The 115343-nt window shown below is 40.8% G+C and carries 111 protein-coding genes, 29 tRNA genes, 6 rRNA genes, 5 pseudogenes and 1 riboswitch (1 of these 152 running past the window's edge); of the genes and pseudogenes, 18 read left to right on the top strand and 133 right to left on the bottom strand.

The window, feature by feature from the left end; all coding sequences use genetic code 11:
• From J5M87_RS00755 to J5M87_RS00715, 9 genes are all read right to left on the bottom strand, one after another.
• On the bottom strand, positions 1 to 503 hold the beginning of the coding sequence (locus tag J5M87_RS00755; protein ID WP_154607839.1) for a bifunctional folylpolyglutamate synthase/dihydrofolate synthase. Its footprint begins 754 nt before the window's first position; 503 of the gene's 1257 nt are visible here — the first part of the coding sequence; the start codon lies at positions 501 to 503; its stop codon lies beyond the left edge, outside the window.
• A gap of 60 nt (positions 504 to 563) precedes the next feature.
• Positions 564 to 1118, bottom strand: coding sequence for a folate family ECF transporter S component (locus tag J5M87_RS00750; RefSeq protein ID WP_154607840.1), 555 nt, complete (start codon positions 1116 to 1118; stop codon positions 564 to 566).
• A 40-nt stretch (positions 1119 to 1158) separates the two neighbouring features.
• Positions 1159 to 1248: riboswitch (THF riboswitch) on the bottom strand.
• A gap of 99 nt (positions 1249 to 1347) precedes the next feature.
• Positions 1348 to 1875: an ECF transporter S component gene (locus J5M87_RS00745; protein WP_154607841.1), complete on the bottom strand. Its 528-nt coding sequence runs from the start codon at positions 1873 to 1875 to the stop codon at positions 1348 to 1350.
• The gene (locus J5M87_RS00740) at positions 1872 to 2732 is read right to left on the bottom strand and encodes a pyridoxamine kinase (RefSeq protein WP_154607842.1); all 861 of its coding nucleotides are present in this window, start codon (positions 2730 to 2732) and stop codon (positions 1872 to 1874) included. The genes J5M87_RS00745 and J5M87_RS00740 overlap by 4 nt, the downstream gene beginning before the upstream one ends.
• Positions 2733 to 3007: 275 nt before the next feature.
• Positions 3008 to 4198, bottom strand: a complete 1191-nt coding sequence (locus J5M87_RS00735) for an acetate kinase (protein ID WP_154607843.1) — start codon at positions 4196 to 4198, stop codon at positions 3008 to 3010.
• Positions 4199 to 4247: 49 nt separating this feature from the next.
• Positions 4248 to 5201, bottom strand: a complete 954-nt coding sequence (locus tag J5M87_RS00730) for a class I SAM-dependent methyltransferase (RefSeq protein WP_154607844.1) — start codon at positions 5199 to 5201, stop codon at positions 4248 to 4250.
• Positions 5202 to 5300: 99 nt separating this feature from the next.
• Entirely contained in the window at positions 5301 to 6449 is a 1149-nt protein-coding gene (locus J5M87_RS00725) for a tyrosine-type recombinase/integrase (protein ID WP_154607845.1), read from the bottom strand.
• 176 nt (positions 6450 to 6625) lie between these two features.
• Positions 6626 to 7480, bottom strand: coding sequence for a DNA damage-inducible protein D (dinD, locus tag J5M87_RS00720; protein WP_154607846.1), 855 nt, complete (start codon positions 7478 to 7480; stop codon positions 6626 to 6628).
• A gap of 249 nt (positions 7481 to 7729) precedes the next feature.
• On the bottom strand, positions 7730 to 8389 hold the full coding sequence (locus J5M87_RS00715; RefSeq protein WP_154607847.1) for a helix-turn-helix domain-containing protein: 660 nt from the start codon (positions 8387 to 8389) through the stop codon (positions 7730 to 7732).
• Positions 8390 to 8626: 237 nt separating this feature from the next.
• Here J5M87_RS00715 and J5M87_RS09775 point away from each other — a divergent pair, with 237 nt between their 5' ends.
• The 14 genes from J5M87_RS09775 (at position 8627) to J5M87_RS00645 (ending at position 15014) form a co-directional block, all read left to right on the top strand.
• The gene (locus tag J5M87_RS09775; protein WP_348271964.1) at positions 8627 to 8755 is read left to right on the top strand and encodes a helix-turn-helix domain-containing protein; all 129 of its coding nucleotides are present in this window, start codon (positions 8627 to 8629) and stop codon (positions 8753 to 8755) included.
• Between the two features lie 17 nt (positions 8756 to 8772).
• Positions 8773 to 9402, top strand: coding sequence for a Rha family transcriptional regulator (locus tag J5M87_RS00705; RefSeq protein WP_154607848.1), 630 nt, complete (start codon positions 8773 to 8775; stop codon positions 9400 to 9402).
• Positions 9403 to 9621: 219 nt separating this feature from the next.
• Positions 9622 to 9945, top strand: a complete 324-nt coding sequence (locus J5M87_RS00700; RefSeq protein WP_154607849.1) for a hypothetical protein — start codon at positions 9622 to 9624, stop codon at positions 9943 to 9945.
• A complete protein-coding gene (locus J5M87_RS00695) occupies positions 9942 to 10097 on the top strand; it encodes a hypothetical protein (protein WP_154607850.1) in 156 nt (51 codons plus the stop codon). Before J5M87_RS00700 ends, J5M87_RS00695 begins: the two co-directional genes overlap by 4 nt.
• Positions 10091 to 10285: a hypothetical protein gene (locus J5M87_RS00690; protein ID WP_154607851.1), complete on the top strand. Its 195-nt coding sequence runs from the start codon at positions 10091 to 10093 to the stop codon at positions 10283 to 10285. Before J5M87_RS00695 ends, J5M87_RS00690 begins: the two co-directional genes overlap by 7 nt.
• A gap of 9 nt (positions 10286 to 10294) precedes the next feature.
• Positions 10295 to 10630 (top strand): DNA-binding protein, encoded by a 336-nt coding sequence (locus J5M87_RS00685; RefSeq protein ID WP_154607852.1) that lies wholly within the window; start codon positions 10295 to 10297, stop codon positions 10628 to 10630.
• A gap of 1 nt (position 10631) precedes the next feature.
• Positions 10632 to 10913, top strand: a complete 282-nt coding sequence (locus J5M87_RS00680) for a MerR family transcriptional regulator (protein WP_154607853.1) — start codon at positions 10632 to 10634, stop codon at positions 10911 to 10913.
• A gap of 153 nt (positions 10914 to 11066) precedes the next feature.
• Entirely contained in the window at positions 11067 to 11864 is a 798-nt protein-coding gene (locus tag J5M87_RS00675; RefSeq protein WP_154607854.1) for a DnaD domain-containing protein, read from the top strand.
• Between the two features lie 102 nt (positions 11865 to 11966).
• Positions 11967 to 12215, top strand: coding sequence for a hypothetical protein (locus J5M87_RS00670; protein WP_154607855.1), 249 nt, complete (start codon positions 11967 to 11969; stop codon positions 12213 to 12215).
• A 12-nt stretch (positions 12216 to 12227) separates the two neighbouring features.
• Positions 12228 to 12749 carry a hypothetical protein gene (locus tag J5M87_RS09770; RefSeq protein WP_230082343.1) on the top strand — a complete coding sequence of 174 codons (522 nt, stop codon included), beginning with the start codon at positions 12228 to 12230 and terminating at the stop codon, positions 12747 to 12749.
• Between the two features lie 92 nt (positions 12750 to 12841).
• Positions 12842 to 13327: a hypothetical protein gene (locus J5M87_RS00660; RefSeq protein ID WP_154607856.1), complete on the top strand. Its 486-nt coding sequence runs from the start codon at positions 12842 to 12844 to the stop codon at positions 13325 to 13327.
• Positions 13328 to 13753: 426 nt separating this feature from the next.
• On the top strand, positions 13754 to 14161 hold the full coding sequence (locus tag J5M87_RS00655; protein ID WP_154607857.1) for an ArpU family transcriptional regulator: 408 nt from the start codon (positions 13754 to 13756) through the stop codon (positions 14159 to 14161).
• Between the two features lie 183 nt (positions 14162 to 14344).
• Entirely contained in the window at positions 14345 to 14524 is a 180-nt protein-coding gene (locus tag J5M87_RS00650; RefSeq protein ID WP_068993248.1) for a type II toxin-antitoxin system HicA family toxin, read from the top strand.
• 37 nt (positions 14525 to 14561) lie between these two features.
• Entirely contained in the window at positions 14562 to 15014 is a 453-nt protein-coding gene (locus J5M87_RS00645; protein ID WP_154607858.1) for a type II toxin-antitoxin system HicB family antitoxin, read from the top strand.
• 360 nt (positions 15015 to 15374) lie between these two features.
• Here the strand turns inward: J5M87_RS00645 and comGG are convergent, their stop codons facing one another.
• The 11 genes from comGG to pbp1b all read right to left on the bottom strand — a co-directional run bounded on the left by comGG (position 15375) and on the right by pbp1b (position 29905).
• Complete coding sequence (comGG, locus tag J5M87_RS00640; protein ID WP_154607859.1) at positions 15375 to 15800, bottom strand: competence type IV pilus minor pilin ComGG; 426 nt, start codon at positions 15798 to 15800, stop codon at positions 15375 to 15377.
• A gap of 10 nt (positions 15801 to 15810) precedes the next feature.
• Positions 15811 to 16248, bottom strand: coding sequence for a competence type IV pilus minor pilin ComGF (gene comGF, locus J5M87_RS00635; protein ID WP_154607860.1), 438 nt, complete (start codon positions 16246 to 16248; stop codon positions 15811 to 15813).
• Entirely contained in the window at positions 16232 to 16525 is a 294-nt protein-coding gene (comGE, locus tag J5M87_RS00630; RefSeq protein WP_160463141.1) for a competence type IV pilus minor pilin ComGE, read from the bottom strand. Before comGE ends, comGF begins: the two co-directional genes overlap by 17 nt.
• Positions 16497 to 16859: a competence type IV pilus minor pilin ComGD gene (gene comGD, locus J5M87_RS00625; protein WP_244315564.1), complete on the bottom strand. Its 363-nt coding sequence runs from the start codon at positions 16857 to 16859 to the stop codon at positions 16497 to 16499. Before comGD ends, comGE begins: the two co-directional genes overlap by 29 nt.
• A gap of 25 nt (positions 16860 to 16884) precedes the next feature.
• Positions 16885 to 17199 (bottom strand): competence type IV pilus major pilin ComGC, encoded by a 315-nt coding sequence (gene comGC / locus J5M87_RS00620; protein ID WP_154607862.1) that lies wholly within the window; start codon positions 17197 to 17199, stop codon positions 16885 to 16887.
• A 1-nt stretch (position 17200) separates the two neighbouring features.
• Complete coding sequence (comGB, locus tag J5M87_RS00615; RefSeq protein ID WP_375138171.1) at positions 17201 to 18238, bottom strand: competence type IV pilus assembly protein ComGB; 1038 nt, start codon at positions 18236 to 18238, stop codon at positions 17201 to 17203.
• Entirely contained in the window at positions 18150 to 19100 is a 951-nt protein-coding gene (comGA, locus tag J5M87_RS00610; protein WP_160463143.1) for a competence type IV pilus ATPase ComGA, read from the bottom strand. The genes comGB and comGA overlap by 89 nt, the downstream gene beginning before the upstream one ends.
• Before the next feature lie 210 nt (positions 19101 to 19310).
• On the bottom strand, positions 19311 to 19667 hold the full coding sequence (locus tag J5M87_RS00605; RefSeq protein ID WP_154607887.1) for a DUF1033 family protein: 357 nt from the start codon (positions 19665 to 19667) through the stop codon (positions 19311 to 19313).
• 115 nt (positions 19668 to 19782) lie between these two features.
• Complete coding sequence (gene rpoC / locus J5M87_RS00600) at positions 19783 to 23418, bottom strand: DNA-directed RNA polymerase subunit beta' (protein ID WP_160463144.1); 3636 nt, start codon at positions 23416 to 23418, stop codon at positions 19783 to 19785.
• A gap of 77 nt (positions 23419 to 23495) precedes the next feature.
• On the bottom strand, positions 23496 to 27059 hold the full coding sequence (gene rpoB, locus J5M87_RS00595) for a DNA-directed RNA polymerase subunit beta (protein WP_154607865.1): 3564 nt from the start codon (positions 27057 to 27059) through the stop codon (positions 23496 to 23498).
• Positions 27060 to 27520: 461 nt separating this feature from the next.
• The gene (pbp1b, locus tag J5M87_RS00590) at positions 27521 to 29905 is read right to left on the bottom strand and encodes a penicillin-binding protein PBP1B (RefSeq protein ID WP_154607866.1); all 2385 of its coding nucleotides are present in this window, start codon (positions 29903 to 29905) and stop codon (positions 27521 to 27523) included.
• Positions 29906 to 30029: 124 nt separating this feature from the next.
• Here pbp1b and tyrS point away from each other — a divergent pair, with 124 nt between their 5' ends.
• Positions 30030 to 31286, top strand: a complete 1257-nt coding sequence (gene tyrS / locus J5M87_RS00585; RefSeq protein WP_154607867.1) for a tyrosine--tRNA ligase — start codon at positions 30030 to 30032, stop codon at positions 31284 to 31286.
• A gap of 61 nt (positions 31287 to 31347) precedes the next feature.
• Positions 31348 to 31761 carry an HIT family protein gene (locus tag J5M87_RS00580; protein WP_154607868.1) on the top strand — a complete coding sequence of 138 codons (414 nt, stop codon included), beginning with the start codon at positions 31348 to 31350 and terminating at the stop codon, positions 31759 to 31761.
• Between the two features lie 129 nt (positions 31762 to 31890).
• Here the strand turns inward: J5M87_RS00580 and J5M87_RS00575 are convergent, their stop codons facing one another.
• The 6 genes from J5M87_RS00575 to J5M87_RS00550 form a co-directional block, all read right to left on the bottom strand.
• Complete coding sequence (locus tag J5M87_RS00575; RefSeq protein WP_154607869.1) at positions 31891 to 32100, bottom strand: heavy-metal-associated domain-containing protein; 210 nt, start codon at positions 32098 to 32100, stop codon at positions 31891 to 31893.
• Positions 32087 to 32539 (bottom strand): CopY/TcrY family copper transport repressor, encoded by a 453-nt coding sequence (locus J5M87_RS00570; RefSeq protein ID WP_154607870.1) that lies wholly within the window; start codon positions 32537 to 32539, stop codon positions 32087 to 32089. Before J5M87_RS00570 ends, J5M87_RS00575 begins: the two co-directional genes overlap by 14 nt.
• Positions 32540 to 33047: 508 nt before the next feature.
• The gene (locus J5M87_RS00565) at positions 33048 to 34556 is read right to left on the bottom strand and encodes a zinc ABC transporter substrate-binding protein AdcA (protein WP_154607871.1); all 1509 of its coding nucleotides are present in this window, start codon (positions 34554 to 34556) and stop codon (positions 33048 to 33050) included.
• A gap of 8 nt (positions 34557 to 34564) precedes the next feature.
• The gene (locus J5M87_RS00560) at positions 34565 to 35386 is read right to left on the bottom strand and encodes a metal ABC transporter permease (RefSeq protein ID WP_154607872.1); all 822 of its coding nucleotides are present in this window, start codon (positions 35384 to 35386) and stop codon (positions 34565 to 34567) included.
• Positions 35379 to 36083 carry a metal ABC transporter ATP-binding protein gene (locus J5M87_RS00555; RefSeq protein ID WP_154607873.1) on the bottom strand — a complete coding sequence of 235 codons (705 nt, stop codon included), beginning with the start codon at positions 36081 to 36083 and terminating at the stop codon, positions 35379 to 35381. The genes J5M87_RS00560 and J5M87_RS00555 overlap by 8 nt, the downstream gene beginning before the upstream one ends.
• A complete protein-coding gene (locus J5M87_RS00550; RefSeq protein WP_154607874.1) occupies positions 36080 to 36529 on the bottom strand; it encodes a zinc-dependent MarR family transcriptional regulator in 450 nt (149 codons plus the stop codon). The genes J5M87_RS00555 and J5M87_RS00550 overlap by 4 nt, the downstream gene beginning before the upstream one ends.
• A gap of 137 nt (positions 36530 to 36666) precedes the next feature.
• Between J5M87_RS00550 and J5M87_RS00545 the strand changes: the two are divergent.
• Positions 36667 to 37222, top strand: a pseudogene (locus J5M87_RS00545) (transposase); the annotation flags it as partial.
• Between the two features lie 114 nt (positions 37223 to 37336).
• Here J5M87_RS00545 and J5M87_RS00540 read toward each other — a convergent pair.
• The 14 genes from J5M87_RS00540 to J5M87_RS00475 all read right to left on the bottom strand — a co-directional run bounded on the left by J5M87_RS00540 (position 37337) and on the right by J5M87_RS00475 (position 43164).
• A tRNA-Leu gene (locus J5M87_RS00540) sits at positions 37337 to 37420 on the bottom strand.
• Positions 37421 to 37433: 13 nt separating this feature from the next.
• A tRNA-Gln gene (locus tag J5M87_RS00535) sits at positions 37434 to 37505 on the bottom strand.
• 11 nt (positions 37506 to 37516) lie between these two features.
• Positions 37517 to 37589: transfer RNA gene (locus tag J5M87_RS00530), tRNA-His, on the bottom strand.
• A 10-nt stretch (positions 37590 to 37599) separates the two neighbouring features.
• Positions 37600 to 37670 (bottom strand) — tRNA-Trp (locus J5M87_RS00525).
• A 7-nt stretch (positions 37671 to 37677) separates the two neighbouring features.
• Positions 37678 to 37758 (bottom strand) — tRNA-Tyr (locus J5M87_RS00520).
• 15 nt (positions 37759 to 37773) lie between these two features.
• Positions 37774 to 37846 (bottom strand) — tRNA-Phe (locus J5M87_RS00515).
• 15 nt (positions 37847 to 37861) lie between these two features.
• A tRNA-Met gene (locus J5M87_RS00510) sits at positions 37862 to 37935 on the bottom strand.
• Positions 37936 to 37950: 15 nt separating this feature from the next.
• Positions 37951 to 38040, bottom strand: a tRNA-Ser gene (locus J5M87_RS00505).
• Between the two features lie 6 nt (positions 38041 to 38046).
• A tRNA-Glu gene (locus J5M87_RS00500) sits at positions 38047 to 38118 on the bottom strand.
• A 27-nt stretch (positions 38119 to 38145) separates the two neighbouring features.
• A tRNA-Asn gene (locus tag J5M87_RS00495) sits at positions 38146 to 38219 on the bottom strand.
• A gap of 5 nt (positions 38220 to 38224) precedes the next feature.
• A 5S ribosomal RNA gene (gene rrf, locus J5M87_RS00490) occupies positions 38225 to 38340 on the bottom strand.
• 114 nt (positions 38341 to 38454) lie between these two features.
• Positions 38455 to 41359: ribosomal RNA gene (locus J5M87_RS00485) — 23S ribosomal RNA — on the bottom strand.
• Between the two features lie 132 nt (positions 41360 to 41491).
• Positions 41492 to 41564: transfer RNA gene (locus J5M87_RS00480), tRNA-Ala, on the bottom strand.
• Positions 41565 to 41616: 52 nt separating this feature from the next.
• A 16S ribosomal RNA gene (locus tag J5M87_RS00475) occupies positions 41617 to 43164 on the bottom strand.
• The 16S, 23S and 5S rRNA genes sit together here with 11 tRNA genes alongside, the layout of an rRNA operon.
• Positions 43165 to 43523: 359 nt before the next feature.
• Here J5M87_RS00475 and J5M87_RS00470 point away from each other — a divergent pair.
• A pseudogene (locus tag J5M87_RS00470) lies at positions 43524 to 44493 on the top strand (helix-turn-helix domain-containing protein).
• An 85-nt stretch (positions 44494 to 44578) separates the two neighbouring features.
• Here the strand turns inward: J5M87_RS00470 and J5M87_RS00465 are convergent.
• From J5M87_RS00465 to dnaA, 93 genes and pseudogenes are all read right to left on the bottom strand, one after another.
• A complete protein-coding gene (locus J5M87_RS00465) occupies positions 44579 to 45067 on the bottom strand; it encodes a sigma-70 RNA polymerase sigma factor region 4 domain-containing protein (protein ID WP_154608998.1) in 489 nt (162 codons plus the stop codon).
• 94 nt (positions 45068 to 45161) lie between these two features.
• Positions 45162 to 46421, bottom strand: a complete 1260-nt coding sequence (locus J5M87_RS00460) for a gamma-glutamylcysteine synthetase (RefSeq protein ID WP_154608997.1) — start codon at positions 46419 to 46421, stop codon at positions 45162 to 45164.
• Between the two features lie 237 nt (positions 46422 to 46658).
• Complete coding sequence (gene rplQ / locus J5M87_RS00455; RefSeq protein ID WP_154608996.1) at positions 46659 to 47045, bottom strand: 50S ribosomal protein L17; 387 nt, start codon at positions 47043 to 47045, stop codon at positions 46659 to 46661.
• Positions 47046 to 47056: 11 nt separating this feature from the next.
• The gene (locus J5M87_RS00450) at positions 47057 to 47995 is read right to left on the bottom strand and encodes a DNA-directed RNA polymerase subunit alpha (RefSeq protein ID WP_154608995.1); all 939 of its coding nucleotides are present in this window, start codon (positions 47993 to 47995) and stop codon (positions 47057 to 47059) included.
• A 43-nt stretch (positions 47996 to 48038) separates the two neighbouring features.
• Positions 48039 to 48422, bottom strand: coding sequence for a 30S ribosomal protein S11 (gene rpsK, locus J5M87_RS00445; protein ID WP_004195509.1), 384 nt, complete (start codon positions 48420 to 48422; stop codon positions 48039 to 48041).
• Between the two features lie 17 nt (positions 48423 to 48439).
• The gene (gene rpsM / locus J5M87_RS00440; RefSeq protein WP_002936622.1) at positions 48440 to 48805 is read right to left on the bottom strand and encodes a 30S ribosomal protein S13; all 366 of its coding nucleotides are present in this window, start codon (positions 48803 to 48805) and stop codon (positions 48440 to 48442) included.
• 17 nt (positions 48806 to 48822) lie between these two features.
• On the bottom strand, positions 48823 to 48939 hold the full coding sequence (rpmJ, locus tag J5M87_RS00435; RefSeq protein WP_001808836.1) for a 50S ribosomal protein L36: 117 nt from the start codon (positions 48937 to 48939) through the stop codon (positions 48823 to 48825).
• A gap of 24 nt (positions 48940 to 48963) precedes the next feature.
• Positions 48964 to 49182 carry a translation initiation factor IF-1 gene (gene infA / locus J5M87_RS00430; RefSeq protein WP_002936627.1) on the bottom strand — a complete coding sequence of 73 codons (219 nt, stop codon included), beginning with the start codon at positions 49180 to 49182 and terminating at the stop codon, positions 48964 to 48966.
• 120 nt (positions 49183 to 49302) lie between these two features.
• On the bottom strand, positions 49303 to 49944 hold the full coding sequence (locus tag J5M87_RS00425) for an adenylate kinase (protein WP_154608994.1): 642 nt from the start codon (positions 49942 to 49944) through the stop codon (positions 49303 to 49305).
• A gap of 169 nt (positions 49945 to 50113) precedes the next feature.
• Positions 50114 to 51421 carry a preprotein translocase subunit SecY gene (gene secY / locus J5M87_RS00420; protein WP_154608993.1) on the bottom strand — a complete coding sequence of 436 codons (1308 nt, stop codon included), beginning with the start codon at positions 51419 to 51421 and terminating at the stop codon, positions 50114 to 50116.
• 12 nt (positions 51422 to 51433) lie between these two features.
• Positions 51434 to 51874, bottom strand: coding sequence for a 50S ribosomal protein L15 (gene rplO, locus J5M87_RS00415; RefSeq protein WP_067087639.1), 441 nt, complete (start codon positions 51872 to 51874; stop codon positions 51434 to 51436).
• Between the two features lie 152 nt (positions 51875 to 52026).
• Positions 52027 to 52209, bottom strand: a complete 183-nt coding sequence (gene rpmD / locus J5M87_RS00410; protein WP_067087637.1) for a 50S ribosomal protein L30 — start codon at positions 52207 to 52209, stop codon at positions 52027 to 52029.
• A gap of 13 nt (positions 52210 to 52222) precedes the next feature.
• A complete protein-coding gene (gene rpsE / locus J5M87_RS00405; RefSeq protein ID WP_154632454.1) occupies positions 52223 to 52717 on the bottom strand; it encodes a 30S ribosomal protein S5 in 495 nt (164 codons plus the stop codon).
• Positions 52718 to 52735: 18 nt separating this feature from the next.
• A complete protein-coding gene (gene rplR / locus J5M87_RS00400; RefSeq protein ID WP_067087634.1) occupies positions 52736 to 53092 on the bottom strand; it encodes a 50S ribosomal protein L18 in 357 nt (118 codons plus the stop codon).
• 87 nt (positions 53093 to 53179) lie between these two features.
• A complete protein-coding gene (rplF, locus tag J5M87_RS00395) occupies positions 53180 to 53716 on the bottom strand; it encodes a 50S ribosomal protein L6 (RefSeq protein ID WP_154608992.1) in 537 nt (178 codons plus the stop codon).
• Between the two features lie 335 nt (positions 53717 to 54051).
• Positions 54052 to 54450, bottom strand: a complete 399-nt coding sequence (rpsH, locus tag J5M87_RS00390) for a 30S ribosomal protein S8 (protein ID WP_067087630.1) — start codon at positions 54448 to 54450, stop codon at positions 54052 to 54054.
• A 434-nt stretch (positions 54451 to 54884) separates the two neighbouring features.
• Positions 54885 to 55070 (bottom strand): type Z 30S ribosomal protein S14, encoded by a 186-nt coding sequence (locus J5M87_RS00385; RefSeq protein ID WP_001085697.1) that lies wholly within the window; start codon positions 55068 to 55070, stop codon positions 54885 to 54887.
• Positions 55071 to 55084: 14 nt separating this feature from the next.
• On the bottom strand, positions 55085 to 55627 hold the full coding sequence (gene rplE, locus J5M87_RS00380) for a 50S ribosomal protein L5 (RefSeq protein WP_067087628.1): 543 nt from the start codon (positions 55625 to 55627) through the stop codon (positions 55085 to 55087).
• Positions 55628 to 55650: 23 nt separating this feature from the next.
• Positions 55651 to 55956, bottom strand: coding sequence for a 50S ribosomal protein L24 (rplX, locus tag J5M87_RS00375; protein ID WP_067087626.1), 306 nt, complete (start codon positions 55954 to 55956; stop codon positions 55651 to 55653).
• A gap of 72 nt (positions 55957 to 56028) precedes the next feature.
• Positions 56029 to 56397 carry a 50S ribosomal protein L14 gene (gene rplN, locus J5M87_RS00370; protein ID WP_067087623.1) on the bottom strand — a complete coding sequence of 123 codons (369 nt, stop codon included), beginning with the start codon at positions 56395 to 56397 and terminating at the stop codon, positions 56029 to 56031.
• A 24-nt stretch (positions 56398 to 56421) separates the two neighbouring features.
• The gene (rpsQ, locus tag J5M87_RS00365; RefSeq protein WP_000440801.1) at positions 56422 to 56682 is read right to left on the bottom strand and encodes a 30S ribosomal protein S17; all 261 of its coding nucleotides are present in this window, start codon (positions 56680 to 56682) and stop codon (positions 56422 to 56424) included.
• 23 nt (positions 56683 to 56705) lie between these two features.
• Positions 56706 to 56912, bottom strand: coding sequence for a 50S ribosomal protein L29 (gene rpmC, locus J5M87_RS00360; protein WP_067087621.1), 207 nt, complete (start codon positions 56910 to 56912; stop codon positions 56706 to 56708).
• 9 nt (positions 56913 to 56921) lie between these two features.
• Positions 56922 to 57335 (bottom strand): 50S ribosomal protein L16, encoded by a 414-nt coding sequence (gene rplP, locus J5M87_RS00355; protein WP_067087620.1) that lies wholly within the window; start codon positions 57333 to 57335, stop codon positions 56922 to 56924.
• A gap of 3 nt (positions 57336 to 57338) precedes the next feature.
• Positions 57339 to 57992: a 30S ribosomal protein S3 gene (gene rpsC, locus J5M87_RS00350; RefSeq protein WP_160463306.1), complete on the bottom strand. Its 654-nt coding sequence runs from the start codon at positions 57990 to 57992 to the stop codon at positions 57339 to 57341.
• 12 nt (positions 57993 to 58004) lie between these two features.
• The gene (rplV, locus tag J5M87_RS00345) at positions 58005 to 58349 is read right to left on the bottom strand and encodes a 50S ribosomal protein L22 (RefSeq protein ID WP_067087616.1); all 345 of its coding nucleotides are present in this window, start codon (positions 58347 to 58349) and stop codon (positions 58005 to 58007) included.
• A gap of 15 nt (positions 58350 to 58364) precedes the next feature.
• Positions 58365 to 58646, bottom strand: coding sequence for a 30S ribosomal protein S19 (gene rpsS / locus J5M87_RS00340; RefSeq protein ID WP_000533766.1), 282 nt, complete (start codon positions 58644 to 58646; stop codon positions 58365 to 58367).
• Positions 58647 to 58744: 98 nt separating this feature from the next.
• Positions 58745 to 59578 carry a 50S ribosomal protein L2 gene (rplB, locus tag J5M87_RS00335; RefSeq protein ID WP_067087614.1) on the bottom strand — a complete coding sequence of 278 codons (834 nt, stop codon included), beginning with the start codon at positions 59576 to 59578 and terminating at the stop codon, positions 58745 to 58747.
• Between the two features lie 17 nt (positions 59579 to 59595).
• Complete coding sequence (locus tag J5M87_RS00330) at positions 59596 to 59895, bottom strand: 50S ribosomal protein L23 (RefSeq protein WP_067087612.1); 300 nt, start codon at positions 59893 to 59895, stop codon at positions 59596 to 59598.
• A complete protein-coding gene (rplD, locus tag J5M87_RS00325; RefSeq protein ID WP_067087610.1) occupies positions 59895 to 60518 on the bottom strand; it encodes a 50S ribosomal protein L4 in 624 nt (207 codons plus the stop codon). Before rplD ends, J5M87_RS00330 begins: the two co-directional genes overlap by 1 nt.
• Before the next feature lie 24 nt (positions 60519 to 60542).
• A complete protein-coding gene (gene rplC, locus J5M87_RS00320) occupies positions 60543 to 61169 on the bottom strand; it encodes a 50S ribosomal protein L3 (RefSeq protein WP_067087608.1) in 627 nt (208 codons plus the stop codon).
• Between the two features lie 179 nt (positions 61170 to 61348).
• Entirely contained in the window at positions 61349 to 61657 is a 309-nt protein-coding gene (gene rpsJ, locus J5M87_RS00315) for a 30S ribosomal protein S10 (RefSeq protein WP_067087606.1), read from the bottom strand.
• 234 nt (positions 61658 to 61891) lie between these two features.
• Positions 61892 to 62456 (bottom strand): annotated as a pseudogene (locus tag J5M87_RS00310) (nucleotidyltransferase family protein).
• A gap of 110 nt (positions 62457 to 62566) precedes the next feature.
• Entirely contained in the window at positions 62567 to 63178 is a 612-nt protein-coding gene (locus tag J5M87_RS00305) for an HAD-IA family hydrolase (protein WP_154608991.1), read from the bottom strand.
• A gap of 6 nt (positions 63179 to 63184) precedes the next feature.
• On the bottom strand, positions 63185 to 64183 hold the full coding sequence (gene ruvB / locus J5M87_RS00300) for a Holliday junction branch migration DNA helicase RuvB (protein WP_154608990.1): 999 nt from the start codon (positions 64181 to 64183) through the stop codon (positions 63185 to 63187).
• Positions 64184 to 64293: 110 nt separating this feature from the next.
• Positions 64294 to 65589, bottom strand: a complete 1296-nt coding sequence (purB, locus tag J5M87_RS00295) for an adenylosuccinate lyase (protein WP_154608989.1) — start codon at positions 65587 to 65589, stop codon at positions 64294 to 64296.
• A gap of 11 nt (positions 65590 to 65600) precedes the next feature.
• A complete protein-coding gene (locus J5M87_RS00290) occupies positions 65601 to 66641 on the bottom strand; it encodes a hypothetical protein (RefSeq protein WP_160463305.1) in 1041 nt (346 codons plus the stop codon).
• On the bottom strand, positions 66638 to 67144 hold the full coding sequence (locus J5M87_RS00285; RefSeq protein WP_154608988.1) for a hypothetical protein: 507 nt from the start codon (positions 67142 to 67144) through the stop codon (positions 66638 to 66640). The genes J5M87_RS00290 and J5M87_RS00285 overlap by 4 nt, the downstream gene beginning before the upstream one ends.
• 82 nt (positions 67145 to 67226) lie before the next feature.
• Complete coding sequence (gene purK / locus J5M87_RS00280) at positions 67227 to 68297, bottom strand: 5-(carboxyamino)imidazole ribonucleotide synthase (RefSeq protein WP_154608987.1); 1071 nt, start codon at positions 68295 to 68297, stop codon at positions 67227 to 67229.
• Complete coding sequence (gene purE, locus J5M87_RS00275; protein WP_154608986.1) at positions 68284 to 68775, bottom strand: 5-(carboxyamino)imidazole ribonucleotide mutase; 492 nt, start codon at positions 68773 to 68775, stop codon at positions 68284 to 68286. The genes purK and purE overlap by 14 nt, the downstream gene beginning before the upstream one ends.
• Positions 68776 to 68784: 9 nt before the next feature.
• On the bottom strand, positions 68785 to 70044 hold the full coding sequence (gene purD, locus J5M87_RS00270; protein WP_154608985.1) for a phosphoribosylamine--glycine ligase: 1260 nt from the start codon (positions 70042 to 70044) through the stop codon (positions 68785 to 68787).
• A 162-nt stretch (positions 70045 to 70206) separates the two neighbouring features.
• On the bottom strand, positions 70207 to 72399 hold the full coding sequence (locus J5M87_RS00265; protein ID WP_154608984.1) for a YSIRK-type signal peptide-containing protein: 2193 nt from the start codon (positions 72397 to 72399) through the stop codon (positions 70207 to 70209).
• Positions 72400 to 72599: 200 nt separating this feature from the next.
• Complete coding sequence (gene purH / locus J5M87_RS00260; protein WP_154608983.1) at positions 72600 to 74147, bottom strand: bifunctional phosphoribosylaminoimidazolecarboxamide formyltransferase/IMP cyclohydrolase; 1548 nt, start codon at positions 74145 to 74147, stop codon at positions 72600 to 72602.
• Positions 74148 to 74213: 66 nt separating this feature from the next.
• Complete coding sequence (locus tag J5M87_RS00255; protein WP_154608999.1) at positions 74214 to 74666, bottom strand: GNAT family N-acetyltransferase; 453 nt, start codon at positions 74664 to 74666, stop codon at positions 74214 to 74216.
• 42 nt (positions 74667 to 74708) lie between these two features.
• Positions 74709 to 75266 (bottom strand): phosphoribosylglycinamide formyltransferase, encoded by a 558-nt coding sequence (gene purN, locus J5M87_RS00250; protein ID WP_154608982.1) that lies wholly within the window; start codon positions 75264 to 75266, stop codon positions 74709 to 74711.
• Positions 75263 to 76282 carry a phosphoribosylformylglycinamidine cyclo-ligase gene (gene purM, locus J5M87_RS00245; protein ID WP_154608981.1) on the bottom strand — a complete coding sequence of 340 codons (1020 nt, stop codon included), beginning with the start codon at positions 76280 to 76282 and terminating at the stop codon, positions 75263 to 75265. The genes purN and purM overlap by 4 nt, the downstream gene beginning before the upstream one ends.
• Positions 76283 to 76329: 47 nt before the next feature.
• On the bottom strand, positions 76330 to 77769 hold the full coding sequence (gene purF, locus J5M87_RS00240) for an amidophosphoribosyltransferase (RefSeq protein WP_154608980.1): 1440 nt from the start codon (positions 77767 to 77769) through the stop codon (positions 76330 to 76332).
• Positions 77770 to 77778: 9 nt separating this feature from the next.
• Positions 77779 to 81504 carry a phosphoribosylformylglycinamidine synthase gene (locus tag J5M87_RS00235; RefSeq protein WP_154608979.1) on the bottom strand — a complete coding sequence of 1242 codons (3726 nt, stop codon included), beginning with the start codon at positions 81502 to 81504 and terminating at the stop codon, positions 77779 to 77781.
• Between the two features lies 1 nt (position 81505).
• Complete coding sequence (purC, locus tag J5M87_RS00230; RefSeq protein ID WP_154608978.1) at positions 81506 to 82213, bottom strand: phosphoribosylaminoimidazolesuccinocarboxamide synthase; 708 nt, start codon at positions 82211 to 82213, stop codon at positions 81506 to 81508.
• 695 nt (positions 82214 to 82908) lie between these two features.
• Positions 82909 to 83148: a phosphopantetheine-binding protein gene (locus J5M87_RS00225; protein ID WP_160463304.1), complete on the bottom strand. Its 240-nt coding sequence runs from the start codon at positions 83146 to 83148 to the stop codon at positions 82909 to 82911.
• A complete protein-coding gene (gene plsX, locus J5M87_RS00220) occupies positions 83141 to 84148 on the bottom strand; it encodes a phosphate acyltransferase PlsX (RefSeq protein WP_154608976.1) in 1008 nt (335 codons plus the stop codon). The genes J5M87_RS00225 and plsX overlap by 8 nt, the downstream gene beginning before the upstream one ends.
• A gap of 9 nt (positions 84149 to 84157) precedes the next feature.
• On the bottom strand, positions 84158 to 84925 hold the full coding sequence (gene recO / locus J5M87_RS00215; RefSeq protein WP_154608975.1) for a DNA repair protein RecO: 768 nt from the start codon (positions 84923 to 84925) through the stop codon (positions 84158 to 84160).
• Entirely contained in the window at positions 84912 to 86090 is a 1179-nt protein-coding gene (locus J5M87_RS00210; RefSeq protein WP_154608974.1) for a pyridoxal phosphate-dependent aminotransferase, read from the bottom strand. Before J5M87_RS00210 ends, recO begins: the two co-directional genes overlap by 14 nt.
• Positions 86091 to 86219: 129 nt before the next feature.
• A complete protein-coding gene (locus tag J5M87_RS00205) occupies positions 86220 to 87188 on the bottom strand; it encodes a ribose-phosphate diphosphokinase (RefSeq protein ID WP_154608973.1) in 969 nt (322 codons plus the stop codon).
• A gap of 402 nt (positions 87189 to 87590) precedes the next feature.
• A pseudogene (locus tag J5M87_RS00200) lies at positions 87591 to 89151 on the bottom strand (IS1182 family transposase); the annotation flags it as partial.
• 122 nt (positions 89152 to 89273) lie between these two features.
• Positions 89274 to 89623 (bottom strand): annotated as a pseudogene (tnpA, locus tag J5M87_RS00195) (IS200/IS605 family transposase).
• A gap of 228 nt (positions 89624 to 89851) precedes the next feature.
• Positions 89852 to 91012, bottom strand: a complete 1161-nt coding sequence (gene pcsB, locus J5M87_RS00190; protein ID WP_154609136.1) for a peptidoglycan hydrolase PcsB — start codon at positions 91010 to 91012, stop codon at positions 89852 to 89854.
• A gap of 84 nt (positions 91013 to 91096) precedes the next feature.
• Positions 91097 to 91609 (bottom strand): rod shape-determining protein MreD, encoded by a 513-nt coding sequence (gene mreD / locus J5M87_RS00185; RefSeq protein WP_154609135.1) that lies wholly within the window; start codon positions 91607 to 91609, stop codon positions 91097 to 91099.
• Positions 91606 to 92436, bottom strand: coding sequence for a rod shape-determining protein MreC (mreC, locus tag J5M87_RS00180; protein ID WP_154609134.1), 831 nt, complete (start codon positions 92434 to 92436; stop codon positions 91606 to 91608). The genes mreD and mreC overlap by 4 nt, the downstream gene beginning before the upstream one ends.
• Positions 92437 to 92512: 76 nt before the next feature.
• Positions 92513 to 92600: transfer RNA gene (locus J5M87_RS00175), tRNA-Ser, on the bottom strand.
• 9 nt (positions 92601 to 92609) lie between these two features.
• Positions 92610 to 92683 (bottom strand) — tRNA-Ile (locus tag J5M87_RS00170).
• Positions 92684 to 92717: 34 nt separating this feature from the next.
• Positions 92718 to 92788 (bottom strand) — tRNA-Gly (locus tag J5M87_RS00165).
• A gap of 9 nt (positions 92789 to 92797) precedes the next feature.
• Positions 92798 to 92870 (bottom strand) — tRNA-Phe (locus J5M87_RS00160).
• Between the two features lie 15 nt (positions 92871 to 92885).
• A tRNA-Met gene (locus J5M87_RS00155) sits at positions 92886 to 92959 on the bottom strand.
• Between the two features lie 15 nt (positions 92960 to 92974).
• Positions 92975 to 93064, bottom strand: a tRNA-Ser gene (locus tag J5M87_RS00150).
• A gap of 7 nt (positions 93065 to 93071) precedes the next feature.
• Positions 93072 to 93145, bottom strand: a tRNA-Ile gene (locus J5M87_RS00145).
• 11 nt (positions 93146 to 93156) lie between these two features.
• Positions 93157 to 93230, bottom strand: a tRNA-Met gene (locus J5M87_RS00140).
• Between the two features lie 10 nt (positions 93231 to 93240).
• Positions 93241 to 93314 (bottom strand) — tRNA-Pro (locus J5M87_RS00135).
• Between the two features lie 47 nt (positions 93315 to 93361).
• A tRNA-Arg gene (locus J5M87_RS00130) sits at positions 93362 to 93435 on the bottom strand.
• An 11-nt stretch (positions 93436 to 93446) separates the two neighbouring features.
• Positions 93447 to 93530: transfer RNA gene (locus J5M87_RS00125), tRNA-Leu, on the bottom strand.
• 7 nt (positions 93531 to 93537) lie between these two features.
• Positions 93538 to 93609, bottom strand: a tRNA-Gly gene (locus tag J5M87_RS00120).
• Positions 93610 to 93622: 13 nt separating this feature from the next.
• Positions 93623 to 93695, bottom strand: a tRNA-Thr gene (locus J5M87_RS00115).
• A 15-nt stretch (positions 93696 to 93710) separates the two neighbouring features.
• Positions 93711 to 93792 (bottom strand) — tRNA-Leu (locus J5M87_RS00110).
• A 2-nt stretch (positions 93793 to 93794) separates the two neighbouring features.
• A tRNA-Lys gene (locus J5M87_RS00105) sits at positions 93795 to 93867 on the bottom strand.
• 64 nt (positions 93868 to 93931) lie between these two features.
• Positions 93932 to 94004, bottom strand: a tRNA-Asp gene (locus tag J5M87_RS00100).
• A 20-nt stretch (positions 94005 to 94024) separates the two neighbouring features.
• Positions 94025 to 94097 (bottom strand) — tRNA-Val (locus J5M87_RS00095).
• Between the two features lie 30 nt (positions 94098 to 94127).
• A 5S ribosomal RNA gene (gene rrf, locus J5M87_RS00090) occupies positions 94128 to 94243 on the bottom strand.
• 114 nt (positions 94244 to 94357) lie between these two features.
• Positions 94358 to 97262: ribosomal RNA gene (locus J5M87_RS00085) — 23S ribosomal RNA — on the bottom strand.
• A gap of 132 nt (positions 97263 to 97394) precedes the next feature.
• Positions 97395 to 97467 (bottom strand) — tRNA-Ala (locus tag J5M87_RS00080).
• A 52-nt stretch (positions 97468 to 97519) separates the two neighbouring features.
• A 16S ribosomal RNA gene (locus J5M87_RS00075) occupies positions 97520 to 99067 on the bottom strand.
• A gap of 372 nt (positions 99068 to 99439) precedes the next feature.
• Positions 99440 to 101416, bottom strand: coding sequence for an ATP-dependent zinc metalloprotease FtsH (ftsH, locus tag J5M87_RS00070; protein WP_154607670.1), 1977 nt, complete (start codon positions 101414 to 101416; stop codon positions 99440 to 99442).
• A 21-nt stretch (positions 101417 to 101437) separates the two neighbouring features.
• Positions 101438 to 101980: a hypoxanthine phosphoribosyltransferase gene (gene hpt / locus J5M87_RS00065; protein ID WP_154607669.1), complete on the bottom strand. Its 543-nt coding sequence runs from the start codon at positions 101978 to 101980 to the stop codon at positions 101438 to 101440.
• Positions 101981 to 101987: 7 nt separating this feature from the next.
• Positions 101988 to 103256 carry a tRNA lysidine(34) synthetase TilS gene (gene tilS / locus J5M87_RS00060; RefSeq protein WP_154607668.1) on the bottom strand — a complete coding sequence of 423 codons (1269 nt, stop codon included), beginning with the start codon at positions 103254 to 103256 and terminating at the stop codon, positions 101988 to 101990.
• Positions 103256 to 104536, bottom strand: a complete 1281-nt coding sequence (locus J5M87_RS00055; RefSeq protein WP_154607667.1) for a serine hydrolase — start codon at positions 104534 to 104536, stop codon at positions 103256 to 103258. The genes tilS and J5M87_RS00055 overlap by 1 nt, the downstream gene beginning before the upstream one ends.
• A 16-nt stretch (positions 104537 to 104552) precedes the next feature.
• Entirely contained in the window at positions 104553 to 104669 is a 117-nt protein-coding gene (locus J5M87_RS09845) for an SP_0009 family protein (protein ID WP_258232197.1), read from the bottom strand.
• Positions 104666 to 105037 carry an FtsB family cell division protein gene (locus tag J5M87_RS00050; RefSeq protein ID WP_154607666.1) on the bottom strand — a complete coding sequence of 124 codons (372 nt, stop codon included), beginning with the start codon at positions 105035 to 105037 and terminating at the stop codon, positions 104666 to 104668. The genes J5M87_RS09845 and J5M87_RS00050 overlap by 4 nt, the downstream gene beginning before the upstream one ends.
• Positions 105009 to 105296 (bottom strand): RNA-binding S4 domain-containing protein, encoded by a 288-nt coding sequence (locus J5M87_RS00045; protein ID WP_154607665.1) that lies wholly within the window; start codon positions 105294 to 105296, stop codon positions 105009 to 105011. Before J5M87_RS00045 ends, J5M87_RS00050 begins: the two co-directional genes overlap by 29 nt.
• Positions 105297 to 105346: 50 nt before the next feature.
• Positions 105347 to 108841, bottom strand: a complete 3495-nt coding sequence (gene mfd / locus J5M87_RS00040) for a transcription-repair coupling factor (protein ID WP_154607664.1) — start codon at positions 108839 to 108841, stop codon at positions 105347 to 105349.
• 1 nt (position 108842) lies between these two features.
• Positions 108843 to 109412, bottom strand: coding sequence for an aminoacyl-tRNA hydrolase (gene pth / locus J5M87_RS00035; RefSeq protein WP_154607663.1), 570 nt, complete (start codon positions 109410 to 109412; stop codon positions 108843 to 108845).
• Positions 109413 to 109498: 86 nt separating this feature from the next.
• Positions 109499 to 110614: a redox-regulated ATPase YchF gene (gene ychF, locus J5M87_RS00030; RefSeq protein WP_154607662.1), complete on the bottom strand. Its 1116-nt coding sequence runs from the start codon at positions 110612 to 110614 to the stop codon at positions 109499 to 109501.
• Between the two features lie 545 nt (positions 110615 to 111159).
• Positions 111160 to 111357 carry a DUF951 domain-containing protein gene (locus J5M87_RS00020; RefSeq protein ID WP_154607661.1) on the bottom strand — a complete coding sequence of 66 codons (198 nt, stop codon included), beginning with the start codon at positions 111355 to 111357 and terminating at the stop codon, positions 111160 to 111162.
• 2 nt (positions 111358 to 111359) lie between these two features.
• Positions 111360 to 112268: a diacylglycerol/lipid kinase family protein gene (locus tag J5M87_RS00015; RefSeq protein WP_154607660.1), complete on the bottom strand. Its 909-nt coding sequence runs from the start codon at positions 112266 to 112268 to the stop codon at positions 111360 to 111362.
• Between the two features lie 333 nt (positions 112269 to 112601).
• Positions 112602 to 113738 (bottom strand): DNA polymerase III subunit beta, encoded by a 1137-nt coding sequence (dnaN, locus tag J5M87_RS00010; RefSeq protein ID WP_154607659.1) that lies wholly within the window; start codon positions 113736 to 113738, stop codon positions 112602 to 112604.
• Positions 113739 to 113886: 148 nt separating this feature from the next.
• Complete coding sequence (dnaA, locus tag J5M87_RS00005; RefSeq protein ID WP_154607658.1) at positions 113887 to 115242, bottom strand: chromosomal replication initiator protein DnaA; 1356 nt, start codon at positions 115240 to 115242, stop codon at positions 113887 to 113889.
• Positions 115243 to 115343 lie beyond the last annotated feature (101 nt).

Raw genomic sequence — 115343 nt, 5'->3', positions numbered from 1 at the left:
CCTATGGAAGGACAAACGACCGCTAGTGGCCTCAAGACATTGGTCGCATCTAAAAGTCCGCCCATTCCCGCTTCAACTAACACAATATCTACCGGCTGATAGTTAGCTATATAAATGAAAAAAACAACAACCAACAGTTCAAACTCCGAGGCTTCACCAAATACTGTTTCATTTGGTAAGCGCCTAGCAAGCGGTAGTAAGTCTGATACAATCTGCGCAAAGTCATCTTCAGAAATCATCTTCTCTTGGGAAACCAATTGCTCGCGGTAATCCAAAATGGATGGCGAGGTAAAGCGCCCTACCCGATAACCAGCTGCAATCAGAATGGATTGTAAGGCATTTAAGGTAGAACCTTTGCCATTTGTTCCTACAAAATGAACTGCTGGAGTCTTTTGCTCTGGATGCCCCAATTGTCCGAGTAACCACTTGACACGTTCCACACCATTTTTTAGTTCAACCTTTGGCTGAGATAGCAACCAAACAAGCGCTTCTTGATAATTCATTGCTTTCCTTTCTTTCTATAAAAATAAGCAACAATGGGATGAATTGTTGCCTACTTTTTCTTATCTTGGTAATCCCATTAGTTTACGAATCTCTGGAATCCGTTGCAACTGCGGCATAATCAGCATCGTTACCACAATACGCATAGGAATCTCAACAACAGCCTTTGTCACACGTGAGCTATATAGGACAATCCATGGTGTTTTAAAATGATAATGTAGCACAACCGGTGTCATCACAAAAGAGGTTACCAGTAAAATGAGACAGACAACCATAGCTACATAAAGCCAGTCTTTTTTCTCTGCTATATTCAATTTCTTGCGGTAGAAAAAGAGACCATATAAAAATCCAGATACTACTTCAATCACCGTAAAACCTAAAATAAAGGTTTGTCCACTCATTAAGACGGCAATCGGATCAATAATCAGTGCCACAAGAGCTGACCAAATAGGTCCTGCAATCGCCCCTAGAATTGTATTGGTCAAAAATGTAAACTGGAGTTGCAAAGTATTGGAAAAACGAATAGAAAAGACATTTTCTACAATAATTCCCAAGGCTGATACAACTGCAATGGCAGCAAGTAACTGCACCGATAATTTCGGTATTTTCTTTTCCATAAGGAAGCTCCTTTTTAACATTAGAGCTGTCGTTATTCTCGACAGCGGATGCAATGGTTTACCGCGCTTTCGCTTCGTTGTATGGCGACATCCCATCCATACACACTTAACGCAAACCACCTACTCTGCGCAAATTACTTTGCCCCTTCATTCTACCATATCCATAACATTTTTACTAGAATATTTTCTAGTAAAATTATTATTTTTGTAAGCGTTATTACACCTGTTTTTACAGACGAATGATTCGTTTTAAAATAGGATACAGGAGTGGAACCGCAACAACGGTTACCAAGGCTGTTCCAATTGTTCCACTAATTTTAACAACAGCTCCTCCTATAGCTACTTGTAGCTGAAGACCCCCTATCACACTATTTATCAGTGTATATTTGACCAAATTACTAACGATTTTTGTCATCGCTGCAACAACGCCAACAAGGATAATATGATGTGTGGCATCATTTGAGTGCATGATTTTTTCAAATACTAAATGAAGTACGAAGCAAACAATAAGAGATTCCAATATTGTCACCCAAGCTACTGCTGCATAGCCATTTAACATATCAAATAACCCCAAGCCAATCGTAGCTACTAGCGCTCCAATTTTCGAACCATATAACAAAACAGCTATCACTACGAGAGCATTACCTAAATGAACAAACTGAGACCCTAAGGGAATCCGTAAAAATTGTACAGTAATCAAGATTAGGGCAGCATAAAGACTCAGTTCGACGAGTTGACGCGTTGTCAGACGATTCATCTGCATTCCTCCTTTACGTTCTCTACTTGTTGAATCAAATATGATAAATAGGGCTCATAGCACAAGCCAAATTTCACATCACGCTTCAAGGCTAGCGTATGTTGTAAGATTTTATCTAAAAAGTTAAGAGCAACTTCTATGATCTTCTCCATTGCCAAACCATGGAAATAACCCGCACCTATAACCGCAGTTAATAAGTCCCCCGTTCCAAAAAAGCGATGAGGATAGGCTTTTGACATATGGTAGGAAATCTTTTCCGTTTCACGATTAAAATAGGCTACTCCAATGCTTTCTTTGTCAAACGAAACGCCTGTTACAATAATCTGTCTAACTTCTAACTTATTTAATGCAACCAATAATCTTTCAATGTCGGCTTTCCCATATCTTCCTCCCAAATAAGGAAAGTCAGCCAATAAACATGCTTCGGTAATATTCGGAGTAATCACATCTGCTCCCCTACAAAAGTGACGCATAGACGAAACAAATTCTGTTGTATATCCAGTATACAGCCGTCCATTATCTGCCATAATAGGATCAATAAAGCGCGGAATCTGCCTACGAGCAGCAAATGTAGATACCAAATCCAGCTGCTCTTGCGCCCCCAAATAACCGGTCATTATCCCGTCTATTGGGAAATTGATAGTCTCCCATTGCTCTAAAAAACCATTCATCGCGCTCCCCAGAGGGGTCATACCAATATTGTCAAATCCTCCTGTATGTGAAGATAATAAAACGGTTGGCAACGGAATCACCTCAATTTGGCAAGCAGACAAGATAGGTAATCCTGTCGATAAGGCAACCTTTCCCAAACCAACAATATCATTTGCAACGATGACCGACTTTGTTTGTTGATTCATCTATCCACCTCCCTACTGCTATCCTCTCTAAGCTTGAATAACCCTATTGTAGGAAAAACATTCCTCACTTACAAGAGCAAAAACAAAAAACTGTCCCGGTACAGATTCTGTTTTCTTCTAACAATATAGAAAGGAATAGGACAAGGCAAGGAGCTGCAAATAGAACTGGCGGTCATCAAAGCGACTTAATGATGTCCTAACCCTCATTCAATTCACTATAGTACACAAAGACGGATAGCCAACTACTGGCTATCCGTCTTACTTATTTGCAATTCTTATTTTTTCAAGCGTTCTACATCACGTGCAATCACAAGTTCTTCATCAGTAGGGATGACCAAGACTTTGACCTTCGAATCAGCCGTTGAGATATCACCTTCTGCTCCGAAAACATTCTTTTCAGGATCCAATTCCATCCCAAACCAAGACATACCTTTCACAATTGCATTGCGTACTGTTACAGAGTTTTCACCGATACCAGCTGTAAATACCAACGCATCCGCTCCATTGAGTACAGCAAAATATTGAGCAATAAATTTTTGCAGTCTATTAATGAACATATCAAAAGCAAGGGCACATTTTGCATCGCCGTCTGCACGACCTGCTTCTATCTCACGCATGTCGCTTGATACCTCTGCAATCCCTAAAAGACCAGATTGTTTGTTCAATGCATTAACAACGTCTGCTGCATCTTTTAATTCTGCAACATTCTCAATCAGGTAAGGGATAATCGCAGGGTCAATATCTCCAGAACGTGTTCCCATCATCGGTCCAGCTAACGGAGTGAAGCCCATTGACGTATCAACTGATTTCCCGCCGTCAACAGCAGTAATTGAAATACCATTTCCAATATGAGCTGTAATGAGTTTTAAGTCTTCGATTGGCTTATTTAATACTTTTGCAGCCTCTCGTGAAACATAATAGTGAGATGTTCCATGAGCACCGTATTTACGAACTTGATGTTCTTCATAATATTTCGTTGCAATTGGGTAACGATAAGCAACATCTGGCATCGTTGTATGGAATGCTGTGTCAAAAACAGCCACACTTGTAATATCTGGAAGGATATTTTTAAAAGCACGGATACCAGCAGCATTTGCTGGGTTATGAAGCGGTGCTAGTGCTGATAATTCCTCGATTTTAGCAAGTGCTTCATCATCAATCAAAACTGAATCTTTGAAAAATTCACCACCAGCTACCACGCGGTGACCAACACCTGTGATTTCTGAAAAATCTTCAATAATGCGATGTTCCAACAAATCATCTAATAAGATTTTCACAGCCTGTACATGGTCAGCAATATCTAGCGTTTGACTAGCAGCTTGACCATTGAATTTAACAGTTGAAATAGAATCTTTCAACCCAATCCGTTCAATCAAACCTTTCGCCAATACTGTTTCTTCTGGCATTTGATATAATTGCCATTTCAGACTAGAACTACCCGCGTTAATCGCAATTGTTTTTGACATAAGAATTCCCCTTTTAAGCGTTTTCCTAACTAGTATATCAAATTTTCACTTAAATTGCATTATCTTGTTTCCATTTTTTGAAATTCTCTGTAAAAGCCTGCAATACCTCTGCACTTTGAAGATTCGTTAGCGGATAAACAAAGGTTTCGACCGGCTGACTGGTCTGTTTTTGCAAGACAAAAATAGTCTTTGCCATAGACTGAGTACCAAATATAGTTACTGGTAGAGCAATCACTGCTACAACACTCGCATGCTCTTGTAACCATCTTTTTAATAAGTCACTTTGAGGACTCGTTAACAAATCACTAGGAGCTAGTAAAAAGGCATAACCTCCTTGTTGCAAGTATTTCAAGGATTGTTCCATCAATAAATGATGCGCATAGGTATGCTCTTCAGAGCTAGCTACTTGATACCGCTGAGCAATTCGATCATCCGGATAATAGCCAATCGGCAAGTCGCTAATAATGGCCTGACTCTCCTTCAAAATCTGCGGACGAACAGCATCACCCTGAGCAAAATGAAGACTACTTCCTATCACATCCGCAATGCTAGCAGACAGGTCAATCAGCAAGTCATCCACCTCAATGCCAAGATAGTCAATCTCTTTTTGGCTATGATTTAAAATGGTCTGCGCTAGATTACCTGTTCCTGATCCAATTTCCAGAACCGTCACTTGTTTTTCTGCAATAAATTGCTCTAATAAAAACGTTAGGATAAAACCAATGCTATCCGGTGTAAATTGGTGATTATATTGCATCGGTTCGGTCTGGTTAGCTTTGATAAAAAGAAACTGATATGTCCGTCGCCATTCCTCAGTTGTTAATTGTAACTGCTTCAAAGCATTGATATTACGAGATACCCTTTCATTTGCATGACTACCTGTTAAATAGGCAGCGTTCTGTTCAATCAAGGCGTCATAAATATTTGTTCCTAGAAGGTTTTGAATCGTCTGGACATTTTCTAATAGCAGGTCATAAGCCTGTTCAATCTTCTCAAAATTCATATAAAATCACTTTCTAAGTGGTGTAATCCCTTGATACACAAGGGTTTTCAGGTTTTTACATTTTACTCTTTTTTTAATTTGTTCACCTTTTTGTTCACCCTACAAATTATTGATGGCCTTTTCAAAGTAGATTACAGCTTCTTTTTCCTTGTCCTTTGAAAGATGTGAATAGGTGTCTAACGTCATTGAAATATTTGAGTGCCCTAATCGGTGTTGGAGTTCTTTATAACTGATACCAGCATTTAGCAATAAACTAGCGTGAGTATGGCGGAAAGCGTGGAAAGTAAATCTAGGAATACCCGCATTTTTGCAATCAAGATCTAGTACTTGTTGAAAGTTATTTCGTAATAAGTATTGTCTTGTAGGTGTTTGAAACACCCTAACGGGAGCACGCGCCCCAATTTCTAAGAATTTCAATCGTTGGCGGTTTTTATACTGTTTCAACATGAGGGCGGTCGCTTTATCTACACTGATAATGCGTTCCCCTGCTTTTGTCTTGGTCTCTCCTACTGCCTTGATTTCTTGTAAGTAGGTTTTATTAATTTTGATAGTGTTATCCTTTAAGTTTATATCAGACCACTCAAGAGCTGACAACTCTCCTATGCGCATACCCGTAGCAAGTAGCAACTTAAAAGCGACAGTATAATTAAATCTTGCGAAATCCTTTTGACCAACCCCATCAACATAAGCCAAGAATTTTTTTAAGTCCTCAGGCTGGATATACTTCACTTTTTTAGTCCTTGGTTTATTCTTCCTAGGTAACATGGTATCTCTCACTGGGTTATGTTGTATAGTTTGTAATACAACAGCATACTGAAACATTCGTGAAAGGACTGAACGCACCTTGTCAAATTGATTAAAACACCTAGCCAAGTCATTGATAAACTTTTGGGCTACTGGTGTTGAAAACCTATCTAGGGGCATTTGTCCTAATGTTGGTAGAATGTGATTTTTTATGAGTATCTTTGTCCCCCTCAATGTTTGGGGTTTTACCGTATTTTGGTAATTTTCTAACCAAGCTTCTGCCAAGTCGTTTATCGTTTTTATATCCGTTTGAATAGTGAAGCGAGTTGCCCCCGTGTTTGCAAAATCCTGTTGCGCATGTTTTACTTTCCTACTAACTTCTTTTTTTGTCCTCCCTGTTATACTGGTCTTGATTTTCTTACCTGTTATCTGGTCAATACCTAGATAGATATTAGCACGGTAGACGGTACTACCGTTTTTCTTTTTTACTTCTGTTATTTTCATGATGATAAACCTTTCCATCAGCAGGCAAGCCATTATTAAAAAGATTTTAGGTTTAATCGGTTTATATCATGCTGAGCGTTACGAGAACGCCCCTATTTTCGTTTGTTTTGTGTTGGGTGGTATTTTTTATGTGGGTAAAGGTTGAAGTGTGAATATGGAGTTTTTGAATGCTTGTTTTACATATCATCAAAAAGCGAAAGCTGGTTTTCGTTCGGTTGTTTGTCTAGTTGTTTCTGCTTCTTTTTCAAATCTTGTATACTTTCACGGGGAGTAGGGAGGTCTTCAGGCATAGTTGTTCCCAACTCTTGCATAGTTTCCCTGATAGTTCGCCCTACATTGAAGTGAGTATCGTTTGCTAAAGTTTCATCGTGAATTTGTCTATTTCTCAAAACTTCATCGGTCTGAGTTGCACGAAATAGATTGGCTGCCAACTCAGCACTTCCCATATAATCTAAAATATTTTCCCCGGGTTCTAATTCTTTCTTATCGTGTATGTCCTTTTTAGTCATTCCACCATAAAGACCACGATATCCAAAATTTTGAAACTTACCATAGTTTGTTACACCAGACATTTTAGCTGCCTCAGCTAGGGACTTATTATGTTCTTTCATCTCTTGGCGGATTGCCAAACGTTTATGATCTTCGTCAAGTTTATTGAAATTATCAGCCAGTTCTTGCTGTCTGGTCTTGATTGCAAAATATGACTGCCCCAAAGCTATGACCTCTTTCCGAGGGTCACCATTTTGAACAATTAAATAGCAGGCATAGCGAGAGAGTTTTATATCTGCAATTTCACGCGCCCCAAAATTAAGCTGTACAGTTTTGTTGACGTCAACAAAATTGGCAACCACGCTCTTTCCAGAGTTTTCACAAGCTATTTTTGCCTTGTCGATAACCTGGTTAAAATTTCGCCATTCGGTGTATTCTAGAATAGTTTGTAGTTCACGAGCATACCAAAACTCTACACCATTTTCATCTATGTGCTTGATATTTTCGAACGTCAATTCGTCATATTGTTGTAGTTCGTTCATAGGTTACCTCTCTATTATTTTTTGCAAATGGACTTGCCGAACTTTAAGAAATCACGCGCAACGGGTGACCGTTTACCCGTGGCAATCCGTAGCATTTTCCAGTCTGCCAAAATATACCTGTTGAGTTTTGTTGAGTTTTTTAAGTACCAAAAATGTTAGGTTTTTACTAGTGACCAAACGTGACTTTTTTTCAACTCCCGTGAATGCTAACAAATACTAACTTTTTTCAAACAGTAGCGCGTGACGAATTTAAAAAGGCAGTTCATATTTGCAATCATCTATTTTTGAGCTAACTAGAATTTGAATATTTTCGTTTAAAAGCTGCTCAACATGCCCTGAAGAGTTTTTTGCAAAAATAAATTCATCTTTAAATTCTTGTGTTATGTACTCTTTTATGTTTTTACCGACCACTTGAAGTAAATCGTTGGTAAAAATATTCTGGAAATTACTAGGTAATTCAGTGAATTTATCGTAAGTTTCTTTGTTTTGTTTTTTTAAGGTAGCTCTTACGGTCACAATCTCTACTTGCTGATAGTTACGCTTAATTTCCTCAATATCAACAAGATTATCGGGCTTGTTAGTATTTACATGAAACTCAAAATCTACTTTGTACTCTAGGGTAGCAACAGGCCTATCTCTATCTAGTATTTTTATAAAAATAAATGTATCTTCGCTATCTTCGTCTCTAAAATATTTTATTTCATAATCTATTGGAGAATAGTCAAAAAAATCATCCGATGTAACCCCTAAAATATTACAGATTTTGTTCACAGTTTCGTAGTCAACTTGTTTTGACTTATTTGAAGTAATTTTAGAAATTGTTGATTGTGCAATTCCTGTATCACTTGCTAAACGTACACCACTCATCGACCTCTCAGCTAATAATATGGCCAATCTATTTATTAACATAATTAAACCTCTCTTTTATTTTATTATAGCGTATACGCTAATAAAAGTAAAATATAAAATAATAAATTAAGTGTTGACAACATGACCAACATAGTGTTATTATTTATTTAAATTAGCTATTACGCTATAATAGTTAGTTAATAAAAAATAATAAGGAGTGACTATGCTAAAAAATAATTTGCTAATTATTTTCGCTAAAAAAAGACTAAAGCTAGTAAAGTTTCCAAAGAAACAGGTATAGCTGAATCTACTATTTCAAACCTAGCAAATAACAAAACTGATGTAAAGCTTTCTACTCTTATCAAGCTTTGTAGTGCTTTAAAAGTTTGTTTGTCTGATTTGATTGAGTTTTCACCGGAAGAATAGAAAGGAGCAGGCAGCCAATGGAACTAGTATACATGGACGGACGAAAAGAGCCGTATACAACAAGCGAGATTGTCGCAGAATGTGCAGATATAAAGCACGATACCGTACAAAGCCTTATTAGAAATCACCAACAAGATTTTGAAGCGTATGGAATTATCGGATTTGAAATCCGTAAATTAAGCGGACGAGGACGACCGCAGAAAATCTATCGTCTGAATGAGCAACAGGCAACACTACTTATCACTTACCTAAAGAATACAGAGCCAGTCCGAGCTTTCAAAACAAACCTAGTCAAAGCATTCTTTGAAATGCGGGACGAGTTAGCCAATTTCAAGCTACAGCGCGCACTAGAGCAACCGAAGCGCAAAGAATTACATGAAGCGATTGAGAGCTGGGAACAAGCGCCAAAGCACGCGCATTCAACGGTTAATAATCTACTGCTGAAAGGTGCTAGCGGAATGAACAAACGCCAGCTAGTGGCTGAACGTGGCGGACATAACGGCATTGACAGCCTAACCAGTACCGAGCTAGTCCAATATCAGGCACTAGAAGACATGGCAATCGCTATGATCAACCTAGGCATGGGCTATCAGGACATTAAGGCAATGGTATTCAGGCCAAAAAGAAAACGCACCACAGGCGCGTGAAAACAACAAAAAAGGCTTAGAGAGCGACCAAACTTACTAGCCTTTTAGAAAACTTAACTAAAATACATTAACAGGCAGGCAAGCCATTATTAAAGGGATTTTAGTAATTTGATTATACCACAGAATAAATGAATATGCTACCGCAAAAAAAAAAGATTGGATAGTAAGAACCGCATAAAGCCCAAAGGGGAGCTAGAAAAAATAAATTGAGGAAACAGAATGACAATATTTACAATTGACAAGACCAAGTACACCGAGCAAGAAATCGAAAACATGAGACAGCGCCATGAAGATAGCAGAAATGCAAAAATCTTTTTTTCGGAACTGTTTGGAGAGTATAAGGCTGATGTGATAACTTCTAATGTCCAAATACAATATCACAACCGCAATAAAAAATGGGCTAATACCTTTGAGGAAGCATGGCGAGACTTGGGATATAGAGCCGTAGCCGATATTATTTTCAGAGCGATTAACTGCCTGCCTTGTGCAGATAAAGACACAGGGGAGAAAGAAGAATTTTTGAAAGCGAGGGTTGGCGCATGATGAATCATATTTTTGAAGCGGATTTTCAAGGGTCAACATTGAAAGGATTTTATATACATGAAATAGGTGTAATTCTTGTGGATGAAAGACTTTCTGACGATGAGAAAAAAGAAGTTATATCAGATTTGAAAGATAGAGGTATTGCATGCTAGATGAACTTAACCTGCCAATGGAACAGAAGCTAATCTTGGTGATTATTCTAGCAATCCTGAACATCTTTTTATGGCGTGATTTGGGGCATTTTCATATTGATGTAGAGCCTAAAAAGAAAGACACTAGAAAGCTACAAAATGCGAACTACGGGGCTTATATTCAAGCCCAAGGGCGATATTACAATTAGGAGGTACGAATGACTGAAAACACGTTTCCAAGCAATTATAGGCGCGTGCTGGAGCTTATCCCAAGAGGGAGCGAGCGACCAATTACAAATAGAGAAATACAGCGAATAACTGGATTAAGTGAACGAGCAATACGGGAGATTGTGCAACGGCTAACCGTTCGCTATAAAATCCCTATCGGCAATGTTAGAGGGAACTCAGCAGGCTACTACTTCCCAACTAATGACGCGGAACGCTTCCAAGGTATGATTGAACTTGATAAGCAGGTCACAGAGGAACATAAACGGCTTGAGGTGATTAAGTACGGCAATCTGAATGAACAGGACAAGTATTTGAAAGGAGGTTAACATGAATGGCGGTATTTTTAGTACAGGCTATGAACAGAAGCTACTAGAACAGAACCTAAAAGCATTCAGCGCCTTTCTGGAATACTACAACAAGCCAAAGTCTAAAATATTGGGATTGATAACAGCCCAAGAGGTGCAGGACGAACTAGGGGTAAAATGGAAAACCTTGCAACGTTGGGAACGTGCAGGCTTGAAACGATACCAACCGCCCCTAGAGGACACGCGCAAGGTATTCTATAAAATCACTGATGTCTTGATATTTTTGGGGGTTGACACAGCATGAAAATCTTTATTATAGACGGCACGTATTGGCAAGGGAAGGCTCACTACTCACCTAGTCTAGATATTGTCTATATCAGCGATAGAGTCCCAAAAAGCGAGCACGCGCAGTTAATTGAGGCAGTAAAACAGAAAGTTAAATGAAAAAGGTAACAGAATGGGAAACAGAAGAATGATAAGCAAAACAGTAACACAGACACAGCGATTTTTAAGACTGCCACTAGAAGCACAAGCCCTCTATTTTCACCTTGTCCAGAATACAGACGATGACGGAGTTGTAGAGGCCTTTCCGATTGTTAGAATGATTGGAGCAAGTGAAGATAATGTTGGGTTGCTAGTTATCAACCATTTCATCACACCCTTGAATGATGAAATGGTTTATTTCGTAATTGATTTTCATGAACAGAACAAAGTAAGAGCTGATAGAAAGGTCAATTCTGTCTATATTGATTTGTTAAGAAATAAGCTCCCAGAGATTGAACTAGTAGAACCGAAACAGCGTACAGATAGGTCTAAAAAACCTCCTGAAAAGACAGGGCAACCATGGGACGGTCACGGGACAGACAAGGGACAGCAGAATATAAGTCAATATAATATAAGTAAATATAATATAAGTCAACAACTAGAAGTAGGCGCTGTTGAAAATCCAATCTTTGAAAAATTAAAAGAAGCATTTGGAGAAATGGCTATATCTGGAACGATTATTCAAGAAGTTGAAGACTTGTTACAAACTCACGGAGAAGCGCTACTACTCCATGCACTGAATGAAACTATCCTGAATGCTGGTAAGTCTATCAGATATACAAGGAGAATACTAGAAAATTGGCAAGGTCAAGGCTTACGAACTGTTGAGCAGATTGAAGCGAATAAACGAAACTATACAGCTAAAGGGAGCATGCAGAGGGATAGAGATTGGTTTCAAAATTTGCAACCCGACGAGGGGGCTGAATTTTAGAGTTTTTAGGGCAGGCGGTATAATTTGCTATCTCTATCCATAAAACGCCGTGAGCGAGACTATAGGGGCTAATTTGGAGCATTACAGAGAAAGGAGACATATATGCCAACATTTAACCACGTTTTGATGAATAAATACCACTACCAAACAGGCGCTACACGTTTTGACACAATCGACAATATCAAACTAGGTATACAGGGCTACATCATTGGGTTATATCCCCAGCCAGATGTAGAAATCACGCTGACCAAACTAGATGCAGGTTGGCGACTGGTGGCAGAGTATGAAGCGGATAGGGATTTGACTGAGAGCCTAGAGAGAATTGCAAATACATACAAGAAAAACAAATAAGGAGTATAAAACATGACAGACAATATTATCAACTTACAGCAACAGGAAGAACAAGGACAGCCCATGACACTAACAGAGTTCAAGAAATGGCTAGATGAAACAATCGAGCTAGCGGAAATGGTACAGGACTATCGAGACAAGTTACCGCAGGCAGACCGTGAACGGTTTGAGGGGCTTTCGTTTGCCGTCTGGAATTGTTTGGAATCAATCCCCTACATGCTTGACAAGGGGGAACTGCTGTATCAACCAAAAGAAACAGAGAGCCAAGAAGCAGATAATGACATTGAAGCACGCTACATCAATGCGCGTGTTAAACAACTCAAAGAAAAAAGCCATGACGCATTAGCCGACCTAATCGCTAACTATGAACTGGAGCTACTGGACTACGCCGAACGCTTGCTAGCTGATGAACCTATCCCGATGGACGACGTGACGGCACATGGTACGTTGTCTTTGTTGGACAAGGGAACATTAGAACTGCTGAAAGAGCTTGACACAAACAAAGAGTATAAGGGTTTACATGATTATACCTAACATAAACGAGAGGAGGCACGCGCTTCTTCTTTTTTGCTATAATTTAATTAAATAGTTTTGGGTGTTTCAGCATATATAGAGAGTAGTGAGAAATGAAAGTAACTAGAATGAATATCGAAGAATTTACCCGACCTTTGAAGAGAAAAGGAATAACTAAAATTAAAACCAAGATCATAGAAATTAATTTGGAAGAACTATATATCAGGTACGGCGCAGACACTTTTGCCGTTGCTCAGATACCTGGTACAAAGGGCGAATACCGCTACTTCTTCTGTTGCCCTCAATGTGGCAGACGGTGCAGAGTGATGTACGAAGCCCATGCCGTCTACGCTTGTGGAACGTGCCACGATATTCACAGAGACACGCTAAACCGCACCAAAACAGATTGCACATACTACTGGGAGCGAGCATTGCGAGAGGCTAGAAAAGTTCAGCCAGACTACACGCCAACCCGTGGCGGTTATATGTTTGGCAAATTTCCAAACCGACCTAAACGCATGAGAATAGCAACTTACTTGAAGCATTGGCGTAGATTTATGGATTATATGGACAAAGGGGACAGGTATTGGATCAAGTAAAACTGATGAGGTTCAGGCTAGGTACAGGGAGGTAAAAAATACTAAAGTTCAGGGAGATTTAGAGGAGATATAGGGAATAAAACTGATAAGGTTCAGATAAGGTATCGCGAGTTGTAAAAAACATAAATTCAAGAATCAAACAACAGAGGGCTACTAAAATATATAAACAGACTTTTGCGGACTTTTTTCAACCAGTGGCGCGTGCTGGAGCAACAACAAACGCAACAGAGGAAAAGAAAAAAAGCAAGCCCCCCGGTCAAGAAAAAAAGCGACTTTTTAAAGTCGAATTAACCGGTGGCCACCTTTCCGACTAAAAAAACCTTTTTTCGCGTGTAAGGGGGGAGGGGTAACAAAAAAGCCAGCAATTGCTGACTCCTTGTGATGTAATAAGCTTACTAATATTATATCACAAGTGAGGAAAAAACGGTGAAACAGGCTAGAATATACGCCAACCGAAAGCTAAAAGAGTTTGGACGGTGGCAGAGAATCGCAAGAGATGGGAGCGTGGTCTATTCTGATGATTATATCTTACAGGCAGACGGAAACAATTTTCAACCCGTGGAGCGGTTGGAGATAAACCAAGAGACAGCACGGCAAGAGCTGAACGCCATAAAATCGGCTATCAACGCTATCAGCGACATCAGACAGCGCCAAGTGCTTATTTTGAACTATCTGGAAGGCAAGCCAGTTGAACAGGTACGCCTAGAAATAAAAAGAACGCTTGAACCTTTTGAGCCGATCAAAAAAAGCCAATATTATACCTTAAAAAATAGTGCTTTACTAGCCTTTGCGAAGCAATACAGAAATGGAGTGCTTGAGACGTTACCAGATTGAAATTTTGCTAGGTTTTAGCCCTTGTTTCAGCTTGTCCGATAAATTGCCATATATAAACCAAAAGCCCATAGAAGCGATTTTAGGGGGCTTTTTTACTGATTAACTTTTTAGATAAAGTTTTTGTTTTTACTTGAATACGTGTAACACGTATGGTATAATAACCTTGTCAGGAGGTAGAGCGCTATGCCGATGACACAAAAAGAGATGGTGAAACTCCTAATCGCTAATGGTTGGACAAAGACCAAGGGCGGTAAAGGCTCCCATGTCAAAATGGAAAAGCAAGGAGAAAGACCCATCACAGTCCCGCATGGTGAGCTGAATAAGTACACCGAACGTGGGATAAGAAAGCAAGCGGGCATTTAGTCCGCCTCTGCTTTTTGAGAGTAACGGAGGTAAACAGATGTTAGTTACTTATCCAGCCTTATTTTATTATGATGATACAGATGGGACTAACGTGCCTTACTTTGTACATTTTCCAGACATTGATGGTTCAGGCACTCAAGGGGCGGATATCGCGGACGCTATGGCAATGGCTAGTGACTGGCTAGGTATCAATTTGGCGCATTATATCGAGAACGGTCAAGACCTACCGCAGCCGGCAGACATCAACAGCCTTTCACTTGCAGAGAATGACCCATTCAAAGATGACGAAGAATTGAGAATGGTCTATGACCCTAATAAATCATTTGTTTCTATGGTTGTTGTGGACGTTGCCGAATACCTAGGCAGTCAAGAACCCATCAAAAAGACATTAACTATCCCACGTTGGGCGGATACTTTGGGGCGTGAGTTGGGTTTAAACTTCTCACAGACACTAACAGATGCTATCGCAGATAAGAAATTGCAAGCCTAGCCACGCGCTGGGCTTTTCAGATACAGTAGGATACACTAGAATACAGTAGAATTTGATATAATAGACCTATCAGCAATCAAAAAAGCGTAGCTGATCACTACGCTAGTCTTGCCTGCTGAACTCGTAAAAATTTGTGGACTTTTTTGTCCAACTTTGGCTTATCAACGTTGATTTGATAGGCTTTTATGTTAAAAAATTTGTTCACCTTTTTGTGGACTTTCTAGGAAAATCTATGGATATTTAAGAACATACGATTTTTCAAAAAGTCAGTAATATCAAGGATTTTGGACATGTAAGGACATCTAAGAAAACCCCAAATTCATTTTCTCAAAATTCATACTCCTATCATATCAAAAAAGATTATTTTTCGCTAGACAGAGGAAAAGAATAGGAAAAATCATGCCCAGCCAGCGTTGTAACCCTTACACGAACGAAGTCATTTTCCGACTGATAGTGTGACTGTCCTTGCGAAAACTGTACCGTTCCCTGAACCTCACTATTTTTCTTCAATTCCTTAGTCGTCATTCCTTTTGATTTCGGCTGCTCTTTCTTTCGCACTTCTCCTTCTTTTTCTTCTAACCTTTCTTGGGATTCCGCAGAAACTTCTCTATCCTGCATCTTTTTTTGCTTTTCTTGGCAAGCAATATCCGCAGTCCATTCCGCCATCAAATAGGCATCTGTTCCTTCTTGACTTGCTAGAGCAAGCCTTGCCTCTGACAATTGAGAATGCAGATAGAATTGTAACAATAAGCTGAAAATTGCTAGCATGAGTACTGCATACACCATGATTCCTGCTCTACACTTTTTCTTTAAAACGATAAACAAAACTTCTCTCCCAACCATTGTCAAAAGTAATATCAATCTGAACTATGTCTCGTTCTTGGTGAATAGCGACAGAGGCAACCTGATATAGCATCGGCTGATAGCCTTGGCCTTTATCATTGGTTTTTCGAAAATCATCTGATTTTGATTTGCCAAAGGATAGTTGCTGCCCTAATTTATCAACATACAGGCGATTGTTTTCCACCTTAACCAAACGAACTCCCTCAAACTCATAGCGCAATTGATCTGCAAAAACCAGCCACTTTTTTTCTAAACCTGTTTCTTGATAAATCAACTCATGATGTATCAGCTTAGTCAATCCCTCAAAAACCAGTAAACTTCCTGACAAAACAAGCAAAGCCACTAGGCATTCTAAGAGAGTAAAGGCAGACACTTTACTCTTTTTCCACATAAAGCACCTCCTCTCCATTATGCAATACTCGTATATGGCGACTATCTCGCTCTACCCTAACAGCCACTCCATTCAAATCAAGTTGGCTCTGTCTTGTTTGAACAGCCATCTTAGCTACTAACAGCACCTCCTGCTTTTTCCATTCTTTTTCCTGCCACCTTCTAGCATGAATGATTTCAGATAGTAGCAAACTTGTAATCATTGAAAAAATAGCTAAAGCTACTAGACTTTCTAACAAGATATAGGCCTTATTTTTCTGTTTTTTTATAATTTCCACTCCCTAAATATAATTGATATCTGATTGTCTTATTCCCTACTGAAAATTCAATTTTCTCTAACGATGAATTTCCTCCATTCCGATCAAATAAGATACGCCGTTCTTTGTCAAGCTCAATCGAGGAGGGCACTAACACAGTCTCATAACCGTTCGAAATCTGATGTGTTGTTAGTTCAAGTGTAACAGCTTGTTGTGAAACTACTGACAACTTCTGACTTGATTTGTAGAGATGTTCAAATTCCAGAAAAAATAGCTGTTCTTTTGTAGCATCAACTATCTGATGAACCGAACTGGATAAGAGAATCGTTAGAAAACTGACAACAAATAACACCACTAGACTTTCCACTAACGTGTAGGCCTTAAGGATTGACCGTACGAGATTTGTTTGGATTTTTTTCATAATAGTCATTATAGGCCTTTACTTGCTCATCTGTAAGAGCCCCTGAATCACGCAGTTTTGCTAAACTTGCTTCTTCCTTGTGTTGTAGTTCATACAACTCTGCTTGGCTCTCTACAACTTTTACAACTGCTGCATTGCCTGTCTGCTTGACTGCTTCTTTTTGCTTGCTCAAATTTGGAACAAATAATAAGAGAAGAACACTAATAATGAGTAGCACCACTAACATTTCAATAAGAGTAAATGCTTTTACTGTTGCTTTTTGTACTTTTTTCATACTAAATCTCCATTTGTTGATAAATAGGTAATAACATAGCGGCATAAATTAAAACAATAATGAGCGCTACAAATAGAAAGACTATAGGCTGAATGAACTGCATGTAGGTCTGAATCTTGGTGAAAAATTCCTCCCAGCATTCATCGGCATAAACGGCTAATTCATGCCCTAACTTGGCTTTTACCTGCCCATACTCGATAATCAGACTCAACTCTCTCCTAAAAAATGAGTAACTTCGAATATGCTCTTCAAACGATGTTCCATTTTCGAGAGCTTTTTCCAGTTGACTTCCTAGACCACGAAACAAGCTAGATGACTGCTGCTGCATCAAATCACTAATCTGAGACATTTCAAGACCTTGACCGATTAGATTTCCCCATTCACGAGCGTAATAAGCTGTCAGATACAACTGCATCAATTTTCCTAAAAATGGTAATCGTACCAAAAGACTAATGGTTTTTACCTTCTCGGATTTTTCATACCAATATTTCAAGAGTAGAGTAATGACAAGACCTGTTCCAAGCAAGGTCAAAAAGAAAATTGGAAGATTATCAATCATTTTTGTCAGACCATTTTCTTCTTCCAGTTGTGGTAATAGATAATTTTTCAAGCCTAACATAATGGCAAGTAAAAATACGAGCAGGATAACTGGATAGGTTGCTACTTCCACTAATTTTTTCCGAATCTTCATCAGATTCGATAAATAATCTTGGATATTTGACAAACTTAACTCTAGCTTTCCATGCACCTCAGCTAAAGCTACTTGCGTCACAACTGTTTCTGAAAATTGCAAATCTGACAGTAAAGCAGAAAAGGTTTTCCCTGCCAGTAAGCCCTGCGACAAAATAGTCGTATAACAATCTGCTAACAATTGACTTCTTTTTAAAAAATCAACAATTTCAACCAAGTGAAAGCCACTTATAAATAGATTGTGGAACAACTCAATCACTTTACGCTGTCGTATCAAGGACAATTTTCTCGGCCTCTGCTTGACGAAGACTGATATATCCTGATTCAAAAAGTGCTTCAATTTGCCGATTCCATTCTTCTGCGGAATGCATCTGATAATCTTTTGTAGCAACATCTACAATACCTCCTCCCCCAATTAAACGTTGATAAAAAATACCTTGCAATGCCTGTCGAAGCTCATCACTACTCACTCCTAGCTCTATCATCCGTTGATAGACCCCTGGTATACTCTTACTATGGACTGTCGAAAAAATAGTCACACCTGTCAGACTAGCTCGAATGACTGCACGGGCTGTTTCAGTATCACGTATTTCTCCGATAATGAGCAAGTCTGGTCTATGCCGTAAAGACAACTTGATTAAATTGTCATAGGTTGCACCGATTGCTTCATTTAACTGCAACTGTAACATGTCCTCTTGCTTGATTTCCACCGGATCTTCAATCGTTACAATTTGCTGGTCATGAAATGTTAACCTAGCAAGATGATACATTAAGGTAGTTTTACCAGAACCAACTGGTCCTGAAAATAGGTAGAGACCTCTGCCTTTGATATTCTTCCGCACACGATTTAAGGCATCAAACCAAAATTGCTGCTTTCGCTCCTTGTCATATAAAAAACGGATAACCATGCTTTCTTTTCCTCGGTAATCACCTACTGTTGATAAGCGCAGCGAAACCCTTCCATTTTCATAATCATAATCACAAGCCCCCTGCTGGGTACGACGCTTTTCTCCGACATTCATTCCAGCCATAAACTTAAAATGACTCATCAAAGCTAAACAAGTTGTTTCCTCCATTTCCCCTATCCATTGCCGCATATCGGCTATTCGCTCGTAGAGTTGGTAGCTATTCCTCCTAGGAAGCAGATAAAGATCGCTAACTTGATTGTTAACAGCTTTCTGAATCATTTCTTGTGCTAATTCTTGAACCATATTTCCTCCTCACCTTCTTTATTCGCAAATTATTTTACTTTCTTACTATTTTTTCATTTTTAGTGAAATAAATTTAAAAAAGCCCTCAATCCTAACGATTGAAAGAGCTTATCTTCTTTTTTTATCCAAGAATAGAACTGCATTTAAAGTATATAGGATACGATAAAACGTAAGAAAGCTAGGTACTTTCGTCCTAGCTTCATTTTACGATTATACTTTATTACTTCTCATCTGACACAAACGCGGTCTTTTTCCTCTATCTTTCCTCTGTAAACCTGTTGGTAAATTTTCCTTTGCTTCTAAGAGAATCAAGGAATGATAATTCTGCAACGACTCATCGCACTCATCACACCAATACTGGTCCTTGGGATCCCAAAAAGCAGTCATTAAACTATCGCGACTTTCCCTCATTGGAAATTGTTCAGACAAGCAAACCCATTGGCGTTGATAATCTTGCAAGGCTTCTGCATAGTTATCGTATTCCTTCGTACTGATAATATTTTCTTCCCAACCATCTAAGAACCACCAGGGTTCAAAATCCCCATACATTCTAATTACTCGATACATCATTCATACCCCTCTATGTCCATTATTATAGCGAATTTTCAAACAGGAGAAAAAGAATTAGCTTGTGAAATTTGTTCGTAAAAAAGCATACCTCTTTTGAGATATGCTTTTACTATTATTCTGATACGAGTTCTTCTGCCAATTCTTCAGCAATAGTATCTTCAATGATTTCAACTTCATTAACTGCCTGAGGTTCAATATTCCGGTAACGTGCCATACCAGTACCTGCTGGAATGATTTTACCGATGATAACATTTTCCTTCAAGCCGAGAAGGTTATCACGTTTACCACGAATCGCTGCATCTGTAAGGACACGAGTGGTTTCTTGGAAGGAAGCCGCAGACAAGAAACTATTGGTTTCAAGAGAGGCTTTGGTAATTCCCATAAGAACTGGACGAGCAGTCGCTGGAATACCACCTGCAATAACCACATCTGCATTGGCATCTGTAAAGTCTGTAATATCCATCAAAGTACCCATGAGCAAGTCTGTATCTCCTGGATCCATGACACGAACTTTACGAAGCATTTGGCGAACCATTACCTCGATGTGTTTGTCTCCGATTTCTACCCCTTGGCTGCGGTACACTTTTTGTACTTCAGAAAGAAGATAGGTCTCAACAGACAAGACATCACGTACTTCAAGCAAACGTTTCGGTTGAATAGATCCTTCTGTAAGTGCCTCACCACGTGCTACTTGGTCGCCCACTTCAACCTTCATTCGGGCTGTAAATGGTACCACATACTCACCTTCTCCAGTCTTACCTTTAACAAAGACTTTCTTCGTACGGGTAGCCGCATCTTCATCAATTGCAGTAACCTCACCCTTGATTTCTGTAATAACCGCTTCCCCTTTTGGATTGCGGGCTTCAAAAATCTCTTGGACACGAGGCAAACCTTGCGTGATATCTGAGTTAGAGGCTACACCACCCGTGTGGAAGGTACGCATGGTCAACTGAGTCCCAGGCTCCCCGATAGATTGAGCAGCAATTGTACCAACTGCTTCACCCACTTCAACCGCATCACCTGTTGCCAAGTTGATACCGTAACAATGACGGCAGACACCATGGCGAGTATTACATGTAAATACTGATCGAATGGTTACTTGTTCAACACCAGCATTCACAATCTCACGAGCGATATCTTCTGTAATCAATTCATTTGGACCGATGATGACCGCATCTGTTTCAGGATGTTTCACTGTCTTCTTAGTGTAACGACCTTGCAAACGTTCTTCAAGTGGTTCAATCATTTCCTTACCGTCAGTAATCGAACGAATGTCCAAGCCACGGTCTGTTCCACAGTCGTCCTCACGGATAATCACATCCTGAGCAACGTCGACGAGACGGCGAGTCAAATAACCTGAGTCGGCTGTCTTCAAGGCCGTATCTGTCATACCTTTACGCGCTCCGTGAGTTGAGAAGAACATTTCCAATACAGAGAGTCCCTCACGGAAGTTTGACAAGATTGGCAATTCCATAATACGTCCGTTCGGCGCAGACATCAGACCACGCATTCCGGCAAGTTGTGAGAAGTTCGAGATGTTACCACGGGCTCCAGAATCCATCATCATAACAATTGGGTTCTTTGGATCTTGTGATTCTGTCAAGCGTTTTTCCAATTTCTCTTTCGCTGAACGCCACTCATCTGTAACGGCTGCATAACGCTCATCGTCAGTAATCATACCACGGCGGAATTGCTTCTTGATTTGTTCTACACGTTCGTGTGATTCTTCAATAATCTCTGCCTTGTTATCAATAACTGGAATATCTGCGATTCCCACTGTCAAACCAGCAAGAGTTGAATGGTAGTAACCGAGATCTTTCAAGCGGTCAAGAAGGGCAGATGTTTCAGTTGTGCGGAAACGTTTGAAGATCTCTGCAATGATATTTCCAAGATTTTTCTTCTTGAATGGAGGATTGATTGGCAATGCCGCAATTGCAGCTTTAATATCAGATCCTGGTTCCAAGAAATACTTGTCTGGTGTACCCTCTGTCAAGTTAACATTCGTTGGCTCTTGGAGGTATGGCAACCCAGCTGGCATGATAGCATTAAATAAAATCTTACCAACTGTCGTCATCATCACTTTGTGTTTTTGTGATTCTGACCAAGGCTTGTCAATACTATCTGTCGCAATACCAACACGGGTATGCAAGTGAACATAACCATTACGGTAAGCCATCACCGCTTCATCCATATCTTTGAAGACCATTCCTTCGCCTTCACGACCTGCATCTTCCATGGTCAAGTAATAGTTTCCCAAGACCATATCCTGAGACGGAGTTACAACTGGTTTTCCATCCTTCGGATTCAAGATGTGTTCCGCCGCAAGCATTAAAATACGAGCTTCTGCCTGTGCTTCTTCTGATAATGGTACGTGAATCGCCATTTGGTCCCCGTCAAAGTCAGCATTGTAGGCTTCACACACGAGTGGGTGCAAACGAAGTGCCTTACCGTCAATTAGGACTGGCTCAAATGCCTGAATTCCAAGTCTGTGAAGGGTCGGTGCGCGGTTAAGAAGTACTGGATGTTCTTTAATAACTTCTTCTAAAATATCCCAAATGCGGTCATCCCCACGTTCAATCAAGCGTTTTGCTGCTTTTACATTTCCTGCAATCTCACGGGCAACAATTTCACGCATGACAAATGGTTTAAAGAGCTCAATCGCCATTTCGCGTGGCACACCACATTGGTACATTTTAAGCGTTGGACCAACGGCGATAACAGAACGTCCTGAAAAGTCAACCCGTTTTCCAAGCAAGTTCTGACGGAAACGTCCTTGTTTTCCTTTCAGCATATGGCTGAGCGATTTGAGCGGACGACTACCTGGTCCTGTAATCGGACGACCACGGCGACCATTGTCAATAAGGGCATCAACCGCTTCTTGCAACATCCGCTTCTCATTTTGTACGATGATACCTGGTGCATTCAACTCAAGCAATCGAGCTAAACGGTTGTTCCGGTTAATAACACGACGGTACAGTTCATTCAAGTCAGACGCTGCAAATCGGCCACCATCCAATTGAACCATCGGGCGTAAATCTGGCGGAATAACTGGCAAGATATTTAAAATCATCCATTCAGGTTTGTTTCCAGATTTGTAAAAGGCATCCAAGACATCCAAACGGCGTACTGCTTTAATGCGTTTTTGACCAGAAGCTGTTTTTAATTCTTCTTTCAAAGCTGCAATTTCCATTGGCAAATCTACTTGCTTCAACAAGTCTTGAATCGCTTCCGCTCCCATTTTCGCAACGAATGAACCAAAGCCATATTCGCGTAATTTTTCACGATACTCACGTTCAGTCATGATTGATTTGTGCTCAAGCGGTGTATCCTTTGGATCAATCACCACATAAGCAGCAAAGTAAATCACTTCCTCAAGAGCACGTGGGCTCATATCAAGGGTCAAGCCCATACGACTTGGAATACCTTTGAAGTACCAAATATGTGAAATGGGTGCTTTCAACTCAATGTGTCCCATCCGCTCACGGCGTACTTTGGCACGAGTAACTTCTACACCACAGCGGTCACATACGATTCCTTTATAACGGATTCGTTTGTATTTTCCACATGAACATTCCCAGTCTTTTGTTGGACCAAAGATAACTTCATCAAAGAGTCCGTCACGCTCTGGCTTGAGCGTACGATAGTTGATTGTTTCAGGTTTTTTAACTTCACCATAAGACCATGAGCGGACCTTATTGGGAGAAGCTAAAGTGATTTGCATACTTTTAAATCGATTTACGTCAACCACTAATAATCCCTTTCTTCATTTTTAACAAGAGGAGGAGCAGGAAACAGAAAAACGATATTTTCTGTCCCCACAAATCCTTATTCTTCTGATTCAGCGGCAAATGCTGCAGCAGCATCAGCTGCGGCTTTTGCACGCGCTTTTTCTAGATCATCTACGTGAATGATGTCATCATCTTCGCCTTCATCAAGGTCACGAAGTTCTACTTCTTGATCATCTTCATCAAGGACACGCATATCAAGACCAAGTGATTGCAATTCTTTGACCAATACTCGGAATGACTCAGGTACACCTGGTTTTGGAATTGGTTTGCCTTTGGTAATCGCTTCATAGGCTCTCAAACGACCGTTCACATCATCTGACTTGTAGGTCAAGATTTCTTGCAGAACGTTTGAAGCACCATAAGCCTCAAGCGCCCAAACCTCCATCTCACCGAAGCGTTGTCCACCAAACTGAGCTTTTCCTCCAAGAGGTTGTTGGGTAACGAGTGAGTAAGGTCCTACAGAGCGGGCATGAAGTTTATCATCCACCATGTGGTGGAGTTTAATCATGTACATGACCCCAACAGACACACGATTATCAAATGGCTCACCTGTACGTCCATCATAAAGAATTGTTTTGGCATCGCTATCCATACCAGCCTCTTTGACGGTTGACCAAAGATCTTCTGAACTTGCACCGTCAAATACTGGTGTTGCAATATGAATACCTAGGTTCCGGGCTGCCATTCCAAGGTGGAGTTCCATAACCTGACCGATATTCATCCGAGAAGGTACCCCAAGTGGGTTCAACATAATATCAACCGGCGTTCCATCTGGAAGGTATGGCATATCTTCAACGGGTACAATACGAGAGACAACCCCTTTGTTTCCATGGCGTCCCGCCATCTTATCTCCGACCTTAATCTTTCGTTTTTGAGCGATGTAAACACGAACCAGCATATTTACGCCTGATTGCAATTCATCACCGTTAGCACGGGTAAAGATTTTCACATCTCGAACAACACCATCTGCACCGTGAGGCACACGAAGCGAAGTATCACGAACTTCACGAGATTTATCACCAAAAATCGCATGGAGGAGGCGTTCTTCTGCTGACAAGTCTTTTTCACCCTTTGGAGTTACTTTACCAACAAGGATGTCGCCTTCTTTTACCTCTGCACCAATACGGATAATTCCCATTTCATCCAAATCTTTCAGTGCATCTTCACCAACGTTTGGAATTTCACGAGTAATTTCTTCAGGACCTAATTTTGTATCACGTGTTTCTGATTCATATTCTTCCAAGTGAACAGATGTATACACATCATCTTTCACTAGGCGTTCACTCATGATAACCGCATCCTCAAAGTTATACCCTTCCCAAGTCATGTAGGCAACGATTGGGTTTTGTCCAAGTGCCATTTCTCCATTTTCCATAGAAGGTCCATCTGCGATAAAGTCACCTTTTTCAACGATATCGCCAACTTTCACCAATGTGCGTTGGTTATAAGCTGTACCTGAGTTTGAACGGCGGAATTTTTGAATGCGATAAATATCAAGCGATCCGTCTTCACGGCGTACTTCAACCTTGTCTGCATCCGCATAGGTTACTTTTCCATTATGCTGAGCGATAACTGCTGCACCGGAATCGTGAGCTGCTTGATATTCCATACCAGTTCCTACATAAGGAGCTTTTGGATCAATCAACGGAACAGCTTGACGTTGCATGTTGGCACCCATAAGGGCACGGTTGGAGTCATCGTTTTCAAGGAAGGGAATACATGCTGTCGCAACAGCAACTACCTGCTTAGGTGATACATCCATGAAATCCGCAGACTCTGCTGGAAATTCTTGGTTGTTCCCTTGGTGACGTCCCATGACAATCTTGTCCACAAAACGGTTATCTTCATCCAATGGAGAAGTTGATTGCGCTACGATATAGGCATCTTCTTCATCAGCAGTCAACCAAACAATTTCATTTGTCACCGTACCAGTAGCACGATCAATCTTACGGTAAGGTGTTTGAATGAAACCGTATTTATTCAAATGTCCATACGAAGACAAGTTATTGATCAAACCGATGTTTGGTCCTTCAGGCGTTTCAATCGGGCACATACGACCATAGTGAGTATAGTGTACGTCACGAACTTCGTAACCTGCACGGTCACGGGTCAAACCACCAGGTCCTAAGGCTGATAGACGGCGTTTGTGGGACAATTCTGATAGCGGATTGTGTTGGTCCATGAACTGTGACAACTGTGATGAACCGAAGAATTCTTTGATTGCAGCAGTTACAGGACGGATATTAATAATCTGTTGCGGAGTTAATACTTCGTTATCTTGCACACTCATGCGCTCACGAAGATTACGCTCCATACGTGTCAAACCAATCCGTACTTGGTTAGCAAGCAATTCTCCAACAGCACGAATCCGACGATTCCCAAGGTGGTCAATGTCATCCACACGACCAAGACCTTCTGCAAGGTTTAAGAAATAGCTCATTTCAGCTAAAATATCTGCCGGTGTAATCGTACGAATATTTTCTGCTGGATTGGCATTCCCAATAACCGTTACAACACGGTCTGGATCTGTCGGTGCCACAATCTTGAATTTTTGAAGCAAGACTGGCTCTACTAAAACCGCAGATTCATTTGGACTGTATTCAACCAAGTTCAACTCATCAAATTGCTCTTCAATAGACTCAAGGATATCGCGATTCAAGACTGTTCCAGCTTCAAGAACAATTTCTCCTGTTTCACCGTTAATCACATGTTCAGCCAATGTTTGGTTGAGCAAGCGAGTACGAAGATTCAATTTTTTGTTGATCTTATAACGACCTACAGGGGCTAAGTCATAACGACGTGGATCAAAGAAACGTGCTGTCAACAAGCTACGTGAGCTTTCCGCTGTCTTTGGTTCACCTGGACGAAGGCGTTCATAAATTTCCTTCAATGCTTCATCCGTACGTGAATCAGCTGGGTTTTTATGAATATCTTTTTCAATGGTATTACGAACTAACTCACTATCACCAAAGATATCAAAGATTTCATCATCACCTGAGAATCCAAGTGCACGAACAAGAGTTGTAAATGGAATCTTACGAGTACGGTCAATCCGTGTGTAGGCAATGTCTTTTGAGTCTGTTTCTAGCTCTAACCAAGCACCTCGGTTTGGAATAACAGTTGAACCATAGCCAACCTTACCATTTTTATCAACCTTATCATTGAAGTAAACACCTGGCGAACGTACAAGCTGACTAACGATAATCCGCTCTCCACCATTGATGATAAAGGTTCCCATTTCAGTCATAATTGGAAACTCACCAAAGAAGACTTCTTGTGTTTTAATTTCGCCTGTTTCTTTGTTAATCAAACGGAAGGTCACAAAGATTGGCGCTGAGTAACTCGCATCATGGATACGTGCTTCTTCTAAGCTATACTTCGGTTCTTTCAATTCATAACCAACAAATTCCAATTCCATCGTATCTGTAAAATTGGATACTGGAAGTACATCTTCAAAAACTTCTTTCAGACCGTGATCCAAAAATTCTTTGAATGAGTCAGTTTGAATTTCAATCAAATTTGGTAAATCAAGAACTTCTTTAATTCTTGAAAAACTACGACGGGTACGGTGCTTACCGTACTGAACTTCATGTCCTGCCAAGTTTTTAACTCCTTCTTTTTTCTCTAGGTCTAGTTAATAAGACCACACACTGTCGTTTTGTCTGAATTTTTAGAATCTTTAAGAATCGGTGACAATTCTCAAGAATCTATAAAAATAAGCACAAAAAGAGCAGCTAAATCTTCCTTACGTAAGCCCGATTTAACTGCTGCAAGCCTTGTTTGGACAATATTTCAAACAAGACACACGACAAATAACATAGAGTTATTATACACTATTTCCCTTGATTTTTCAAGAATTTTCCTCATTATTTCTACATCTCTATAAAGAAAAGAAACTGAACCCCAGTCCAGCTTCCCTTATCAAAATTTGTAAAATAATGGATTGACAGATTGCTCTCTTTTGCGCTCCTTCAACTGTTGATACCTAAACCTAGAAAACAAAGAGCGAGCTCCGTGTTTGACAATTTCAAGTTTTTCTCACTCTCCATGCCATCTCCTCTATTAGCGATTGGAATCACTACTATTTACTTCTGGTTTTGTAGTGGATGATGTTGTTGTCGATGATGAACTTGTACTAGATGATGATTTTGGTGTTGGCTTTGGTGGAGCTGGTCGCAAAGCACTCCAAGCCTTTGCGTAATCATTATTGGTTCCACCAATCATAAAATGATAATTTGCTATAGGGGCACCATTTCTTGCCCAATAGCTTGTCGTCATTGCCCCACCTAGGGTAATGGGACTGCCATTTACCTGAACAGTTCCAGGTCGTGTTCCTGTCGAAGTCAAAACACTAGATGCGATGACACTATCATCCAACTGGAAACGCCCTGCGAATAAGTCTGGGCGTACTTCATAAAGGGCACTTGTAAGATAAGCTACATAGGCTGCATTATTGTGGTACCCCGTCAAAAGCTCCATGCCAGAATTATCATCATGACCAGCCCATGTTCCCAAGGTAATCTGTCGAGTTGCCAACATTAACCATACATCAGCTGTGTCATTACTCGTTCCTGTTTTCCCAACTATATCACTGGCTGCTGCCTGAGAATTGATAGAGGCTAAACGCCCTGGAAAAGTAGAGGTTTCACCTGATGCCAAGGCCGTTCTCAATAGCATCATCATAATACTAGATGTCGCTTTAGAATAAACCTGTACAGGATTCGCCTCATGTTGATAAATAACAGTCCCGTCATGAGCGGTAATTTTCTCAACGATGTAATGTTCGTTATAAACTCCACCATTTGCAAGGGCTTGATAGGCATTTGTATTAGCTGCAACTGTTGTTTCCACTCCACCGCCCAACGGAAGACTTTCAATATCATATAGATCGATATCATAATTCATCTTATCCATATATGATTTGACATCCACACCTTCATTTCGGAGCATTTTATAGGTCCAAAACGCCGGGATATTAGCCGAAGAATTTAAGGCACTTTGCAGAGTCATCATTCCTGTACCGTTGCTATTCACATGCATAATCGGTGTTCCATCAGAAAAAGTGGTTGGGTAATTAGATAAGATACTGGCTGATCCCATTAGTCCTTGATCAATTGCGACTCCATAGGCTAGAAAAGGCTTGATGGTCGATCCTGGGGAACGCTTAGTATTTAGGGCATGATTATTTTGGTTGACATGATAATCCCTTCCCCCTACAAAGCCTAAAATAGCCCCCGTATTGTTATCCAATAGGACACTACCTGTCTCAACCAAGCCACCACCGCTATCCAGCACATCTCCATAATTTGCTACTACCGATTGCATGGCATCATAGATATTTTTTTGAACCGTACTTGTTACCGTATAGCCACCTTGACTCAAGGTCTGTTTTGCCAAATCCTCATAAGATTTCACCGTTTTATCATTTTTTAAATCATATGCAGATACCTGATCTCGCTTAATCAAGTAGCGATACATAATCTCTTCTGCTTCTGATAAAACAGCATAATACAAATAGTCTCTCGTATCTTTCAAAATCGGAGCTGGAGGAACAAAATCCTTTTTAATATCGTAAGCTAGATAGGTCTCATAATCCGCCTCATTAATATAGCCCGCCCGATACATATTATATAAGACATCTTTTGAACGCTCGATTCCATAAGCCATCGCTTCATCTGATTTGAAACCGCCGCTGGAAGAGTAGGGGGAATAGACAATCGGACTTTGTGGTAAACCAGCAATGAAGGCTGCTTGAGGAACAGTTAATTCCTTTGCCGATTTCCCAAAAATACCCCGTGCAGCCTCTTCAATACCTGCGATATTTCTTCCTTGATTATTGCGGCCAAAAGGGGACACATTTAGGTAGGTTGTTAGAATCTCTTCTTTGCTCATGGCACGTTCAAGGGCCAAAGCTGAGATAATTTCGTTCGCTTTTCTTCTAAAAGTAGGAGCATCTCCTACAATTTGTTGCTTAATAAGTTGTTGGGTCAAGGTTGATCCACCACTTGATGAGCCAACTCCAGCAGAACCTAGAGCAGCACGCAGCACAGCTTTAGGTACTACACCATTGTGTGTCTCAAATGTCACATCCTCTGTTGCAATGACTGCCTTCTTGACATTTTCGGAAATCGCATCAGCCTCTACAGGAGTCCGCAATAAATCTGAACTAATCTCCGAAACAAGACTTCCATCAGCATAAACGACCTTTGAAATACGGCTCACTTCTGTCACATCTTTGACTAATTCCGTCGTATTGGGTACTTCCACACTATCAAATAAGCTAGCAACATACCCTAAACCAAGACCTGCCCCTAATACTCCAAGTAAGAATAATAAAATAGCTCCAAAATCCACTAACAATTTTAACGTGCGCAGACCAATACCAGCTATATCACTGATAGTGAAGGAACTCTCTGCTTCTTTTTTCTTCGGTAATTTAGTCGTCATACAAAACTCCTTATTCTCCCTATTTTATCACATTTTTTCGTATTTTACGAAATTTTCCTACACGATTGTCCCCAAAATATGGTACAATGGAAGCTAATGAAAAAACTTAAAAAGGAGAAGAGACATGCACATTTTTGATGAGCTAAAAGAACGTGGCTTGGTTTTTCAAACCACAGATGAAGATGCTTTGCGAAAAGCCCTAGAAGAAGGTCAAGTCTCTTATTATTCAGGCTACGATCCCACTGCCGACAGTCTACATTTAGGACATTTGGTCCCGATTCTCGTCTGCCGTCATTTGCAACTAGCTGGTCACAAACCCTACCCTCTTGTAGGAGGCGCGACTGGTTTAATCGGAGACCCTTCTTTCAAAGATGCCGAACGTAGCTTACAAACAAAAGATACAGTTGATAACTGGGTGAAAAGCATTCAAGCTCAACTAGAACGTTTCCTTGATTTTGAAAATGGAGACAATAAAGCTGTCATGACCAACAACTATGATTGGTTTGGGCGTATTAGTTTTATTGATTTCTTGCGCGACATCGGGAAATACTTCACCGTCAACTACATGATGAGCAAGGAATCCGTGAAAAAACGGATTGAAACAGGGATTTCCTATACAGAATTTGCCTACCAAATCATGCAAGGTTTCGACTTCTATGAACTCAATCGCTTGTATAACGTTACTCTCCAAATTGGCGGAAGTGACCAATGGGGGAATATGACTGCTGGAACTGAATTGCTACGCCGTAAGGCAGACAAGACTGGCCATGTCATTACTGTTCCACTCATTACTGATGCGACTGGTAAAAAATTTGGAAAATCTGAAGGAAATGCTGTTTGGCTCAATGCTGATAAGACATCGCCGTACGAAATGTACCAATTCTGGATGAATGTTATGGATGCCGATGCCATTCGTTTCTTGAAAATTTTCACCTTCTTACCACTTGACGAAATTGAAGAAATCCGAAAACAATTTGAAGCAGCACCTCATGAGCGTTTAGCCCAAAAAATCCTAGCTCGTGAAGTCGTAACCTTGGTCCACGGTGAAGCAGCTTATCAAGAAGCGCTGAACATTACCGAACAACTGTTTGCAGGAAATATCAAAAACCTTTCTGTCAAAGAGCTCAAACAAGGGCTTCGTGGCGTACCAAACTACACCGTAACAGCAGAGGATGACCTCAACATTGTTGAACTCCTTGTGACTGCAGGCGTTGTGAATTCTAAGCGTCAAGCTCGTGAAGATGTTCAAAATGGTGCGATTTACATTAACGGAGACCGTGTACAGGATCTTGACTATGTATTGACAGATGCTGACAAACTCGAAAACGAATTGACTGTTATCCGCCGTGGAAAGAAAAAGTATTTCGTTGTTACCTATTAACCATAAAAACTGGGACTTGCTCTCAGTTTTTACTATCTCATCTTAAAAAGAGGAGCAGAGCATGACTTGTATCTTTTGTCACGATATTTCAGAGGAAGCCATTCTGTATCAAAGCAGACATTTCAAACTAGTTTGGGATATAGACCCCATTCAGACAGGGCACCTCTTGATAATCAGTAAAGACCATTTTACCAGCCTGTCTGAACTCCCCTTGCCCCTTCTTCATGAGCTAGCAGAGTTAGAGCAAGAGGTGATCACTCTTATGGAGGAGACACTCCCCATTGACGGTGTCACTCTTGCACGCAATGACAAAAATCTAATGGACGAGGGGACACATTTTCATTCCCATCTTATCCCACGGCAAAAAGAGGACGGTTTTTGGGATAGGATTGAAGTTCAGAAACAAATCATACCGCTAGAAACCTTCGTTCACCAACTAAATACTAACAAATATAGTGGATTGAGAAAGGAATAGGACAAGGCAAGGAGCTGCAGATAGAACTGGCGTTCATCAAAGCGGCTTAACGATGTCCTAACCTTTATTCAATTCACTATAAAAAGCCATGACATCAGCAGAATAACATCTGTCGATCATGGCTTTTTCTTAATTCACTATCTCAACTGCTTCATAAACCGTATCAGCAAGGCTTGCTTGATAATCGGATAGCGTATGGCTAACGCTTGTCGCGACTGTTGCGATTTGGTGTGTTAAATCAATCGATACTTCCTCTACACCGGACATGGCCTGAAAATGCTCCTTTACGTGTCTGACACAATTTTGGCACGATAGATTGTCTAACTTAATTTTTTGCATGGGTATTCTCCTTATGATGATGACAAGTACACTGACCTGCTAAACAATGACAGGCAATCTGTTCAGGTGCTGATGATTCTTGTTGTGCGATTCGTTCTCCTAAGCTCCGCAAATCTGAACACGAAAATTCTCCCATTTCTAAGAGCTGGCCAACCAACTCACCGTGCTTGGTAGAACACATCGTATTCAGTAACAGTTGAAGCTGTAGCTGCACATGCTCTTTTTCCTCTACTAAAGGATAATAGTAATACTGGCCACTCACTTTTTCCATCTTCAAATAAGATTTTTTCCGCAACCGACCTAAGAGCGTCTTAACAGTCGAAACCTGCCAATCAAATCCTTCTTGTAAAGCCGAGATAATCTGACTCGAGGTATACCCTGGATGAGCCCAAATCACACGCATCACCTGCCATTCTGCAGCTGATATCATTTGTTCCATTACAGCACCTCCTTTACCCTAAAGTTTACACTTGTAACTGACATTTGTCAACTATTCCTACTTAAAAAGAACTCACGGAAAGCCAACCTCGATAGTCCATAAAAAGAGAGGCTGAGACAAAAGTCTCTTACCTCGTTACGTTACATAGTTTTAATAGCTTGATGCATATCAATAGTCAGGGGAGTGACGATTGATACCTGAGCTTGAAAATCAAAAAGCGAGGATTGTCTGGTTTGTAAAACGTTGATAAATCAACATTCTATTAAAGAGGCTAGCGAACATTTCTTCGCTAGCCTTATTTCCAACCTTTCACACTTCTCAATTGTGAAAGCTAGTTAACATGCAGGGTATTAACAGTCCAGTGGACGGTTAATACTTGAGCCTAGAAATTAGAAAGCGAAATTAACAAAATCGATTTCTTATACGTAATCTTCCCAGATTACATTCTTTTGTGGGTGAGGACGAAGTCACCATGAATGTTTGTCCCACTCCCTCAGTTCACTACTCTTTAATGCGCTAACATTTCTTGACCGATTTCAAGACCTGTCATCTCATCTGGATAATAGGTTGGCCAATTATCCAATTCTTCCAATAATTTTTCTTGGCTCTCTCCGCCAAAGTAGATATGGAAATGGCCTGTTTTTACCGGAGCAATATTGTGGTCACTAAACTGAACATACTTGAAACGTCCTGCATTGGCTTCGGTCGCTTCAAATAAGAAACGAACACCACGATTTCCTTTCTTATAGTTCAAGATTTTATAACCAACATATTTATAGGTATACTTTTCAGACTGCCCCTTGACGACAAACTCCATGGTATCATCTGTGATATTGATCTGTTCAACATCTGTCTTATAGCCCTTGTCATAATAAGTCTTGTATTCTTCTGCTGTCATCTGACCGCTTAATTTCGCCTTATAATCAAAGACTTGATTAAAAGTACCATCAACTAGATACGGATACACGGACTGCCATTCTCCCACATAATCCGACAAGGTTCTGTCTTTAACAGCATTATCTTCAAAATAACCTGCATAGACTGTCTTTGTTGCTTCTTCCCCAGCTTCTGGTTGAATCTCTGGCCCAGTTTGACTCGTTGTTTTTTCCAAAGCCTTCAAATTTTCTTCCATGACAGAAAGATAATCTGCTCCATTCTTAACATCCTCGTCTGTCAAACTTTCCAATGGATTTAAAACTGCTAATTCTACACCTGTTTCTTTTGACAGGGTTTCAGCTACCGCTTTTGAAGCATTTTCTTCAAAGTAAATATACTTAATCCCATACTGTTTGATATATTTCGTCAACTCTGCCAAACGAGACGGAGTTGGTTCTTGATCCGCAGATACTCCTGTAATAGATACCTGTTTTAAACCATAATCCAATGCTAGATAGGCAAAGGCTGTATGTTGGGTCACAAAATACTTCTGTTTAGCATTTGACAAGGTCTTTTGATAATTTGCATGCAACGCTTCTAATTTTTGCACATAGGCAGCTGCATTCTTTTCAAATACTTCTTTTTTGTCTGGGTATTTGGCAACCAAACCATCACGAATCGCCTCTACAAGATGAACAGCTCGCTCTGGTGACAACCAAACATGAGGGTCGAATTCATGATGATGACCTTCTTCTCCATGATCATGATCCTCTTCTTCCTCACCACCAGGTAAGAGAAGCATCCCTTCTGTCGCCTTAATCACATTGACTTTTTTAGTATCAACAGATGTCAACACATCTGGTACCCATGTTTCCATATTTTCATTTTCGTAGACGAAAACATCCGCTTCTTGAATTTCTGCAATATTCTTGGCTGAAGGTTCAAAATCATGTGGTTCTGTCCCTGCTTTTACCAAGAGAGAAACATCAGCCTCATCTCCTACTACTTGTTTAGTAAATTCATAGACCGGATAAAAGGTCGTTACAATTTGAAGATTCTTCTTAGCAGATTCTGGCTTGGAACCACATGCTGCTAACAAAATGAGACAGAGTCCCATCATCGCTACCAAAGATTTTTTCATTATTTCTCCTATCTTTTCCATTTATTAACCAAATTGACGAGTAAGAATATCCCAATAAAAATCAAGGTGATACTGGCACTGGCTGGTGTTTCCGCATAATAGGACATAAACAAGCCCGAAAGCATTCCAACAAATCCAGTCAGCATTCCAATTCCAATCACCATTTTAAAACTCTTGCCTAAGCGAAGGGCAATCGAAGCGGGCAAGACCATAATCGTTGAAACCAGTAAAGCCCCTGCTGCTGGAATCATGAGCGCAATAGCGACCCCTGTCACCACATTAAAGGCAATAGACATAGCGCGAACAGGTAAGCCATCTACAAAAGCTGTATCTTCATCAAAGGTCAAAATATACATAGGTCTTAAAAAGAGCAAGGTTAAGATTAATACAACCGCTGCAATCGCAAACAAGGCAATCACCTGCTCTTGATTAATGGTCACGATTGATCCAAACAAATATTGCTCTAGGCTCAAGCTACTCTTACCACCCGAACGACTCATGACAATCAAGGAAACAGCAAGACCGGTTGACATCAGAATAGCTGTTCCAATCTCCATAAAACTCTTATATAAGGTTCGTAAGTATTCCAAAAAGATTGCTGCGATAATGACGATCAAGATTGTCGAAACCGTAGGGGAGATTCCCAAAACAAGTCCAAAAGCCACCCCAGCTAACGATACGTGACTGAGTGTATCACTCATCAAACTCTGACGACGCAAAATCAGGAACACCCCCAATATTGGGGAAAATAAACTCATTGCAATAATGGCTAGAAAGGCCCGTTGCATAAATTCATAATGAAATATCGAGAAATCAAGCACATTACCCATGTCTTACCCCCTCTTCCTTATCATGCACATTAAAACAACGCCAAGGAGATGCTTGATCTCGTACAAGATAAATATTTCTGTCAGCATAGTTGCGTAATTCATCCGCATCATGTGTAATCATCAAAATAGATTTCCCATGCTTTTTCGCACTATGGTGCATTAACTCATAAAAAGCGGCCTTCGTCCCACTATCCATCCCTGTTGTCGGTTCATCCAAAATAAAAATATCCGGATCTGATGCAAACATGCGAGCAATCACCGCCCGTTGCTTCTGACCACCACTCAAGGAACCAAGTCGCTTGTCCTTGTGCTCCCACATCCCAACAGACTCTAAACTCGTCCGAATGTGCTCCTCATCATGGCTTGTCAATCGTCGAAACCACCCTCGTCGAGGATAGCGCCCTGATTTAACAAATTCATAAACTGTACTTGGGAAACCAGCGTTAAAACTTGCAATCTGCTGAGGCAAATAAGCCATTCTTAACTTTTTCCCAGCAATACTTGTCTCTGAAATCGTGACCTTTCCCTTCCTTGGCTTTAAAATACCTAAAGTAGCTTTGATTAAGGTAGTCTTTGCTGCTCCATTTTCACCTGTCAACGTCACAAATTCTCCACTATCTAGATGATAATGGATATGTTCTAAAACAGGTTCTTGATCATATACAAACGATAGATCCTCTACTGTAATATATCTCATACTTCCTTCCGAATCTTTTTTACTAAATCAGTCAAAAAACGACCAATAATCACTTGCTCTTCTTCTGAATAATGACTAACTAATTCTTCATAAGAGGTTAACGTATGAGCATGGTGATGTGCATGTTCTGCAGCAATTGGCTTAGCTACATCCGTCAAGCTATATCGTACAATTCTCGCATCGCGACCATCCCGAACAGCTACTAATAAGTCTTGAGCAATCAAGGCCTTAATCGCCTTTGTAATGGCAGCCTGACTCACATTCAATTGTTTTGCGATTTCCTTATTCGTAAACGCATTATTTTCAATCAACATCAAGATGTGCTCTTGAGTGTTCGTCAAATGCATTTCACTTTGACAAGTCCCCACTAAAATCTCTAACTGATTCTCCGAACTCAGTATAATCTCATGTAAACTCCGATCAATCTGATGAGCTAATTGTTCCATCTCATATACCAATCCTTAATCACTTAATTAACTAGTTAATTTTATCATAAAAATAAAAAAAATCAAGTATTTTTCATTTTATTTTCATTATAAAGTCGCTAAATTTATGGAGCGTTATCTATGCTATCTTGGACAGCTTAGAAATCATGAATCAATTCGACAGCAAATCCCAGGAATACCGTGCCTTAAAAGGCTACTGGAAACCTCGCTTTTTTATTTCTAGGCTCGGGCTAAATCAGTCCACTAGACTGATTTACTCCAACAGGATAGTCGTAAACTCAGTGATAAACGGTTCTATCACCCTATGTTGCGAATGCATTTAACGAACAAAGAAATTCTAGAAAAACTCCTATCCTACTCAGATGGGCTACGACAACACTATGAACTCTATCAATTTCTCTTATTCCATTTCCAAGAGAAAAACTCAGATCATTTCTTCGGCCTCATCGAACAGGAGATTGCCTCAGTTAACCCTATTTTCCAGACGATTTTAAAAAAAGTTCTAAAGGACAAGGTTTTAAACGCATTGGAATTGCCTTATTCCAACGCCAAACTTGAGGCGACGAATAATCTCATCAAAGTCATCAAACGCAATGCTTTTGGTTTTAGGAAGATGAAAACTTTAAAAAATGGATTTTAATTGCCATCAACATCAAAAAAGAGAAGACCAAGCTGATCCTCTCTAGATGTTAGCTTTTCATCTACCCACTACCTACTACAGTTGACAAAGAGCCGATATTCATGACCAAAAGTTGACCAAAAAACAAAAGAAACGTTGATAAATCAACGTTTCTGACACATAAAATATACCGGCGGCCGGGGTCGAACCGGCACGTCCTTGCGGACACTGGATTTTGAGTCCAGCGCGTCTGCCAATTCCGCCACGCCGGCTAATATATGATAACTGGGGTAGCTGGATTCGAACCAACGCATGAGGGAGTCAAAGTCCCTTGCCTTACCGCTTGGCTATACCCCAATAATAAAATAGGCGAGTGATGGGAATCGAACCCACGAATGTCAGAGCCACAATCTGATGTGTTAACCACTTCACCACACCCGCCATAATATAACACGGGCAGTAGGAATTGAACCCACACTGAAGGTTTTGGAGACCTTAGTTCTACCTTTAAACTATGCCCGTAAAGGTATGGAAGGGGAGGGATTCGAACCCCCGAACCCGAAGGAGCGGATTTACAGTCCGCCGCGTTTAGCCTCTTCGCTACCCTTCCAAAATATTAAAATAATGGCGCGAGACGGAATCGAACCGCCGACACATGGAGCTTCAATCCATTGCTCTACCAACTGAGCTACCGAGCCAAATCCACAATCAAATTGCGGGAGCAGGATTTGAACCTACGACCTTCGGGTTATGAGCCCGACGAGCTACCTAGCTGCTCCATCCCGCGTTACTATTATCTAAAAGGAGGATGTGGGATTCGAACCCACGCACGCTTTTACACGCCTGACGGTTTTCAAGACCGTTCCCTTCAGCCGGACTTGGGTAATCCTCCAATTTATAGTCCGTACGGGATTCGAACCCGTGTTACCGCCGTGAAAAGGCGGTGTCTTAACCCCTTGACCAACGGACCATAAAATAAATTAAAGATTTCTCTTTACTCCGCCAGTAGGACTCGAACCTACGACATCATGATTAACAGTCATGCGCTACTACCAACTGAGCTATGGCGGATAATAGCTAAGCGACTACCATATCTCACAGGGGGCAACCCCCAACTACTTCCGGCGTTCTAGGGCTTAACTGCTGTGTTCGGCATGGGTACAGGTGTATCTCCTAGGCTATCGTCACTTAACTATCTTGAGTATACGCGAGGTTTCCCTCTTTGTCAACTCAAAATTGAATATCTACTCTTCTTTAACAAGTTCTTCACCTCTTCCACTGTGATTCTCGTTGAATTTTACCTATCTAGGATAAGTCCTCGAGCGATTAGTATTGGTCCGCTCCATTGCTCACACAACTTCCACTCCCAACCTATCTACCTGATCTTCTCTCAGGGCTCTTACTAACTTAACGTTATGGGAAATCTCATCTTGAGGTGGGTTTCACACTTAGATGCTTTCAGCGTTTATCCCTTCCCTACATAGCTACCCAGCGATGCCTCTGGCGAGACAACTGGTACACCAGCGGTAAGTCCACTCTGGTCCTCTCGTACTAGGAGCAGATCCTCTCAAATTTCCTACGCCCGCGACGGATAGGGACCGAACTGTCTCACGACGTTCTGAACCCAGCTCGCGTGCCGCTTTAATGGGCGAACAGCCCAACCCTTGGGACCGACTACAGCCCCAGGATGCGACGAGCCGACATCGAGGTGCCAAACCTCCCCGTCGATGTGAACTCTTGGGGGAGATAAGCCTGTTATCCCCAGGGTAGCTTTTATCCGTTGAGCGATGGCCCTTCCATACGGAACCACCGGATCACTAAGCCCGACTTTCGTCCCTGCTCGAGTTGTTGCTCTCGCAGTCAAGCTCCCTTATACCTTTACACTCTTCGATTGATTTCCAACCAATCTGAGGGAACCTTTGGGCGCCTCCGTTACCTTTTAGGAGGCGACCGCCCCAGTCAAACTGCCCGTCAGACACTGTCTCCGATAGGGATCACCTATCCGGGTTAGAGTGGCCATAACACAAGGGTAGTATCCCAACAACGCCTCCTTCGAAACTGACGTCCCGATCTCTTAGGCTCCTACCTATCCTGTACATGTGGTACAGACACTCAATATCAAACTGCAGTAAAGCTCCATGGGGTCTTTCCGTCCTGTCGCGGGTAACCTGCATCTTCACAGGTACTAAAATTTCACCGAGTCTCTCGTTGAGACAGTGCCCAAATCATTACGCCTTTCGTGCGGGTCGGAACTTACCCGACAAGGAATTTCGCTACCTTAGGACCGTTATAGTTACGGCCGCCGTTTACTGGGGCTTCAATTCAGATCTTCGCGTTACCGCTAAACCCTCCTCTTAACCTTCCAGCACCGGGCAGGCGTCACCCCCTATACATCATCTTACGATTTAGCAGAGAGCTGTGTTTTTGATAAACAGTTGCTTGGGCCTATTCACTGCGGCTCAGTCTAGCTGAGCACCCCTTCTCCCGAAGTTACGGGGTCATTTTGCCGAGTTCCTTAACGAGAGTTCTCTCGCTCACCTGAGGCTACTCGCCTCGACTACCTGTGTCGGTTTGCGGTACGGGTAGAGTATGATACATCGCTAGAAGCTTTTCTTGGCAGTGTGACATCACTCACTTCGCTACTAATCTTCGCTCCCCATCACAGCTCAACGTTACAGGTATAAGCATTTGACTCATACCACGCCTCACTGATTAGCCGGACTCTTCCAATCGTCCGGTTGAGTTAGCCTACTGCGTCCCTCCATCACTTCATACTCTAGTACAGGAATATCAACCTGTTGGCCATCGGATACACCTTTCGGTCTCTCCTTAGGTCCCGACTAACCCAGGGCGGACGAGCCTTCCCCTGGAAACCTTAGTCTTACGGTGGATGGGATTCTCACCCATCTTTCGCTACTCATACCGGCATTCTCACTTCTATGCGTTCCAGCGCTCCTCACGGTACACCTTCTCCACACATAGAACGCTCTCCTACCATACCTATAAATAGGTATCCACAGCTTCGGTAAATTGTTTTAGCCCCGGTACATTTTCGGCGCAGGGTCACTCGACTAGTGAGCTATTACGCACTCTTTGAATGAATAGCTGCTTCTAAGCTAACATCCTAGTTGTCTGTGCAACCCCACATCCTTTTCCACTTAACAATTATTTTGGGACCTTAGCTGGTGGTCTGGGCTGTTTCCCTTTCGACTACGGATCTTAGCACTCGCAGTCTGACTGCCGATTATATCTCGTTGGCATTCGGAGTTTATCTGAGATTGGTAATCCGAGATGGACCCCTCACCCAAACAGTGCTCTACCTCCAAGAGACTTAACATCGACGCTAGCCCTAAAGCTATTTCGGAGAGAACCAGCTATCTCCAAGTTCGTTTGGAATTTCTCCGCTACCCACAAGTCATCCAAGCACTTTTCAACGTGCCCTGGTTCGGTCCTCCAGTGCGTTTTACCGCACCTTCAACCTGCTCATGGGTAGGTCACATGGTTTCGGGTCTATAACATGATACTAATTCGCCCTATTCAGACTCGGTTTCCCTGCGGCTCCGTCTCTTCAACTTAACCTCGCATCATATCATAACTCGCCGGTTCATTCTACAAAAGGCACGCTCTCACCCATTAACGGGCTCGAACTTGTTGTAGGCACACGGTTTCAGGTTCTATTTCACTCCCCTCCCGGGGTGCTTTTCACCTTTCCCTCACGGTACTGGTTCACTATCGGTCACTAGGGAGTATTTAGGGTTGGGAGATGGTCCTCCCAGATTCCGACGGGATTTCGCGTGTCCCGCCGTACTCAGGATTCTGCTAGGTACAGATTCTGTTTCGAATACGAGGCTCTTACTCTCTTTGGCTCCCCTTCCCAGAGGATTCTTCTACAAATTCTGAGTCCACATTGCAGTCCTACAACCCCGAAGAGTAAACTCTTCGGTTTGCCCTCCTGCCGTTTCGCTCGCCGCTACTAAGGCAATCGCTTTTGCTTTCTCTTCCTGCAGCTACTTAGATGTTTCAGTTCACTGCGTCTTCCTTCGCATGACCTTAACAGTCATGGATAACATGCATTACATGTTGGGTTCCCCCATTCGGACATCCCTGGATCAATGCTTACTTACAGCTCCCCAAGGCATTTCGTCGTTAGTCACGTCCTTCTTCGGCTCCTAGTGCCAAGGCATCCACCGTGCGCCCTTATTAACTTAACCTTATTTAACCTAATTCTTTCAAATTAGAAAACTCATTAATTCACAGCGTTTTCGGTTTATTTTCTTGTTACTATTTGATATAGATATTCAATTTTCAATGGACAATTCCTACAATCACATCCAGTGACTGTATGGAGCCTAGCGGGATCGAACCGCTGACCTCCTGCGTGCAAAGCAGGCGCTCTCCCAGCTGAGCTAAGGCCCCACAAGACCTCTCAAAATTAAAGAAGACTACGTACAGAGTTCCGTTTCCTTAGAAAGGAGGTGATCCAGCCGCACCTTCCGATACGGCTACCTTGTTACGACTTCACCCCAATCATCTATCCCACCTTAGGCGGCTGGCTCCTTTCGGTTACCTCACCGACTTCGGGTGTTACAAACTCTCGTGGTGTGACGGGCGGTGTGTACAAGGCCCGGGAACGTATTCACCGCGGCGTGCTGATCCGCGATTACTAGCGATTCCGACTTCATGTAGGCGAGTTGCAGCCTACAATCCGAACTGAGACTGGCTTTAAGAGATTAGCTTGTCGTCACCGACTTGCGACTCGTTGTACCAGCCATTGTAGCACGTGTGTAGCCCAGGTCATAAGGGGCATGATGATTTGACGTCATCCCCACCTTCCTCCGGTTTATTACCGGCAGTCTCGCTAGAGTGCCCAACTTAATGATGGCAACTAACAATAGGGGTTGCGCTCGTTGCGGGACTTAACCCAACATCTCACGACACGAGCTGACGACAACCATGCACCACCTGTCACCAGTGTTCCGAAGAAAAATCCTATCTCTAGGACGGTCACTGGGATGTCAAGACCTGGTAAGGTTCTTCGCGTTGCTTCGAATTAAACCACATGCTCCACCGCTTGTGCGGGCCCCCGTCAATTCCTTTGAGTTTCAACCTTGCGGTCGTACTCCCCAGGCGGAGTGCTTAATGCGTTAGCTACGGCACTGAGTCCCGGAAAGGACCCAACACCTAGCACTCATCGTTTACGGCGTGGACTACCAGGGTATCTAATCCTGTTCGCTCCCCACGCTTTCGAGACTCAGCGTCAGTTACAGACCAGAGAGCCGCTTTCGCCACCGGTGTTCCTCCATATATCTACGCATTTCACCGCTACACATGGAATTCCACTCCCCCCTTCTGCACTCAAGTTCGACAGTTTCAAAAGCATACTATGGTTAAGCCACAGCCTTTTACTTCTGACTTATCAAACCGCCTGCTCTCGCTTTACGCCCAATAAATCCGGACAACGCTCGGGACCTACGTATTACCGCGGCTGCTGGCACGTAGTTAGCCGTCCCTTTCTGGTAAGTTACCGTCACTTAGCGGATTTTCCACTCCCGCTAACGTTCTTCTCTTACAACAGAGCTTTACGATCCGAAAACCTTCTTCACTCACGCGGCGTTGCTCGGTCAGGGTTCCCCCCATTGCCGAAGATTCCCTACTGCTGCCTCCCGTAGGAGTCTGGGCCGTGTCTCAGTCCCAGTGTGGCCGATCACCCTCTCAGGTCGGCTATGTATCGTCGCCTTGGTGAGCCGTTACCTCACCAACTAGCTAATACAACGCAGGTCCATCTAGTAGTGGTGCACTTGCACCTTTCAAATACTTACCATGCAGTAAGTACTATTATGCGGTATTAGCTATCGTTTCCAATAGTTATCCCCCGCTACCAGGCAGGTTACCTACGCGTTACTCACCCGTTCGCAACTCCTCCGCTCGGTGCAAGCACCAAGCTTCAGCGTTCTACTTGCATGTATTAGGCACGCCGCCAGCGTTCGTCCTGAGCCAGGATCAAACTCTCATCAAAAGTTTGAGTCTTCACTCATTCTGTTCATCTGACAGATTTATGTTCTTTTTGTTCATTGACGGTTTATGTCTCCATAAACCACCCTGCACGTTTGGTTCGTCTTCTTTAATTTTCAAAGGTCTTGTTTGCCGCTCTCTCAAGCGACAACTATATCAGTATATCACTTCTTGTTCCTCTTGTCAACACCTTTTTGAAACTTTTTTATCTTTTTTTCAATTTTTTCTTTTCGGCAAGAGCACTATATACCTATCGCTGTTCTTTTCAGCTAATCTAATATACTATATTCTATACCTGATTGTCAAGGGGATAAACCGAATTTTTTTCAAATGTAAAATCTCTCAGTTTGTACCGATAGTCAAATCAGAATTGAACAAGGGCAACCATTCTCTGCCATTGCAGCTCAACTCAGTAAAGAACCTTCTACTATCTCTAAAGAAGTTCGCAGAAACCTCTTTACCAAACAATCAACGCTTCAATCCAATTGCGATTCCTACCCATTGCTTAAAAAGGCACGTTACGTCTCTATAACAGGCGCCCTAGAAAGAAACAAGATTGTAGCTTCAATAAACAATTCTACTACGCTAAAAAAGCTCAGCTTTCAGAAGCGAGAATAGGTGTTGCTCTGAACAAAGAAGAGTTTTACAAGTTAGATGATATCGTGTCATCAGCTATCAAAAAAGGACAGCACCTCAATCACATCATTGCCTCCAATAGAGAAAGGATACCTCTCCCCCTAGACCCACTGACTTTCCTCGTGTCGTTAATGTTAGAAAACGCAGTACGAAAAGCCTTCCTCCTACCCCCCTCGCAATGTTAAAGTCGGACGATTTTTCCAAGACTTTCAAAACGGACTTGCCAAAGAAAATCTCTCCTCTTGGCTGGAAATAGATACCGTTATCAGACAAGTCGGAGGAAAGATTTTCCTGACCTTCAATGTCTCCTTTTATAACGTTATCGTCGCTAGACTTCTGGACAATAAAACCGCTCTTGAAGTCGCTAAGCACCTCTGACAGATCAAGAAGTCATTCTTTGAAGCAGGGAAAGATTTCCATGAGCTATTCCCTGTTATCCTAACTGACAATAGTGGAGAATTCGCTAGAGTTGACGACATTGAAATGGACGTGAGAAAGGAACGAGCTTTGATAACGTAACTCAAGAAGAGGTCATTCTCATCTGTTCTCACGTGAACGGAATCAAACAACAGGCGCTAAACGGAAAGTCTGCTTATGAACTCTTTACATGCACTTATGAGAAGATATCACGGTTTTACTTGGCATTACTAACATTGACCCTGAAGATGTCTTACAGTCACCTAAACTAATCTCATAACCCTAAACTAGAAAGGGACTTATCCCATCCGAATTTCCAGTCAACTAGAACTTACTTTGAGAAGTTAGTATTTTTTATTTTTATCCTATTTCTCTGATCCTACATCTTCGTCTTTCTTTAAATATGCATGCAATTTTTGTAATTGTTTTTTGCGCCCTTTAAAAGATTCACCTCTGATAAGAGTATCGTAACTTTGAAGTTCTCGAGGAGTTAGTTGAGAGCAATAACGAGTTAATGAATCCCTCAAGCATACTAATTCATCTGTTATCAGTCCTCCACTAGGAACTCGATGAGAAATTTCACCGATTTCCTCATAGTGAAGAAGATTAAATGTTCGTTTTTTACTTCCCTGTTTGCGCAGTGTATCATTCACATGATTACGAAATTTAACTTTAAAATACCGATAAAGACGTGACTCATCATTGGTTATCCCTTCATTTTGCTGTAGTAAAGAATACAACACACACATCCCTTCTTGATCCCAATCATCCTCTTCCCAGAGCTTAATATAATATTGGCGTCGTGTTTTTTGCACAATCGGTCTAACCTTAGCGTATAAACTTTTGAAATCCATAAAAGCACTCCTTCCTTAAATATCCCTATATTAGAGTATACTTTTTTTCAGAGTGTAGTAACAGGACTTTTTTGTCCTATTACAGAGAATCCAACTATTTTATCATCTGTAATGAAAGATACTGCTCTTCCCCTCTCTGTCTTTTTTCCAATCCCTTTATTGCACACAGCAGTAATTCATTAGAAAATTTTCGAATAACAACCTTTTGGGAGTTCGTTAACACTTTACACGAAAAATTGCGACGTAAGACCTTGTAATCCTTGCCATATTTTTGAAAAAAGGGTGTCATGTCGAGTATCTTTTCAAATTCTTCAAAATTTTCAAAAAGTCCAAGATGAAAGGCAATTGGCGCAAAGGTTTGATTGAGTGGTTGAGCACATATACTACGAAACTCAATGGTCCCTCTTGCTGTTAATTCTTGATAATGATAAGAGCGATGCAATATTATATCATCAGGATGAGGACGAAGCGTCATACATTGACCATTTGGTCCATATCCTATTACTTCTGCTTGTTGAAAATATTCTGCAACACTTATTGGATCAAAATAATAATAGATTCCATCTCTTTCTGCATGAAACATAGCAGATTGTTCCATATAAGACAGATACTCTTCTTCTACTGTGAAATCTTGAGAATAGAGACCAATATTATTGTTTAATTTTCCATGCATTGATTGCTCCCAAAATAAATCCCGTGTGATTGTGAGTTCAGGGAACAATTCTGGTATGGCTGAATTCGAGAAGAGATAAGCCTTTACAGCTTCAATCTTATTAAAGGCATTCAGCACTCGAAACACCTTATCTTTTGGCACATCTAACTGGACCTGATTACCGCAGATAAATGCTCCATAGTTTGAATAAGAATGCATGGAAGGATATCGTTCTGCCAATGACAGAAAATTCATTAACATTTCATAACGAGGGGAGGAGACAGGTTGATTATCGTTTATTTTCCAATTTGGGTTAATTCCTTTACCTTGCAGCTCATGATTTTCTTTTCTCAAAAATCTTTGGATAACAGCTAAATACTGATTTAAACGTTCTTCAATCTCCTGAATACAAACTGCTTTCGCAAAAGCAAATTCTAGGGTGTTATAGGATACTTCAAATAGAATACAATCCCCATTAATATGCTTTAATTGAATTGGACTTCCCTTTCTATCTATTTTTTCAACAGAAAAGCCTAATTGAATAACAATTTCTTCCATCAAACGTTTCGAAAGAGCTATATCCGTTGTTTCTCCCAAAAGATTTACAATTGGATACTCTAACTCAACTCCTATATAAGTTATCGGATTTTCCTTTAGTGGTTCTAAATAACGTTGCTTCAATAATGTTTTCGCTATATTCATACTATACCTCTATACTTTTTATTAGTATAGCAAAATTATTCTATCTGGAAAATACTTTTTTTTACAACATAAAACGCCTGCTTACGAAATCGTTCTTTCTTCAAAGCGATTTCGTAAACAAGCGTTACGTTTTATCTGATGAGTGTTCCCGCTGGGAATCAACCCAGCGGTAGACCAGAGCTAGACTAAGAATGCTCCTGCATTCCACCATCATAACACTCAACAAAATTGATGATCTTATACAAGTTCAATAATTGCCATTGGTGCAGCATCACCACGACGTGGTTCAGTTTTCAAGATACGAGTGTATCCACCATTACGTTCTGCATAACGAGGTGCAATTTCAGAGAACAATTTTTGAAGAGCTGTAGTTGATGTGTAAGTATCAGTAGCTTCATCATAATTTTCTGATGCAACTTCGTTACGTACAAACGCTGCTGCTTGACGACGAGCGTGCAAGTCTCCACGTTTACCAAGTGTAATCATTTTTTCAACTGTTTTGCGGATTTCTTTTGCACGAGCTTCAGTTGTAACGATTGATTCATTGATCAAAAGATCTGTTGTCAAGTCACGAAGCATTGCTTTACGTTGTGAGCTAGTGCGTCCTAGTTTACGGTAAGCCATGTATTCCTCCTTTATTTATCTTTTTTCAATCCTAAACCAAGGTCAGCCAATTTTACTTTGACTTCTTCAAGACTCTTACGTCCAAGATTGCGTACTTTCATCATTTCTGGTTCAGTTTTTTCTGTCAAATCAAATACAGTATTGATACCTGCACGTTTTAAACAGTTGTACGAACGAACAGACAAGTCCAATTCTTCAATCGTACGATCCAACATGCGATCATCAGAAGCTTCTTCGGTTTCTTTCATTACTTCAGCTGATTTTGCAACTTCTGTCAAATCAGTAAATAGACCTAAGTGCTCCATCAAAATACGCGCAGAAAGACCTAAGGCATCTTCAGGAATGATTGTCCCATTAGTCATGATTTCAAGTGTTAATTTGTCAAAACCGTCATTGCTACCAACGCGAGCTGGTTCAACTTGGTAATTGACTTTTTTCACTGGCGTATAGATTGAATCTACTGCAAGTGTCCCTACTGGTGCATCATCTTTTTTATTTCCCTCAGCTGGTACATAGCCACGACCAGTATTCACTGTCATAGTCGCTTTGAAACTAGCACCTTCGCTAATTGTAAAAAGATAATGATTAGGGTTTACAATTTCAATATCACTATCTGTCAGGATATCTCCGGCAGTGATTTCTGCTGGTCCTGTCACATCAAGTTCTATCGTCTTTTCGTCTTCGACATAAGATTTTACAGCAATGCCTTTGATGTTCAAAATAATTTGCATCACATCTTCACGGACACCCGGAACTGTGTCGAACTCGTGTAGTACACCGTCAATCTTGATTGACGTTACTGCAGCACCAGGAAGCGATGCAAGGAGTACACGACGAAGTGAGTTCCCAAGAGTTGTTCCATAACCACGTTCTAATGGTTCTACAACAAATCTGCCGTAATCTTTATTCTCATCAATTTTTGTTATAGTTGGTTTTTCAAACTCAATCATTTCTTACTCCCTCTTAAACGAAAAGCTGTGTATCGTTAATTGATTATACACGGCGACGTTTTGGAGGACGAGCACCATTGTGTGGTACAGGAGTCACATCACGAATTGCTGTTACTTCAAGACCAGCGGCAGCAAGAGCGCGGATAGCAGACTCACGACCTGAACCTGGGCCTTTTACTGTAACTTCAACTGTTTTAAGACCGTGTTCTTGTGCTGATTTAGCAGCTGCTTCTGAAGCCATTTGAGCCGCAAATGGTGTAGATTTACGAGAACCTTTAAAACCAAGAGCACCAGCTGATGACCAAGCAATCGCATTACCATGCACATCAGTAATCATAACAATAGTGTTATTAAATGTAGCGTGAATGTGTGCAATACCAGATTCGATATTTTTCTTCACACGACGCTTACGTGTTGGTTTAGCCAATTTTTCTACCTCCTATTTTATTTTTTCTTACCTGCAATCGCAACAGCTTTACCTTTACGAGTGCGAGCGTTGTTTTTAGTGTTTTGTCCACGGACAGGAAGTCCACGACGGTGACGGATTCCACGGTATGATCCGATTTCCATCAAACGTTTAATGTTCAAGTTTACTTCACGACGAAGGTCACCCTCAACTTTAATCGCATCTACTTCACGACGGATTGCATCTTCTTGATCAGAAGTCAAATCTTTTACGCGAACATCTTCTGAGATTCCAGCTGCTGCAAGAATTTTTTTAGATGTTGCAAGACCAATCCCGTATACGTAAGTCAATGAAATTACTACACGTTTATCGTTTGGAATATCAACTCCAGCAATACGAGCCATTTTTTCTCCTTTCTATCTTATCCTTGACGTTGTTTGTGTTTTGGATTTGCTGGGCAAATCACCATAACACGACCATTACGACGAATAACTTTGCAGTATTCGCAAATTGGTTTGACCGATGGTCTTACTTTCATGTTTAATCCCTCCAAGTATTTCGATTATTTAAAGCGGTATGTGATACGTCCACGTGTCAAGTCATATGGACTAAGCTCAACCGTTACGCGATCACCGACCAAAATACGAATGTAATTTTTACGGATTTTTCCTGAAACCGTTGCAAGAACTTGATGTCCGTTTTCCAACTCAACAGTAAACATAGCATTCGGCATGGTATCAACTACCTTACCTTCAATTTCAATCACATCTTCTTTTGCCATGCAAAAGTATCCCCCTCTAAATTTCGATTTGATGTCCTCTGCACACAGAGGTAACAATTATAAGTCAGACTAAGCTATTTTATCATTTCCATCAAGAAAACGCAAGCTAAATCCCCTATTTTATTGCAATTTTGACAAAACTTTTTCAATATCTGCAAAGACAACTTCGATGTCTTGGTCACCCTCAATATCATGTACTAAATTAGCAGCACGATAATGATCAATGATTGGTTGTCCTTGTGCAATATTGACTTCTAAACGACGTTTGACAGATTCTGGTTTGTCATCTTCACGTTGATAGTAATCTTTTTCATCGTAACCTTCTGCTGGTGGATTAAATACTTTATGGAACGTTTCACCTGTTTCGCGATGAATAATTCTTCCACTGAGACGTTCGACTAATTTTGTTGGATCAATATCGATATTGATAACTCCTTCAAGTTGAATGCCAAGATTTTTCAATGTGTCATCTAAAGCATATGCTTGCTCGATTGTACGAGGGTAACCATCCAACAAGAAACCTTTACCTTTAATATCGTCTTGAGCTAAACGCTCTTTGACAATACCATTGGTCACTTCGTCTGGTACCAAATCACCTTTATCAATATAGGATTTTGCTAGCAATCCCATCTCTGTCTGATTTGCCATCGCTGCACGGAACATATCACCTGTTGAAATATGTACAACGTCAAATTTTCCAACAATTTTTGCAGCCTGTGTTCCTTTACCAGCACCTGGCAAACCCATAATTAAAAGATTCATGATAAACTCCTTATTTTGTTTTCACATAAATTTGCCAGCATTGACAAACTTATCAAAAAACAAAATAGAGAGGCTGGGCAAAAAGTGCTCAGCTTCCTACTTTTTATCATTCAAAGCATGAGACAGCACCGCTTGCTACGCTACGCAATCACGATGTTGCTCGTTCTCCCTATTCTGTTTCCATGAAACCTACATATTTTCTCTTAAGCAAGTATCCTTCCAATTGCTTGATTCCCTCAATACTTGTCATGATAACGATAATCAAACTTGTACCAAGGAAGGCAATTTTAGAAGTTAGCCCAAAGATATTTTGTGCAAGAATCGGTAACAAAGCAACAAATCCTAGGAATAAGGATCCTACTGTTGCCAGTCTCATTAGTAATTTTGAGAAGTATTCTTCTGTCCCTTTACCTGGACGCACTCCATGGATATAAGCTCCACTCTTTTGGAGATTTTCAGCAGCTTTTTCTGGATTCACCTGAACAAAGCTGTAGAAGAAGGTAAAGAGAATGATTAGCACCGCATATACAATCATCCCTTTGATTGTAGAGTAATCAAAATATTCACGGACAGTTGATAGCCAAGAGATACTCTTATTCTGGCTAGCAAAGAACTGAAGGAGGGATGTTGGAATAGCTGTAATAGAACCTGCAAAGATGACCGGAATAACACCTGCCGGATTTAATTTAAGTGGCAAGTAAGAACTAGATGGTGCACCTTGAGCACGTTTAGTGTACTGGATCGGAATTTTATATTCTGCCTGCTGTACAAATGTTGTAAAGTAAACAATTGCTAAAACAGCTACTACCAATACTCCTACTAAGATAGCAGATTCTCCCAAACGGCTGGCTTCGATATTAACAAAACGATCTTCATAAATATCATGAATTGTATCTGGGAGCGAGGAGATAATCCCGGCAAAGATAATCATGGAAGTTCCATTTCCATATCCTTTGTCTGTAATCTGCTCACCCAGCCATGTCACGATAATTGATCCAGTTGTTAATACAGAACCAATTAGCAGATAGGTTTGCCAGTTTAACGGCATTGTTGTCAATTTTGCACCCGATAAGGCATTAAAACCAGCAGTTATTCCGATAGACTGAACAAAAGCCAATACCAACGAAATATAGCGTGTTGCTTGGTTCAACTTACGGCGTCCTACCTCACCTTGCTTGCCCCATTCTACAAACTTAGGAACAAGGTCCATTTGCATCAATTGCACAATAATGGAGGCTGTAATATAGGGACTGACACCAAGTGCAAAGACAGAGAAATTACGCATTGCATTTCCAGAAACAAGACTCAACATATTCAAAAACGGAATATTGGAGAGTGCTTCTAAATTTTTTACGTTTACTCCCGGAACGGTTACGTGTGTTCCAACACGGAAGACCAATAAGATAAAAATGGTAAACAAAATTTTCTTACGTACATTTTTTACCTTAAGGGCATCTTTTAATAGTTTAAAAAACATAGGTCACCTCTCTTAGATGACTTCTACTGAACCACCTTTGGCAGTAATTGCTTCTTCAGCTGATTTTGAGAATTTAGCTGCTTTCACAGTTAATTTTTTCGTCAACTCGCCGTTACCAAGAATTTTGATTCCTGATTTTTCAGCTTTAACGATACCAGACTCAACAAGCACAACTGGTGTTACTTCTGCACCGTCTTCAAAAGCGTTCAATTGGTCAAGGTTTACAATCGCATATTCTTTTGCGTTGATGTTTGTAAATCCACGTTTTGGAAGACGACGGAACAATGGAGTTTGTCCACCCTCGAAACCGAGACGTACACCGCCACCGCTACGAGCTTTTTGACCTTTTTGTCCACGACCTGAAGTCTTACCATTACCTGATGATGTACCACGACCAACGCGGTTACGAGTTTTACGAGAACCTGTAGCAGGTTGCAATTCATGAAGTTTCATTTATTCTTTCTCCTTATGTGTAAAATGCTAGCGCCTTTAGGCTGGGTAAGGCCTCAACCTAAAAACTCGCCTATACAAAATTGACAGTAAGTCGCAAAGATTTCTCTAAGCGACTTCGTCTGTGTTTTTTAGAAACGAAATACTATCGTCTCTTAGTTTACTTCTTCAACAGTTACCAAGTGAGAGATTGCTGTAACCATTCCACGAATAGCAGCATTGTCTTCTTTAATAACTGAGCTATTTAATTTGCCAAGTCCAAGGGCAACAACTGTTTTACGTTGTTCTGGTTTGCGACCGATTGGAGACTTAGTCAAAGTAATTTTAATTTGAGCCATGTTATCCCCTTTCTTATGCTAAATCAGAAACTGAAATGCCACGAAGTGCAGCCACTTCTTCAGCACGTTTTAATTGTTTCAAACCTTCAACTGTTGCACGAACAATGTTGATTGGAGTGTTTGATCCAAGTGACTTAGACGTCACATCAGCGATACCTGTCAACTCGATAACCGCACGAGTAGCACCACCCGCAGCAACCCCAGCTCCTTCTGCCGCTGGTTTCAACATGATGCGAGCTCCACCAAATTCTGAACGAACTTCGTGAGGGATAGTCGTACCAACCATTGGTACTTCAATCAAGTTTTTCTTAGCAGCTTCAACTGCTTTACGGATAGCTTCTGGTACTTCTTGAGCTTTACCAGTACCGAAACCTACACGACCATTACGGTCACCAACAACCACAAGAGCTGCGAAGCGAAGACGACGTCCACCTTTTACAACTTTTGTAACACGGTTGATGGCTACTACGCGTTCTTCAAATTCAACTGCGTTATCTTTAAATGCCATTTCTTAGTGTCCTCCCTATTAGAATTTCAATCCGTTTTCACGAGCTGCTTCAGCCAATGCTTTCACACGTCCGTGATAGAGATATCCACCGCGGTCAAAGACCACTTCAGAAATACCTTTCGCTACTGCGCGTTCAGCAACGAGTTTACCTACAACAACGGCTTGTTCTGTCTTAGTACCTTTTGAAACTTCTTTATCAAGAGTAGAAGCGCTTGCGAGCGTTACACCCGCTACGTCATCAATCACTTGAGCGTAGATGCCTGTATTAGAACGGAAAATGTTCAAACGTGGGCGAGCAGCAGTTCCAGAGATTTTACCGCGAACACGACGATGGCGTTTTTGGCGGATTTTGTTTTTATCTGGTTTTGAAATCACAATTTTCACCTCTTAATTATTGATCATATCTGTATGAGATATGTTGGAATATAATGGACGATGTGGAAAAACCACTCGTGATCATTATTATTTACCTGTTTTACCTTCTTTGCGGCGAACAAATTCACCAACATAGCGGATACCTTTACCTTTGTAAGGTTCAGGAGCGCGAAGGCTACGGATGTAAGCTGCTGTTTGACCAACAACTTCTTTATTGATACCAGACACGATGATTTGTGTTGGTGCTGGAACTTCAAATGTGATACCTTCTGGCGCAATCACTTCATCTGGATGTGATTTACCAACAGCAAGTGTCAACTTGTTACCTGCAAGTTGCGCACGGTAACCGACACCACGCATTTCAAGTTCTTTTTTGAAGCCTTCAGAAACACCAACAACCATGTTGTTGAGGTTGGCACGGCTTGTACCGTGAATAGTCTTCATTTCTTTTGAATCGTTTGGACGGTGAAGGGTTACTTCAGTTCCTTCCACACGAATTTCAATAGCAGTTGGGAATTCACGAGTCAATTCCCCTTTAGGTCCTTTTACAGTTACCACGCCGTTGTTTTGTAAAATTTCAACACCAGCAGGCAATGTAATAACTTTATTACCAATACGTGACATATTTATTTTTTCTCCTGTTAAATTGTCAGGCCGAATAACGACCAGTTTTCACGGGAGCTTATGATACTAAGGACGTAAAGAGCAAAGCGACATTAGGAAATCGACGATTGTTCGATAAACAAGAGAAGATTTATCTATTTCGCACGGCTCTTAGTCCGTATTCACATCCGTAACATTCGGTTGGAATAGTATCCTAAGCTAAGTTTCTGTTTGATAAATGATTTGAACTCGGACTAAAATCCTAGTGAAAAAGACAGTTCTCCTTGAGTTCTTAAAAAACTCTACGTCAGACTCCTATTTTCATACGGATTTTTTAACGTCCTCGTATCATTATATTACCAAACGTATGCGATTACCTCGCCACCAACATTCTTTTGACGAGCTTCTTTGTCTGTCAAAAGACCTTCTGATGTAGAGATGATTGCAATTCCAAGTCCGTTAAGAACTTTTGGAATATCTTCACGTTTTGAGTAAACACGAAGACCTGGTTTTGAGATACGTTTCAAATTTGTGATAACTTTTTCACCGTTTGGTCCGTATTTCAAGAATACGCGTACGATGCCTTGTTTATCATCTTCGATAAATTCAACGTTTTTTACAAAACCTTCGTTTTTAAGAATTGTAGCAATTCCTTTTTTGATGTTTGATGCAGGTACTTCAAGCACTTCATGTTTTGCTTGGTTCGCATTACGAATACGTGTCAAAAAGTCTGCAATTGGATCAGTCATAACCATTTTATTTTCTCCTCTTACTAGTAGTTTGAAATTCTCACTTGCTAGTTAATAATGATACAAAGAGCGTGGCAACCACGGCAAAAACAGGAGAATCGACGCTGGAGCAATGCTCCGAGACAATTCTATCTTTTTTGCAAAGGTTGTACTCGTATTCAAATCAGCTAGTGCAATTTGTATCATCCTTGAACTAAGTGATTAGTTCTATACATTTAAATTCAGGCTAAACGCTGGGCAAAAAAGATAACTTTATCTAGGTGCAAGTACCTTCGCTAAATTTCCTATTTTTGCTGAGCATTTCTAACGCCTTCATATCATGTTATTTGAGCACGAACTAAAATCCTAGTGAAAAAGACAGTCCTCCTTGAGTTCTTAAAAAACTCTACGTCAGACTCCTATTTTCATACGGATTTTTTAATGTCCGTTGCATCATGTTATTACCAAGAAGCTTTGGTAACGCCAGGGATTTGTCCTTTGTATGCTAATTCACGGAAGCATACACGGCAAAGTTTAAATTTGCGGTAAACGGAATGTGGACGTCCACATTTTTCACAACGAGTATATGCTTGTGTAGAGAACTTAGCTGGGCGTTTGTTCTTAGCGATCATTGATTTTTTAGCCATTTATTCTCTCCCTCTTATTTCGCAAACGGCATACCAAGGCCAGTAAGCAATGCACGTGATTCTTCGTCAGTGTTAGCAGTTGTAACGATAACGATATCCAAACCACGAGTTTTGTCAACGTCATCAAAGTTGATTTCTGGGAAGATCAATTGCTCTTTCACACCAAGTGTGTAGTTTCCGCGTCCATCAAATGATTTTGTTGGAACACCGTGGAAGTCACGTACACGTGGAAGTGATACAGATACCAATTTATCTAAGAATTCATACATACGTTCGCCACGAAGTGTTACTTTCGCTCCGATTGCAACCCCTTCACGAAGACGGAAGCCGGCGATTGATTTTTTAGCTTTCGTGATAAGTGGTTTTTGACCTGAAATCAATGCCAACTCTTGAGCAGCTTTTTCAAGGTTTTTAGCGTTAGAAACAGCGTCACCAACACCCATGTTCAAAACAATCTTATCAACTTTTGGTACAGCCATAACTGATGAATAGTTAAATTGTTCAGTCAAAGCAGGAACTACTTCATTAAGATATTTTTCTTTTAAGCGATTTGCCATGTTACTTCTCCTTTCCTTCGTGATTAATCAAGCACTTCGCCTGATTTTTTGTTGTAACGAACTTTTTTACCGTCAACAAACTTGTAACCAACACGACCTGCTACACCATTCTTGTCAAGAACTTGTACGTTTGACACATGGATTGCAGCTTCTTTTTCAACGATAGCACCTTGAGGGTTTTCGCTATTTGGTTTTTGGTGTTTTTTGACGATGTTAACACCTTCTACAACAACTTTATTTACTTTTGGAAGTGCTGTTAAGACTACGGCTTCAACACCTTTGTCTTTACCAGCGATTACGCGAACTTTATCGCCTTTTTTTACAAACATTTGATTTCTCCTATTATTTCTTACGCCCTAAGGGCACCCTGAAATTCTTTCAGGGGACTTCGTTTGTGTTTCTTAAAGTACTTCTGGTGCCAATGAAACGATTTTCATGAAACCGCCGTCGCGCAATTCACGTGCAACTGGACCAAAGATACGAGTTCCGCGAGGTGTTTTATCTTCACGGATGATAACTGCAGCATTTTCGTCGAATTTGATGTATGAACCATCAGCACGACGAGCACCTGTCTTAGTACGAACGATAACGGCTTTTACAACGTCACCTTTTTTAACCGCACCACCAGGAGTAGCTTGTTTTACTGAAGCAACGATGATGTCGCCGATATTTGCAGATTTACGTTTTGAACCACCAAGAACTTTGATTGTCAAGATTTCACGTGCGCCACTGTTATCAGCAACTTTCAAACGAGTTTCTGTTTGAATCATGTAAGTTTTCTCCTTTCAGGTTGATTAAATGATAACTGCCTCTTCCACAACTTCTACAAGACGGAAACGTTTTGTAGCTGAAAGTGGGCGAGTTTCCATGATACGTACGATATCGCCTTCTTTAGCAACATTGTTTTCATCATGAGCTTTGTACTTTTTAGAGTAGTTAATACGTTTACCATAGACTGGGTGGTTACGTTTTGTTTCAACTACAACTGTGATGGTTTTGTCCATTTTGTCAGATACAACACGTCCAACAAGAACTTTACGATTATTGCGTTCCATTGAAATTCTCCTTTCCCAATCTATTATTTAACTTCTGATTGCACAGTTTTGATACGTGCAATTTGTTTTTTAACTTCGTTCAAACGAGCAGTTTGCTCAAGTTGACCAGCAGCAGCTTGGAAACGAAGGTCGAAGAGTTCTTTCTTCAACTCGTTTTCGCGTTTTGCAAGTTCTTCTTGAGAAAGTCCACGAAGTTCTTTAACAAATTCTCTTACTTCATTAAGTTTCATGTCTTCTCCTTATTCTGCTTCACGTTTTACGAATTTGCATTTAACTGGCAGTTTGTGGCTAGCCAAGCGGAATGCTTCACGTGCGATTTCTTCTGAAACGCCCGCAACTTCAAACATCACTTTACCACGTTTAACTGGTGCTACCCAACCTTCAGGTGCCCCTTTACCAGATCCCATACGTACCCCGATAGCTTTCGCTGTGTATGATTTGTGCGGGAAGATTTTAATCCAAACCTTACCACCACGTTTCATATAACGAGTCATCGCGATACGGGCTGCTTCGATTTGACGGTTTGTGATCCAGTGGCTAGTTGTAGCTTGAAGACCATATTCACCGAAGTCTACTTGTTTTCCACCTTTAGCTTCACCGCGCATTTTTCCACGGAATTCACGACGGTGTTTAACACGTTTAGGTACTAACATTGGTTATTTACCTCCTTTAGTGTTTTTGCGAGCTGGAAGAACTTCTCCACGGTAAATCCATACTTTAACACCAAGTTTACCGTAAGTTGTAAGTGCTTCTTCCCAAGCATAGTCGATGTCCGCACGAAGTGTATGAAGCGGAACAGTTCCTTCAGAATATCCTTCTGCACGGGCGATATCAGCACCGTTCAAACGTCCAGATACTTGAGTTTTGATTCCTTTTGCTCCTGCACGCATTGTACGTTGGATAGCTTGCTTTTGAGCGCGACGGAATGCCACACGTTGCTCTAATTGACGAGCAATTGTTTCACCAACAAGGTGTGCATCCAAATCAGGTTGTTTGATTTCAATGATGTTGATGTGAACTTGTTTACCTGTCAATTTGTTTAATTGTGTACGAAGTGCGTCAACGTTGCTACCAGCTTTACCGATAACCATACCTGGTTTAGCTGTATGAATGCTTACGATCACTTTGTTTACTGCACGTTCAATTTCAATTGTTGAAACTGCCGCTTCAGCCAATTCTTTGTTGATAAAGTTGCGGATTGCAAGATCTTCATGAAGGTAATCCGCGTATTCTTTTTCAGCATACCATTTAGCATCCCAATCACGGATGATGCCGACACGCATACCAATTGGATGTACTTTTTGTCCCACGTTTTTACCTCCTTATTTTTCTGCCACAACTACAGTAATGTGAGCTGTACGTTTGTTGATTGGTGAAGCAGAACCTTTTGCACGTGGACGGAAACGTTTAAGTGTTGGTCCTTCGTTTGCGAAAGCTTCGCTTACTACCAAGTTTGCTTTTTCCAAACCAAAGTTATTTTCAGCATTAGCGATTGCAGAGTTCAAAACTTTCTCAATAATGCCTGCAGCTTTGTTTGGAGTGAATTTCAAGATTGCGATTGCATCGGCTACGCTTTTGCCACGGATATTATCCAAGACAAGACGTGATTTACGAGGTGAAACACGTACTGTGCGAGCAGTTGCTTTAGCTGAAGTAATTTCTGCCATGATGTGTTCCTCCTATTATTTTCTACGTGTTTTCTTGTCGTCAGCAGCGTGACCTTTGTAAGTACGAGTTGGTGCAAATTCACCAAGTTTATGACCTACCATGTCTTCTTGGATGTAAACAGGTACATGTTTACGCCCATCATAAACTGCGATTGTATAGCCAATGAAACTTGGGAAAATCGTTGAACGACGTGACCAAGTTTTAATTACTTTTTTCTTTTCATCGTTTGCTTGAGCTTCAACTTTTTTCATCAAATGCTCATCGACGAAAGGTCCTTTTTTAAGACTACGTCCCATTTTTGTGTTTTCTCCTTTAAAATATGTACCACAGCGGCCTGCCTTACAGCTGCAAGGCTACCGAGCTGGCGGATATGTTTTACGCCACTTGTAACAGATTATTTTTCGTTACGACGACGAACGATAAGTTTACTTGATTTAGCTTTCTTGTTACGAGTTTTAAGTCCAAGAGCAGGTTTGCCCCATGGAGTAGATGGTGCTTTACGACCAACTGGTGCTTTACCTTCACCACCACCGTGTGGGTGATCGTTAGGGTTCATTACAGAACCGCGAACTGTTGGGCGGATACCTTTCCAACGGCTACGTCCTGCTTTACCAAGGTTAACAAGTCCATGTTGCTCATTTCCGACAACACCGATTGTTGCACGGCAAGTTCCAAGAATCATACGAACTTCACCTGATTGAAGACGAACAAGAACGTATTTACCTTCTTGACCAAGCACTTGCGCAGAAGCACCTGCAGCACGAACTAATTCTCCACCACGACCTGGTTTCAACTCGATATTGTGAACAACAGTACCGACTGGAATGTTCGCAAGCGGAAGAGCGTTACCAACTTTGATATCTGCTTCTGGACCTGATACGATACGTTGACCAACTTCAAGACCTTTAGGAGCGATGATATAGGCTTTAACACCGTCTGTGTAATGTACAAGAGCGATGTTGGCAGTACGGTTTGGATCGTATTCAATTGTTTTAACAACTGCTTCGATACCGTCTTTGTTACGTTTGAAGTCAATCAAACGGTAGTGACGTTTGTGACCGCCACCTTGATGGCGAACTGTGATGCGACCGTTATTGTTACGACCAGCTTTGCTCTTAAGAGAAACAAGCAATGATTTCTCAGGAGTGCTTGTTGTGATTTCTGCGAAATCCAAAGAAGTCATGTTACGACGGCCATTTGTAGTTGGTTTATAAACTTTAATTCCCACGTTAATTCCTCCTTTGATTATTCAGCATCAGCTGTAGCAAACAATTCGATTGCTTTTGAATCAGCAGTCAATGTGATGATTGCTTTTTTCACTTTGCTTGTACGACCTACATAACGTCCAACGCGTTTTGTTTTAGGTTTTACATTGATTGTGTTCACATTCGCAACTTTTACACCGTCAAACGCTGCTTCAACAGCTTGTTTGATCAACAATTTGTGAGCGCGAGTGTCCACTTCAAATACATATTTTCCTGCTTCAAGCTGAGCCATTGAGCTTTCTGTGATGACAGGTTTTTTGATAACATCATACAAATTCATTATGCAAGAACCTCCTCAATTTTAGAGATAGCTGCTTGAGTTACAAGAAGTTTGTCTGCATTTGCAATGTCAAGAACACTTGCAGTTGTAGCAGTTGCAACTTTCACGTTTGGAAGGTTGCGAGCTGAAAGAGCTGCGAATTCATTTCCTTCTTCAAGAATAACAAGGACTTTTGAATCAATGCTTAATGCTGCAAGAACTTTTGCGAATTCAGCAGTTTTTGGAGCTGTAAATGAAAGGCTGTCAACAGCTACAAATTTGTTTTCAGCAACTTTTTCTGAGTAAACAGATTTAAGCGCCAAGCGACGAACCTTTTGTGGAAGTTTGTAGGCATAAGAACGTGGAGTTGGTCCAAAGACTACGCCACCGCCACGCCATTGTGGTGAGCGGATAGAACCTTGACGAGCACGTCCAGTTCCTTTTTGACGCCATGGTTTGCGTCCGCCACCTGAAACTGCTGAGCGATTTTTAACTGCGTGAGTTCCTTGACGAAGGCTTGCGCGTTGGCTGATGATCACATCAAACACAACTGCTTGGTTTGGTTCGATACCAAAGATTGCATCGTTAAGAACTACTTCACCAGCTTGTTTACCAGTTTGGTCAAATAATGTTACGTTTGCCATTATGACTGATTTCCCCTTTCTTTATTATTTACCAGCTTTTACTGCTGATTTGATGGTGATAAGAGATTTCTTAGCACCTGGTACGTTCCCTTTGATAAGGATAACGTTCTTTTCTGGAACAACTTGTACAATTTCAAGGTTTTGAATTGTCACACGATTGCCACCCATACGTCCTGCCAAGTGTTTGTTTTTGAACACACGGTTTGGCGCAACAGGTCCCATTGAACCTGGACGGCGGTGGTAACGTGAACCGTGAGCCATAGGACCACGTGATTGACCATGGCGTTTGATAACACCTTGGAAACCTTTACCTTTAGATGTACCAGTTACATCAACAACATCTCCGGCTGCGAAAGTATCAACTGTGATTTCTGCACCAACTTCCAAGCCTTCAATGTTTTTGAATTCACGAATGAAGCGCTTAGGAGCTGTGTTAGCTTTTGCTACATGGCCTTTGGCAGGTTTGTTACTCAATACTTCGCGTTTGTCATCAAAACCAACTTGGATTGCATTGTATCCGTCAGTTTCAACAGTTTTCACTTGAAGAACAACGTTTGGAGTTGCTTCGATGACAGTTACAGGGATAAATTCACCAGCTTCAGTGAAGATTTGAGTCATTCCCACTTTTTTCCCTAAGATTCCTTTTGTCATGAGAAAAATATTCCTTTTCTTATTTTATAGTTTAAAAAGTTTTTAACGAGCGTTTTTTATGCTCAAAACCAAGATACAAAGGACGTTAAGCGGACGAAGTAAAAATAGGAGATTACTGCAGAAGTCTTTTGACTTCAAAGCGATCTATCTTTTTTGCACGGTCCGTAGTCCGTGTTCGATTATAACTTGATTTCTACGTTCACGCCACTTGGTAAATCAAGTTTCATAAGAGCGTCAACTGTTTTTTGCGTTGGGTTCACGATGTCGATAAGACGTTTGTGAGTACGCATTTCGAATTGCTCACGAGAATCTTTGTACTTATGAGTCGCACGAATGATTGTGTAGAGGCTACGTTCAGTTGGAAGTGGAACTGGACCAGCTACGCTTGCACCTGTACGTGTTGCAGTTTCTACGATTTTTGCAGCTGCTGTATCAAGTGTACGGTGTTCGTACGCTTTCAAGCGGATGCGGATTTTTTTGTTTGCCATCTTTTTCTCCTTTTCGTCTATTTAAGATAATAGGCTAGCTCCACAAGAAAACCGACAGCGATTGCGTGGCAATGCAACCGAGCGTGTCGCAACCTCTTGCATCAAAGCTATAGCCGTATTTTCACGGCACTAGAACATTCTATCAGATTCTATCAGGCATTGCAAGCATTTTTGTTCGATTTTTTAAAAAAAGTAGAACAACTCTTGGCTGTCTACTCTTCATTTCAATTTCTCTCATTTCACATGGAAAAATTCTAGTTTTTCCCACTTTTCTTGCCACTTTTTCTTACCGAGTCGCTCACGGTAGACTTTCATGCGGTCTTGGTCCGCTGCAAAATGCGGCGTTGGAGAAACCTTGAAAGTCAAAATATCCTCCAAGCCATACGGGCAAAACAAGTCTACTTGAGAATCAGGCAATAACCGAGCCGCGATTGCCGTGCATATTTCAGGATATTTGGAAATGGCATCTCGTGAATGTTTATAGGGAGCGGTGTTCGGGCTATGCTGGTGCATGTAGGCTTGATTTTTCAACTCCCAACGATAGTGCGGGTACGCATTTTTCAATCTTCTTTCTATCTAGAGAAGTTTCTTCATAGGACATGGTCGGATCATAAAACACAATATCCACATCCGTCTCCTCATCAAATGCCTCTTTGTGGCTAAGCAGATTCCAGATGAAATTGCGAATCGTTCCTGCGCACACCCAAGCATCTTGTAACGGTAGGCTTGAGGCAATTTCAAGCACTTCTCGCATTTTCCTATTCGTCAGCAACATTTTTTTCAAATCATTTTCAGTCATCATAGACACAGTATATCACAAAAAGAGAACCGAAATCACTTCCGTTCTCTTTTAAGGAGGTTATATGAAAAAGAATGACTATAGTATAGAAAAGTATTCTTAATCAAACCTTAACCTACAACTTCTTTTATCGCAAGGAGGCTCTCGATATAGGTGTTGTTCGTAGAAGATGCAACTGTTAGATTGAGACTTTTTATACCCGCTGCCTGAGCTGTCTCAGCGTCCAGCAGGCGATCTCCTATATAGTACGTCGCTTTCTGCGACAAGTCATATTTCTCCATGAGGTAGACAATCGCTTCTGGATGAGGCTTTCTTGCAAACCCAGAGTCCCCCGTCAGCACCTCTACAAAATATTCGGAAATGCCCAAATCATCCAAAACAGCAAAGGCATTGTCTCCTTTATGGGTGTAAACAAACTGGGCAATTCCTGCTTGCTGTCCCCATTCGAGAATCTCTCTTGCTCCCTCCATTAGCTGAATGTGGGCATTTTTTTCACGTAAGGAATTAGCCCTGACAGCGTTCAGCTCTTCTAATGGAATTTGCTCTTTTTGTGAGAGTTGAAGGAGCAATTCTTTGACTGAATAGCGTAAAATGAACGCTTTTACTTCTTCGCGATAAAAAGTCAAACCGAAATGGCTATACATTTCTTCTAACCCCAACAAAATCGCATCGTATGAATCAAGTAGCGTTCCGTCTAAATCCCAAATAAAGGCTTTTTTCATCAACTTCTACCTCTCTATATACTCATACCCCAAGTGCTCATAGGCTTTAGCTGTCGCAACACGACCAGTTCGAGTTCGCATCAGAAAACCTTGCTGAATCAGGTAAGGTTCGTACATGTCCTCGACCGTTTCCCGCTCTTCTGCAATATTCACCGAGAGCGTATTTAATCCGACAGGACCACCACCATACATCTCAATCATGGTGCGTAAAATCTTCTGGTCAACATAGTCAAGTCCCTCATGGTCAACATCCAGCATAGTCAGAGCCTTATCGGTAATGGTATCGTCAATGACACCATCTCCCATAATTTGAGCAAAATCTCGAACTCGTTTTAGCAAACGGTTGGCAATACGAGGTGTCCCACGAGAACGACGTGCTAATTCAATCGCCGCTTCATGAGTAATGTCCATCTCAAAAATATCCGCAGTCCGCTCGACAATTTCTGTCAAATCAAGTAGGGCGTAATATTCCATATGGCCTGTAATTCCAAAGCGGGCACGCAGGGGGTTGGACAGCATACCGGCACGTGTCGTTGCGCCAATCAGCGTAAAAGGTGGCAAATCCAAATGCACTGCTCTACTAGCTTCTCCTGTCCCAATCATGATGTCAATGTAAAAGTCTTCCATGGCACTGTAGAGGATCTCCTCTACCGCCATAGGAAGGCGGTGAATTTCATCAATAAATAAGACATCCCCTGGCTCCAAGTCATTGAGAAGAGCCACCAAATCTCCAGCTTTTTCAATCACAGGACCGCTTGTCTGCTTGATATTCACACCGAGTTCATTAGCAATAACAAAAGCCATTGTCGTTTTTCCCAAACCTGGAGGACCAAACAACAAGACGTGGTCCAAGGCTTCATCTCGCAGTTTAGCAGCCTCGATGAAAATTTTCAATTGGTCTTTGACCTTATCCTGACCAATATATTCATTTAATTTTTGTGGGCGCAGGGTACGCTCTACGTACTCCTCATCTCCCAATTGTTCTGTATCTAGTATTCTATTCATACTTTCATTATAACACAAAAAGGAGTGGGACAAAAAGCGTAATCTCGTAGAATCGGCTGTCCTTACTCCTTTATTTCTAGTTTTGAGCTAAAAGATTATTTGACTACTTTCTACCCTAAACCTACACGCTCAAAGATATCATCCACTCGTTTGGCATAGTAAGATGGATCAAAGAGGTCATCAATTTCTGCTTGGCTAAGGCGTTCTGTCACCTTTTCATCTGCTTCAAGTAGTGGTTTGAAGGCTGTCTGATTGTCCCAAGCGTAAGCGGTTTTAGGCTGCACCAAATCATAGGCCTCTTCACGTGTCATCCCTTTTTCAATCAAGGCTAACATGGCACGTTGGCTGTAAATCAACCCAAAGGTCGATTCCATATTGCGTTTCATATTTTCTGGGAATACCGTCAAGTTTTTGACAATATTTCCAAAGCGGTTGAGCATGTAGTCAATCAAAATGGTCGTATCAGGTGTGATAATCCGCTCTGCCGATGAATGGGAAATATCACGTTCATGCCAGAGTGCTACATTTTCAAAAGCTGTCACCATGTGACCACGAATCACACGTGCAAGACCTGTCATATTTTCAGATCCGATTGGATTGCGTTTGTGCGGCATGGCTGAGCTACCTTTTTGACCCTTGGCGAAGAATTCTTCCACCTCACGTTGTTCAGATTTTTGTAATCCACGGATTTCTGTAGCCATGCGCTCGATAGATGTTGCAATGGTCGCAAGGGCTGCAAAGTATTCTGCGTGAAGGTCACGAGGAAGAACCTGCGTTGAAATTTCCTGCGGATGAATACCTAATTTTTCACAGACATATTCCTCAACAAATGGTGGAATATTAGCAAAATTCCCTACCGCACCAGAGATTTTTCCAGCTTCCACACCTTCAGCAGCACGCTCAAAACGCTCGATATTGCGCTTCATCTCGCTATACCAAGTAGCAAGTTTGAGCCCAAAGGTCGTTGGCTCTGCATGTACACCGTGGGTACGCCCCATCATAATGGTATACTTGTGTTCACGCGCCTTGTCAGCCACAATGTCCGTAAAGCGACGCAAGTCCTCACGAATAATGTCATTGGCCTGCTTGTAGAGGTAACCATAAGCTGTATCTACCACATCTGTCGAAGTCAAGCCATAATGCACCCACTTGCGCTCCTCACCCAAGGTTTCAGATACCGCACGAGTAAAAGCTACCACATCATGGCGAGTTTCCTGTTCAATTTCCAAAATACGGTCGATGTCAAATCCTGCATTCTCACGGATTTTCGCCACATCTTCCTTGGGAATCTCTCCCAATTCAGCCCAAGCCTCGTCAGCCAAGATTTCCACCTCAAGCCAAGCCTTGTATTTATTTTCCTCTGTCCAAATCGCCCCCATTTCAGGACGTGTATAACGTGATAGCATATCATTCCTCCCTACATTACTTCAGCATCAAATTCATTAAAGACATACTCACCTTTCCTATTAACAGAATTTATCAATTCCTGTGGCACATGAGCAGGTTGACTAATCGTAACTCCTTCTTGTTGAGCTTTATTTTCTAAATCACTAATTTTTCGCTTTAAAGTTAATATTTCTTGATCTAACTCTCCATTTTTGTTTTGTATCTTCATAAGAGTTGCTTTCTCTCTTAAAATAAGTACTATACTAGACAAAGCCAATATAGACATTGTAAGAATCATTTCAAGTGGACTATTTTGTTTTATTGAATTCGTTTCTAAAAAGCGACTATTTGAATAAGTGAATTTAGATTGTACAAAAAAGTCACTCCCTATCAACTTTATTTCATCATCCGCTACTTTAATACCAATTATCGGGCGCTCAAATCTATTGAATATATAATGAAACTTCTCAGATTCATGCTTTCCCTGTTCCTCTAATGATTTCTGTAACTGATGAGTCAAATTCTTAAACGTATTCTGTATCTCTTGAATGCATTTTTTCGTGTTATCACTGTTAGCAACATTATTATTTTTAATAGACTCCTCAAAAAAAGTAACCAAATTAAATTCACTAATATTTTCAATTTTTGATTCTTCATACAATTTCAATAAGTTTTCTTTTTTATTTCCAGCATTTAGTTTATGCTTATTTGCAATTGAAAAATACCGTCGATACGCTTCAAAAAACTCATGTAAAATCAAAATTTGTTGGTCTAATCCTAGAGAAACTGGTGAACCTAAATGATAGTATTTAACAATATCACTAGATTTTGTTAAATCTAAAATAGGCTTCTCATATCTTACATATTGACTATTGATATTTATTGAAGAATTAAAAATAATAATGTTTCTTCCTTCAACACCTTGATTAAGGTATTGAGAGAGATCATTCAATAGTATTGTTTTATAATAAAATTCGCTAAAATCATTGGATAATTTTGTAATCTGCCAATTTGTATATAATGTATTGTCATTTTTTTGAGCAGATAACCTTAATCTCAATTTATCTGTCACTTTTCAATCTCCTTATTTAACAACTTTTTTTTGAGTCTTATATTCTCTGTTAATATCTCTTTCTTTTCATTTTTTTCTTGTAAAATTTCTTTTTCCTTCTGAACTTGAACTTGATAGTTTATATAAGCAAGATTTAATAATAAGAGCGAGACTGATATTGCCGAAAATCCTCCTCTCTTAGAAATCGATTGGATGCTAAGAAATATATAGTTATTATAGAAACTTGACATACCAAGAATAAGGCTAGTCACTACACCCAATGTTAATGTAAATAACTTTTTCTTCTTACTTTCTACCCTAAATATTTCTAATATAGGATCAACAATAGCAGATGTCAAGGTTGTAATTGTAGCGTATAAAAAAATAGGGTACTTAGAATTTAAATCAAGTTTTCCATCAAAAATAGTAGAAGTTCCCAACCAGGATAAAATAAGAGCAATAATAATGGTAACAACATTAAACAAGTCATTTGTTGTTACTAGAAATTTCAAGTATTTTTTCATTATTTCCTCCTATCCAGTTATTTTATTTCAAAGTAAGAAAAGTCAATTAATCAATCTTTTTTGTTTGAATAATTTTTTCCTACTAAAACTCACCCACACTCTCCACCTGCTCCGTCAACAGGGTAATATGCCCCATCTTCCGATTGTGCTTGACTTCTGCTTTGCCGTAGAGATGAAGATGAGCTTGTGGATGCTTAGCCAGAAACGTTTGTGCTGCCTCCATATCCTGACCCAAGATATTGAGCATGATTGCTGGTGCATGAAGTTGGATGTCAGGTAAAGGTTCCCCTAATATACCCAAAATATGCGTATCAAACTGGGAAAAATTACAGGCCTCAATGCTGTAATGCCCCGAATTATGAGGGCGTGGTGCGATTTCATTGACCAAAATAGTTGAGCCTGCCACAAACATCTCTATACATAGTGTACCAAAAAGTTGTAAGTCTGTGGCAATTTTTCTTGCCATTTGGACAGCTTTTTCAGCTACATTTTCAGAAATACGAGCTGGGACAATGGTTTTGGAAAGAATATTGTTGCGGTGACTATTTTCTTGAACAGGAAAAACCGTCAATTCTCGGCCGTTTCCTGAAACCAAGACGGAAATTTCCATGTCAAACGGCACAAAATCTTCCAAAACGCAGTCGGTCTGGTTTGCAAAGACTTTTGCCTGTGCTAAACTTGCCTCATCATGAATGACGACTTGACCATGACCGTCATAGCCACCTGTCGCTGTTTTCAACACTCGCTTGGTCGCAAAGTCATAATCTGACAAATCGCTACTTGAAGTAATCACTCGATAAGGGGCTAATCCTACGCCTGCCTTCTTCAAAAAGTTTTTTTCTGCAATACGATTTTGGGAAATTCGTAGCAAGTCCGTTCCTTGAGGCAAAAATGCCTTGTCTGCTACTGCATCAAGACTAGCAGCATCTACATTTTCAAATTCATAGGTCAAGACGTCACAACGCTCTACCAAGGTACGTAGGGCCTCTACATCTGCATAGTCTGCCACGATGACCTCACTCACTCGAGAGGCTGGGCAAGCCGCTACCGGATCAAGCGTAAGCACCTTATGACCACGGTAAATGGCAGCAATTGCCATCATTTGACCCAACTGTCCGCCACCGATAATCCCAATTGTCTTAGATAAGGTCATGACTTGACTCCTCTGCCAGTTTGCTCTGTTTTTCAGCGAATGCTACTAATTTTTTGTTTAATTCTGAGTTTTCCAGAGCCAAAATCCGCACCGCAGACAAGCCTGCATTGGTCGCTCCGCTATCTCCAATTGCCATAGTCATAACAGGCACGCCACCAGGCATCTGCACAATGGAGTAAAGCGAGTCAATCCCGCTCAGCACCCGCGATTTAATCGGCACACCAATGACTGGCAAGGTCGTCTTAGCTGCAACCATTCCTGGTAAATGGGCCGCACCACCTGCACCTGCAATGATTACCTTAATGCCTCGTTCACGAGCTTTTTCGGCATGATCAAACATCAAATCGGGCGTTCTGTGGGCAGAAACAACTTTTTTTTCATAAGAAACCCCAAATTCATCCAATACCTGTGCTGCTTTTTTCATAGTTTCCCAATCTGAAATAGATCCCATGATAAGGGATACCTGTATGTGTTCCATATTTTTCTCCTATTGATTTGCCTTATTGCCAATATCTGTTCGATAAAACAGTCCTGTCGTGTCCTGATTTGCTAACTGCTGATAGATGATATTTTGCGCTTGTGAAACGGTATTTTGTGTCGTAACAAGCATATAGACTCGACCCCCATTTGAAACAAGTTCTTGGTTCTCATTGAAGGTAGCACCTGCATAATAAGTTTCGATGTCTCCGCTAGTCTTTTCTGGCAAGCGTACCCCTTTTTCATAGACAAGAGGATACCCCTCACTTGCCACTACCACACCAAGAGTGATACCTTCTTTAACCCAAGTAAAATTAGGTACTCTTCCTGCTAATAGGTCTGTGATATTTTCTGCAAAATCAGATGTCAACCGGGGTAGAATGACCTGTGTTTCAGGATCCCCAAAGCGAGCATTAAACTCAATAACCTTCGGACCTTCATCGGTCACAATCAAGCCGGCATAAAGCACACCGAGATAGGGACGTCCTTCAGCTATCATCCCTTTTAAAATAGGTCGAATAATCTCAACCACAGACTGCTCAACCACACTAGCTGGTAGATGAGGAACTGGAGCGTAAGCACCCATGCCACCTGTATTTGGTCCTTTATCGCCATCAAAAGCCCGTTTGTGATCCTGTGCTGTCGGCATCAGATAGAAATCCTCTCCATTGACAAAAGCAAAAAGAGAAAATTCTTCGCCGCTCAAATATTCTTCAATAACCACACACGCACCACTATGCCCAAATTTATGATCTAGCAGCATATCCTGCGCCGCTGCGACTGCTTCTTCAACCGTTTCAGCAACGACCACACCTTTACCAAGGGCTAGGCCATCTGCCTTGACCACAATCGGAGCTCCTTGTGCTTCGATGTAAGCCTTGGCCGCTTCAAAATCAGAAAACGTTTCATAGCGAGCTGTTGGTACCCTATATTTTTTCATAATGGATTTGGCAAAATCCTTGGACCACTCTAATTCTGCTGCATTTTTTCTAGGCCCAAAGGCAACTAAACCAGCTGCCTCAAAGGCATCCACGATACCTGCTGCCAAAGCATCATCTGGTCCTACAAAAGTCCAGCTAATAGCTTCTTTTTGGGCAAATGCAATCAATTTTGAATGTTCGGAAATAGCAATATCGACCAACTCAATGCCGTCTGCAATCATTCCGTCATTTCCTGGTGCAACAAACACCCTATCAACACCTTTTGATGCTACTAATTTCTTTGCGATCGCATGTTCACGACCACCTGAACCAACAACCAACAACTTCATCTATATACCTCTAAAAACGTATTTTATAAGGATATTGTAACAGAATCATTCGTTTTTATCTATAAATTATATAAAATAAGCTGTTTTTCAATTCATTTCCGAACAATCGACAAATAGAATGAAAAACATGAAGCCTTTTAACAGACTCCATGCCTTCCTGTATTATGATTTCTTTTTAAAGAGGACAGCTCCAACTAACATCGGCAAGAAGGAAACAAGGCTCAAAATACTCCAATTCGTTCCTGTTTTGGGCAATTGTCTCGGTCTTACGGTTAAGCTAGTAGTTTCTCTGCTAGATAGATGACTCAATCCTACTAGCTCACTATCATTCAGAGCCTCATCAGCCGCATTTTCTGCACCGTCACCACCCAATTCCTTGATAACCCTTGATAAGTCAAGAACTTGACCACCACTTCCTAAGGGCGACAACATATTTGATGAAATGGTTACATCTGTCTTATTCGTTGTAGAATCATTTTTACTGCCAAGTACACCTTTGTTTCCTATCATTCCCTGATTCGAAGAAGATGTATTTTCTGCCTGTGAGGATTGATTACTGGTTGCAGTGTTAGTAGAATTTGAACTTGTCATTGTTGGTTTCTTATCTGAATCATCACCACTTGACGATACAGTGCTATCTGAAGACTGATTTGTAGTATTTTCAGAAGATGACGTGCTAGATTCTGTTGATGGAGCAGTAGATGCAAAGGTTTCTTGGTCGAATTTTTTAAAGATGGATAACAAATTCTCTTTACGACTCTCTGTTTCTTCCTCTGTTACCCCATCTCCAAACCGTAACTCGTCTAATACATACAGATACGGATCTTTTTGATAAATCAAATCCAACCATGTTTGACGGCGTTTTTCCTGCGGTAAAGCATTGATCTTATCAATTAATTGATTATAAGCAGAAACAACTTCCGTCATCGCATCATACTTTTTCTTAGCAAGCGATAGTAGAGATAAGGCAACATTCCTCTTCTCTTCTATCACATGACTATCTCCTGTACGGCTAATCTCATCCAGAGAATATTCAAACTCATATGTTAAAGACACAGACGTAACTTCTACCTTATCAGCAAGGAACTCATCTGTAGGTTGAGATGCTATAATTGTTGGTCTGGTTTCTTCTTTTGATTCAACATAGTTACGAGAAGTAGTATACCGATGTTTTTCTCCACCTTGTTTATCTTCAAATTGATTCGCTTGAATTAAAATATCATTGATGACATTCATTTGCTCCAACAAATGCTCCCATTGCTGAAACTTTGTTTGCTTAGCAGTTTCTAGCTCCTCAAACGTAAGAAATAACCGAGAAAGTTCGTCAACAGTAAAGTCATTATAAGAAGTGTGACCGTTTTCATTTACATATAAATCAGAAATATCACCTTCAATTTGAATATTTTCTAATTTCTGAATGGCTGCGACAATGGTTGATTTCTTATCATTGACTTCTTTCACCGCCTGAGTAATCGCTTTTTCGTCTGCTATTTTACCTTTAATGCGGTTTTCTAGTAAAGTTAATTTTCTTACTATATCTTCCCTATTGAGATAAGCACCTGTACCTTGAATATCGTGCCAAATTGATCTAAAGCTCTCATCAGCAAAATCAGTAAATTGCTCCTTACGAGTTTCTTCTGGCTGTGCATTAAAGTAGGTGACTACTGCATTGTATTTTTCCCGTGCTTCTTTTAATGTAGTATAATTCTCTGTGAAAGTTACCACATCCTTCAAGGCATACCTTTGATCACGAACCATATCATTTTCGTCATAATTACCATATAAATTAAAAGTAGATAAAAGACGAAACGAACTACTTACAGAATCAGTCGGCTCTATCACATTACTAACTGTGGGATAACCATATCGAATTGAGGATTTCGGAGAACTATCATCATATTTCTTTACTCTTTCCAAATCTGAAAATCCTAGTTTATGTTCAATTCCTTTACTCACATAAAACGCATTCCACTGGGTCAAGACTTCATCAATTAAGTCATATTTGAATTGTACAGTAGAAAGCTTCCGCACCAATTCATCTTTTTCTTGACTTGCATATGTGTCAAGACTATCCAGTTGATAAATTTCAGAAGAGAGAATTTCCTTAACCTGATCTTCACTCAAATCATTATTCTTCAACTTCAAAATCGCTGCTACGACTTCATCACGTTTTGCTTCTACTTCTTGAATAGCTACTTGACGGGCTGCTTCATCATTCGTTGACTCGGTATCTGTATCTGCTTTAACAATCTCAACAGAGCCAAGTTGTGTAACTGCCGGAACCATTGCTGTTCCTAGACCAATCGACACCACACCTACTGCTAGCCTTCTCAAGCTAAATCTTTGTTTTTTCATATGACAAAACTCCTTTATTAATTACTCTAATTTTACCCTCCCCCAATATATTTTGTCAATATTTTTTAGGTTTTATCAGCAATTTAAGTAGAAAAATCCCAAGCATAGCAACGCTCGGGATTTCAAGGAGATATATGAAAAAGAAAATTTAGGATGCTTATAGTATACGTCTCGAACCTTAAAGAGGGCTTAAACAAAACTTAGTGCCTGAAATGTCGGACATCTGTGAAAATCATGGTTAGGCCATGTTTATCTGCTGCTGCAATGGATTCTTGGTCACGAACAGAGCCTCCCGGCTGAATAATAGCCTTGATACCAGCTGCCGCGATTTCTTCGATATTATCTGCAAATGGGAAGAAGGCATCACTAGCCAGAACGGCTCCCTCTAGGCGGTCTTTTGCTTGTTCAATGGCAATTTTAACAGAAGCCACACGATTGGTTTGCCCAGGGCCAACTCCTAATACCATATGGTCATTTGTGATGATAATGCCGTTTGACTTGACATATTTGATGGACTTCCAAGCAAACTCAAGGGCTGTTTGCTCTTCAGAACTCGGCTGACGCTTGGTGACAACCGTCCAATCACTTGGGCTTTCTGCTACAACATCTTGATTTTGGACAAGAAGTCCACCTAGCACACCCGTCACTTCTTTTTCAGCTGTACTGGCTAGGTACTGGCTAAAATCAAGCTCCAAAACACGGAGATTTTTCTTTTTATTGGTTAAAATCTCCAAGGCTTCTGGAGTATAACTTGGCGCAATAACGATTTCAAGGAAAATCAGGTGCATTTTTACAGCAGTTGCCGCATCCACCTCACGGTTCAAGACGACAATTCCACCAAAAATTGACACAGGGTCTGATTCGTAGGCGTAGTCCCAAGCTGTTTCAATATCATCTGCCTGCCCAATGCCACATGGGTTCATGTGTTTGAGGGCTACAACAGTTGGACGATCCTGAAAATCACGGATAATACGAATCGCTGCATCGGCATCTCGAATATTATTAAAGGACAACTCTTTTCCATTTAATTGCTTGCTAGCTGCAATCGAGTAAGCAAGGGGCAGGGCTGTTTGATAGAAGTCCGCATCCTGTTGCGGGTTTTCACCGTAGCGCATCGGTTGTTTAAGTTCATAGGTTAGAGTGAGCTTCTCTGGTTTTTCTTCTCCTACTTGATTAGTAAAGTAGTCTGCAATCAGAGCATCATAGGCTGCGGTATGGCGGAAAACCTTAGCTGCTAAGCGTTTGCGGATGGCAAGACTGGTCTCACCTGTTGCGTGCAATTCCTCCAATACCCCTTGATAATCTGCTGGATCAACGACAACTGTTACACTAGCATGATTTTTTGCAGCTGAACGAAGCATAGAGGGCCCACCGATGTCAATATTTTCTACTGCTTCCGCATAGGTGACATCTGTTTTTGTAATTGTTTCTTTGAAGGGATAGAGATTGACCACCACTAAGTCAATCAAGTCAATACCCTGTGATTTTGCAGCTTTTAGGTGACTATGCACATCTCGTCTCGCTAAAAGTCCCCCATGAATCTTAGGATGGAGGGTTTTCACCCGCCCATCCATCATCTCTGGAAATCCTGTCACCTCATCAATTGCAATCGTTGCTACACCTGCCGCATCTAAGGTTGACTTGGTTCCGCCAGTTGAGATAATGTCCCAGCCCAATTGGACTAATTCCTGTGCAAATGCTACAATGCCTGTCTTATCCGATACACTAATCAAGGCTTTTTTTGTCATGATTTCTCCTTATTTTTCTTTGTTATCAATGATTCGTTCTTTTTGCTATTTGATACTGTTCCATATTTATTTTTCAACTTCAAGAGTTCGTCTGGTAAAGATTTCTCGCTCATCTTGACCAAAATTCACAAAGCCTAGTGAGTGCAACAATCGTTCCATTTTCTGATTTCCCTTAACAAAATCAGCCCGAATGGTGTTGTATTTTCCAATCGCCTTAGCTTGTTCCATTAAGGCTAAGATGGCCGTTTTCCCATACCCTTTTCCCTGCTGACTATTATCAATCATCAGGCGCCAAATCATATAACAGGCTTCCTCTTCATCTACGTCAACCAAAGCAAAGCCGACGACTTGATGATTAGCGTAAATAGCATACGGAAAGACATCGCCATTCTCCCGATAAAGCCAACAATCTGCTAATGAGCGAAGGTTAGAAGCCACAAATGACCTATCCTCCTCTGCCAGGCTCAAATCAATGACCTGAGCAAAATTTTCCTCATCCACTAAGCGTAAGGTTACCATAGATGCTACTCCTTTCATCTTATTATCCTTCATGACAGACCATTATTCTATCCTATCAGACGAGAGTAGTTCTCCTATCACCTCTGGATAGAGTTGGTATTCCATCGCATGAATGCGCTCTTCAAAACTCTCAAGGGTATCATCTGCAAAAATCGGCACCCGCTCTTGTCTGATAATCTGACCGCTATCAACACCTGAATCCACCCAATGAACAGTCACGCCAGATTGAGCAACACCTGCATTCCAGGCATCTTCAATGCCGTGAGCTCCTGGAAATTCTGGCAGATAAGCTGGATGAATGTTGATTATCCGCCCCTCATAGCGAGATAGCAAGGTTTCTGCCACAATTTTCATATATCCTGCTAGGACAACCAAGTCTACTTGGTGCTGGTCTAATAGCTCCACAATCGCATGTTCATAAGCTGCTTTATTCTCAAATTCCTTGAGTTCAAAGGCATAAGCTGTCACACCAAGATTCTTGGCTCGCTCGAGTACATAGGCATCTCGGTGATCTGAAAAGACAAATTCAAGAGGAAATCGCTCCGCAATCACTTGAAAATTAGACCCATTCCCTGAAGCAAACACAGCTATTTTCTTCATTGGATGACCACACTTTGATTTGTTTTTTCAACGATACGGCCAATTTCATAGACTTCCTCATCCACAAGTTCCTTGATACGCTCCACATCTTCTGCTGCTACCGCAAGAACCATTCCTAAGCCCATGTTGAAGATTTCAAACATTTCTGCATGAGGAATATGACCGTATTTCTCCAAGGCCTTGAAAATCGGCAAAACAGGCACCTTACTCTCATCAATCACAGCTGCTAGCTCTTCGCCAAACATCCGCGGAATATTTTCGATAAAACCACCGCCTGTAATATGAGCAATCCCATGCACTAAACCTTCCTTAATTAGAGGAAGAAGTGTCTGAACGTAGATTCGTGTTGGTTCAAGCAAGACTTCCTTGAGGGACTTGCCGCCTAATTCAGGTAGAACTTCATCCCCTGTATAGTTAGCAAAGACACGGCGAACAAGAGAGTAGCCATTGGAATGAATACCACTGGAAGCAAGACCTAACAGAACATCGCCTGCCACGACCTTAGAGCCGTCAATAATCTGGGATTTTTCTGCAATACCAACGGCAAAACCAGCTAAATCATAATCATCTTCACCATACATTCCAGGCATTTCAGCTGTTTCTCCACCAATCAGAGCAGCACCTGCTAGACAGCAACCATCTGCAACTCCCTTGACGACCTGCTCAAGTTTTTCAGGGATGTTTTTCCTAGTCGCAATATAATCTAAGAAATAAAGCGGTTCTGCTCCTGCTGCGACAATATCATTGACACACATGGCTACACAATCCTGACCAATGGTATCGTGTTTGTCGTACTGAATAGCCAGCATCAGCTTAGTCCCAACTCCGTCTGTTCCAGAAATCAGGACTGGTTCCTTGACCGAGAGTTTACTCAAATCAAACATGCCTCCAAAGCCCCCGAGAGTCCCCATAACGCCTAAACGCTCTGTCTTTTTAACATGCTTTTTGATGCGCTCAACTACTTCATATCCAGCTTCCACATCCACACCTGATGCTGCGTATGAATTTTTTGACATCCTTTTCTCCTTTTTATCACTAAATACAGCAACTAAACGACTAACATTTAGTAGAAACTCGTTTTCTCTGCCAGACTTTCCAAATACCGCTCCTCGTAATCATACAGCGGAATCGGGTACTTCCCATCAAAATAAGCAACACAGAGACCACCATTTGGAGCATCTGTTTCCATTCCTACTCCCTCAATCAAACCCTCTAAAGACAGAAAGGTCAAGCTATCTGCTCCAATAATCTCGCAAATCTCCTCATTGCTATGATTGGCCGCAATCAATTCGCTCCGATTTTGAATATCAATTCCGAAAAAGCAAGGGTACTTGAGAGGAGGGCTTGCAATCGCTACGTGGACTTCTGCTGCTCCTGCATCTCGCAATAATTGGACAATTCGCCGACTAGTTGTTCCACGAACAATCGAATCATCGACCATGACCACGCGCTTATTTCTGACAATGCTCGATACGGCAGATAATTTCATTCGGACCCCTTGCTCCCGTAATTCCTGGGTTGGTTGAATAAAGGTCCGCTGAGTATATTGGTTCTTGATCAAGCCCATTTCGTAAGGCAAGCCTGATTCTTCCGCATAACCACTCGCTGCAGACAAAGACGAGTTTGGCACACCGACCACAATATCTGCTTCAATTTTTGCTTCTTGTGCCAAACGGCGTCCCATTTTCTTTCGTGCCGCATGAACATTGACCCCATTGATCACACTATCTGGTCGTGCGAAATAGACATATTCCATAGAACAGATAGAGAGCTGGGTGTCGTCTGTGTAGCGATCATGTTGAATTCCTTGATCATCTATGATGACCAACTCCCCTGGTTTTACATCTTCGATCCAATCTGCGCCAACAACTTCAAAGGCACAAGTTTCACTTGAAACAACCCAAGCTCCATTTTTCATCCGACCAATCGAAAGAGGACGAAAACCATTTGGATCAAGCGCTGCAATCAGCTTATCTTCCGCCATAATCAAATAGGCAAACCCACCCTTAACCTGATTGAGAGCCTCCTTTATTTTAGCAAGGAGTGTTTCTTTTTGACTCCGACGAATGAGGTGCATGAGAATTTCTGTATCAGAAGAACTAGCAAAGATAGCCCCTTGCGCTTCTAATTCTCTCTTTAAACTTTGAGTATTGGTCAAATTCCCATTATGAGCTAAGCCTAATTGCATATCAAAAAAGTCAAATAGAAAGGGCTGAACATTATTGATTGACGCGCCGCCTGCTGTTGCATAACGAACATGACCAATAGCTGATTGACCTGTCAAGGCTTCCAAATCTTCTTGATGCTTAAAGACTTCAGAGACCAGGCCTAAGCCACGATGACGGCGCAAGGTTCCTGCTTGATTGGCCAAGATGCCCGCTCCTTCCTGACCACGGTGTTGCAAACTATGCAGTCCAAAATAGGTCACTTGGCTAGCCTGTGGATGACCCCAAATACCAAACAAGCCACATTCCTCATTGAGCGATTTTACTTCGTATGTCATATCATCCTCTTATTTCTTTGTGAAATACCGTACAGCACTTTCAAACAGCTTCTGGTCTTTTTCTCCCGGAATATTTTGGAACAAACCAGTTTCATAACGTTCAGAATGTCCCATTTTTCCAATGATTTGTCCGTTCTTGCTGGTAATCCCTTCAATCGCATAGAAGGAGCCATTTGGATTGTAACGACTATCCATACTTGGCTGCCCTTCAAAATCTACATACTGGCTGAATATCTGCCCTTGATCACGAAGTTCTCTAAATTCTGCTTCTGTCACAACGAATTTCCCCTCTCCATGTGATACTGGAATGGCATGAATAGCACCTACTTCCATACCAGCTAACCACGGTGAATTGGTATTTGCAATACGCGTTTCCACCATTTTCGCTACATGCTGATTGGCATCATTGTAAAAGAGAGTTGGGCTCGTCTCGCCTGCCTCTTCAAAATTACCATAAGGAAGAAGACCTGATTTGACAAGAGCTTGGAATCCATTACAAATACCGATAATCAGACCACCACGCGCAATAAATGCGTCAATCGCAGCCCTTATGTTTTCATTGAGCAAAATATTCACAATAAATTTTGCAGATCCGTCTGGCTCATCTGCCGCTGAAAATCCACCTGCAAAAAAGAGAATGTGGGCTTTGCTAATGGATTGAACCATTCTCTCAACAGACTGAGCCAGTGCTGCTTCATCCAGCGTTACAAATGGTTCTAAGCGCACCTTAGCACCAACTTGTTCAAAGGCCTTAGCAGAATCATACTCTGAGTTTGTTCCTGGAAAAACGGGAATATACACCAAGGGTTGGCTGATTGTTTCTTTATTTTCACGCACAAAATCGGTCACAACTGGTGCTACTTCTGCCATAAGGCTGTCCTGCTCAAATACAGTCGGATAAATATCCTCGAAAGTCCTCTCAAAACTTGCTAACAAATCAGCAATCGGTAAATCAACACCATTGATGACGAGGCTTGCTTCACTCGTTGTCTGTCCGATTTTCAAAACTCCCTCAATCTCATCTGGGCTAGCAAAGACAAAGCCACCCAACTGCCCCTGTAAGCTTCTTTCAAGCTGAGGAAGGTCAACGCTTGCTCCAATCTGGTTGCCAAAGGCCATAAGCGCAAGTGTTTCTGCTACGCCCCCGTATTTCACAGCAGCTGCAGCTGTTATCTTGTGTTTTGCTTGAATGTGAGTGAAGGTTTTGAAATTTTCTTTTATAGTCTCAAAATCAATTTCTGCAGAAATAGAGGTCCCTGGAATGTAATAGATGTATTCTCCAGTAGCCTTAAATTCTGGCGATAAAATCCGTCCAACAGTTGAAGTCGTCACTCCGAAGGCTACTAAGGTCGGAGGAACGGTTAATTCTTCAAATGTTCCAGACATCGAATCTTTTCCCCCAATTGATGGGAGACCTAGTTGAATCTGAGCTTCAATAGAGCCAAGAAGCGCAGCGACTGGTTTTCCAAAACGTTCTGCCTGCTTGTCCATTCTCTCAAAATATTCTTGATAAGAGAAACGGGCTTTTTCCCAATCACTTCCTGTTGCCACCAAGCGACTGGTTGCTTCAATGACCGCATAGGCTGCTCCGTGGTAGGGAGACCATTCTGCAATCAAGGGATTGTACCCTTGTGCCATCACAGAAACGGTTTCTGTCACACCATGCGCAACTGGCAATTTCTGAACGGAACTTTCCGACGGTGTCATTTGATAGCGACCACCAAGAGGATGATTGACCGTTGAACGACCTACGGAACTATCAAAAATGGTTTGTAAGCCCTTTTGACTAGCATGATTTAAATCAGATAATACAAACTGCACATCCTCTTTCAATGTATGGATGGAGGTTACGCATTGCTCTGGCAGAACACATGGACTATCTGTAACCTTCGCATCCACAACTACTCGCACACCATTACTATCAAGGAAAGAACGTTCAATATCGACAATCTTCTGCCCTTTCCAAGTCATGACAAGATTTGCAGTTTCTGTCACAGTTGCTACAGGGACAGCTAGGATATTTTCTTTGGCTGCAAAGGTGATGAAAGTCTTCACATTTTCTGGCGCAACAACGACTGCCATACGCTCTTGACTTTCTGAAATAGCAATTTCTGTCCCATTCAATCCCTGGTATTTGAGTGGTATCTTATCCAAATCAATCTCTAAACCGTCTGCCAACTCCCCAATTGCAACGCAGACTCCGCCTGCTCCAAAGTCATTGGATTTTTTAATCAGACGGGTCACTTCTTTCTCTCGAAAAAGTCGTTGAATTTTCCGCTCTTCAATGGCATTTCCTTTTTGAACCTCTGCACCGGCTGTTTCAACAGATGTAGCCGTCTGAACTTTTGACGATCCTGTCGCTCCACCAATCCCATCTCGACCAGTTTTCCCACCAAGAAGAATGATGACGTCCCCTGCTACTGGTTTTTCACGAATCACATTTTCACGAGGAGCAGCACCAACAACAGCACCTAACTCCATCCGCTTTGCGACAAAACCTGGATGAAAATATTCTCGGACATAAGTCGTTGCGAGACCAATTTGGTTTCCATAAGAAGAATAACCATGGGCTGCCGTTTTTGAAATAACCTGCTGTGGTAATTTTCCTGAGCGAGTCTGAGACAAGGGTTGGGTAATATCACCCGCCCCTGAAATTCGCATGGCTTGATAGACATAAGAACGACCTGAGAGCGGATCGCGAATAGCTCCGCCAATACAGGTTGCAGCACCACCAAAAGGCTCGATTTCTGTCGGATGATTATGGGTTTCATTTTTAAACATGAGTAGCCATGGCTCTTTTACCCCATTCACATCTACTTCAATCTCTACTGAGCAGGCATTGATTTCATCGGATACTTCAAGGTCATCCAAACGGCCATTTGCTCGTTCATACCGTCCAAAAATCGTTGCCATATCCATCAAGGTTTGTGGTTTATTGTCACGACCTAATTCTGTTCTCATTGCAAGATATTTCTCATAGGTCGCCTGCAATTGATGTTGAAATTGTGATGCTGAAAAATCAATCTGACGCAATTCTGTCTCAAAGGTTGTGTGACGACAATGATCTGACCAATAGGTATCCAAAACCTTCAACTCTGTTTCCGTCGGACAACGCCCAATCGAAGCAAAATAATCTTGAATAAAGAGCAAATCAGCTACTTCCATAGCAAGTCCTTGATCTTGTTTATACTGAGCAAAATCAGCCTCTGTGTAATCCTTGAAAAAATCAAGCACTGGAATAACCGTATTCGAACTGGAGAAATTAGGATCTTCCAACTCTTTCGTAACATCCTTAAAACGAGAATCGACAGGATTGAGCAAATAATCCTGAATCGCTGCTACATCCTCATCGCTCGTATCAGCATTTAAAAGATAGAGCTGAGCAGTTTTTACTAGTACATCACTACCTGCGCCTAAAAGAAACAGGGCTTCCTGACTGCTCGCTGCACGCTGATCAAATTGACCAGGAAGAGCTTCAATCGCAAAGAAACGACTAGCAGCAAGACTTTCTGCCACTTCTTGCTCTGACAATACAATATCTGTTACTTTTTCTGAAAAAACACGCTCCTCAGCTAGTGTCATCAAATCTTCACTCAGACCAAAGACATCATAGACCTGCACCAAGCGTACATTCGTCAATGAGTCAACGCTTAAACGCTCCTGCAATTCCCTCAATAAACTCTCTGCCTTGATTTGAAAACCAGCTTTTTTTTCTACAAAAATTCGTTTCTCCATCTTAATCCAACTCCTGTAATTTTTCCCATACAATTTGATACACATCCGTCATATTTCCTAGCCCACGGCGAAAAACATCCTTATCCATATGGTGTCCTTCGGCATCCCAGAGCCTACAATTATCTGGAGAAAATTCATCTGCTAAAATAATCTTGCCATTCCGATCCTTCCCAAATTCCAGCTTGAAATCAATCAAGGTCAAGCCAATAGCTGCAAACCACTCTATCAATAATTGATTGATTTTCCTCGTTTCTGCCTTGATATAACCAAGTTCTTCGGTTGAAGCAATATCCAGAAAAGCTACATGTTCATCATTGATAAAAGGGTCATCTAGCTCATCTTTCTTGTAATAAAATTCTACAATTGGCTCTACCAACTTGAGCCCTTCTGCCACACCAAAGCGCTTTGAAAATGAGCCCGCTGTATAATTTCGCAATACTACTTCTAGCGGGATAATCGCTACTTTTTTATTCAGTTGCTCCGTATCTGATAGTTTTTCTAAAAAGTGAGTGGCAATTCCTGCTCGATTTAATTTTTCAAAAATCAAAGACGAAATCTGATTGTTCAATTGCCCCTTACCAAGCACTTGTTCCTTTTTTAACCCATTTAAAGCCGTCGCCTGGTCCTTATAAACTGCAACAATCACCTCATCATTTTCTGTTGCATACAGATCCTTAGCTTTTCCCGAATATAACAATGATTGTTTCATATTATTGTTCGCCTTTACTTTTATATTTTTTGTATTTTGCTATATTCTAGCACACAATATTCGCTAATTCAAGAAAATATCGGTTTTATACTATAAAAAACCACAAAACGTCCGTCAAAAGACGAACGTTTTATTTGTTTTCGTAAATAAATATATAGTAGATTGAGAAAGGAATAGGACAAGGAAAAAGCTGCAGATAGAACTGGCGTTCATCAAAGCGACTTAATACTCTATAAAAATCAAAATCTGACTAGCTTCCACAATTGAGAATTGTGGAAGGCTGGAAATAGAACGAGTGTAGCTCGCCCCTTGCAATTGAGAATTGTGGAAGGTGAGAAATAGAGCGAGCATAGCTCGTCTCCACTGAACCACTAGTTCGGACTAATGATAGCTGAGGATTATTGCACAATCCTTATTTCCAACCTTCAACACAACAGTCCACTAAACTGTTGAAGCAAGGTGAGTTAACGACGTCAGACTTTGATTTTTGACGAGTATAACGATGTCCTAACCTTTATTCAATTCACTATAAAAACCTGTATTCACAGCTCAGCAACTCTCTTCAGGGCTTATTTTTCACTACTCATCGTTGCTTTTTTTCGAAATACAGTCAGTATTCCTTCAAAAAAACGCCTTGATTATCGTAAAATAAGCTCCCGATTAGAATTACTTCACTTATGAATACAGGTTCTAATTTAATCCACTCGCTGTTCAATATAGTCTACAATATCTGCTAAGGTTTCAAATTCTTCAATGGCTTCATCCGAAATCGTAATCTGGAATTCATCCTCTAAGGACAACACCAATTCCATCACCTCTACAGAATCTTCTGCTAACTCCTCAGTAACCATTAAATCAGGACGAAGCTCAAGGCCTTCACCTTTTTCTTCTATCAGAATTTCTTCCATTCTCTGATAAATTTCTTCTTTAGTCACTCGTCTCCTCCTCATGTGAAAAACGCTCCACTGATTTCTGGACAATTCCAGCTTCTATCATCATTCTTGTTTGACGAATGGTATAGTAAATTGCTGCCGCATCACTTGAACCATGGGCTTTAATAACAGGAGCTTTCAAGCCTAGCAGTACCGCTCCACCAGCTTTTTTATAGTCCAAAGCCCCTAAGGCTGATTTCAATGTTGGCTTCAAGAGTAAGCCACCTATCTTAGCAAGCAAGCTACCATTTTTAATCGCAGAAGTCAATTGATTGAGGACACTTTTTGCCGTTCCTTCAATCGTTTTTAGGACAGCGTTTCCCGTGAAACCATCGGTAACAACCACATCTGCAACACCATTTAGCAATTCACGCGCCTCAACATTACCGATAAAATGAATGCTTTTATCCTGTGATAACAACTCATAAGCTTCTTTATGAACAGGAGTCCCTTTTGATTCTTCCGTCCCATTGTTTAGTAAGGCCACCCGTGGACAAGCGATTCCTCGTACATATTGAGCATAGAAAGACCCTAAAATCGCATACTGATGTAAATGATGAGCTGTATTTTCTGCATTTGCTCCTAAATCCATCATATCAAAGCCTTTTCCATCCATTGTTGGTAAGGTTGACAATAAACCAGGGCGGTCAATCTGTTTCAAACGGCCAACCACAAATACACCCGCAGCAAGGAGGGCACCCGTATTTCCAGCAGAAATAACCGCATCGGCTTCCCCTGTCTTCACAGCCTTTGTCGCAAGCACCATGGAAGCATTTTTCTTCCGGCGAATGGCCTTGACCGGCTCATCGTTTGATTCAATTTTTTCTTCTGTATGAATAATCGATACTCGGTCCATACTCTTTAAGAGAGGCTTAATTTTCGCCTCATCACCATACAATTGAATGTCAATATCTGAAAAAGCAGCAAGAGCTTGATTTACCCCTTCTACAATAGCCTGTGGAGCACGGTCTCCACCCATTGCATCAACCGCAATCCGTTTCATCTTGATTCCTCATTTTTCTGTTTGTTTCAGTAACTGCCCCCAAGAAGACAGATCATCAATAAATTTCTTTGATTTTAGGTGAATCCCCACATACTCGTCATAAAGTTGATCGATAAATAAGCGTAACTTTCGCTTCATCTCATCCTTAACTGAAATCCGCTCCAAATCCTTAAAGGAAATAGCCTGAAATTGGTCAATCAGATAGAGTACATTGGGATCCAAATGTAGACGCCTCTCATCTTCATGACAATGCTGCGGGCATAAGACTCCCGAATACTGATATGAATAATCAAAGGGAAGGCCTACACGGTGGCAAAAAGCACACTCATGAACATTCAAGGAAACCCCAAATCGGCTTAAAATCTGGATTTCAAAAATATTGGTTAAAATCTCATAATCCAGTCCCGACTCCATTAACTCTAAGGTTTTGACCAAAAAAGCAAATAGAGCTGCATCGTGCATCTTATCCTGCAAACAAGCATCTGCCAAGGCCAAAATATAGGTCGCATAACTTAATCGAAAAATATCCTCATTCAGTTGCCGAAAAGGTTGAACCTGATGAAAATCTTCAATATAACTCAAACCCTCATCATTGATTTTTACAATAAAATCTGCATAAGTCAAGGGCTGAATCGCAGCTGTTAACTTGGACTTAGCTACATGTTTCACGAAAAACATTCGTTTCCCAGCTTGTTCTGTGAAAATTTTGACCAATTTATCCGCTTCACGAAAATCCCGATTATACAGAACGATTCCCCTTGTTTCAATCCGCTCCATATTCTGCCATAAATTCTTTCAACCGTACCATTGCCTGTTCAATAGTCTCCATGCTTGCCGCATAAGAAATGCGAATATAACCCTCACCGTAGCGACCAAAGGCTGCACCTGGAATAAAGGCAACTGCTTTTTTTCGAGCAAATTCTTGCAAGAAGCTAAAGGAATCTTGAGGATATCTGTCAGGAATCTTAGCAAAGATATAAAAAGCCCCTTCTGGTTTGATAATCCCAAATCCAAGCCCTGTCATTTTTTCAATCAGATAATCCCTGCGTTTGACATATTCATGACGCATCGGAAGCGCATCATCTTTTCCATTTTTCAAGGCTTCTAAGGCGCCATATTGCATAGCTGTCGCAGCAGCTGTCACCAAGTATTGATGACTTTTAATCACCTGTGCAACAATCTCCGCACACGACATAATGAGCCCAATCCGCCAGCCAGTCATGGCATGCGATTTAGACAAGCCTTGAATCAAAATCGTCTGCTCAGGTAAGAATTCTGCAATCGACACATGGGGCTCTCCTGTATAGGTCAATTCTGCATAAACCTCATCAGACAAGACAAAGATAGGATATTTCTTCAAGACTTCTGCAAAAGCCTGAATTTGTTCCCGAGAATAGGTCACCCCTGTCGGATTCGCAGGATAATTAAGAATCACTGCCTTGAGTTTCTCTCCTTGCTCAATAATGGTTTTCTCTAACATCTCAGGTGTTAAGACAAAGTCATTTTCGGTCGTATCAATCTCAACAATATCTGCGCCTACCATATTCACAATCGGCTCATAACCCGGATAGGCAGGTGCTGGGAGCAATACCTTATCTCCAGGTTCCAAGATAGCCACTAAACTAGCAGATAGGGCTTCCGTCGCACCAATTGTAACCAAAATTTCATTCATAGGATTGTAGGACAGATTGTATTTTTCTGCTACAAATTCTGCTGCTGCCTGCCGCAACTCCAATAACCCAGCCATCCCTGTGTAATGACTCTGGTTGGCATCAATGGCAGCCTTTGCTGCTTCCTTAACATGATCAGGTGTTGTAAAATCAGGCTCTCCCAGCGTTAGTTTTAAAATACCAGGAATATCTGAAATGGCTTGATCAAACTGACGAATCATTGACACTTCAATCCGGTTCAAATTCTGATTAAAACGATGACGTAAGTTCATACACTACCTCTCTTTCCAGTGCTATATCATTCTTTTTTGACTATACATCACATTATACCACTATTTTTACCTGAGACAAAATCTACTATATGAATAAAAGGCTGAAACCCAGGTTCCAACCTTCCCTTATTATTTATCCTTCACCGTTTCAAACAATGGTGACAATGGACGTTTTTCATGAATCCGAATAATAGCCTCAGCTAATAAGTCAGCTGTCGAAATTCGTTCAATCTTATCAATTAAACGTTCTTCAGGAATTTCAATCGTATCAAGTACAACCAATTTCTTAATCGCAGAGCCTTGAATATTATCCATAGCAGGTCCAGACAAGACCGGATGCGTACAAGAAGCATACACTTCTACCGCACCAGCTTCTGCCAAGGCATCCGCAGCATGGCAAATTGTTCCAGCTGTATCAATCATATCATCAATCAAAATACAAGTCTTGCCTTCAATATTTCCAATAATATTCATGACTTCTGATGTATTCATCTTATCAACACTACGACGTTTATCGATAATCGCAATCGGAGTTTTCAAGAACTGTGCTAACTTACGCGCACGTGTCACCCCTCCATGGTCAGGAGATACGACAACATATCCTTCTCCAACCATACCACGACGCTCGAAGTAATCTGCAATCAATGGAGCTCCCATCAAGTGATCCACTGGAATATCAAAGAAACCTTGAATCTGTGCAGCATGCAAATCAATAGTCAGCAATCGATCTACACCAGCAATTTCTAACATATTTGCAACCAATTTAGAAGTAATTGGCTCGCGCGCACGTGCTTTCCGATCCTGACGTGCATAACCATAATAAGGAATAACGACATTTACTGACTCTGCAGACGCACGCTTCAATGCATCTACCATAATCAAAATCTCCATTAAATGATCATTCACCGGAGAACTTGTTGATTGAAGAATATAGACATGTCTTCCACGAATAGACTCCTCAATATTAACTTGAATTTCACCATCTGAAAATTGACGAACGGTAGACTTCCCTAAAGAAATCCCCATTTTCTCTGCTACCCTAGCTGCTAATTTTTGATTAGAACTAAGGGCAAACAACTTTATGTCAGAAAACGCCATGACAGCCTCCTATTTATTTCTACTTTACTATTTTAAACCTTTTTAAGACAATTTTCAAACAAAAATCAAATCAATTACTAATCATGACCACCCGTCTAACGGATGGTTTGAACTGGGTCTATAAGCCCACATTGCCAGCCAGCGCCTATGCTGCTCTCTTTCACGTTGTTCAAGCCTCACTGCTCTTGACTCGTCACTCGCCTCTCAAAGAGACAATTGTACTACTTGCCACTATCCCTAAAGGGATCTTCATATTCTTTCACACTCAAGAATCCAATCTATATCATGAAGAGGCTGGGCAAAAACTAGCCAGTAAATAAAAAACACAGATAGCTTCAAGCTGATTTTGATGAAATCCAGCCGAACTATTTGTGTTTTTATTTTTATCTCTATTATCTTGGACTAATTTCTTAGCCAATTTCGTGAGATTCATGCTCATTAGGAGGAATCCTATCTCAGTTTCAACCACTTTTTGACCTCTGACATGCACTCTGCGCACGCCAAAAACACCCTTCATCCTACCAAATACAGGTTCGACATCCACCTTGCGTTTGGCATAAATGCGGGCTCCCTCTTTACTTGTCAATTCCTCTTTGACTAAGTTCTTGAAATAGTTCCACGTAGGATTATACTGAATTTGTTTGAGGTTTCCTTTCTCTGTCCGTGCTAATTGGTCTAACTCTTCACTAGCTTGTACAGGATCAGCTTCGTAAATCTTACTATCTTTCTCAAATCCATACTTTTCCGTTCTTCGTGAATAATTCTTAAACGAGTAGACAACTCCATCTGGTTTTATCCACTGGTCAGAATCTTCTAGGTAAGTCCAGTTTTCAGGATTGGCATCACTCTTCTTGTAGCTTTTCTTCTGCTCTTTCTGATATGTTCCGTAGGGAATTAGGGGCGTTTTCTCCAGATTATCAACGATAAAGCTGTAATTTTCTTCACTACCATAACCTGCATCCGCGACAATGTGTTGAAAGAGTTCTAAGGTTTGGATGGATTGAAGAAAAGGTTTGAGTGTACGAGTGTCAGTTGGATTCGGATACAATCCGTAAGCTAAGGCAAACTGGCTATTTGTACCAAGTTGAAGGTTGTAAGCAGGTTTGAGCTGACCATTCCTCATATGATCCTCTTTCATCCTCATAAACGTCGCATCAGGATCTGTTTTAGAATAGGAATTTCGCTCTTGTAAAATCTGTTTATCTCGTTCGTACTTTTGTTTCCGAACAAGAAAATCCTCTTTCAATTTTCTCTTGAGTTTCTTAATTCTTCTTCGTTTCTGTCTGTTGGCCGATCCACCTTTAATGACTTTAGGCTCTTGTGAGATAGCATTTTCCAACTCATCTAGTACTTGTTCGGTCTCTTGTAGGAGTTGGTTTAGTCCCTCGCTAGTGAGACATTCTTCCTTGGACAAGGCAGTATTCACCCCTTCTTGGACTAGCTTGTCATAGAGGGCAGAAATGTTTCCATTCAAGGCATCTTCATAGCGCTCAACGGCCTTTTTCCACGTGAAGGAGTACTTGTTGGCATCAGCTTCTACCTTAGTCCCGTCAATGAAGAGAGCTTTATCTTCAATCAATCCATTCTCTCTGAGGAGGAGAGTGAAGTAGATGAAAGCAGTTTTGATAAGCTGGTTGGCGTGTGTAGAGGCCCGAAAACTATTTATGGTTCGATAACAGACGTAGGTATCCTGACTCAGCCATTTCATAGGAATGACTTCCTCATTCATTTGGAGGATTTTTCTACCAGAGAAAACTTGGCGAGCATAGGCGAATAGGGTCATTTTGAGCAACATAGCTGGATGAAAGGCAGGACGACCTGTGTGGGAAGTTTCTTCTAGGAGAACGGATTGAGGAATAGTATCCACAAACTGACTAATCAGACGTGCCTCATGCGTAGCAGGTAAGTCCCAAGCAATATTTAATTCCAAACTAAGCTGATTTGTGTTATACTGTTTATACATTTTCATGCCTTTCTAGTTGTTTTGTGGTTATTATAATTATAAAGCATGAAATGGAAAACGAGCAACTCCTAATTGGAATTGCTCGTTTTTTATATATGAGCAGCTAGTTTTTGCCCAGCTTCTTACTCTTGAATATATTTCTTTATCGTGGCTTCATTGAGATCAACCGTACTCACATAATATCCTTCTACCCAAAAATGGCGATTCCAAAACTTATATTTGAGATTGGCGTGTTTATCAAACATCATTAAGGCACTTTTCCTTTTAAGTATCCCATGAAACTTGATACACTTATCCGTGGAGGGATACTCACTAACATGTGAACATGATCTGGCATCAGATGTCCTTCTATAATTTCCACCCCCTTGTAACTGCATAATCGGCGAAATATCTCGCCTAAACTGCTTCTATATTGATTATAAATGACTTTTCGTCTATACTTAGGGGTAAACACAATGTGATATTTACACATCCATTTTGTGTGTGATAAACTATGTGCCTTTTGTGCCATAGCATTATCTCCTTTCGCTTTACAGTAGGCTTGAACACCTTTATTGTATCGCGTTTGGAGTTTTTTGTATAACAGTCGATGCGCACCCGCATATCAGGTGGTTGATTTGTCTCGCACCTATCGGAGCGAGACGGGTTAAAACCACATAACTAAAAAAACTTTGGAAAATTCCAAAGTTTTCATCACCTATTACGGATAAATATAGCCTGATACACCATCAGCCGCTGGATTAAACCATCCACGGAAGTCTGATACATATTGATTACCTGCATAGTTAGACTCAACAACTTTAATTTGTGATCCATTCACTGCAGTTACAACTGCTACGTGACCATAAGGACCTGAAGCCCAAACCGCAACTGCTCCAACTTGTGGAGTAGAACCTGTACGGAAACCTGCGGCAGATGCTGAATACAACCATTGGTTTGCATTTCCCCAGTAATTTCCAACCCAAGGAGCTACTTGTTTCGCACCCCAAGTGCATTGACCAACTGGGTATGTATTATTTGCATCATACGAAATTTGTGGAGTTGCTGCCGCTACTGTTTCTGTGGGAGCTGGCGCTACTGCACTAGCTACCATATTCATTACAACTGGTTGCTGTTGCTGTTGTGCTACTGCTACTTGTTGTGCACGGTAAGCTGCTTGAGCTGCCGCCGCTGCTTGAGCTGCTGCTTCTGCCGCTGCTTTTTCAGCAATCAAGGCTTGTTTCTCATCCTCTGCTGTCGCCTTTTCAGCTGCAAGATTTAACTGTGCTACTTTCAAAGCTGCTTTTTGTGTATTCAATTCTTGAGAAGCATCATCTAACTTTTTCCAATTTGCTTCAACAACATTGATTGCTTCTTGATTTGATTTTTGCTTTTCTACAATTGCTTCTTTATCAGCCTTTTGTTGTCCAAGCATACGATTATTTGCAGCAACAATTTCACGCATTGCATTGATACGAGAAATCGCATCTACAATCGACTTAGAATCCAAAATAGTATTGATATAACTAGTTGCTGAGCCATCCGTCTGTGCACTACGCGCTTGCTTTTTCAAAGCCTCATCACGTGATACAATATCCCCTGCCAACTTTTGAATTTCTGCACTTAATGCTTGTGATTCAGCTTGCAAGCGATCATTTTCAGCAGTCAGACTAGCTTGTTCAGCAATAATCTCATCTACTTTTGCTTGAATCTCATCTACTTGAGCTTGTGCACTTGCCTGTTGATTCGCAATTTCTCTAATTTTATTATCTTGTGCTGCAATCTTACTATCTGTATCATTAGCTTTTACTGCCAATACATTTCCAGCACTCGTTAAGATAACCGTACTGAGCAATAAGGTTGCTAAAAGTTTTTTCTTCATAACGTAGTATAGCTCCTCTGTTCTTTCTGACTATATCATTCTATCAAAAAAATCGCGTAAATATATTACGCGATTATTACATTTTTATGTCTTATTCGTGATATAAACTATTCTCTCAAATAAGGGTTGCACTACCAATAATAAGAAAGAATTAAAGACCAATGTTGGTACTAAGCTATAAAATACAAAAATAAACATTGAGAGATTAGTTACTTCAAACAATCGGGCAAACAAGAAGGCTCCGAACTCCACGACAAAGACGACTACTAGCAACAGAATATGATTCGTTACTCGCTTAAATTTTAAACTCTGATAGAAATAATCAATCACATAGACGACTAAAGGAAATAAAGTAATATAAATTCCTACAACATTTAGATAATAAATATCGTATACCAATCCCAAAATTGTAAACAAAAGAAGATTGACGAATAAAGGAAAATAGCTAACAGTAACTAAAGCTAAAATCAATAAAAGATGACTAGAAATAGCTATAATACCCGGTACTAAATTTGTCAATAAAGTAGATAGTTGCCCATCTAACAAAAAAGAGAATAATAAGATAAAGGGAAATAAAAGCGTCACATATTTTTTCATTTTCCATCACCTACTACGAGTACCGAATAGATATTTGAAAAATTAGCTGTTGGCTCAACGTACAATTCCCGATTCAAATCACTCGTACTTGTTTTTACTGTTCTCACTTTTCCAATTTGAACATTAGAAGGAGTAGCTCCAGCCAAATCACTCGTAACCACATTTGTTCCATTTGGAATTTCAGCAACACTATTTAACTGACTGATAATAAAACTGTTAGAATCTGTATCATAACCCGTCAAAATACCATAAATATCTGATGTACCTGCCGAGATTTTCACAGGAATTTTCGTTACCTTATCTGAATTGGTCAGTAATTTGACATCTGATACTTGGTCATAAATATGTTCAATTGTCCCAATCAAACCGCCATTTGATACAACTAACATATCAGTCGTAAGACCATCTTTTTGACCTAGATTAATGGTCAACTGCGTATTCCAAGCAACAGGTGTCCGAACCGATACCAGCCCAACACGAATATCCTTACTTACATAAGTCCCTGCCATTCCTAGTGTCTGCCGTAAGCTATCATTCTCTTTCTTTATAGTGTCCAATTCCGCCAATTGTCCCTCTAAAGAAGATAGGGACTCCTTTAATTCCTTATTTTCATCATAGGTATCAAGTAATTGATTGACTACATCCCGCTGTTCCGAAATAAAGCGAACTGGTTTTGAAATAAAGTTATTCATATACGCAACCGATGTATGAATACTTTCTGAAAGAAAAGGAATCGATAACCGCTTTTGAACGGTTAGAAACAGCAACGAAAATGAAAGAACAAGCAAGACAGAACTTACAACAATCAACTTAGAAATTTTATTCATTTCCAACCTCATCCATACTCAACACGAATTTACAATACAATAAAACGAGAATATCAATTGATAATCTCGTTAACAACGGAGAATAAGGGATTCGAACCCTTGCGCCAGTTACCCGACCTAACGATTTAGCAAACCGTCCTCTTCAGCCTCTTGAGTAATTCTCCACTTATAAATGGGCACGAGTGGAATCGAACCACCGACCTCACGCTTATCAGGCGTGCGCTCTAACCATCTGAGCTACGCGCCCAAACATGTGTTTGGTATTTGGACAAGAATCCAAAAGCGGGTGACGAGAATCGAACTCGCGACAACAGCTTGGAAGGCTGTAGTTTTACCACTAAACTACACCCGCTTATTATTATGGCGCGAGACGGAATCGAACCGCCGACACATGGAGCTTCAATCCATTGCTCTACCAACTGAGCTACCGAGCCAAATCCACAATCAAATTGCGGGAGCAGGATTTGAACCTACGACCTTCGGGTTATGAGCCCGACGAGCTACCTAGCTGCTCCATCCCGCGTTACTATTATCTAAAAGGAGGATGTGGGATTCGAACCCACGCACGCTTTTACACGCCTGACGGTTTTCAAGACCGTTCCCTTCAGCCGGACTTGGGTAATCCTCCAATATTATGGACCTTGTAGGACTTGAACCTACGACCGCTCGGTTATGAGCCGAGAGCTCTAACCAGCTGAGCTAAAGGTCCAGCACAAACAATAGCGGCGAAGGGGATCGAACCCCCGACCTCCCGGGTATGAACCGGACGCTCTAGCCAGCTGAGCTACACCGCCAAATTAGAAATCGGGAAGACAGGATTCGAACCTGCGACACCTTGGTCCCAAACCAAGTACTCTACCAAGCTGAGCTACTTCCCGCTCCTATCTAAAAATAAATCTCCCCTAATGTTCCATTAAGCGAGCGATGCACCCTAGAGGAGTCGAACCTCTAACCGCCTGATTCGTAGTCAGGTACTCTATCCAGTTGAGCTAAGGGTGCCTATCTTTGAATGCCGAGGACCGGAATCGAACCGGTACGATGTTGCCATCGCAGGATTTTAAGTCCTGTGCGTCTGCCAGTTCCGCCACCCCGGCCTCTTCAAGCGAACGACGGGATTCGAACCCGCGACCCCCACCTTGGCAAGGTGGTGTTCTACCACTGAACTACGTTCGCATTTATCCCTCTATGCCGGCTACATGACTTGAACACGCGACCCTCTGATTACAAATCAGATGCTCTACCAACTGAGCTAAGCCGGCCTATTTTCCTATTTATGCGGGTTAAGGGACTTGAACCCCCACGCCCGAAAGCGCCAGATCCTAAATCTGGTGCGTCTGCCAATTCCGCCAAACCCGCAATGACCCGTGCTGGGCTCGAACCAGCGACCCTTTGATTAAAAGTCAAATGCTCTACCAACTGAGCTAACGAGTCGATTTATTAATCGCTATCGTATCATAAGGATACAAACTTCAATCAATCTATTACATTAATTGAACGGTCCCGACGGGAATCGAACCCGCGATCTTCGCCGTGACAGGGCGACGTGATAACCGCTACACTACGGGACCTTCCTACGTTTTATAACGTATGGGAGTTAACGGGATCGAACCGCTGACCCTCTGCTTGTAAGGCAGATGCTCTCCCAGCTGAGCTAAACTCCCTTGATGTGAGGAGAGTATCTCTCCTCCGTTGCTAAGCGACTACCATATCTCACAGGGGGCAACCCCCAACTACTTCCGGCGTTCTAGGGCTTAACTGCTGTGTTCGGCATGGGTACAGGTGTATCTCCTAGGCTATCGTCACTTAACTATCTTGAGTATACGCGAGGTTTCCCTCTTTGTCAACTCAAAATTGAATATCTACTCTTCTTTAACAAGTTCTTCACCTCTTCCACTGTGATTCTCGTTGAATTTTACCTATCTAGGATAAGTCCTCGAGCGATTAGTATTGGTCCGCTCCATTGCTCACACAACTTCCACTCCCAACCTATCTACCTGATCTTCTCTCAGGGCTCTTACTAACTTAACGTTATGGGAAATCTCATCTTGAGGTGGGTTTCACACTTAGATGCTTTCAGCGTTTATCCCTTCCCTACATAGCTACCCAGCGATGCCTCTGGCGAGACAACTGGTACACCAGCGGTAAGTCCACTCTGGTCCTCTCGTACTAGGAGCAGATCCTCTCAAATTTCCTACGCCCGCGACGGATAGGGACCGAACTGTCTCACGACGTTCTGAACCCAGCTCGCGTGCCGCTTTAATGGGCGAACAGCCCAACCCTTGGGACCGACTACAGCCCCAGGATGCGACGAGCCGACATCGAGGTGCCAAACCTCCCCGTCGATGTGAACTCTTGGGGGAGATAAGCCTGTTATCCCCAGGGTAGCTTTTATCCGTTGAGCGATGGCCCTTCCATACGGAACCACCGGATCACTAAGCCCGACTTTCGTCCCTGCTCGAGTTGTTGCTCTCGCAGTCAAGCTCCCTTATACCTTTACACTCTTCGATTGATTTCCAACCAATCTGAGGGAACCTTTGGGCGCCTCCGTTACCTTTTAGGAGGCGACCGCCCCAGTCAAACTGCCCGTCAGACACTGTCTCCGATAGGGATCACCTATCCGGGTTAGAGTGGCCATAACACAAGGGTAGTATCCCAACAACGCCTCCTTCGAAACTGACGTCCCGATCTCTTAGGCTCCTACCTATCCTGTACATGTGGTACAGACACTCAATATCAAACTGCAGTAAAGCTCCATGGGGTCTTTCCGTCCTGTCGCGGGTAACCTGCATCTTCACAGGTACTAAAATTTCACCGAGTCTCTCGTTGAGACAGTGCCCAAATCATTACGCCTTTCGTGCGGGTCGGAACTTACCCGACAAGGAATTTCGCTACCTTAGGACCGTTATAGTTACGGCCGCCGTTTACTGGGGCTTCAATTCAGATCTTCGCGTTACCGCTAAACCCTCCTCTTAACCTTCCAGCACCGGGCAGGCGTCACCCCCTATACATCATCTTACGATTTAGCAGAGAGCTGTGTTTTTGATAAACAGTTGCTTGGGCCTATTCACTGCGGCTCAGTCTAGCTGAGCACCCCTTCTCCCGAAGTTACGGGGTCATTTTGCCGAGTTCCTTAACGAGAGTTCTCTCGCTCACCTGAGGCTACTCGCCTCGACTACCTGTGTCGGTTTGCGGTACGGGTAGAGTATGATACATCGCTAGAAGCTTTTCTTGGCAGTGTGACATCACTCACTTCGCTACTAATCTTCGCTCCCCATCACAGCTCAACGTTACAGGTATAAGCATTTGACTCATACCACGCCTCACTGATTAGCCGGACTCTTCCAATCGTCCGGTTGAGTTAGCCTACTGCGTCCCTCCATCACTTCATACTCTAGTACAGGAATATCAACCTGTTGGCCATCGGATACACCTTTCGGTCTCTCCTTAGGTCCCGACTAACCCAGGGCGGACGAGCCTTCCCCTGGAAACCTTAGTCTTACGGTGGATGGGATTCTCACCCATCTTTCGCTACTCATACCGGCATTCTCACTTCTATGCGTTCCAGCGCTCCTCACGGTACACCTTCTCCACACATAGAACGCTCTCCTACCATACCTATAAATAGGTATCCACAGCTTCGGTAAATTGTTTTAGCCCCGGTACATTTTCGGCGCAGGGTCACTCGACTAGTGAGCTATTACGCACTCTTTGAATGAATAGCTGCTTCTAAGCTAACATCCTAGTTGTCTGTGCAACCCCACATCCTTTTCCACTTAACAATTATTTTGGGACCTTAGCTGGTGGTCTGGGCTGTTTCCCTTTCGACTACGGATCTTAGCACTCGCAGTCTGACTGCCGATTATATCTCGTTGGCATTCGGAGTTTATCTGAGATTGGTAATCCGAGATGGACCCCTCACCCAAACAGTGCTCTACCTCCAAGAGACTTAACATCGACGCTAGCCCTAAAGCTATTTCGGAGAGAACCAGCTATCTCCAAGTTCGTTTGGAATTTCTCCGCTACCCACAAGTCATCCAAGCACTTTTCAACGTGCCCTGGTTCGGTCCTCCAGTGCGTTTTACCGCACCTTCAACCTGCTCATGGGTAGGTCACATGGTTTCGGGTCTATAACATGATACTAATTCGCCCTATTCAGACTCGGTTTCCCTGCGGCTCCGTCTCTTCAACTTAACCTCGCATCATATCATAACTCGCCGGTTCATTCTACAAAAGGCACGCTCTCACCCATTAACGGGCTCGAACTTGTTGTAGGCACACGGTTTCAGGTTCTATTTCACTCCCCTCCCGGGGTGCTTTTCACCTTTCCCTCACGGTACTGGTTCACTATCGGTCACTAGGGAGTATTTAGGGTTGGGAGATGGTCCTCCCAGATTCCGACGGGATTTCGCGTGTCCCGCCGTACTCAGGATTCTGCTAGGTACAGATTCTGTTTCGAATACGAGGCTCTTACTCTCTTTGGCTCCCCTTCCCAGAGGATTCTTCTACAAATTCTGAGTCCACATTGCAGTCCTACAACCCCGAAGAGTAAACTCTTCGGTTTGCCCTCCTGCCGTTTCGCTCGCCGCTACTAAGGCAATCGCTTTTGCTTTCTCTTCCTGCAGCTACTTAGATGTTTCAGTTCACTGCGTCTTCCTTCGCATGACCTTAACAGTCATGGATAACATGCATTACATGTTGGGTTCCCCCATTCGGACATCCCTGGATCAATGCTTACTTACAGCTCCCCAAGGCATTTCGTCGTTAGTCACGTCCTTCTTCGGCTCCTAGTGCCAAGGCATCCACCGTGCGCCCTTATTAACTTAACCTTATTTAACCTAATTCTTTCAAATTAGAAAACTCATTAATTCACAGCGTTTTCGGTTTATTTTCTTGTTACTATTTGATATAGATATTCAATTTTCAATGGACAATTCCTACAATCACATCCAGTGACTGTATGGAGCCTAGCGGGATCGAACCGCTGACCTCCTGCGTGCAAAGCAGGCGCTCTCCCAGCTGAGCTAAGGCCCCACAAGACCTCTCAAAATTAAAGAAGACTACGTACAGAGTTCCGTTTCCTTAGAAAGGAGGTGATCCAGCCGCACCTTCCGATACGGCTACCTTGTTACGACTTCACCCCAATCATCTATCCCACCTTAGGCGGCTGGCTCCTTTCGGTTACCTCACCGACTTCGGGTGTTACAAACTCTCGTGGTGTGACGGGCGGTGTGTACAAGGCCCGGGAACGTATTCACCGCGGCGTGCTGATCCGCGATTACTAGCGATTCCGACTTCATGTAGGCGAGTTGCAGCCTACAATCCGAACTGAGACTGGCTTTAAGAGATTAGCTTGTCGTCACCGACTTGCGACTCGTTGTACCAGCCATTGTAGCACGTGTGTAGCCCAGGTCATAAGGGGCATGATGATTTGACGTCATCCCCACCTTCCTCCGGTTTATTACCGGCAGTCTCGCTAGAGTGCCCAACTTAATGATGGCAACTAACAATAGGGGTTGCGCTCGTTGCGGGACTTAACCCAACATCTCACGACACGAGCTGACGACAACCATGCACCACCTGTCACCAGTGTTCCGAAGAAAAATCCTATCTCTAGGACGGTCACTGGGATGTCAAGACCTGGTAAGGTTCTTCGCGTTGCTTCGAATTAAACCACATGCTCCACCGCTTGTGCGGGCCCCCGTCAATTCCTTTGAGTTTCAACCTTGCGGTCGTACTCCCCAGGCGGAGTGCTTAATGCGTTAGCTACGGCACTGAGTCCCGGAAAGGACCCAACACCTAGCACTCATCGTTTACGGCGTGGACTACCAGGGTATCTAATCCTGTTCGCTCCCCACGCTTTCGAGACTCAGCGTCAGTTACAGACCAGAGAGCCGCTTTCGCCACCGGTGTTCCTCCATATATCTACGCATTTCACCGCTACACATGGAATTCCACTCCCCCCTTCTGCACTCAAGTTCGACAGTTTCAAAAGCATACTATGGTTAAGCCACAGCCTTTTACTTCTGACTTATCAAACCGCCTGCTCTCGCTTTACGCCCAATAAATCCGGACAACGCTCGGGACCTACGTATTACCGCGGCTGCTGGCACGTAGTTAGCCGTCCCTTTCTGGTAAGTTACCGTCACTTAGCGGATTTTCCACTCCCGCTAACGTTCTTCTCTTACAACAGAGCTTTACGATCCGAAAACCTTCTTCACTCACGCGGCGTTGCTCGGTCAGGGTTCCCCCCATTGCCGAAGATTCCCTACTGCTGCCTCCCGTAGGAGTCTGGGCCGTGTCTCAGTCCCAGTGTGGCCGATCACCCTCTCAGGTCGGCTATGTATCGTCGCCTTGGTGAGCCGTTACCTCACCAACTAGCTAATACAACGCAGGTCCATCTAGTAGTGGTGCACTTGCACCTTTCAAATACTTACCATGCAGTAAGTACTATTATGCGGTATTAGCTATCGTTTCCAATAGTTATCCCCCGCTACCAGGCAGGTTACCTACGCGTTACTCACCCGTTCGCAACTCCTCCGCTCGGTGCAAGCACCAAGCTTCAGCGTTCTACTTGCATGTATTAGGCACGCCGCCAGCGTTCGTCCTGAGCCAGGATCAAACTCTCATCAAAAGTTTGAGTCTTCACTCATTCTGTTCATCTGACAGATTTATGTTCTTTTTGTTCATTGACGGTTTATGTCTCCATAAACCACCCTGCACGTTTGGTTCGTCTTCTTTAATTTTCAAAGGTCTTGTTTGCCGCTCTCTCAAGCGACAACTATATCAGTATATCACTTCTTGTTCCTCTTGTCAACACCTTTTTGAAACTTTTTTATCTTTTTTCAATTTTTTCTTTTCGGCAAGAGGGACACTATATACCTATCGCTGTTTTTTCAGCTAATCTAATATACTATATTCTATACCTGATTGTCAAGGGGATAAAAAGAAAGACTGAAGAAAAATTCTATACAACATAGACTTCCTCTCCAATCTTTTTTAAATTTTATTTCGTATCTTGCATTTTTTCTTTGATTTCATCATATGAAAGTGGACGAACATCTTCATTTTCTTGGTGCTCTGAATCGGTAGGCATTTGGCCAGTTTCATAAAGCGATTTAATTTGGACACTATCCAATGTTTCATATTTCAGTAAAGCTTCCGCAATCAATTTATGAGTTTCTCTATTTGCTTGAATGATTTCAGCTGCTTTATCACGCGCTTCATTTAATAATGTACGAACTTCATTATCTAATTCATAAGCTGTTTGTTCAGAGATATGTTTCGGTGTAGTATAACCACCAAACATAGCATGATTTCCTTCATACTGCATTGGTCCCATCTTGTCACTCATTCCATATTCTGCTACCATGGCACGAGCCATTTGAGTTGCTTGCTCAAAATCATTTGAAGCCCCTGTTGTCTGAGCATTAAATATAATTTCTTCTGCTACACGACCACCCATAAGACCTGCCAACTGCTCTTTCATATCTTCTTTAGATAACAGCATTTGGTCCTCTTTTGGCAAGGCTATCATATAACCACCAGCACGTCCACGAGGAACAATAGTTACCTTATGTACCTCACGCGCATTTGAAAGAACAAGTCCAACAATGGTGTGTCCAGCTTCATGATATGCAACCATCTCACGCTCACGTTTTGAAATCTGACGGTCTTTCTTAGATGGTCCTGCAATGACACGATCTTCTGCTTCATCGATATCAGACGCATCAATAACAGATTTGTTTTGACGTGCTGCAACGAGAGCTGCCTCATTTAATACATTTTCTAAATCAGCCCCTACAAAACCTGGTGTTTGTTGTGCTACTAATTTCAAGTCAACATCATCCGCCAATGGTTTATTTTTGGCATGGACTTTCAAAATAGCTTCACGACCTTTGACATCTGGCCTTCCAACTAATACTTTGCGGTCAAAACGTCCAGGTCGAAGAAGGGCTGGATCTAATACATCACTACGGTTAGTTGCCGCAATAACAATGATACCTTCGTTACCAGCAAATCCATCCATTTCAATCAACAATTGGTTAAGAGTCTGTTCACGTTCATCGTTTCCACCACCCATACCAACTCCACGTTGGCGGCCAACAGCATCAATTTCATCAATAAAAATAATAGCTGGTGCTGCTTTTTTAGCATCTTCAAAGAGAGAACGAACACGGCTAGCACCCACTCCGACAAACATTTCTACAAAGTCAGAGCCAGAAATACTAAAGAACGGGACACCTGCTTCTCCAGCAACAGCTTTTGCAAGTAATGTTTTACCAGTTCCTGGAGGTCCCTCAAGTAGGACACCTGCAGGAATCCGTGCACCTAATTTTGTAAAGCGTTTTGGATCTTTTAAAAACTCAACAACTTCTACTAATTCTTGCTTTTCTTCCTCTGCTCCAGCTACATCTGAAAAACGCACTTTAACATTACTTTTTTCCAATGCCTTCGCTTTATTCCGACCAAAGTTCATGGCGCCACGAGCGCCACCGCCACCTTGATTCATCATCATGACGAAAAAGACACCGAAAATAATAAGTGGGAAAATATTGATTAAAATATTTAACCATAGGCTATTGGAGCTTTCTGGTTTAACGGTCACTTTTACATCATGGTCGCTAGCTAGGGATTGTAAATCAGCCAATGTAGAATCAGCTGCTAATATAGTAGAAGTAAACTTACTATAACTTACCTTGTCAGAAATCTGGAATAGTTTAATAGACTCTGCCGCTTTGCTCTCACTAACTCTCGCATTCTTATAGGTTCCAGATACTTCTACTATGCTACCATTTGGCTGATACGTAATATCTGTAACATTTCCCTCTTTTAACTCTTTTACAACTTGTGAATAGCTGATTTCATGGGATGAAATTTGGTTACCAGCTTTTAAAAACTGGTAACCTGTCAGAATGGTAGCAATTAATAATATAATGAGAAAAGGATTTCGGATTAATCCTTTATTGTGTTTATTTTTCATAAATACTATAGTAACCTTTTTCTATTTTGAGTAAACTTCCTCTTTTAAGACTCCTACATAAGGAATATTGCGGTAGTTTTCATCATAATCTAGACCGAATCCTACAACAAATTCATTTGGGATTGTAAAGCAAGTATAGTCTGGTTCAATTTCAACTACGCGACCTTCTGGTTTATCAAGTAATGTCACAATTTTAATAGAAGCTGCTTGGCGCAAAGCAAACAATTCCTTCAATTCTTTCAGTGTGCGTCCTGTATCAATAATATCTTCAATGAACAAAACATCACGACCTGCAACATTTGTATCTAAATCCTTAATGATTTTGACAGTACCACTGCTCTCAGTACCTCCATGATAACTAGATACAACCATGAAGTCCATTTCAATATGAGTGTCAATATGTTTCACAAGTTCTGCCATAAAAGGAATAGAACCTTTTAAAATACCAACCAATAAAGGATTTTTTCCAGCATATTCTTCTGTTAAAATCTTTCCCAATTCCTTGCTTTTAGCAACAATTTCTTCTTCTGAAATAAGGATCTTTTTGATATCTTTTTCCAACATATTCCATTCACTCTTTCATTTTTATATATAATGTAGCTTTGATTATATCATTTTTTAATGATTTACTCAAATCACTGATAGCCATATTGGCAATTCCATAGATTTTTCCATCTTGTTCAATCAAAACAGCTTCATCTCGTACTTTTTTTGGTACTTTTTCATCAATAAAGTAGCGACGAATTTTCTTATGAAGGGAGTTAAGTAAAATTCTATCTCCTGCTCTTCTCCCTCGCAAAATAACAGGCTTATTCGCTTGAAGATATAGAATCTGTGTAGCTTGCTCTAACGGTTTATTCAATGAAAAAATGAACGATCCATATTGAAAAACACCTTCTGATTCTATCACGTATTGTTCTGCTTGCCTATCCGTCTTAGGTTGTATTTTTGTAATAGCAAAATGCTGATAATCCTTTACCAAGTAATAATCTCCTTTTAGATGATGATGATAGTTCGCCTTGGTTTCAAGAATTGTCAATAGTTGTTCAAATTGATTGCGTGTCAACTGGAGTTCTGGAAATTGTTCCACATACTGTTGCAGTAAGATATAGCGAACAGCTTGCGATTGTGCTTGAAATACTGTCACATCGGTAATGTCGATAGGACGAGTTAATTCTATAACAGCTTGATAGAGTATTTCTGCTTCTCTTCCAAGATTGAGTAGGGTATGGGTAAACTGAGGGTTTTCTTTTTCCAACATCGGAATATAATCATTACGGACGCGATTTCGTAGATAAATAGGAGAACTGTTACTCCTATCTTCCATATGTTCCACTTCCAACAATTCTTCTTTCTTGAAAGATAGCAAGGGACGAATCAATTCTCCTGTCGCAAATGGTTGAACCGATTTTATCCCAGACATATGCATAAAACGACTACCTCGAATCAAGCGCATAAAAATCGTTTCTGCTTGGTCACCGGCATGATGAGCTGTTACCAAAGCTGTATACTGATAATCTCTCATGATAGTGGCAAAAAACTCATATCGCATTTTACGAGCTGCTTCTTCAGAAAATTTTCCCTCAAAATAAGAAACATGAAAAGGAAGTCCTCTCTTCTCTGCCCAATTTTTTACAAAAACTTCTTCTGCAATGGATTCGGATCGCTGCTGATGATTGACATGAGCAATTCCAATTCGTATGCCAAGAAATGCCTGGTATTTATAAAGAATATGAGCGAGATTCATCGAATCATTTCCGCCTGAAACAGCAATGAGAACAGACTCATGTTTATCAAAAAAGTGACCTTCTTGCGTCACTTTTAAAAATTTTTCTTCCATTATTTTAAAATTCCATATACATCATTTGCAATCTGTGAAATAATATCATAACCTAATTGATCCGTAAAAATAGACAGAATAAAAGGCTCTTTTGCATAGACAACAGCTACATCATGTTTAAAATCATAGGCATCACCAATTTTATGGGCAACCTTAACATCTATATCACGTGCAATCCGTTGGTCATCAAAATTAGTAGCAGACAAACTTTCAAGTACATAACCATTCTGACGGTAAATAGCCTCCATCATTAGTCCTGCCATTTCAGCCGAAGCCATTCGTGATACCATATCCCATTTTTGACCAACAATTCTAGTTGCTTCTTGATAAAAGCGTTTGTCAAATTTATCTGCTACATAATAACCTAGTAAGTTACTCGCTACATTATCTGATTCTTTTGCAGTTCGATTAATCAAATCATCCATTCGATACTGCTGATTATCTGGTGTTTTATTGATTGAGCCACTTCCTTCAGACTCATATGCACCATCAAAATCTTCTGTCTCCTTGACATACTTTACAGTATCTGTCAATTTTATTTTTTCTTCATCTAGTTTTACTTGAGTATAGTAAAGAGTAGGAAGTTTTGTTACACTTGCAGCATACATCATTGTATCCTGATTGACACCTGCTGTTTCTCCTGTTGACAACTTCTTGACATAGACAGCTATATTTTTAGAAGAATATTTGGTTGTCAACAAATCCTGAACAGCCTCGATACGATTATCTGTTTCGGATAAATCATTGATGTTAACCCAGCCTTTAGAATTAATCTTGGCAAAGAATCCCAAATGAGTTTCAGCAATTTCTGACACAGTTACTTCTTGATAAGGTTTTAAATCAAGAGTTAGTTTTTTAGCTTGGTTAGCAATAGGACTGGAATAAACAGTAAAATTTTTCTTAGTCCAGACTTTTTCTGAAAGAACCGTACGATGTAAGACAATATCATCATATATACTTGTCTGATCAGCAACCACATAACTCTTATCTTTTAATTGAAAGACCAATTGATTTTGATCATTAACCTCAACACTTGTAATTGAAAAAGATTGGTTTGGCTTAATTTTTTTGAAAGGAACTGTCAACTCTTTGTCAAGGTAGCTGTCAACTTCTTCATATACATTTGGATTGGTTGGAACAGTTTGAAAATCGCTACTATACTCTTTATAATTCAACTGATAGTTCATTTGATTCGATAATTCAAATGGAATTTCGGTACTTCCAACTGATGTAGCTGCAAATAAGATTGGACTAATGAGCCATAATAACTGTTTTTTCATGTTCCCTCCTTTCCTATTATTTTGTTTCGTTCTTTTCTATTTTTAAGGTTTGATTTTTCTCAGCTAATTCTTCTAATTTTTCATCAGAATAGGCCAAGAATTTTTCAACAATGTCTACAATCGTTTCTGTCATCGTGGTAATAATCCTGGAATATTATAGATAAATTCCCCGTCCTTTGAATATTGAATTTTTGCTCGAATATATTTTGCAACATATTCCTCATCTTCTAATTTTTTTACCAATGAAGATTCCATTTTTTGCTGTCTGGCTAATTCCTTGTATCGGTCTTCTAATTCAATCAACTGTGCTTCACGTTTTTGAAGGGTTTGATAGCTAGCAACTAAATTATAAGTCGGTAAAACAAAGAGAAAAACAACCAAAATCAGAATAGACCCCATAAATCGATTCTTTTGCTTTTTTTCTTGCCGATAACGTTGACTTTTTTGCAATTCTTCCTGAATATAGTGATTATTAATTTGGAGAATATTCGATTTTTTCATCTGCCTCAATCCTTGTTTCGCTGATGATTTCATACATCTTCAGTGCATCTTCTTTCTTGGTGCTATCTTTCATTTCAAGCACCTTGACAACCAGCAATTTATTTCCAAAACGAATGTCAATTTGGTCATTTTCTTTTAAGTCTGTCGATGATTTAGCCAAAATGCCATTGACCTTTATTCTTCCCTTATCCGCTACTTCTTTTGCCACTGTACGGCGTTTGATGATACGGGAAACTTTTAAATACTTATCTAACCTCATTTTTTCACCTCATTTCTTTATTGTATCACTTTTTAATTACTTTTAACACTTTAGGAGTTTTTTCGAGCCTTAATTTCTAGCATTTTTTCAGCAAAATGCACGAGCTCCTCGATAATTTGATAATCTTTCTTCTTATCTGATAAAAAGACTAATTCTACACGGCCCATATTTTCAGAAATACGAGCTTTTAACTTGGTCGCAGAAAGTGCCTCAAAATAATCTTGCATTAGGAAAATTTGACCCGATATTTCTTCAAATGTTACGATAATTTGCTCTTGTTTTCTTTCCACTTTTTGAGCAAATAGTTGATCGAAATAAGATTTTAATAAGCCAATTTCCAAAAGATAGGCAACTACATCTGGATATTCTCCGAATCGATCAATCAATTCATCCTGTAATTCTTCATAATCCACACGATTTTCAAGTTGCTTAATGCGCTTATAAATTTCAATTTTTTGACGTTGGTCTGTAATATACTCGCTTGGCAAATAAGCATCAATCGATAAATTAAGTTCCGTATTACTTTTTTCCCGTCTAGCTTGTTTTCCTTGCTTTTCCAAAATAGCATTTTCTAACAATTGAGAATAGAGTTCATATCCAACTGAATCAATAAAACCACTTTGCGCAGCTCCTAAGATATTGCCAGCACCTCGAATAGATAAATCTTGCATGGCAATTTTAAAACCAGACCCTAACTCGGTAAATCCTTTTATGGCTTCCAATCTCTTTTCTGCAACTTCTGTCAAATTTTTATCTGGACGATACATTAAATAGGCATAGGCAATACGATTTGAACGACCAACACGTCCTCTTAATTGATACAAGGTTGACAGTCCCATGTGATCTGCATTTTCAATAAATAGGGTATTGGCATTTGGAATATCAACCCCTGTTTCAATAATAGTGGTTGTCACTAACACATCATATTCCCCTTCAATAAAGGATAGGAGCGTATTTTCCAGTTGAATCTCTGACATTTGCCCATGAACAAAACCAATTGTTGCTTCTGGTACCAAATCTCTCAATTCAGACACTTTTTGTTCAATAGTGTCAACTTTATTGTAAAGATAGTAAACTTGTCCACCTCTATCCATCTCTCGTAAAATAGCATCGCGAATAATCGTTGGATTTGTTTCTAAAACATAAGTTTGAACAGGATAGCGATTTGTCGGTGGTGTTTCAATAACAGATAAATCGCGAATTCCCAACATAGACATCTGCAATGTTCTTGGAATAGGCGTTGCTGTTAATGTCAGAACATCAATTTTACTTTTCAATTCTTTCAAGCGTTCTTTATGCTTTACTCCAAAACGCTGCTCTTCATCAATGACTAAAAGCCCCAAATCAGCAAATTCAACATCTTTTGACAATAAGCGGTGGGTTCCAATCAAAATATCTACTTGACCTTTTTTGAGTTTTTCAAGTGTCGCTTCTTGCTCAGCCTTGGTCTTAAAACGGCTCATCACATCAATATTAACGGGAAACTCTGCAAAACGACTTTGGAAATTCGCAAAATGTTGCTGAGCTAAAACTGTTGTCGGAACTAAAATAGCAACTTGTTTACCATCATTGACTGCTTTAAAGGCAGCACGCATGGCAACTTCTGTTTTACCAAAACCAACATCTCCTACCAATAGACGATCCATTGGAGATGATTTTTCCATATCTTTTTTGATTTCTTGTATGGAACGAAGTTGGTCTTCTGTTTCAACATAAGTGAAATGCTGGTCAAACTCGACTTGATTTTCATCATCAGGTGAGAAAGCAAAGCCTTTTAATTGACTACGCTCTGCATAAAGACGAATCAAATCATCCGCAATATCTTCAACCTGTTTTACTACCTTCTGCTTGGTTCGTTGGAAACGACCATCATTTAATTTATTGAGTTTGGGTGTTTTACCATCTGAAGCAAGATACTTGGACAATACATCAATTTGTTCAACTGGTAGGGAAATACGATCATTGTTCTGGTATTGAATACTCAAATAATCGCGATGAATTCCCGATATTTCAATTGTTTCAATTCCAAGGTATTGCCCAACACCGTGAACAGAGTGGACTACATAATCGCCTACAGACAATTCACTATAATCCTTTAATCGTTCGGCATTTGAAATCGTATTCCGACGGGCTTTTCGTTTAATCTTTTTATGAAAAATTTCATGCTCAGTAATCAAGGCAATCTTCTCATCTAAGAAATGAAAGCCCGTTGATAACTGACCAATGGTAATTTGCTGCTGACCTATTTTTATAGCATTAGGCTCAACAAAAGGCAATTCAATCTCATATTCCTGTAATGTTTTTTGTAAACGTTGTAAAGAAGAATATGACTCTGTTTGAAGAATAACCGTATGTGAAGACTTAGCATAGTGTCTCAATTCGTCTTGCAATAACGGAATTTGATTGAAGAACTCCTGCATGGAATGTTGATTAAATTGATAAATTGCATCAAATGTGAGATTGCCTAATCCTTTTTGAAAGACAGAAAAGTAGGTTGCAGGTTTGTATTTTCTAAAAGATGAGTAGGTAGATCCAAAATAATGTAACGTTGACAGAGACTTGTTATTTTGTAAATCTTGTGTCAATAGTTCTGCAACTTCTACATCAAATTGAGCATGTCGATCAGCTATTTTATGAAAATCATCAAAAAATACTGGTGTGTGTCTAGGAAGATAATCGAGTAAAGTCCATTCTTTTTCATAGAAATAAGATAGAAATTTCCGACTATCTGGATGACGGTAGGTCTGTCTGACATCTGCCAAGACCTCCTCTATATAAGAAATCTGTTCTTGTTGCTGTAGTTTCTGTAAACTATCTGTCAATTTTTTTTCAGCACGCAAAAAATCTTCTGAAGAAAAAATCATATCAGAAGCTGGTGTGATAAACAATTCTTCAATTGTTTCAATTGACAATTGACTCTCAGTATCAAACTGACGCATACCGTCAATCTCATCACCAAAAAATTCCAAACGATAGGGATGTTCTTGACCCATTTCAAAAATATCAAGAATGTCTCCACGTTGACTAAATTCACCTTGGGATAAGACACGAGAAACTTTTTTATAGCCGATTTCTTGTAATTTCTTTACAAGTTTGTCAACTTCACATTCTTCTCCTATTGCTAATTGAATCCTAGCTTGTTGATAAGACAAAGGATTAGGCAATAGAATACGGCAGGCAGCCATACTAGCTACAATAATCCCTGATTTCTTTCTATCTAGAAGAAAGTTCAGACTGTCTAATCGAGCCTTTGTGCGGTCATTAGAGGCAAAAACAAATTCAGCTACAGGATTGTCATCTGTAAAGAAGTTGTAAACAAAATCACTTCCCAAGATATTTATTAATTCTTGAGTTAGTTTCTCAGCTTCATTCTGAGTTGGTGTTACAATCAAACATTTTTCATCCATTACATCAAATACTGATGCCATGACGAGGGCCTTCATCGTTCCTGAAAGTCCCATGATGAGCTGACGCTTTGATTGATATAAACCTGCTTGCCACTTGTCAATTTGCCTATTGCGATTGACTAATTCAATGATATTCATCTTAATTGTTATACCTTCTCATTATCTTTTCTGCATCGTTTTCTTGTAAATAAAAGTTTACAAAGGTATCCAGTTTTTCTAAGCTTAAGTCAATCTGAATTCGGTCATCTGTGTCAAATGAAGACAGGACATGATGAACCACTGTCATGCCAGCCTTTGGTCTTCCAATCCCAATTTTTATACGATCAAATTCTTGACTGCCAATGTGCTTAATGATACTTTTTATCCCATTATGCCCGCCTGCTGAGCCTTTTTGACGAAACCGTACTTTGCCAACAGCCATGTCTAAATCATCATAGATGACCAATAAATCCTCTATTTCTAATCCATAATAGGCTAACAAGGCATGAACAGCCTTACCAGATTCATTCATAAAGGTCGTCGGCTTAACGAGATAGATTTTTTCACCATTTATAAAGGTTGAAGCAATCTCTGCCTGAAAAATCTTATCATGACTAAAGGTCACATTTTCTTTCTTTGCAATCCGGTCAATAAACATAAAACCAACATTATGCTTGGTATTCTCATAACGATCTCCTGGATTTCCTAAGCCTACAATTAATTTGGTCATGATTTCTCCTCTTCACATACTATTTTAAGCGAAAAAAGAAGAAGGAGGGAACAAATTATCCCAGCCTCTTCACTATTCTGTATTCGTTACACATTAAAGCGGAATTCCATAATGTCACCATCTTGGACAATGTATTCTTTTCCTTCCTCACGAAGACGTCCTGCTTCTTTAACAGCTTTTTCACTACCATAGGTCATCAAATCATCATAAGACATGGTTACCGCACGGATAAAGCCTTTTTCAAAGTCTGAATGGATGATACCAGCAGCTTGTGGTGCTTTAATGCCACGTTTAAAGGTCCAAGCACGCACTTCCTTTTCGCCTGCTGTAAAGTAGGTTCCTAGACCTAGCAAATGATAGGCAGCTCGTGTTAATTTATCAACACCTGATTCCGTTAAGCCCATTGCTTCTAAAAATTCAGCCTTATCTGCTTCATCAAGTTCAGAAATTTCTTCTTCTGCACGCGCCGAAATAACGACAACTTCTGCATTTTCTGTCGCTGCAAACTCACGAATTTGCTTCACGTAGTCAATATTATCTGGATCTGCTACTTCATCTTCGCTAACATTTGCCACATAAAGAACTGGTTTTGTCGTTAAAAGGAATAAGCCTTTCACAACCTTTTGCTCTTCTTCTGTGAAATCAATGGTTCGAGCAGATTTACCATCTTCTAAAACTGGTTTGATTTTTTGTAAAACAGTAAATTCTGCCACTGAATCCTTATCTTTTTGCGTACGGGCCATTTTTTCCACACGCGCATAGCGTTTGTTGACACTCTCTAAATCTGCCAAGATCAATTCTAAATTGATTGTTTCAATATCGGCCATTGGATCTACAAAAGCAGACTCACGCCCTTGTTCCCGCATGACATTTTCATCATCAAATGCACGAACAACATGGACAATCGCATCTACCTCACGGATATTGGCCAAGAATTTATTTCCAAGACCTTCCCCCTTAGAAGCCCCTTTTACAATTCCTGCAATATCTGTAAATTCAAAAGTTGTTGGGACTGTCTTTTTAGGAGTAATCAGTTCTGTTAATTTCTGCAAGCGCTCATCTGGTACTTCTACCATTCCGACATTGGGATCAATGGTCGCAAAGGGATAGTTTGCTGCTTCTGCTCCTGCCTTTGTAATCGCATTAAATAGGGTTGATTTTCCAACATTTGGCAAGCCAACGATACCTGCTGTTAAAGCCATTTCTTATTCTCCATTCAAAAATTTCAATCAAGATTATTATAGCAGAAAAATTTGAAAAAAGCTTGCTAAATGAAGAGAAATTCAACTACCACACAACACTTTTAAACTAGTTTGAAAAATAGCGAACCCATGCTACTACGAAAAAAAAATACAACTAGAATGCCAATGAGCATCCAAGTTTCGCTTTTGCCACTTCTGAACTTGCTTTACTCACATCAATCCCAAATACTGTACGCATGATACTACCTCTTTATCTTGTTTGATCCCTTGTTTTAGTGATGTCATTTTCAATACTCGACGTTTAGCGTCCCACATACTTTGATAACATTCTCCCTAAAACAGATGTCTTGCCAGTTTTTATTACGACGTCTAGCGTCAAAAGACCCCACGACTTAACAAGACACCTCTACTTTAACATAAAGAAAAAGTAGTGAGCACTCTCTCCCGTCGGAGATTTTCTCACTACTAATCTTAGTATGTTTTTTTACATTTTTTGTCCACTAGAGCTTGCAAAATGTTGCAAAAATTGCTTAAAATCAGACTTTCTACGGTTGCAAGACTTTCTTCATCTTGTATTCAAAATCATGACGACTCATCATAACGAGATGATCGCAGTTGGTGCAACGAATTTTAATATCTGCTCCTACGCGCATGACTTCCCAGGCATTTGCTTTTTTACCAGTTGATTTGATGACACAAGCATGTGGCTTTCTCATTTCAACGATACTTCCTAATTCGTACATCTTTATTCCTTTCCAAGATAATAATAACGTGTTTGACAGCTAATGGTCAGCTGTTGAATCGTCTGTAATTCTCCGTCTACCTGAGTAACTATTTCATGAGGTAATGTCAATTTGATAGTTTCTGCTGTGACATGATGCAACACAGAAGAGGTCTTGTGACGTTTTAAAATCAATTCTAACAAGGCCTTGATACGCTGGAAAATCGAAGGTGCTGAAACATAGACAAGATCCATTTGTGGCTTTGTAATATGAGCATCTGGCCAAATCATAATCCCACCACCAAAGTAAGTGTTGTTTGCAATAGAAAGAAAAAAGAGATGCTCCAATTCCATCTTTTGATGATTGACTTCAATACAAGCTGACAATTGGGAAGAATTAAATAAACCAAGAACCCCAAAGAAAATATAGGTCAACTTTCCGATTTTTAGCCGATTAAAGCATTTTTTTAAGGCTGTTTTTTCAGAATGTGCAATAACACGGGCAGGATAGCCAATATCCAAACTATTGATGACCACTCCTTCTGGCATACTTAACACACAAACTGATACAGGTGGAGTTGTCAGTATTGTCTCCATCACTTGCTGCCACGACCGAATGCCAACAGCACGCGCAAAATCATTTCCTGATCCAGTAGGAAAGTAGGCAAAAGGAAGCTCTTGTGGCCAAACAGACAACACTTTCGATAAAGTTCCATCTCCACCTAAAATCAAGAAACGGTCCTGTTCTTTCCGAAAAACGGATAAAATCGCTTCTACTTGTGCATATTCATCATTTTTACTCGTTGTAACATAACTTTCTATCCGCACTTGTGGATAAGTTCTTCGAATGTCTTTCACGATTGTAAAAGCCTGACCATTTCCGGCATGAGGATTTGCTAAAATATATACAATCATATCTCTAATCGTTTTCATTTTTACCCTAGTATAACATAAAAGGCACTGGGAAAAAAGTCATAATTCCAGCGATATCAACTTTCTTCATTTTGTTACAAGATATGAGGAAGTAAAGGAAACTAGTAACTATCTTGTTTTTGTAATATTAGATATTACTAGTCACTCCCCTAACTGTTGATTAGATTATCCTGTCAATCACATACTATGTCATTCTGCTTTTTACGAAATTTGATAAAAGCTGTACTTTTTATACAAAAAATCCCTTACTAAAAATAGTATCTTAGTAAGAGATTTGTGATGTTTTGCGTTGTTTTGTTGGTGAGGGTGCATCTTGTCCCACTCCCTTTTTCATTAATTGGTCCGTACTGGTGTAATCAATTGGATAAAATCAAGCTCATTCGAATTTGGTACCAGCGTAAATGGACGAACTGGAGAAATAAAGCTAATCTTAATTTGTTCGCTATTAGCCGCTTTTAAAGCATCGATGAGATAGGTCGGATTAAAGCTAATCACCAAATCTTCCCCTGTCACTTCAAGTGTGTCCAATTCTTCATTAACTCGACCAACTTCTGGCGAATAAACATGGGCTGATACTTGTCCTTCTACGATTTCTAATTTTACAGTACCATTTTGGGTAGCATTTGATAGCAAACGAGCCCGCTCCATTGCTTGACGTAATTTAGCTGTATCAAAAATTGCTGTTGTATTGAATTCTGTTGGAATTAAACGATCAGTATCTGGGTAAGTTCCTTCAAGTAGACGAGTATAGAAACTAATATGCTCACTTCTAAAGAGCATTTGATTATTAGAGAAGAACACCTCTACAGTTTCAATATCATCTGTAAAAACAGTCACAAATTCACGTAAAGAGCGACTTGGAATGACAACGTTAAAGTTATCCCCAGCTTTGTCCAAAATCAATTTTCGTTGACTCATCCGATGAGAATCTGTTGCTACTGTTTTGAGAGAATGATTTTCTGTTAAAACAAAGTGAACACCTGTTAAAATAGGGCGACTTTCTTGTGTCGAAGCAGCAAAAGCTGTTTCATTAATGGTTTCTTTCAGAACACTTGTTTTTAAAGTAAGAGGTTTAGCAGTCGATACTTCCTGCAAACGAGGATAGTGTTCTGCTTCTTTTCCTTTTAGAGTAATTTCTGACTTCCCACTTGTTAAGACAACTTGTTGCTGCTCGATTTCACGTACTTCTAAGACAATATCTGGTAAACTAGATACTACGTTAATAAAGAAAGACGCTTCTAGCAAGATTGATCCTGGGGAAGAAATTAATAAACCAGCATTTTCATCTTGAATGGATATAAAGTTTTCAATGGAAATCTGTCCGTTTGAACCTGTTAGGGTAATTCCTTCTGCTGATACTTCTATTTTTACAGTAGATAAAATAGGAATGGCATTTTTACTACTGATAGCTCTTTTTGTAATGGTTAAGGCTTGTAAAAATACAGTTTTATTAATAGAAAATTGAATCATGGATTCTCCTTTATTTATAAATTATAAGGTTAGTAGTAATAGTAGGCTCTGTGTATTCTGTGGAAAATAGGAGGCTAGTGCCTGTTTTCTAAGAAAATCATATGTGTATAGATTGTGGAAAACTGTGGATGTTTTCTTTCAGTTATCCTCAGTGACGAATTTTGTTTTTTATAGTGGTCAGTTCAATTTCGAGATTTTTATCATCTATCAACATATTTTTGATTTTATTATGCGCGTGCATCACCGTTGTATGATCTCGTTTACCAAATTCTTTGCCAATTTTTGGTAAGGAATTATCGGTCATTTCTCGTGCGAGATACATAGCAACCTGTCTAGCATGGACGATATGTTGGACACGTTTGGCTCCCTTAATTTCCTTGAGGCTAATCCCATAAAAATTTCCAACCTCTTGTTGAATGGTTTCAATCGCAATGACAGTATTAGTAGGACTTGTCTGTTTTCGAGCACGAATGGCTTCTGCTGCAACATCAACAGTAATTTCGGTTAGTTGTTTGAGGTTTGCTAAAAGATGAACATCCTTTAAGGCGCCTTCTAAATCACGGACATTGGAATCAAATTGACCAGCCAAATAAGAAAGGGTATCGTCTGTAAAGTCGTAGGGATAATCTTCACATTTATTACGCAAAATGGCAATTCGTGTCTCCAAATCTGGCGGTGTAATATCAGAAGTTGTTCCCCACTTAAAACGTGTCACAAGCCGTTCCTCGAGATTATCTAAATAGTCAGGACTACGGTCACTTGTTAAGACAATCTGTTTGTTTTTTCCATAAAGTGCTTCAAAGGTATGGAAGAATTCTTCCTGAGTCGATGCCTTATTTCGTAGAAATTGAACATCATCAATTAGTAGGACATCTAAATTACGATAAATTTTCTTAAAGTTTTCCATATCGTTCAAGCGAAGATGTTCTAAAAAATCGTTGATGAAGGTCTCGGTTGAAACATATTTAATACGAGCATGAGGATTATTTCCCAGTATCCAATTCCCAATCGCATTCAAGAGGTGTGTCTTTCCTAAACCAGGGCCACCATAGATAAAGAGAGGATTATATAAACTTCCAGGATTATCAGCGACCGCTAAAGCTCCTGCTTTAGCCATTTGATTATTGTCTCCTTGGACAAAATTTTCAAAGGTATATTGCGGTTTGATGTCTGGATGAAGGGGTTGTTGTGACTTCTGTTGCATGACTGATTGTAGCTGCTCTATTGGTTCGCTAACGACTTCTCTTTCAGGAGTATCATGAGTAAATTGATAATCAATAGAAATCTGGCTATCAAAAATTTCAAATCCTGCAGTGATAAGAATATCTTTTAGATTTTGATCCCAGAAAAGTTGTTTGTAAGGACTATCTAAGAAGATTTGTGCTCGATTGGAGGAGATGCTGAGTAATTGAGCATTTTCTACGTAAAAATCATATGCTCCTTGATTGAGCTTATTCTTAGCTAGTTGCAATACCCGACTCCAAAATACTTGCTGTTTGTTCATAGTTTCCTCCTCTCTTTCTGTTTGATTTGTTTTATTAGTGTATCATAAAATGGGAAAGTTTTCCACAAGTTAACTATTTTTTCCACACCTTTATATTACTT

The organism is Streptococcus sp. zg-86 (genome assembly GCF_017639855.1).
GTDB classification, from domain to species: Bacteria; Bacillota; Bacilli; order Lactobacillales; family Streptococcaceae; genus Streptococcus; species Streptococcus zhangguiae.
The sequence above is the reverse complement of the archived record's forward strand: the minus strand, read 5'-3'. Positions and strand labels throughout refer to the sequence as shown.

Coding starts and splice junctions, on each gene's coding strand:
- J5M87_RS00750 (WP_154607840.1), bottom strand. CDS start 1,118: ATGGAAAAGAAAATACCGAAATTATCGGTGCAGTTACTTGCTGCCATT.
- J5M87_RS00745 (WP_154607841.1), bottom strand. CDS start 1,875: ATGAATCGTCTGACAACGCGTCAACTCGTCGAACTGAGTCTTTATGCT.
- J5M87_RS00740 (WP_154607842.1), bottom strand. CDS start 2,732: ATGAATCAACAAACAAAGTCGGTCATCGTTGCAAATGATATTGTTGGT.
- J5M87_RS00735 (WP_154607843.1), bottom strand. CDS start 4,198: ATGTCAAAAACAATTGCGATTAACGCGGGTAGTTCTAGTCTGAAATGG.
- J5M87_RS00730 (WP_154607844.1), bottom strand. CDS start 5,201: ATGAATTTTGAGAAGATTGAACAGGCTTATGACCTGCTATTAGAAAAT.
- J5M87_RS00725 (WP_154607845.1), bottom strand. CDS start 6,449: ATGAAAATAACAGAAGTAAAAAAGAAAAACGGTAGTACCGTCTACCGT.
- dinD (WP_154607846.1), bottom strand. CDS start 7,480: ATGAACGAACTACAACAATATGACGAATTGACGTTCGAAAATATCAAG.
- J5M87_RS00715 (WP_154607847.1), bottom strand. CDS start 8,389: ATGTTAATAAATAGATTGGCCATATTATTAGCTGAGAGGTCGATGAGT.
- J5M87_RS00705 (WP_154607848.1), top strand. CDS start 8,773: ATGGAACTAGTATACATGGACGGACGAAAAGAGCCGTATACAACAAGC.
- J5M87_RS00700 (WP_154607849.1), top strand. CDS start 9,622: ATGACAATATTTACAATTGACAAGACCAAGTACACCGAGCAAGAAATC.
- J5M87_RS00695 (WP_154607850.1), top strand. CDS start 9,942: ATGATGAATCATATTTTTGAAGCGGATTTTCAAGGGTCAACATTGAAA.
- J5M87_RS00690 (WP_154607851.1), top strand. CDS start 10,091: ATGCTAGATGAACTTAACCTGCCAATGGAACAGAAGCTAATCTTGGTG.
- J5M87_RS00685 (WP_154607852.1), top strand. CDS start 10,295: ATGACTGAAAACACGTTTCCAAGCAATTATAGGCGCGTGCTGGAGCTT.
- J5M87_RS00680 (WP_154607853.1), top strand. CDS start 10,632: ATGAATGGCGGTATTTTTAGTACAGGCTATGAACAGAAGCTACTAGAA.
- J5M87_RS00675 (WP_154607854.1), top strand. CDS start 11,067: ATGGGAAACAGAAGAATGATAAGCAAAACAGTAACACAGACACAGCGA.
- J5M87_RS00670 (WP_154607855.1), top strand. CDS start 11,967: ATGCCAACATTTAACCACGTTTTGATGAATAAATACCACTACCAAACA.
- J5M87_RS09770 (WP_230082343.1), top strand. CDS start 12,228: ATGACAGACAATATTATCAACTTACAGCAACAGGAAGAACAAGGACAG.
- J5M87_RS00660 (WP_154607856.1), top strand. CDS start 12,842: ATGAAAGTAACTAGAATGAATATCGAAGAATTTACCCGACCTTTGAAG.
- J5M87_RS00650 (WP_068993248.1), top strand. CDS start 14,345: ATGCCGATGACACAAAAAGAGATGGTGAAACTCCTAATCGCTAATGGT.
- J5M87_RS00645 (WP_154607858.1), top strand. CDS start 14,562: ATGTTAGTTACTTATCCAGCCTTATTTTATTATGATGATACAGATGGG.
- comGG (WP_154607859.1), bottom strand. CDS start 15,800: ATGGTGTATGCAGTACTCATGCTAGCAATTTTCAGCTTATTGTTACAA.
- comGF (WP_154607860.1), bottom strand. CDS start 16,248: ATGTGGAAAAAGAGTAAAGTGTCTGCCTTTACTCTCTTAGAATGCCTA.
- comGC (WP_154607862.1), bottom strand. CDS start 17,199: ATGAAAAAAGTACAAAAAGCAACAGTAAAAGCATTTACTCTTATTGAA.
- comGA (WP_160463143.1), bottom strand. CDS start 19,100: ATGGTTCAAGAATTAGCACAAGAAATGATTCAGAAAGCTGTTAACAAT.
- J5M87_RS00605 (WP_154607887.1), bottom strand. CDS start 19,667: ATGTATCGAGTAATTAGAATGTATGGGGATTTTGAACCCTGGTGGTTC.
- pbp1b (WP_154607866.1), bottom strand. CDS start 29,905: ATGACGACTAAATTACCGAAGAAAAAAGAAGCAGAGAGTTCCTTCACT.
- tyrS (WP_154607867.1), top strand. CDS start 30,030: ATGCACATTTTTGATGAGCTAAAAGAACGTGGCTTGGTTTTTCAAACC.
- J5M87_RS00580 (WP_154607868.1), top strand. CDS start 31,348: ATGACTTGTATCTTTTGTCACGATATTTCAGAGGAAGCCATTCTGTAT.
- J5M87_RS00575 (WP_154607869.1), bottom strand. CDS start 32,100: ATGCAAAAAATTAAGTTAGACAATCTATCGTGCCAAAATTGTGTCAGA.
- J5M87_RS00570 (WP_154607870.1), bottom strand. CDS start 32,539: ATGGAACAAATGATATCAGCTGCAGAATGGCAGGTGATGCGTGTGATT.
- J5M87_RS00565 (WP_154607871.1), bottom strand. CDS start 34,556: ATGAAAAAATCTTTGGTAGCGATGATGGGACTCTGTCTCATTTTGTTA.
- J5M87_RS00560 (WP_154607872.1), bottom strand. CDS start 35,386: ATGGGTAATGTGCTTGATTTCTCGATATTTCATTATGAATTTATGCAA.
- J5M87_RS00555 (WP_154607873.1), bottom strand. CDS start 36,083: ATGAGATATATTACAGTAGAGGATCTATCGTTTGTATATGATCAAGAA.
- J5M87_RS00550 (WP_154607874.1), bottom strand. CDS start 36,529: ATGGAACAATTAGCTCATCAGATTGATCGGAGTTTACATGAGATTATA.
- J5M87_RS00465 (WP_154608998.1), bottom strand. CDS start 45,067: ATGGATTTCAAAAGTTTATACGCTAAGGTTAGACCGATTGTGCAAAAA.
- J5M87_RS00460 (WP_154608997.1), bottom strand. CDS start 46,421: ATGAATATAGCGAAAACATTATTGAAGCAACGTTATTTAGAACCACTA.
- rplQ (WP_154608996.1), bottom strand. CDS start 47,045: ATGGCTTACCGTAAACTAGGACGCACTAGCTCACAACGTAAAGCAATG.
- J5M87_RS00450 (WP_154608995.1), bottom strand. CDS start 47,995: ATGATTGAGTTTGAAAAACCAACTATAACAAAAATTGATGAGAATAAA.
- rpsM (WP_002936622.1), bottom strand. CDS start 48,805: ATGGCTCGTATTGCTGGAGTTGATATTCCAAACGATAAACGTGTAGTA.
- rpmJ (WP_001808836.1), bottom strand. CDS start 48,939: ATGAAAGTAAGACCATCGGTCAAACCAATTTGCGAATACTGCAAAGTT.
- infA (WP_002936627.1), bottom strand. CDS start 49,182: ATGGCAAAAGAAGATGTGATTGAAATTGAAGGTAAGGTAGTTGATACC.
- J5M87_RS00425 (WP_154608994.1), bottom strand. CDS start 49,944: ATGAATCTTTTAATTATGGGTTTGCCAGGTGCTGGTAAAGGAACACAG.
- secY (WP_154608993.1), bottom strand. CDS start 51,421: ATGTTTTTTAAACTATTAAAAGATGCCCTTAAGGTAAAAAATGTACGT.
- rplO (WP_067087639.1), bottom strand. CDS start 51,874: ATGAAACTTCATGAATTGCAACCTGCTACAGGTTCTCGTAAAACTCGT.
- rpmD (WP_067087637.1), bottom strand. CDS start 52,209: ATGGCTCAAATTAAAATTACTTTGACTAAGTCTCCAATCGGTCGCAAA.
- rpsE (WP_154632454.1), bottom strand. CDS start 52,717: ATGGCATTTAAAGATAACGCAGTTGAATTTGAAGAACGCGTAGTAGCC.
- rplF (WP_154608992.1), bottom strand. CDS start 53,716: ATGTCACGTATTGGTAATAAAGTTATTACATTGCCTGCTGGTGTTGAA.
- rpsH (WP_067087630.1), bottom strand. CDS start 54,450: ATGGTTATGACTGATCCAATTGCAGACTTTTTGACACGTATTCGTAAT.
- J5M87_RS00385 (WP_001085697.1), bottom strand. CDS start 55,070: ATGGCTAAAAAATCAATGATCGCTAAGAACAAACGCCCAGCTAAGTTC.
- rplE (WP_067087628.1), bottom strand. CDS start 55,627: ATGGCAAATCGCTTAAAAGAAAAATATCTTAATGAAGTAGTTCCTGCT.
- rplX (WP_067087626.1), bottom strand. CDS start 55,956: ATGTTTGTAAAAAAAGGCGATAAAGTTCGCGTAATCGCTGGTAAAGAC.
- rplN (WP_067087623.1), bottom strand. CDS start 56,397: ATGATTCAAACAGAAACTCGTTTGAAAGTTGCTGATAACAGTGGCGCA.
- rpsQ (WP_000440801.1), bottom strand. CDS start 56,682: ATGGAACGCAATAATCGTAAAGTTCTTGTTGGACGTGTTGTATCTGAC.
- rpmC (WP_067087621.1), bottom strand. CDS start 56,912: ATGAAACTTAATGAAGTAAGAGAATTTGTTAAAGAACTTCGTGGACTT.
- rplP (WP_067087620.1), bottom strand. CDS start 57,335: ATGTTAGTACCTAAACGTGTTAAACACCGTCGTGAATTCCGTGGAAAA.
- rplV (WP_067087616.1), bottom strand. CDS start 58,349: ATGGCAGAAATTACTTCAGCTAAAGCAACTGCTCGCACAGTACGTGTT.
- rpsS (WP_000533766.1), bottom strand. CDS start 58,646: ATGGGACGTAGTCTTAAAAAAGGACCTTTCGTCGATGAGCATTTGATG.
- J5M87_RS00330 (WP_067087612.1), bottom strand. CDS start 59,895: ATGAATTTGTATGATGTTATCAAAAAACCTGTCATCACAGAAAGCTCA.
- rplD (WP_067087610.1), bottom strand. CDS start 60,518: ATGGCAAACGTAACATTATTTGACCAAACTGGTAAACAAGCTGGTGAA.
- rplC (WP_067087608.1), bottom strand. CDS start 61,169: ATGACAAAAGGAATCTTAGGGAAAAAAGTGGGAATGACTCAAATCTTC.
- rpsJ (WP_067087606.1), bottom strand. CDS start 61,657: ATGGCAAACAAAAAAATCCGCATCCGCTTGAAAGCGTACGAACACCGT.
- J5M87_RS00305 (WP_154608991.1), bottom strand. CDS start 63,178: ATGAAAAAAGCCTTTATTTGGGATTTAGACGGAACGCTACTTGATTCA.
- ruvB (WP_154608990.1), bottom strand. CDS start 64,183: ATGAATAGAATACTAGATACAGAACAATTGGGAGATGAGGAGTACGTA.
- purB (WP_154608989.1), bottom strand. CDS start 65,589: ATGCTATCACGTTATACACGTCCTGAAATGGGGGCGATTTGGACAGAG.
- J5M87_RS00285 (WP_154608988.1), bottom strand. CDS start 67,144: ATGAAAAAATACTTGAAATTTCTAGTAACAACAAATGACTTGTTTAAT.
- purK (WP_154608987.1), bottom strand. CDS start 68,297: ATGACCTTATCTAAGACAATTGGGATTATCGGTGGCGGACAGTTGGGT.
- purE (WP_154608986.1), bottom strand. CDS start 68,775: ATGGAACACATACAGGTATCCCTTATCATGGGATCTATTTCAGATTGG.
- purD (WP_154608985.1), bottom strand. CDS start 70,044: ATGAAGTTGTTGGTTGTTGGTTCAGGTGGTCGTGAACATGCGATCGCA.
- J5M87_RS00265 (WP_154608984.1), bottom strand. CDS start 72,399: ATGAAAAAACAAAGATTTAGCTTGAGAAGGCTAGCAGTAGGTGTGGTG.
- purH (WP_154608983.1), bottom strand. CDS start 74,147: ATGACAAAAAAAGCCTTGATTAGTGTATCGGATAAGACAGGCATTGTA.
- J5M87_RS00255 (WP_154608999.1), bottom strand. CDS start 74,666: ATGGTAACCTTACGCTTAGTGGATGAGGAAAATTTTGCTCAGGTCATT.
- purN (WP_154608982.1), bottom strand. CDS start 75,266: ATGAAGAAAATAGCTGTGTTTGCTTCAGGGAATGGGTCTAATTTTCAA.
- purM (WP_154608981.1), bottom strand. CDS start 76,282: ATGTCAAAAAATTCATACGCAGCATCAGGTGTGGATGTGGAAGCTGGA.
- purF (WP_154608980.1), bottom strand. CDS start 77,769: ATGACATACGAAGTAAAATCGCTCAATGAGGAATGTGGCTTGTTTGGT.
- J5M87_RS00235 (WP_154608979.1), bottom strand. CDS start 81,504: ATGGAGAAACGAATTTTTGTAGAAAAAAAAGCTGGTTTTCAAATCAAG.
- purC (WP_154608978.1), bottom strand. CDS start 82,213: ATGAAACAATCATTGTTATATTCGGGAAAAGCTAAGGATCTGTATGCA.
- plsX (WP_154608976.1), bottom strand. CDS start 84,148: ATGAAACGGATTGCGGTTGATGCAATGGGTGGAGACCGTGCTCCACAG.
- recO (WP_154608975.1), bottom strand. CDS start 84,925: ATGGAGCGGATTGAAACAAGGGGAATCGTTCTGTATAATCGGGATTTT.
- J5M87_RS00210 (WP_154608974.1), bottom strand. CDS start 86,090: ATGAACTTACGTCATCGTTTTAATCAGAATTTGAACCGGATTGAAGTG.
- J5M87_RS00205 (WP_154608973.1), bottom strand. CDS start 87,188: ATGGCGTTTTCTGACATAAAGTTGTTTGCCCTTAGTTCTAATCAAAAA.
- pcsB (WP_154609136.1), bottom strand. CDS start 91,012: ATGAAGAAAAAACTTTTAGCAACCTTATTGCTCAGTACGGTTATCTTA.
- mreD (WP_154609135.1), bottom strand. CDS start 91,609: ATGAAAAAATATGTGACGCTTTTATTTCCCTTTATCTTATTATTCTCT.
- mreC (WP_154609134.1), bottom strand. CDS start 92,436: ATGAATAAAATTTCTAAGTTGATTGTTGTAAGTTCTGTCTTGCTTGTT.
- ftsH (WP_154607670.1), bottom strand. CDS start 101,416: ATGAAAAATAAACACAATAAAGGATTAATCCGAAATCCTTTTCTCATT.
- hpt (WP_154607669.1), bottom strand. CDS start 101,980: ATGTTGGAAAAAGATATCAAAAAGATCCTTATTTCAGAAGAAGAAATT.
- tilS (WP_154607668.1), bottom strand. CDS start 103,256: ATGGAAGAAAAATTTTTAAAAGTGACGCAAGAAGGTCACTTTTTTGAT.
- J5M87_RS00055 (WP_154607667.1), bottom strand. CDS start 104,536: ATGAAAAAACAGTTATTATGGCTCATTAGTCCAATCTTATTTGCAGCT.
- J5M87_RS09845 (WP_258232197.1), bottom strand. CDS start 104,669: ATGACAGAAACGATTGTAGACATTGTTGAAAAATTCTTGGCCTATTCT.
- J5M87_RS00050 (WP_154607666.1), bottom strand. CDS start 105,037: ATGAAAAAATCGAATATTCTCCAAATTAATAATCACTATATTCAGGAA.
- J5M87_RS00045 (WP_154607665.1), bottom strand. CDS start 105,296: ATGAGGTTAGATAAGTATTTAAAAGTTTCCCGTATCATCAAACGCCGT.
- mfd (WP_154607664.1), bottom strand. CDS start 108,841: ATGAATATCATTGAATTAGTCAATCGCAATAGGCAAATTGACAAGTGG.
- pth (WP_154607663.1), bottom strand. CDS start 109,412: ATGACCAAATTAATTGTAGGCTTAGGAAATCCAGGAGATCGTTATGAG.
- ychF (WP_154607662.1), bottom strand. CDS start 110,614: ATGGCTTTAACAGCAGGTATCGTTGGCTTGCCAAATGTTGGAAAATCA.
- J5M87_RS00020 (WP_154607661.1), bottom strand. CDS start 111,357: ATGTACGAATTAGGAAGTATCGTTGAAATGAGAAAGCCACATGCTTGT.
- J5M87_RS00015 (WP_154607660.1), bottom strand. CDS start 112,268: ATGAAAACGATTAGAGATATGATTGTATATATTTTAGCAAATCCTCAT.
- dnaN (WP_154607659.1), bottom strand. CDS start 113,738: ATGATTCAATTTTCTATTAATAAAACTGTATTTTTACAAGCCTTAACC.
- dnaA (WP_154607658.1), bottom strand. CDS start 115,242: ATGAACAAACAGCAAGTATTTTGGAGTCGGGTATTGCAACTAGCTAAG.